Source organism: Anaerococcus sp. AGMB09787 (genome assembly GCF_022808955.1).
Lineage (GTDB): Bacteria > Bacillota > Clostridia > Tissierellales > Peptoniphilaceae > Anaerococcus.
Genome location: NZ_JAKZEY010000034.1, coordinates 1 through 108,798, shown reverse-complemented (window position 1 = coordinate 108,798; position 108,798 = coordinate 1). Strand labels below are relative to the sequence as shown.

The following is a 108,798-nucleotide window of genomic DNA, read 5'->3' as shown; positions in this document are numbered from 1 at the left end:
AGTAGAAAAAATATGCTTACTTAAATCTCTAACTAGGAAGGTTAGGGATTTTTTATATGTTCATGGCTAGTAGATCAATTAAAAAAACTTTATTTTAATTGAAAATTGTTGTATAATAAGATATACAGTATATAACGTTTTCACGAACAAATGGAGGAATATATGAAAAATAAATTTAAAGCCCTTATGGCATTATCATTGGCAGGTCTTCTTGCTTCTTGTGGAGGAAATTCTAATGAAGCTGAAGAAGCTAGTAGTGCTGAACCTAGTGAGGTAGCTGGTACTTTGAGTGTTCAAGTTGAGGAAGATTGGCTTGACCATTATGAAAAAGCTGCAGCAAGGGTTAAGGAAAAGTATCCAGATGCAGAGATCGAATTTAAGACAGTAAGTTCTTTTGACCACCTTGATATTATCGATGCAACTGATGCTGGTAACAAGGATGTAGCAGATCTTTTTGCTATACCTGCTGATAGACTTTATGGTCTAGTAGGAAATGATGTTTTGGGAGCTATTGATTCCAAGAGTCTAGCTGAAGAAATAGGGGGATGGGATGATTTTGATGCTGGTATTGGTGGCAACTTCAATATAGATGGTGAATATTTTGCCTTCCCTTATAATATCGAAACTCTTATTACCTATGTAAATACTGCAAATGCTGAAGCGAATGGGGTTAATAAGGATGAACCTATAGAGATAGCAGGAGAAGGTAATGATGCTGCAACAGTTCTCTTCCCAATTTTTGATGCTTGGTATGGTGTAGCTGCTACCAATTCTTCTGGAGTAGAGCTTCTAGGTATGAAGGAAGATGGCACTTTGTATTCTGACTTTACTAAGGAATGGAGTGAGCTTGAAGATGAGAAGAAGGCTACAGTAAAGGCTATGTATGATTATTGGAAACAACACAACGAGGCTGGTAGCGAATTGTTCGACCCAGATGCTGGTTGGGGCTATATAGACAAGGAATTTACAACAGGCAACAAGGGCGTTGCAAGGCTTGGTGGAGCTTGGGATGCTGCAAGTATTTCTGAGCAAGCAGGAGAAGGCAACCTAGAGATCTTCCCAATCGACCACCTAACTATAGCAGGCAAACCACTTAACCACTGGCAAGGTGGATGGGGACTTGCAATAAATGCTAGGATAGAAGGAGATGCTAACAAGGAAGCCATAGCCAAGGAGATGATTAAAGAAATTGTCAATCCAGAATTTGCCATAGATCTCTATAAGGCAACAGGGAAGGTTTTGGAAAATGTGAAGAATGAAACTTACCAAGAATCAGACCTTCCAGATTCAGACAAGGCTATAATTGATGCTACAATCAAGTCTTATGAAGATGCTCCAGCTAGACCATTATTTAAGGAATGGGGAAGCGTATGGGATACTTATAAGAATGCTATCCTATCATGGAACTCTGTAAAACCTGCTAACGAAGAAGAAGCTTACAAGGAATTGAAGGCATCTTTTGATGCTATGATGGTAAATTTTAATAATTAGAAGAATGAGTGCTGCTTGAGTGGACCTTTGGCAGCACTTTAGAATGTTATGGCTAATAATTACAAAAAAGAAAAAAGAGATAAGTTTATACTTAAGGTTTTGCTAGTATCAGCCCTTTTGATCTTGGTCTATTCTATGGAGGCCTTGATGCTGGCAAAGGATGTGGAAGTTTATAGGGAGATTCATGCTATAAATCAAGGACTTTCCCACAGAGCTTATTTGACTACTGTGATAGGAAGTTTTTTAATTAGGGTAGTTAGTCCTGTCGCTATTTCCCTCTATACATTTTTTATGATTCATAAGACAGGAGTAAATCTAACCTACAAGATATTTTTTGCTGGTATGACCTTAATTGAGCTTGTAAATATATTTTTTCAATTTAGAATTGGCTCGATATTTTATTATATAGAAATTATTCTAAACATTATTTTATTATTCATTATTGGAAGAGAAGAAAGGATGTAGGTATGAAGTATGAAAAATACCTTATAGACGAATTAGGAGAAAAACATCCTAGAAAAAACCAGTATATAATTGACTTGATAAGGGCAGAGGAAGAAGGCAAGGCTAAGGTATCTAGCAAGGACCACCCTTATAATAAGGCAATAGAAAAATATAAGAAAGACAAGAAAGACCTTCTGGCTAAGGCCCAAAAATCCTACAAGGAAAATTCTTCAAAGACAGATGATAGGAAGCTAAAGGACCTCTACAAAAGAAAATTTATGGCAGAGGCTATGATCGCTTTCTATGAGGAAAATAAGGACCTATCCTATGATAGCGAGCTTGACTACAAAAAAGCCCGTCTTGAATTAGAAGAAATCCCTAAGATTATTGATAAAAATACCAGGCTTAAGAGGGCCTATCTAGGGGCAGAGGAGAAGCTAGGGGCCCTTAGCAAGGAAGAAATCGAAGTTTCTAGGAAGCTGATAGATGAGGATAAGAAGATCTTGAAGGAAAAGCACGAGGCCAACCTATCATCTCTAAAAGAGTCTTATAGGAACAAGACCATTTCCAAGAAAGCTTACAAGAGCGAAAAAGAACAGGAAAAGCAAAGGTTCAAGGATCAAAATAAGTCTATCGACTATCAAAATCCAGAAACCTCCCTAAAAGAAGAGCTTGAGTCTATTAAGTACAGGATTGATAAGGATCTGAAGACAGATAAAAAGATCCTAGAGGGGGACTTGGCAGAGCTAAGGCGTAGGACTCCGGTAGAAGTGGCTAAGACATCTGCCTTTAGGTCTATCATATCAGCGCCCATACCAGGCCTTGGACAAATTCTTAATGGTCAGTTAAAGAAGGGAGCCTTGTTCTTATTAGCTTCCCTTTTTATCTACCTAATAGCCATTCCCTATGCCCTAGGCTTTGGTAACTACCAAGGTCAAGGTCTTGCAGGGCTAGTAAGCCTAGCCCAAGGGGGCAAGAGGCTAGATAGGTCAATTCTCTTTATGATAGAGGGAATTTTGGCCCTAGTTTTTGTAGTCCTTGCGGCCTTTATCCTTATAATGTCCTTTAGGGATGTAAGAAAAGTAGAAAAAAGAGAGATGGCAGGTATTAGACCTAATAATTTCTTCGAGACCAAGAAATTCGTAAGTTCTGAGGGCTTCCCTTACCTAATAACAGCTCCTGCTCTTTTGGTAATTATCTTTATAGTTATAGTTCCTATCTTGACAGCGATTTTGATATCCTTTACTAATATGGACCCTCAAAATCAAAACAAGTTTAATTGGATAGGACTTTCTAACTATATAACTATAGCAAGGGGTAAAGGTATAGCAGGTCAGGCCTTCTGGCATATCTTTGGATGGACTATAGTATGGACCCTGGGTGCATCAACCCTCGCTATCCTCCTGGGCTTTGTCTTTGCCCTTATGGTCAACAATGAAAGAGTTAAGGGTAAGAAGTTCTTTAGGACAGTTTATTTATTACCATGGGCGATTCCGGCCTTCATTACCATAATGTTCTTTTCAATCATGACAAGTCGTGGGGGAATAATAACCGAGACGGTAAATTCGCTCTTTGGTGTAGGTCTAGATATTAAGAATAATACTATGCAAACAAGGCTTGCCCTAATACTCCTCCAAGGTTGGCTGGGACATTCCTATATTTTCCTATTGACAACAGGAGTTTTGCAAGCGATACCTAAGGACTTATATGAAGCTGCAAGCATTGATGGAGCTACAGGCATCCAAAGGACCTTCAAGATTACTATTCCTTTGGTTCTATTCCAAATAGCCCCTATGCTTATTAACCAATACACCTTTAACTTCAATAACTTCTCAATAATTTACCTCTACAACCAAGGAGGACCTTTCAATCCTAAAGTTTATGGTAACCTAGCAGGAAGTTCAGATATCTTGATCTCATATATTTACAAGCTAACTATGGAGAATCAGTATCAGGCTATAGGTGCTGCAATTACAGTCTTTATATCCATAATCCTTATTGTGATTTCATATTTTGGATATAAAAACTCTTCAGCCTTTAAGGAGTATTAGTATGTTTAAGAAAAAGAAAAAAGAAAACTTATACCTCTCAGACCTCCAACCCTTGAGTACGGCAGGGAAGTTTGTCTTGGCTATAAGTTACCTTATATTGTTTATTTGGGCAGCGATTATCCTTGTTCCCTTGGTGATAATGGTCATCTCATCCTTTAATGGAAACCAAGGCCAATATATTTCCATGAATGGGACCTTTGTATTTTCCCTAGAGAACTTCACCTACCTTTTTAAGGAAACGGAGTTTTTGAGGTGGGTGTGGAACACGTTAAAGATTGCTACAGCAACCACCCTCCTAACCTTGATCTTTGTATCTTTTACAGGCTATGCCTATTCTAGATTTAGGTTTAGGGGTAAGAAGGCAAGCTTGATTACTATAATGCTAGTGCAAATTATTCCGGCCTTTGCAGGAATTACAGCCTACTACGCTATCCATTCCATAATATCAGGGACCTTGCCTGTATTTTCTAGGTCGGCTATGCTTGTTTTGATCTATTCAGGTGGGTCAATAGCGACTAATACCTTTATCCTTAAGGGGTATTTGGATAGTATTTCCAAGGAGCTAGACGAGGCGGCCAAGATAGATGGGTGTTCCAACCTCCAAGTCTATAGGCTAATTATCATGCCACTGGCAAGGCCTATGCTTGCAATAATAGCCCTCCAATGTTTTATAGGGCCCTTCCTGGACTATATGATGCCAAAAATACTTTTGACAAATCCGGGCGAGTACACTCTTGCGACTGGCTTGTTTACCCTAATAAATGATGTGAGAAATATGAATCAACCAGCCTTTGCTGCTGGAGGATTTTTGTCAGCCATTCCTGTAATGCTTCTTTTCTTGGCCTTACAAGATGAGCTTGTCGGTGGACTTTCTTCAGGTGCAGTTAAGGGATAGGAGTTAAAAATGAGAGTAACATTAGATAATATAGGTAAAAAATATGAGGGGCGTGAGAAATTTACTATAAGACACATTAACCTCGATATAGATGACAATGATTTTTGTGTAATATTGGGTCCTTCTGGTTGTGGTAAGTCAACCTTATTGAGGATGATAGCAGGACTTAACTCAATAACAGAAGGAACCCTTAAATTCAATGATAAGATTATGAACAAGGTTGAGCCAAAGGATAGGGACATAGCCATGGTCTTCCAATCCTATGCCCTCTACCCCCACATGACAGTCTATGACAATATGGCCTTCTCCTTGAATATGAAGAAGGAAAGAAAAGAAGTTATAGATAAGAGGATCCAAGAAGTAGCTAAGATTTTGCAACTAGAAGAATACCTCTATTCAAGACCTTCAGATATATCAGGTGGTCAAAGGCAAAGAGTTGCCTTGGGTAGGGCTATAGCTAGAAATCCTGCAGTCTTCTTGATGGATGAGCCTTTGAGTAACCTTGATGCCAAGCTTCGTGAGCAAATGAGGGTTGAGATAGTAAGGATCCACAACCAACTAGATACGACAAGTATCTATGTAACCCACGATCAGACCGAGGCTATGACTATGGCTACCAAGATAGTCTTATTAGATAAGGGGATTGTCCAACAAGTAGGAGCCCCATCAGAATTTTACCAAAGACCAAATAACCTCTTTGTAGCAGGCTTTATAGGATCTCCTACCATGAACATCATGAAGGGTAAGATTAAAAACGGACTCTTTGTCAATGAATCAGGAGAGGTTAGGGTTAGACCAAGTGAGAAGGACGAGGCTAAGATAAAATCCTACGAGGGTAAGGACATCTACCTGGGCATAAGGTCAGAGAGATTTATATCTGAGAAACGTGATTACAATAGTATAAATGTAACTATTGATGTAATCGAGATGCTGGGTAAGGAGCAACTCTTATACACCAAGCTAAAAGATGGCACCAACCTAACCATAAGTCAGCCTGGCTATATAGACTTTAGTAAGGGCGAAAGCCATGACTTTACCCTAGACCCTGAAGCCCTCCACTTCTTTGATGGAGAAAGCGAAGAGAGAATTAATTAAGAACTTAGAGAGCCTTTGTGAGAGCAGGGGCTCTTTTTTGCTATAAAAGTGTATAATATAAGATAGTTTAGGAGGGCTTATGGCTAAGGTAAAAAAAGTTTATGAATGTGGAGAGTGTGGCCACAGACAGGCAGTATGGGCTGGCCAATGTCCATCTTGCAAGTCTTGGGGGAGCCTACGAGAAGTTACAGTCAAAGAAGATAAGAAGAAAAACCAAGAAATTATTTCGGATAAAAACGCCAAAAAATTGGACGAAATCCTAACGGATAAGTCCCTAAGGATCAAATCATCCTACGAGGAGTTTGATAGGGTTGTAGGTGGAGGACTTGTTAGGGATTCAGTATCAATCCTTACAGCAAGGCCTGGTGCCGGCAAGTCCACCCTCCTCCTCCAATTATCGAAGTCCTATGGAGATTTAGGCTACAAGGTAATCTATATATCTGGAGAAGAAAGTGAGAGCCAGATTAAGTCTAGAGCCGATAGGATTATGGATAACTTATCTGATAATATCTGGATCCTATCGACAAACTCTATGGACCTTGCTATAAAGGAAGCACAGAGAGTCGATGCAGATATAGTGTTCTTGGACTCAATTCAGACCTTTAGCCTCATAGAATTTGACAATAAGGCAGGAAGTCCAACCCAGACCATAGAGGTTGCCAATAAGGCAGTAGAGCTTGCCAAGGATGGCCCAAAGAAAAGGGCCCTTATAATGATAGGCCATATGACCAAGAAGGGGGAGATGGCAGGACTTAGGACATTAGAGCACTTGGTAGATACAGTAATGATCCTAGATGGGCAGAGCGAAGAAGACCTTAGAGTCCTTACTACTAGCAAGAACAGGTTTGGAAGGACTGGCGAGATTGGACTATTTTCCATGAGGGAAGAAGGTCTTGTAGAAATCAAAGACCCTAGCCTTTACTTTATAACAGAAAGGGAAAAGCCAGTAGAAGGATCTGCCATAGCTGTTGTAAAAGAAGGCAGTAGGTTACTTGAAGTAGAAATTGAGTCCCTAGTTTCCAAATCCTTCACACCATATCCTCAAAGAATTGGAGATAGTCTCAGGCGTGATGACCTAAATACATTGATATCAATCCTAGAAGAGAGGGCAGGACTTAACCTCTATGACCTAAATGTAATTATAAAAACAACAGGAGGCCTAAAACTAAGCGAGCCATCAGTCAACCTTGCCATCATGGTATCCATAGCATCATCCATGCTAAAGGTCCCTATTAAAGAAAAAACTGTCTTTATAGCAGAAGTCGGCTTAACTGGTGAGCTAAAAAGAGTTCCATCAATCAGGCAAAGACTAAAAGAAATCGAGAGACTAGGCTACAAGAAAGCCTACGTAGCCAGGGGATCAGCCAAGCAAGAAGACTTTGATAGCCTAGAGCTTGTCCAATTATCATCCATTGGAGATATAATAAGGGATGTATTTAAAGAAAATTACAAAAATTTGTAATATCTACACAAATATGATGTATAATGGTAATTACTAAGGAGATATATTTGAATCTTTAGTAATAACTAGTATAATTAATAATCGTAATCAATAGTTGATGAAAAAGGAGATAATAATGACAAATATTAAAAAATATGCAGCAGTAGCTGCACTAGCACTTGCATTAACAGCATGTGGAAATAAAACTGAAGAGGCTGCACCAGCAGACAACGCAGCATCAACAGAAACAACAACAGAAGCTCCTGTTGAAGAAAATGTATCAACAGAAACAACAACAGACGCAGTATCAACAGATGATGCAGTAAGCACACCATCAACAGATGTAGTATCTGAAGAAGGATCAAACTAGGATTAATATGACAAATATTAAAAAATACGCAGCAGTAGCTGCACTAGCACTTGCATTAACAGCATGTGGAAATAAAACTGAAGAAGCTGCACCAGCAGATAATGCAGCATCAACAGCAACTAGCGGAGAAGTAGTTGGAGAAGCAACAGGTCAAGGTTACGGTGGAGAAATGAAAGTCACAGTAACACTAGACGGCGAAACAATTAAAGACATCCAAGTTGACCATAAAGAAACAGAAGATGTTGGAGGAAAGGCTGTTCCAGAACTAGTTGAAGCAATCAAAGCAGCTAACGGAACAGATGGAGTTGAAAATGTTTCAGGAGCTACAGTAACAAGCGAAGCTCTTAAAGCAGCAGTAGACGAAGCTATAGCTAACGCAAAATAATAAGAGAACTTTAGGCTACCGGGTATATATCTCGGTAGTTTTTTTACGCATATAGAAATTTACTTTTAACAAAGATTATATTAAGATAATAATAAGATGGTTTTTAATAAAGGGGTATGATGAAAGATATTTTATTTTTAGAAGGAAAATTTCAAGAGAAAATATGGGGTGGTAATAAGCTAAAAACTATATATGGTTTTGACATTCCTTCAGAAAAAACAGGGGAATATTGGGCCATATCTGATATGGATGAAATGAGTTCAACTATCTTAAATGGAAGCTATAAAGCTAAGAGCTTACAAGAAGTTTATAGGGATGATAGAGAGCTTTTTGGAAATCCAAAAAGTCAAACTTTCCCACTTTTAGTAAAGATAATCGATGCAAGTGATGATCTTTCTATACAAGTTCATCCAGATGATAAAATGGCAAAAGAACTAGAAGATTCAAGAGGAAAAACGGAGTGTTGGTATATCTTAAATGAAGATGTATCTTCAATAATTTATGGCCTAAAAGTAGATAGCAAACAAGAAGCTATCAAGTTAATAGATCAAAGACGTTGGAAAGACCTGTTAAAAGAAGTTAAGACCCACAAGGGAGACTTTTTCCTTGTAAAAGCTGGTACAGTACATGCTATAAAAAAAGGCTCATTGATTCTTGAGATTCAACAAGCAAGTGATATCACCTATAGGTTATATGATTATGACAGGAAAGATAAATTTGGGAAGCTAAGAGAGCTTCACCTTGAAAAATCTAAGCAAGCTATAAAGATTTTACCTAATAATCAAAATATAGATTTGATAAAAGATGGAAATTTAACTATGAGAATATTAACTGACAATGAGTACTTTAAAGTTATAGAAAAAACTATAAACTCATCTTACGATTTTTCTAAAGAAATTCCTTATAGTTTATTTGCTGTTATAGAAGGCTCTGGAGATATAAGTGTAAATGATAAAGCCTATAAACTTAACAAGGGCGACTTCTTTATTTTAACTACCAAGGTCAATGAATATAAGATAGAAGGGGATCTCACTTTAGTAGAATCAATAGCTAAAGATTAGATAGACGTTTTCAAAAAAATTCATGAAAATATTTTCAAAAAAAGTAGGTGAAATGACGAACTTAAGAAAACACTTTTATTTCAACGTTTTGCTTGCTTTTTTTATAAATTTATTATAGAATGGTTATAGCGAACCAATAGAAATGCGATTAGAAATCCTTTTCAAAAAGGTGTTAGAGGAGACGGTATGGCAAATTTAAAATTAGAACACATTGATAAAATTTATCCTAATGGTGTTCAAGCGGTATTTGACTTTAACTTAGATATTAAGGATAAAGAATTTATAGTATTTGTAGGGCCATCTGGTTGTGGGAAGTCAACAACCTTAAGGATGATAGCAGGACTTGAAGAAATTTCAGATGGCCATTTGTACATCGATGGGAAATTGATGAATGAAGTAAGTCCCAAGGATAGAAACATAGCTATGGTTTTCCAAAACTATGCCCTTTATCCACATATGACAGTTTATGATAATATGGCTTTTGGACTTAAGCTTCAAAAAGTTGACAAAAAAGAAATTGAGAAAAAGGTACATAGGGCAGCTCAAATGCTCCAGCTAGAAGATTATTTAGATAGAAAACCTGCTGCCTTGTCAGGAGGACAAAGGCAAAGAGTTGCTTTAGGAAGAGCTATAGTAAGGGAAGCTGATATCTTCCTAATGGATGAACCTTTAAGTAACCTGGATGCAAAGTTAAGGGTGGCAATGAGAAATGAAATCTCAAAGATTCATGATCAACTGGATACTACAACAATTTATGTAACCCATGACCAAACAGAAGCTATGTCTATGGCATCTAGGATTGTTGTAATGAAAGATGGATATATCCAACAAGTTGGAAGTCCAGAAGAAATTTATGATAGGCCAGTTAATGTATTTGTTGCAAACTTTATAGGTTCACCTCCAATGAACTTCTTTAATGGCAGGGTAGAAAATTCTCATATAATCTTTGGAACAGATGATATTCCAGTTAGGGATGAAGATAAAGATGCTATGAAAGCCTATGAAGGCAAGAAAGTTATTGTTGGCATTAGGCCAGAATCTTTTAGAGTAAACTCAGGAAGGCAACAAGATACTTCTATAACAGCGACTATTGAAAATATCGAGATGCTAGGTGATGAGTCTATTCTTTATGCCACAGCAAAGGATGCTAAAAGCCAAGTGGCTGTTAAAGTTCAAGGTAAACTTAAAGACTTGGCAAAAGGTGATGAAATTTATTTAGATGTTAACCTAGATGAGATACATTTATTTGATATAGAAAGTCAAATGAGAATTGTCTAATGCAAGGATTTTCAAAATCTTTAGCAAAGATTGGGGAAGTGATTTTATTTGTCTTTTTCTCAATCGTTTATACATCTATAATCCTTCTTCCAATAATACTTATAAATCTTTTGTTAAAAGAGCCATTGATAAAATATATACTTCTATTTGTACCACTTATTGGACTTTTAGGTTTTGCTCTTGAGAGAGAATTTATAAGTACAAGAGAAATTTTTGTAAATTATGGACTTTACGCTAAGGGAGACTTTAAGAAAGTCTTTGATAAGGATACTATAAGTAAGTATTTTTCTTATCTTGTAGTTTTTAGTTTATACTTTTACTCATCTGATTCCCTAAGGCTTCTAGAAGGAGAAAACTTACTGATAGGAATATTTAGACTATTCTTATCATTTATCTTAAGAAATATCATATTTTACATGATCTTACAAAACGCTTTTAGAAAGAAGGTAGATTTTATAGTAAATGTTAAAAATTCTACTATCCTTAGTTTTAAAAACCTTATCTATTCAATAATAGTCGGGCTCATTTGGGGCGTTTTTGAAAGACTTATGCTAAATAACATACTTTGGATATATCCTTTTGTAATAGTAATAGCCATAACAGGGGTTATGATCAATGAGTATTCTATAAAGAACTTATAAGGAAGGTTAAAATGGAAATAAAGAAAACAGATTTAAGAAAAAATGGAAAAAAACCCAAAAAGCCATTTAGCCAAAGATTTAAGAAAAACTTGCCTTTGATGTTATTTTGCCTGCCAGGTTTTATTTGGTTTGCAGTAATGAGTTATTTGCCAATGTTTGGTGTAATAATTCCTTTTAAAGATTATAAAGTTTTTTCAAAAAATTTTTTCTACAACCTTTTTCAAAGTGATTGGGTTGGGCTAAAAAACTTTAAGTTTTTCTTCCAAAGTAATGATGCTTGGGTAATTATAAGAAATACTATTTTATATAACGCAACTTTCATAGTAGTAAATATTGTCCTTGCTATGTTTACAGCTATAGCATTACATGAGTTATTAAATAGAAAGGCTGCAAAGTTTTATCAAACATCATTATTTTTACCATACTTTTTATCATGGGTAGTTATATCATATGCTGTATTTGCATTCTTATCACCAGATAAAGGTTTACTAAATGCATTGATAACTAGGTTTGGAGGTCATAGTATAAATTGGTATACTAACAAGTCTTGGTGGCCTATATTTCTTGTTGTTATAAATGCTTGGAAGGGATTAGGATATAATACTGTAGTTTATCTATCGGCCTTGTCAGGAATTGATAAAACTTATTATGAAGCGGCTGTAATGGATGGGGCTAGCAAGTGGGAGCAAATAAAATATATAACAATTCCAATGCTAAGACCGGTAGTAACAGTTTTATTTATAATGAGTCTTGCTAATATCTTTAGGGCAGACTTTGGATTATTCTATCAAGTTCCAAGAGATTCAGGACCATTATATTCAGTAACTAACGTTATAGACACTTATGTATTTAGAGCTTTGATGAAAAATGGAGATATAAGTTTATCTTCTGCAGTTTCTCTCTTACAATCTGCAGTTGGTGCTGTTCTTATAATAGGTGCCAATAAGATTGTTAAAAGGTATGACCCTGAAAGGTCTTTATTCTAGGAGGAAGATATGCAAAAAACAAAAGCTAGAACAAAAGCTAGAAATAAAAAACAATTTGATCCTTTAGCAGTATCAAAACCTGCTAATATTGGATTAAATATATACTTGATATTTTTGACAATATCTGCTATTTTACCTTTCGTATTTGTATTTATAATTTCAATAACAGATGAAAGTTATTTAGCAGTCAATGGATACAGTCTTTTTCCTAAAGAATTGAGTTTGGATGCTTATAAGATGGTATTTTCATCAGGATCATCCATATTAAATGCTTATAAGGTTTCAATATTTATAACAGTAGTAGGTGTAATTCTTGCTTTAATCCTTACAACTTTATATGCCTATGCCTTATCAAGGCAAGACTTTGAGTTTAAAGGATTTTTTACAAAAGTTTCAACCATACCAATGTTATTTTCTGGAGGACTTGTAGCAGGCTATCTGGTAATGACACAGGTTTTGGGACTTAAGGATTCAATTTGGGCTTTGATTTTACCTATGTTGTTAGGAACCTTTAATATAATAATAATGAGAACATTCTTTCAAACAAGTATACCTAAGGCCCTAATAGAGGCTGCAACGATAGATGGGGCTAATGAATTTCAAATATTTTTCAAAATAGTTTTGCCTTTATCCTTGCCGGTACTTGCAACTGTAGGTTTGTTCTTAACTTTGGGATATTGGAACGACTGGTATAACGCCATGTTGTATATAGATGATTTGGATAAAATTCCTGTTCAATATCTTTTGATTAGAATACAAAATTCAACGTCTTTCTTATCATCTAGAGGCGGTCAAATAGGAGGTGTAGCGGCACAAGCAATGAAGACTTTGCCAAAAGAAACTTTGAGAATGGCTATAGTAGTAATAACAACTGCACCAATAGCGATAACTTATCCATTCTTCCAAAGATACTTTATTAGTGGCTTAACTTTAGGGGCAGTAAAAGAATAATTCATTATATATTTGAAGGAGGAAAAAATGGAATTATTAAAGAAAGTAACTTATTCATCAATGGCTATATTATTGGCCTTAGGTCTATCAGCATGTGGTAATAATGAAAATACAGCTGAAGAACCTAGCAACGAAACCGAACAAACTGAACAAGAAACACCAGCAGAAACTGAAGAGACACAAGAAACAGAAACTGAAGAAGAAACAAGCGATAGTGGAGAAGTTGAAACAATTACTTACTTAAACATCGGTACACCTCCAGGAGGTAAAGATGAAGTAGTTGCTGCAATTAATGACTACCTAGATGAACAAGAAGCCGGATATCACTTAGATCTAGTTTTCTATGATTGGGGTGACTATGAACAAAAACTTCAACTTGCTTCATCAACAGGTGAAGACTGGGATATGGCATTTACAGCTAACTGGGCAGGTCCATATAAGACTTTAGTTGATCAAAACGCTCTTATGGACTTAACAGATTTAGTTGAAGGCAAAGAGTTTATGGAAAAAATCAACCCTGATATGATAAAGGGTGTACAAATGAATGGAAAAATCTATGGAATTCCTGCAGCTTATCCAGGAGCAGTTGCAGCTAACCAATTTGTATGGACCAAAAAATTTGTTGACAAATACAACATAGATTATTCAAATGTAAAAACTGTACAAGACCTTGAACCAATCTTAAAACAAGTAAAAGAAGAAGAGGGCATGGAATATCCATTCGGTATAGCTAGAGACTTCTTAGCTGCTTTTGCTGAACCTGTATATATGATAACAGATGGTATAGCTGTTAAAGAAGATGGAGATAAACTTACAGCTTATAATTTCTATGCTGACGATGTATATAAAAATCAAATTATGACTATGAAAAAATACATGGATGAAGGTCTAGTAACTCCTTCAGCTCCACAAACAGAAGCTGGCGGAACATTAGCAGAAGATGAAGTACTAGTTACTGAAGCTGAAGGTGAACCAGGCTCTGAAGCAGTATGGACAACTGAAACACGTGGTGAAGTTGTTTCAAATATAATTGGTGAGAATATAATAATTTCTAATGATAAAGCAACAGGTAAGATGATCTCTCTAAACTCACAAACAGAAAAAGCTGATTATTGTTTAGACTTTATCAATAGAATGTTTACAGATCAAAAACTTCAAGATATGTTATCATATGGTATCGAAGGCAAACACTATGAACTAGTTGATGGAAAGGTTAAAAAGTTCGCTGTAGAAGAAGTTGATGCAGGTAGTGACTATGATGTTCCATCATTTACATTCCTATCAGCATTTAACAGAACTCCATTAGCAGGAGCTCCAGGAATCGGAGATGAAGAATTCGACCAAGAAACTAAAGAATTCGAAGAAAAATTAACAGCTTCTCCAGTATTAGGATTTACTTTAGATAACTCTAGTTTTGAAGCAGAATTAGGAAATGTTCAACAAACTATAGCTGAATATGGCGTTAACCTTAAAACAGGTGCTTTCGATGAAAAGTATTATGAAGAATTCCTAGAAAAATTAAAGACAGCAGGAATCGATAAGATAATCGAAGAAGTTCAAAGCCAATTAGATAATTGGAATCCTGAAGCATAGAAAAATATAAGTAAAAGAAAAATAATACTAATAACTACAAGTCCTGATTCTGATACACCAGAAGCTAAGGAGAGTTTGGAGAAGTTTATAAGCAATATAAAACCTTCACCAATTCTAGGTTTTAACTTTGATAAGAAAAATGTTGAAAGTCAGGTCCAAAATGTAGAGCAAACTATCTTTGAATTTGAGAAGAATTTAAAGACAGGATCTTTTGACCAAGCTTATTATCAAAACTTTATGGAGAAACTCGATACAGCAGGTATCGATGAATTGATAAAAGAAGTTCAAAGCCAATTAGATAATTGGGATGAGAACTGACAATTATAGTTAAAGACTTATGTTGATGCATAAGTCTTTAATTTTGTAAGAAAAAGTGAAAGAAATTTCATTATATATTATTTTTGCAATAATTAAGAAAATATATTCAAATTAAGGAGCTTTTATGGAAAAGATAGGAGTAATAGAAGGGTTTTATGGCATTCCCTATACTTTTGAAGAGAGAAGGTCTATGATAGGGTTTTTATCAGATATTGGTATGAATACCTATGTGTATGCTCCCAAAGATGACCCCTACCACAATATAAAATGGAGAGATCCTTATCCAGAAGATAAGTTAGATCAATTAGAAAAGCTTGCAAAATTTGCCCAAAGCAAGCAAGTAAGATTTATTTGGGCTATACATCCAGGACAGAATTTGATAGATTTTGATAACTACGAAAGTGAAAGAGATAAACTTTTTAAAAAATATGAGAGCTTATATAACAAAGGAATAAGATCTTTTGCCTTGTGCATGGATGATATAGATAGAGATGAAGCTTATGAACAAAGAGATTTCCACCTAAGACTGGTTAGAGATATTTTAGATTTCATAAAAGACTTTGCGTGTGATGACTTACTTTTTGTTCATCCTTGGTACAATGAGGCTTGGATTGATAATAAGGGCAAGGAATATTTCGAAAAATTTAAAGGTCTTGATAGGCTATCTATTATGTGGACAGGATCTGATGTAGTCGTTCCCCTAAGTAAGTCTTCCAATGATAAGTTTATAGAGCTTGCTGGCAAAAGAGCTCATATTTGGTTTAACTGGCCAGTTAATGATTACCTAAGGGATCAGATCTTTATGGAAATTTTTGAGTTTTTTGATTCTAGAGATATAAATTATGATTCGATTTTAATAAATCCTATGAATCAATCGGAATTATCAAAGATTTCTATCTATCAAATAGGAGAATTTATTAAAAACCCGCTATCCTATAATCCTTTGCTTGCTTTTAAGAAGGCACTAGCCTATGTTGATGAAAAAGTAAGTGATGAGCTTCTAACAATATCTGATTCGTTTTTTGGATCGGGGGTTTATGATAGGAGTGAAAATAAGAAGTACCTAGCGGAAGCAAAGATAGCAAAAGCTTACAAGGATAAAGATAAAGATTTAATCCTAGAAGCTATAGATCAAAAACTTTACGCAATAGAGTCTTACTTTAAAAATTATACCAATGAGAAGCTCTTTGAAGAAGTAGAAGCTTTTTTCCTATCGCTTAAATACTTACTTTTAGCTATTAAAAATATCTTAGAAGAAAATAAAGATCTGGCAAGAAGTTTCTATCAAAAAAGTAAAGAACCCAAGGTCAGGGTCTACAAAGAATATTCTAATTTTATTGTAGAAGAAAGAGAAGTAAAGACATCTAAAATCTTAGAAGAAATTTATAGTAACTTAGAGGGAGTAGATTAAATGAAAAAAATCATACATGTAGTTAGCCATACACATTGGGATAGAGAGTGGTATATGCCTCACGAAAAACACAACATGAGACTTGTAGACTTGATTGATGATCTAATAGAGGCATTTAAAGATCCACTTTTTAAATACTACCAATTAGATGGTCACTATTTACCCATAGAAGATTACCTAGAAGTAAAACCAGATAAGAGGGAAGTTTTAACTAAGCTTATAAGGCAGGGGAAGCTTAGGATAGGCCCTTGGTATATTTTACAAGATGCTTTTCTAACAAGTGGAGAGTCAAATATCAAAAACTTACAAGTTGGTATTAAAAAAACTTCGAAGTATGGCAAGTCATCTATGATAGGATATTTTCCAGATACCTTCGGAAATATTGGTCAAGCACCACAAATATTAAAGAAGGCAGGCATAGGAGTTGCTTATTTTGGAAGAGGTGTAAAGGCTACAGGCTTTGATAATCTAGTAGTAGAAGATTATACATCTAAAAACTCCGAGCTAATATGGCAAAGTCCTAATGGAGATACTGTTTTAGGAATATTATTTGCTAATTGGTATTGTAATGGTGTAGATATCCCAGAAGAAGAAGTTGCCTTAAAAAAATACATGGATAAGAAAATAGAAGATATGGAAAAATACGCTTCTACAAGCCATCTTCTTTTGATGAATGGTTGTGATCATTCTCCTGTTCAAAAGAATATAGGCAAGATTATAAAAAAAGCTAATGAAATGTATGATGATTATGAATTTATTCACTCAAACTTAGACTACTATTTTGAATGTGTAAATAATGAAGTAAAAGATCTTGGCCTAGTTAAAGGAGAACTTAGGAGCCAAAACACAGATGGTTGGTGGACTCTCCAATCGACTTCATCTTCTAGGTATTATTTAAAAAAATATAACAAGACCTTAGAAAGAGACCTTGAAGAAATCATTAATCCGCTTTTTACTTTGTTTGTAGATAAAGCTAAGTACCCTTATGAGAAAATAGACTATCTTTATGAAAAGTTGATGCAAAATCATCCCCATGACTCTATTTGTGGATGTTCTGTAGATGAAGTTCATGATAGCAACCTTAGACGTTTTAAGGATGTTAGAGATGGGATAGATTATTTAAAAGATTTGGCAAGGGAAAATATAATAGCTACTACAAGGGCAGAAGATGATGGCGTAAGTCTAGCTATTATAAACACTCTCCCTTATGAAAGAATAAAGGAAGTTGAAATGGTAGTTAAACTTGATAAGACTTATTTCAGGGGAGATTTTGAACAAGTTTATCAAAGACTAAACAAGAAGGTTTATGAGAATTTGAGTCTTTTTGATAAAGATGGCAATGAAATTGCTTGTCAAATGGACTTTATAGGAACAAGATTTTCTTATGACCTACCTAAAAATGCCTTTAGAAAGCCCTATTATGCCAATGAATTTAACCTAAGATTTACCCTAAAACTAGGGGGTTTTGAAAAGAAAATCTTAACTTTAAAAGAAAGCAAGAAAGCTCATAACAAAAAAGCAGGAAGCTTTGATTTTGTAGAAAATAACTTCTATAAGATAGAAATAAATGATAATTCAAGTCTTAATATTTTTGATAAGAGAAATAAAAAGACTTATAAAAATGTCTTGGCAATTGAAGATGGGGCTGATATAGGTAATGAGTATATATATAGAGGAGTAGATGATGAGAAGAGAATATTCTCAGGCAAGCTAATTGATAAGCATATCCAAAGATTAGATGGCCTATATCTTATAAAACTTAAAGAAGAGTTTATCCTCCCTAAACAAGCAGATGAAGACTTAAGAGATGCCCAAATAAGGCTAATAGATATAAGTAGAAGAGTAGCTCATAGAGATGTGAATATAACTACTATGATAATTGAAAAAGAAATAAAGGTATTTGATGATAAGTCTAGTCTAGAGATAAAAATTAACCTTGATAACAAGGCAAAAGATCATAGGATGAGACTTCTCTTTGGCCATGATTTAGATATAGATGATCTATACGCTGAATCAATCTTTGAATGTGTAAAAAGAAGGGCTTATCCTCCTGAGACTTGGCAAAATCCTGACTATTCTCAAAACTTTAATAGGTATGTTCAAGTTAAAGATAAGGATGATAATGGCTTTAGTGTATCTGCAATTGGTCTTGGAGAATATGAAAATATAAAAGATCAAGGTCTTTACCTAACATTGTTTAGGTCAGTAGGAGAATTAGGAGATTGGGGAGACTTTCAAACACCTGATGCTCAACTTGTCAAAGATGAACTTTCACATATGGAATTTGATTTATACTTTGATTCTTTTAGTAAGGACTTCGAAGCTTCTAGAAAAAGAGTTTTACAAGATAGGGTTGACTTTTTCCCAGTACAATTAGAAAAAGGCTACGAAAACACTTATCAGGCAAAAAATTTAGACCTTGACCTAGGAGATAATCAATTCTCTACCCTCTTTAGAAATCAGGAGGGCCAAGCTATACTAAGAGTCTATAATCCATCTGATAAGGACAAGGACTTTAGGCTAGAAGATGGGGTAGATGTTGATATATTAGCAAAAAAAGAAATTGCTCCAGAAGATAAAACTAAGATAAGGGCTTTTGATATTAGAACTTTTAAATTGGAGATATGATGAGAGAAATAGTAGAAGGATTAATAAAAGAAGTAAGGGAAAATAATAGCTTATCTGAAGAGATAAAAAAGATATTTGAAAAAGCGATCAACAATACTTTCACTACAACTATGAGAGAAAGTGATAGGGGAGATGTCTTCGTAATAACTGGAGATATAGAAGCTATGTGGCTTAGAGATTCAGCAGGCCAAATTAGACCCTTGTTTTATATAGATTCAAAACAAGCAGATAAACTTATAAAGAAAGTTTTAGATAGGCAAATTTTCTCTATAGACAAGGATTACTATGCCAATGCCTTTAACGAAAAGGCTAGTGGTAGGGCTTGGAGTAAGGCAGATATAAGTGATTTTGATTCTCCTTGGGTGTGGGAAAGAAAATATGAGCTAGATTCTATTTGCTATGTAATGCAAACAGTCTACCTATATTATGAAAAAACCAAAGATGAGAAATTATTTGACCAAAATTTTCTTAGAGTCTTGGAAAATATGGTAGATATAATTGCCCTTGAACAAAGACATGAAAACTCTTCTTATGAATTTGAAAGAGAAAATCCTTGGGCAGCATCTGATAGCCTAAGAGATAGTAAAAGAGGTACACCAGTAGCTTATACTGGCATGTCTTGGTCAGGCTTTAGACCATCAGATGATTCCTGTCTATACCAATATTTAATTCCATCAAATGCCTTTGCTGTAGTTGTTTTAAGGAAATTATCTGAAAAATTGGAAGCTGTATCCAAAAGATTAGACCTAGCTTCTAAGATGAAAAAATTAGCTAATGAAATTGATGAGGGCATAAGGAAATATGGAATTATAGAAGATAAAGATTTTGGCAAAATTTTTGCCTATGAAACAGATGGTCTAGGAAATTATAATTTGATGGATGATGCTAATGTTCCTTCTCTTATGTCGCTTCCTTATCTAGGATATGTAAGTTCAGAGGATTCTATTTATCAAAATACTAGGGATTTTATCTTATCAGAAAAAAACAAAAATTATTTTGTAGGTAAGTATGCTAAGGGAATTGGAAGTGATCATACTCCTAAAGATTATATTTGGCATTTAGGTTTAGCTATTGAACTTATGACAAGTGATAAAAGAGATGAGCAAGAAGAGATTTTAAAAATATTTGAAAAAACACACGCTAATACTTATCTAACTCACGAAGGATTTAATAAGGATGACCCTAATGAGTATACAAGAGATTGGTTTTCTTGGTCTAACTCGATATTTGTCGAGGCCATCCTTAGATATATTGGCAAGGATATGATAAAGGCTAATTAAGATAGGCTTCACATATCATATCAAGAACTAGGATAACTGGAAAAAGTTTGGATATCTTATAGGAATAAGATGGATAAGAAGGAATAATAATCTTCTTATCAGAAAGTTTAGCTAGGCTAGATCCACTTTCTTTACTTATAGCTAAGATTGTGGCATGCTTTTCTTTGGCGAAATTTACTCCCTCCAAAAGATTAAGATTTTCACCGGTCAAAGATATAGCTATTAATAAGTCGTTTTTTTCTAGACTTTTTGTAAGAAGATTTATACTATAAGGCTCTTTGGCATAGTCTGTATTATGAAGCCCTACTTCTCCAAACTTATAGGTAAATTCATTGGCAGCAAGGCCGCTAGAACCAATACCTATCACAGCGATTTTACCAAAACTTGAAAAGGACTTTATAAAATCTATAAGATCTTTATCGAAAATAAAGATAGAATCTAGAATCTGCTTGTAAATTTCTTGGGTCTTGCTTTGGATTATCCTAGGTCTTTGTAAATATTTATATTTAAATTCTGAAAAGCCATCAAAGCCAAGTTTTTGAGCGAATCTAGTTATAGTTGAATTAGAAACTTCTAGAACTTTTGAAAAATCACCTATATTGTAATTTTCTAGATCTATCTGTGAGTTTTTAAGTGTGTTTAGAATGGTGTTTTCAGATTTTGAAAGGGATAAGTTTTTTGATGAAATTATATCCATTATAAATTCGTAAGTGTTGTTTGTCATATGTTACTCCTTAACAAAATTATAACATAAGGAAGGGATTATGTATTTAGTATTTGACATAGGTGGCTCAGCTATTAAATATGGGCTTATCAAAAATGAAAAAATAGTAAAGAAATCATCTATAAAATCTCCCCCAACCATGGATGAATTTCTAAGAAATATCAAAGATCTAATAGAAAAATTTATAGATCAATTTGAGATAGAAGCTATTGGATTTGCATCTCCTGGTAGTGTTGATACAAGCACTATGCAAGTTACTGGACTTTCTGCCTTGGGATATTTAGGAGAAAAAAATTTTGCAAAAATCATTGCAGATGAATATAAGCTTCCAGTTGCTATAGAAAATGATGCTAATTGTGCAGCCTTAGGAGAAGTTTTTTATAAAGATGTGAAAGAAGATTTGCTAGCTTTTGTTATAGTAGGATCTGGTATAGGTGGAGCTGTTATAAACAAAGGAAAGATCCTTAGAGGGTCAAGCTTTGAATCAGGAGAGTTTGGATATATGCTTTTAAGTGAAAGTGGCAAAAACTTATCTCAACTAGCAACTTTACCTAATGTATCAAGAAAGCTAAAAAAAGACTATGGAATAGATAAGGATACTTATTATATTTTCAAAAAATACTTAGAAAAACAAGAGCCTTTCTATAATGAAGTTGATAAGATGTTTACCTACCTTGGTATGGGAATTTATAATATAGCCTATACTATAAATCCTGATGTGATTTACATAGGGGGAGCTATATCAGAAGATAAAAATTATATAGAGAAATTAAAAGAAAAATTAGGAGATAATAGATTCAAAGGAGCTCATATAAAAATTAAACCAGTATCTTTCTTTAACGATAATAATTTATATGGGGCCTATGCTAATCTAAAAATTAAAATAAATGAAGGAGATAAAGATGATTAAATTTCCACAGGACTTTTTCTTTGGTTCAGCTACATCAGCTACTCAGTCTGAAGGAGCAGGAGATATTTTTGGCAAAAGTCCTAGCATTTGGGACTATTGGTATGAAATAGAGCCTTTTAAATTCCATAACAGGATAGGACCAAAATATACTAGCAATTTTTACTTTGACTTTAAAGAAAATGTAGACCTTATGGAAAAGACAGGCCATAATTCATTTAGGACTTCTATATCTTGGTCAAGACTTATACCTAAAATCGATGGAAGGGTAAATGAAGAAGCTGTCAAATTTTATAAAGACTACTTCAAAGCTATCAAAGATAAGGGAATTACACTTTTTGTAAACTTTTTTCACTTTGATATGCCTATGTACCTTCAAGAAATAGGTGGCTGGGCCAATAGAGAAGTAGTAGATAGATATGTAGATTACTGTCTAAATTGTTTTAAATATTTTGACGAATATATAGACTACTACTTTACTTTCAACGAACCAATAGTTCATGTTGAGTGTGGTTATCTTTCCCAATACCATTATCCGATGGAAGTTGATCCAAAAAAGGCTGTTCAGGTGGCCTTTAATACACAACTTGCATCTTCTCTAGCTATAAAAGCTTTAAAAAAGGCCGGGCTTAAGAAAAAGATAGGTATAATACTAAACTTAACTCCAGCCTACCCTAGGAGTAATAATGAAAATGATATTAGGGCAGCTGAATATGCAAACCTATTTGCTCAAAAATCTTTTTTAGACCCTTCTGTTTTGGGAAGTTATCCTGAAAAACTTGTAGATATTATCAAAAAAGAAAATCTTATGCCAGAATTTAACCAGAAAGACCTCGATGACATAAGAGAAAATACAGTAGATTTTCTAGGAGTAAATTACTACCAACCTCTAAGGGTTAAAGAAAATCCTTACATCTACAAAGACGATGCGATATTTACTCCAAACAAATTTTATCTAAATTATGATATGCCAGGCAAAAAAATAAATCCTTATAGAGGATGGGAGATTTATCCAAAAGCTTTATATGATATTGCTATAAATTTAAGAGATAATTATAACAACATTGAATGGTTAGTTAGTGAAAATGGCATGGGAGTAGAAGCTGAAGATAGGTTTAAAAAAGATGGAAGGATAGAAGATGATTATAGGATAGATTTTATGAAAGAGCACCTATTTTACTTAAATAAGGCTATGAAAGAAGGGGCAAATTGTAAAGGCTATCAAGTATGGACCTTCATAGACAATTGGTCTTGGCTAAATGCTTATAAAAATAGGTATGGTCTAGTTGAATATGATTTAGAAACTGGCAATAGAAAGATTAAAAAATCTGGCTACTGGTTTAAAGAACTTTCAGACAATAAGGGATTTGTAGAATAAAGGAGAAATTATGTACGGATCTGTTGAACTAGGTGGAACAAAGATAAGATGTGCGGTATTTGATGAAGATGGACAAATGCTTGATGAATTGAGGATAGAAACCAAAGATCCTGATTCAAATATAAAAGAGCTTGTAGATTATTTTAAAGACAAGGACATAAAATCTTTAGGCATAGGAGCCTTTGGCCCTATAGATATCGATGTTGACTCACAAACTTATGGTTATGTATTGGAAACTCCAAAAAGGCTCTGGAGAAATTATGACCTTTTGGGAAATATAAGAAAAGAACTTGACCTTCCGATAGGATTTACAACCGATGTAGGAGCAAGTGGGATAGGAGAATATAGATTTGGCGCAGGAAAAGATAAAAAATCTTCTCTTTATTTAACAATAGGTACAGGAATAGGTGGATCTTTTATCCAAGAAGGAAAGCTTCTTGAAGGCTACGCTCATCCAGAAATGGGCCATATAGAAATATCTAGAGAAGCTGGCGATGATGTTAAGTCTTTTTGCGATTACCATGATTCTTGTTTTGAAGGTCTCTGCGCTGGACCTTCTATAAAACTTAGGACAGGAGAAAATGGCCAAGACTTAGACAAAGACCACGAAGTATTTGACCTTCTAGCAAGATATATAGCTAAGGCATTAATGACCTACTCTTTAATCCTAAGACCTCATATAATAATCATAGGTGGCGGAGTAGCTAACAAAGAAGGCATGATAGAAAAAATAAGAAAAGAATTCGATAGGCTAAATACTGGCTATATAGACCTACCAGCAAGCAACGAATATATAGTATTTCCAGAACTTGGAAACGAAGCTGGATTAATAGGAGGCTTTGTTTTAGCAAAGGAAGCTTTAGATAAAAAATAAAGCATCACAAAGTTTAAAAGATGAGGTAAAATCCTTATCTTTTAATCTAATTTATTTATGAATTATCATCAAGTAATTATTACTTAAACTAAACTATAGAAAAATATTTTGAAAACTATGTAGAAAGTGTGAAGAAATTACCTAATGATAAGTGATATATATTTTTCCAAATTGCTCTTACAGCTTATACAGGATACTTAGCCTATATAGGTCTTGTTCCTGTAGGTACGATAGAAGCAACGGGAGCCTTAAATGGTGTGATATTTACAGCTTTAGGAAATTTCACATCTCAAATTTCATCGATTAGTAGCATTAGACCTATTTTTGATAAATACAAAAAATATATACAATTAGATAGTGATATGCGAGAGTTTGATAATCAAAATAATCATGAAGAAATATACCAAATCAAAAATTTGACTTTTTCATATGGAAATAAGAATATATTTGATAATCTAAATTATACATTTTTAAGAAATAAAAAATATTTACTAATAGGTGATAGCGGTAGTGGGAAATCTACTTTGTTAAAGTTAATGTTTGGCTACCTAACTACTTATAAAGGAGATATATATTTTAACAAGGAATTAGTTACTGAAAATAATTATGTTAATATAAGAAACCACGTCTTATATATTAATCAAGAGGCGTATTTATTCAACGATACAATTAGAAATAATATTAACCTAGATGATAATTATGAAGATGAAAAAATATTAGGAGTGTTAAATGAATTAGGCATGCCTTTATCTATAAAAGATTTAGATATGAATGTTGGAGATAGGGGAGCAAATATTTCTGGAGGGCAAAGACAAAGGATAGTTCTTGCAAGAGGATTAATAAGAAATCAAAAAATTATTTTTATTGACGAGGGAACATCAGCTGTTGATAAATTAGCTTCTGTTCAAATTGAAAGGATGTTGTTGCAAAGAAAAGATTTAACACTTATACTAGTGACACATAATGTTCATGAGGAGACAAAAAACTTATTTGATTATACCCTATACTTTCCAGAAAGCTTAAAATAATAGTTTTAATAATGGGGTGTCTAAAATTAATAAACCGTCCAAGTGTTAGATATATTCTAACGCTGGGACGGTTATTTCTTGTAGTTTTGTAACAAGTGTTATTTTCTTTTTGCCTCTAGGATTAAGTTTTGTTTTAGATTCCATAAGTCTTGGGATAGGTCTACGTAGTAGTTGTGAGGTTGGTCAAATCTTTTAACTTCTTCCCATTGGCTCTCGACTTCTTTCTTGCAGTAGTTACGGATCTCTTCTAGGGCTGGTTCGGTGTAAACTAGTTCGCCCTTATCAAAGATTTTAACTTGCATCTGGCGAGCCTTGTAGTTTTCCATCCTCTTCATCTTCCATGTATAGAGTGGGTCAAAAATTACCATGGCCTTGCTATCGTCGACTTCTTCTTCCTTTAGGCTTATATAGTCAGCCTCAGCCTTGCCAGTTTCCTTATCGTAGAGCCTGTATACTTTTTTGAAGCCTGGGGTGGTAATTTTTTCTACATTTTCTGATACTTTAATTTTTGCGATTAGGTCTCCATCGTCACCTTCTATGGCAGCGAGCTTGTAAACTCCACCAAAGACTGGGTCAGACTTGGCAGTTATTAGCCTTTCTCCTATACCGAAGGAGTTAATTTGTGCCCCTTGGGATAGGAGGGATTCGATTTTGAATTCATCTAGGGAATTGCTTGCAACTATTTTTGTATCTGTGAAGCCATTATCATCTAGGATATTCCTGATTTCCTTGGATAGGTAGGCAAGGTCACCTGAGTCTATTCTTACTCCTCCACTAAGTCCCTTTGGTTCGAGTTCTTCCTTGAAGACTCTCATGGCATTAACTATACCTGACCTTAGGGTGTCATAGGTATCTATAAGGAGGGTACAATTTTCTGGGTAAGCTTGAGCATAAGCCTTGAAGGCGTCATATTCTGTTGGGAAGGCCTCCACAAAGGAATGGGCCATAGTTCCACTTGCCCCAAAGCCGTATTTTTGGGAACTGTATGTGTTGGATGTTACAGGGGCTCCTCCTATAAAGGCTGCCCTTGCTCCCTTGACAGAAGCATCAGCTCCTTGGGCACGTCTTGCACCAAATTCCATAACTAGCCTATCGCCTGCACTTTTTACAATCCTGTTGGTCTTGGTTGCAACAAGGGAGTTAAAGTTCATGGATAGGAGCAGATAGGTTTCGATAATTGAAGCTTCGATGATAGGGGCCTTTACTGTAATGATTGGCTCGTTAGGAAACATAACTGATCCTTCAGGGAAGGAGTAAATATCTCCAGTAAACTTAAAGTTTCTCAAATATTCTAGGAAGCCTTCGCTAAAGTTGGTATTTTTCCTAAAGTATTCTATGTCCTCATCGCTAAAGGATAGGTTTTGGATGTATTCTATAATGTCGTTTAGTCCTGCAAAGATAGAATATCCTCCCCCATCAGGGTTTTTTCTGTAGTAGGCATCAAAGACTGCGATCTTATCGCCCATACCTAGGTTAAAGTAGGCATTTGCCATAGTGAATTCATAAAAATCACTAAGCATGGATAAATTTCTATAATTTTTCATAATCTCCTCTCAAAAATTCACGTATTAATCTCTATATACCCTATTTTATCACTTTTTATGAATTTTATAGAATTTATTGGTCAAAGTTAGTATCATTATAGTAAGGAGCTTATATGTATATTTTTGATATAGACGGAACATTGCTATATACTATAGATTCAATTCATTTTCATATGAATAAAACATTAAAGGAATTTGGCTTGGGTCAGGTACCCAAGGATAAGATAAGAGACTTTGTAGGTAACGGCCCAGTCGTCCTTGCTAACAAGTCCCTAGACTATGTAGGGGCAGGGGAAGATGAGGACTTTAGGCAAAAATTTTTGGATGCCTACAACCTGTCCTATGACATGGACCCATCCTACCTAACTAGGCCCTATGATGGTATAAGGGAAAGCCTCGATGCTATAAATCGTAGAGGAGAGGTCATGGTTTGCTTCTCAAACAAACCCCTATCTACTGCAAGGAAGGTCATAAGGGATGTTTTTGGAGATGGTTACTTTGACTATGTACTAGGCTACGACCCATCCTATGAAAGAAAGCCATCACCTGAGGGAATTTATATCTTGCAAGAAAGATTTAAGGCAAGATTATCTGACATAATTTACTTTGGTGATAGTGAAGTTGACATAAGATGTGGCAAGAACGCCGGAGTCTTTACAGTCTCAGTGAGCTGGGGCTTTAGGGATAGGGAGATCTTGGAGAGAGAGAAGCCTGATTTGATAATAGATAGGACTTCGGATATAAAGGATATAAGGAGGGCGTAGATGAGTAAGATAAAACTTGCGAGAATTGACTCTAGATTATCTCATGGGAAGCTTGTAAAGATCTGGTCTAAGGAACTAGGTATAAATACTGTAATTATTGCTAATGATAGCCTCCAAGGAGATGACTTTAGGCAAAAGCTAATGGACCTTACCATCCCTGATAAGGTAGCCTGCTATTATTTGAAGCTATCTGATATAAAGGGATTTTTGGATAGCCACTATGAAGATGTCTTTTTGATAGTAGAAAATGCCAGAGACCTCGAGCAAATAAAGGATGCAGGGGTCATTATCGATGAGATTAATATTGGAATAATCCATATGGCTATAGGCAAGAAGGCCCTCACAGAGGAGGTCGCAGTCGATAAGGAAGACCTTAGGATTTTTAAGGAATTTCTCGATGGTGGATCAGACATCTATGTAAGAAAAAGCCCCTATTCCCAAAGGATGGAGCTTGATTATCTCTTAAATAGTCAAAAATAAAAAGTGGTGCATAGGCATCACTTTAAATTGAACTTTTTTCTCATCCATAATTTTACTATGCCAAATAGCAAGAGAATAAAAAGTAAAACTAATATAGTTATAAGTATGGATAAGTAAGTTCTATTTTCAAAAAAATATAAGAACAAGGGAAAGACTATTCCGAAAAATAATATTCCCAATAATATTGCTATATTACCTGCAAATTTGTTGCCGTATTCCCAAGTCTTTTTTGAATAGCAGACTTCCCAAAGGTGAAAGCCTACTTCCATTTCTGGATAGTCCGAATGGAAAGATCTTAGAAATATGCCTATAAAAATACAAAAAGCCAGTAATGTAACATCGGCTATAATTAAAGGTCCCATATTTCACCTCACTTATGCTTACTATACCACAAAAATGAAAATTATTTAAAAGCGAATTTGCTTTATTATATATGAGGTTATTATGAAAATATTGATAACGAGCGACTTCTACTACCCTGTTGTAAATGGGGTAGTTCGCTCTGTTTTAAATTTAAAAAAATACCTAGAGGGTAAGGGTCATGAAGTAAGGGTCCTAACCCTATCCAACACGTTAAAGTCCTACAAGTCCAAAGGGGTCTACTACATAGGATCTTTGAGTGCGAGGAGGATTTATCCTCAAGCCAGGGTAACTAACATCCTATCAAAGACATATTTTAAAGAAATAGAGAGGTGGAAGCCAGACATAATCCATTCCCAGTGCGAATTCTCGACATTCATTATGGCAAAGATCATTGCCTATGAATTAGAAATTCCTCTAGTCCACACCTATCATACAGTATATGAGGACTACACCCACTACCTCCTTCCTATGAAGACTACTGGCAAAAAGGTGGTGGCCCTCGCATCTAAGAGGTTTGCCAACCTATGTGACAAGATTATAGCGCCAAGTGAAAAGACCTCTGACATCCTAAAAGGATACGGGATTGATCCAAAGAAAATTGTAGTAATACCAACTGGTATTGATATGCCGGAGATCTACAAGCAAGATAGTAGAGATATTCTAGGGATAAACCAAGATCAAAAAGTAATCCTCTACCTAGGTAGGATAGCGGAAGAGAAAAATATCGAAGAGATAATCGATTTCTACCAAAGGATAGCAGACTCTTCTATAAAACTCTACATAGTAGGTGGAGGACCTCATCTAAAAATTTTGCAAGATTATGATAAAAACCATGCCAAAAAACCAAACTTCCTTGGCATGGTAGATCCATCCCTAGTAAACAAATACTACCAGGCGGCGGATGTATTTGTTTCAGCATCAACCTCCGAGACCCAAGGTCTTACCTACTACGAGGCCCTAGCCAATGGCCTTCCAGTCCTATGTAAGAAGGATAAGGCCCTGGATGGGGTGGTATTTGATGGCTATAACGGATTTCAATATGAGGATTATGAGGACTTTGAGAAAAAGCTATTAAAAGTATTAGATAACGATAATTACAGGGATTACCTAAAGAGAAATGCTAGGTCTTATGCCCTTGAAAATTTTTCTATAAAATCTTTTGGAGAAAAATGCGAGAAGCTTTATAGGGAAGCTATAACAGGTTACAATTATGAAAGTTTTGATATATAGCAAGGACTATGATGTAGTCAAAGAAAGTGGGGTCGGTAAGGCCATAGACCACCAAAAGAGAGCCTTAGACAAGGTAGGCTTTGAATACACAACTGACGAAAATGATGACTTTGATCTTGTTCATATAAATACAGTTTTTCCTAGGTCAGTAGCCTTTGCCAAGAAGGCAAAAGATGAGGGCAAAAAAGTCGTTTATCATGCTCATTCCACCATGGAGGACTTCAAGAATTCTTTTATTTTTTCAAATAACTTGGCTCCCCTCTTCAAAAAATGGCTTATCCATTCCTACAAGAAGGGAGACCTAGTCCTTACTCCAAGCGAGTATTCCAAAAATATCTTGGAGACTTATGAGCTAGATAGGCCCATAGAAGTCGTATCCAATGGGATTGACCTAGACTTTTGGAAGAAAGAACCAGGAGATAGGGAGGTCTTTTACGAAAAATATCGACTCGATAAAAATCGTAAATCGATAATTTCTGTCGGCCTTCCTATAAAAAGAAAGGGAATTGATGATTTCCTAGATCTCGCTAAGAGATTGCCCCAATATGACTTCCTTTGGTTTGGTAAGCTTGATAAGAACCTTATGAGTCCAAGTATAGCCAAGGCCATTAAGGAAAAATCTCCTAATGTCTACTTCCCAGGCTATGTTTCATCAGATGAGCTAAGGCTAAGCTATAGTGGGTCAGACCTCTATGTTTTTTTGACCCACGAAGAAACTGAGGGAATAGTCCTCCTTGAAGCCTTAAGTACCAAGGCTGATATCCTAATCCGCGATATAGAGATTTTTGAAAAAGACTATGAGGATGGAGTAAATATCTACAAGGGCCACGACCTAGATAGCTTTGAGGAAAAAATCAAAGGGATTCTTGAGGGGGAGCTCCCAAGCCTTGCAGATTTTGGATACAAGAAGGCAGAAGAGAAGTCAATCGAAAACACAGGAAAGAAATTAGTAGAAATATATAGAAAGGTAGTTAATAATGAGATCGGTAGCTAAATTATTGGGCTTTGTATTTATGGCCCTCGCTATACCTGTTTTGGTAATGAGCCTAGTAGGACTATTTACAAACAATCAGATAGTCTTGATCATGAGTCAATTTGTGATAATGATCCTCATGGTCCTAGCCTTTACCAAGATTTTTGATATAGGTAGGCGTTATGAAAAAAAGACATCAGACTTAATAAAGAAGGCTAAAAATATAGACGAGCTAAAGAAACTTAGAGAAGATAGGGTATCTTATAGGTCCAAAGCGAGCATAACAAGGGAAATCTTGATGACGGAATTCTCAGAAGAAGAAGCTGAAAACCTTAGAAGATATACCAACACAACAGAAGATATGAGGCACTACTACTCAGCCTATATATCTAACTCTAAGGGAGACAAGAGAGAAGCTTACAAAATAAAAAGAGATAACTTTAACAAGAAATACAAAAATAAATTAAGGATTTATCCTGATTTTGAGGAAAACTTAAAGCAAGCCCTAAAGTGGGTGGGGCTATTCTTCCTCCTAGCCTTTATATTTTCCATGGTCAAGACCTACTTTAACCCAGGCATTAACCTTGCCTTCTTGATCTATGTGGTAGGACTAGTAGTCCTCCTATCCTTTATGATAAATGGAATAGTGTGGATAGTGAGGACAGTAAAATCCTATTGGGATAAAAAATTCCTATAAATACGGGGCTGTTGCAAAGCTATGGGATGATTTATTCATTCTGCAACAGCCCCTTTTACATACCTTACAAGATGTTAATATATAAATTAAAATAATTAATAATAGTAAAAATAATATTAAAATAATCAAAAAAGACTTTACAAAAACTAAAGGCGTAGTATAATTTTATCAAAAGGAGGATCTATGATTAACAAATGTCCAAATTGTGGTGGTGAGATGGTGATCACCTCTTATAGATGCAACAACTGCTATACAGAAGTTAGCGGTGAATTCGAAATCGATAAATTTCAAAGACTAGACGAAAAAGACAAAGAATTTATAGAGTTATTTTTACAAAAAAGAGGCTCAATTAAGGATGTTGGTGAAGAGCTAGGTATTTCCTACCCAACAGTTAGAAATAGAATAGATAGGATTGTCAAAAAATTAGGAGGCCAAGTCGACAAGAAGGCTGGCAGAATTGATATCCTAAATATGCTTGACAATGGTGAAATAACTCCTGAAAAGGCTAGATCATTATTGGAGGATTTAAAAGATGAATGAAGAAAAACAATTAATATTACAAATGCTTAAAGAAGGCAAGATAACAGTAGAAGAAGCAAGTGGCTTGCTTGAAGCCATTAGCGATAACAACAAAAACAAGTGGGACAAATTTTCAGATAGACTAACAGTGGCAGTAGATTCTATCATCAAAAAAACTACTGACACCATACAAAACTTCGATATAGACTCTGCAATAGACCTTACAATCCATACAGGAAAAAACGAAGTCAATACCGAAAAAGAATTAAGAATAGACGATGAAATCAACGAAATATCTATAGACATCATAAATGGATCTATCGAAATAGATAGGGCAGATGACTCAGCCATAACCATCAAGGAAGAAATTTACTCAAAGACCAACCTTGGTGAAGACTACTTGGATATAGAAGTTAATGATGATAAGTTAAATATAAGTGTCAAAGAAGAACACAAGGTAAGTGATGTGAGAAGCAACATTAAACTTAGCCTAGGCAAGAACCTTTATGATAGCCTAAGGGTTAATCAAGTAAACGGCAAGACCGAGATAAGCGATGTAGACTTTACAAACCTTGACATAGATACAGTAAATGGCAAGATTGTCCTAATAAATACTGCATCAAATACAAGTATAAAAAACACTAACGGTAAGATTGACCTAAAAAACATAAATGGTGCCTTGAGCATAGAAAATGTCAACGGACCTATCTACCTAACAAATATAGCGGGAGAGCTAGCGGAAGTATCAAACGTCAACGGAAACATTAGGATAGACGGACTAAGTGCCAACAAACTTCAAGCAAGCTCTAATGCTGGTAACATCAGAATCTTCAAAATTAGAAACACCAAGGCAATTGACCTAGAATCAGGCTTTGGAAATATGGTAGTAGATACAACAGACTATCAAGGCGACATAAGAGCTGATATAGAGAGCAAGGCCATAAATGTCACAGAAAAATTCGTAAACAAGATCCAAGATGGTAAGGGCTACGAAATAAGCACAAATACAGAAAAAACCGACCTACAAATCAAAGCAAAATCAGGATTCGGTAAGGTTTCATTGAGATAAGAAAATCAAAGACGGGGCGGGAGCCTCGTTTTTTTATGCCTAAAAGCTCAAGCAATTTTATTATATCTTATTTCGATTTTATAGATGGATATTTAAAATAATTTTCAATACTTCCTAAAAATTGACTAAATCTTGATTAGTATGACTTCTACTATAAGTAGAAAAATAAAGGAGTGATTTGTATGAAGATTTTAGTCATAGAAGATGATCTAAACTTAGTAGCTACTCTCAAAGATGTCCTAGAAAGTAACTGTTACATTTGCGGATGGACTGAAGAGAAGACTCATAATTATAAAGTATAAGAACTAGCATCGGAATTGAAATTTTATTTTCATGATGCTGGATACTTAGATGATGAAGGCAACTACCATATAAAAAACACCTTGCTCTTAGAAGATAAAGCTATCAGTGGTGATGAGAATGCAAGGATCTTGCTTGACCCATATTTTGAAAAAAATAGGAGCCTTAAGGACTTTGCAGTATGCATAGCAAAAGACTACTTTGGAGTTTATATAGATCTACTAAATGGAAATTTATGGGACGCCTTTGTTAGTGAAGTTCAAAGTGAAGCACGGGATGCAGCTGCCAAGATTGTATTAAAAGCTTTGGGGAAATCTATCTCCAAATTAAGCATAATATCTACAGCGGGTGAATTGGATGTGGCTGCGTATAATTGTAGGGGCGAATGGTAGGAAGCATATAAAATATCTATTAAAGTCCTTGTTTGGTTGTAAGTCGGGGTTATTCCTGGCTTATTTTTATAAAATTGTAGGTAAGTTCAGCTTTTTATGCTATAATGACTATATGGGATTTGCTTTATTTACTGGCATAGAGTTGTTGCTTTTTGCTATTAATTCTATGGTGGATTTTAAAAATAAGAAACAATTTAATATAGCCACAGGTCTTATGTTTTTTATCATGTTTGTCTTTGCTGGCCTAAGGGGGAGTGGAGATGCTGATTATTACAATTACCTGTGGTTTGTGAGGGATATTGGAACAGATCTTGGCAAGGTCTTTGATGGGTCCTATCCTGTGGAGTTTGCCTTTAGGATAGCTTCCTTTGTGGTAAATGCCCTAGGCCTATCAAGGCAGTTTGTCATAGTGCTTATGAATTTGGCATCAATTTTGCCGATCGCTTATATTTCTATAAGGGAGAGTTATAATCCGTTTTTGTCAGCGATTGTGTTTTTGCCAATTTTTATCCAATTTGATATGCAAACTTCAAGGACGGCATCAGCCATAGGTCTTTCTTTTATGGCTGCCTATCTTTTTATTAAGGGGAAGAAGTTTGGAGGAGTAGTATTTTTTGTCTTATCCTTCTTCTTTCACAAGTCTGCCCTTATAGTCTTGCCATTTTTGGTCTTGTTAAATTTTAGGATTTCTAATGGCTTTAAGGTCTTTACTAGCATCATTGCCCTTGGCCTTTCACTTTTTTCTATGAGCTTTTTTAGGATTATCCAAAGACTTGTAAGTGCTATGGGGCTTGGTATCATAAGTAGGAAGATAGAAAATTATGTCTTTTCGGGATTTTTTGCACAGCAGATGCATATTTTTGATCCTAGGATTATTTTTATGGCTATGCTCTTTGCTTTCTCTATTATGTATTTTGGCAAGGAGTCCTTTGCTAAGGATTCAATAGAGGAAGTAGCATCCAAGGCTATATGGTATGGCCTAGTAGTATTTTTGGTCTTTAGGGCATCTACGGCAGTTGCCTTTAGGTTTGGGAATTTCTTTACGGTTTATCAGTTGATTTTCCTTCCTGTCCTTATAAGGGAGAGTAGGAGGATAGACAAGTCGGGACTATTTTTTATAATTCTTTCGATTATATTATTTGTAATCCCCTATGCTATATTTCTGATGAACAAGGCCCCAGCCTATGATTTTTTCTTTACTAACCCTAATGCCATCCATTCATTAACAGTATAAAGAGGAATTTATGAGAAAAATTACAAGTGATCAATTATTAAAAACAGCAAAGAAGAACTTGCTTCTGATATTACTTCCAGGGCTTGTGCTTTTTGGGCTAATATTTTATCTAACAGCTGCCAAGGGCTCCAAGTCTTATGAGGCAGAGGCTATGCTTATGGTTAAGGGACTTGATGATGAAGAGGGACTTTCATACAACAATATTCTCCTTAATGAGAAACTTTCTAATATCTACGGGCAATTCCTAGAATCAGCTGATCTCTATGATAAGGTCAGCGATAAGCTAGGAGCTGATTTTGAAGGGGAAAATATTAAAGGAAGACTAGCTTATGAAGTAAATCCGGCTTCAGGACTTATTACCTTTATCTACAAGGATAAGGATGAGGCCAGAGCAGCTGATACCTTAACCCTAATAACCGAGGAGTATAGGTCTGAGATTAAAGATTTTTTGAATATGGATAATATAGACTACCTTCAAAAGGTCAAGGTAAGCGAAAGTTCTAATGTAAAAGGGATTATTTTTTCTGTCCTAGGATTTTTTGTGGGAGCTTTTTTAGGAGTCTTATTAATAATATTAAAGGCTATTTTATCTGATAAGATTGGAGGAGCAGAAGATATTGAGAACCTAGGCATAAGGTGCTTGGCTTCTAGTAAGGATGACCTTCTTAGGATTAAGGTTGCCATAAATAACCTAACCGACAATTCTGTCATAGGGGTAGCTGATCTTGGTAAGGACAAGGAGACCTTTGACTTTACTAGAGGTCTTGCCATGGAAGTAGCTAATTCCTTGGGAGTCTTATTGGTAGATGCCAGGGGCAAAAATTCTGATGTTGATGGCAAGTATTTAAGCACCAAGGAAGAGATTAAGGTCCTAAGAAAGGGGGTCCTTGACCTTATTAAGTTTGATAAGCCAGAGGAAGAAATCTTTGATTCATATCAATTTGAAGATAAGCTAATGGACGTTAAGAATTCTTATAACTATGTTTTAATAGATGAGGGTGGCCTAGATTCTAATATAGCGACTATTGGGCTAAAGTATGAGGATTACAAGATTTTGCTAGTAGATAAGAGGACCAAAAAAGAAGAACTTGTTGGCAAGGTTCATGACATAGAAAGCCTTGGAGTCAAGGTATTAGGGGTGGTCTACTATAAATAAGAAAATTTTGCTTGTGGGTCTACTTCTGACACTCACATCTTGTGGCAAGGAAGTAACTTATCAAAAACAGGATATAGAGATTAGGGAAGGCTCACCAAGCCATGTAAAATCAGACTATGCCATAGGTCTTCCCTATGAGCTTATAGAAGAAAGTGAGCTGTATGAGGATGAAGAAGCTAAGAGGTCTTTCGAAACATTGGACAAGGGGTCTCTTGTCAATATCCTAGGAGAAAGTGAAGAAGACCTTATCTATGTGGACTACCTTGGACTAAGGGGTTATGTTGACAAGACAAAGCTTAAAGAAATTTGATTAGAGTATATAAAAATATATAATATTAACGAACACTAGGGGTGCCTTATGGCTGAGAGAAACCCTTTAACCTGATCCGGGTAATGCCGGCGGAGGTAAGTTGTTATTTGCCTCCTTGGGTTTTGTTCAAAGGAGGATTTTTTATGAAAAAAAGTTGGTCAGTAAAGATGCTAGTCGAAGCAGGCTTGTGCATAGCCCTTTCCTTCGTACTAGGAAATATAAAGATATTTACTATGCCTCAAGGTGGATCTATAACAGCAGGACAAATGATCCCTCTTATAATATTTGCCTTAAGACACGGTTTAGGTAAGGGTATGATAATAGGTGCTGCCTATGGATTCTTGGATATGATTATTGGTGGTTATATAATTCACCCAGCCCAAGCCCTACTTGATTACCCGTTAGCCTTTGGAGCCTTGGGACTTGCAGGAATTTTCTCAGAAGAATTTAAACAAACCAGGTCAATCAAGCCTGTATTTCTAGGAAGTGCCTTGGGAGTAGTAGTTAGATATATCTGCCATGTATTGACAGGAGTTATCTTCTTCTCATCTAGTGCAGGTAGCCAAAATGTGTGGGTCTACTCAATACTCTACAATTCATTCTTGCTAGCAGAATTCTTGATAACAGCCCTAATCATCTACCTACTAAGGGGAATTATAACAAAAGACTTGGTAAATATGTAAGATTAAATAAAAGCCTCGGAGCAAAAACTTCGGGGCTCATTTTTTTATTAAGATCTAATTCTAAAGGTCTTGTGGCCTATCTTGTAGACTAAAAACAAGGTAAGGCCTACAAAGCCTATAGAAAATATGATGACTAGGGCCATAAAGGTATAAAAGCCAACAAAGTCAAATAGCCTAGGGGCTAGGTAGATACATATAAAGTAGAGGGCTATATCTATTAGGGATGATATCTTTCCTACAGGCTTACCCTCTTGGTCAAAGGGTTGGAAGATATAGTATTGCATAAGGGGTAGGCAGGTAAAAAATAATCCCATAAAGACTATAGAGATTACTCCGCCGACCATCTCTCCTATCCTTATTTCTGATACGACAGATGTAACTAGGCTAAAGGAAATTATCAAGGATAGGGTTGGCACTACCATTATCTTAAGGAGGGAGATAAGCCTATGCTTGAACATGGCTAGGAGGTTCTTATTTTCCCTATAAAAACCATAAGGGATAAGACCCTGGTCACAGTTTACATACATGGTCTTTATTATATTATTTTGCTTGCACAAGATATACATAATCATAGGCAAGAAATATACCAAGGAGTCAGAGTCTTCTTGATCTGAAGGCTTGATGAAAAATTTTAAGGCAATGAAGAGGGCTAATCCCAAGGCTAAAACTATGAGGGACCTAATTATAATAGGCTTAGTTATTAACTTCTTGTGCCTTATAAAAAACAAGTTGTTGAGGTAGGCAAAGCCAGTCCCCTTAACTTTTTCGTATCCTATATTCTTATCTTCGATTTTGGTAGTAAGGTCATTAGTGGTATCTAACTTATCAAGGTTAATTTGGTAGTCCCTGTTGGCCTTTTCTAAGACATAGGCATAGGAAGTGAAGTTTTTCATATAGGCTAGTCCTGCTAGTAGGCTTATAAAGCCAAAGGCAAAAGCTACAAGGCTTATGCTAAGAGGAGCTATACCTGTCCACAAAACTCCTAGGGAGACTCCAAAGTTTATTAGGGTCATTAGGGCTAACTGAAAAAATATATTTTGAAAGATGGTTTTTTTATCTTTCATATAAATTCTTAGCCGAAAAATCGAAGCTCCAAGCTCTAGGCAGAAGATGGCAGCTGACATAATGATACTTACATAAATAGGCAGATTTCCAAAGACCTTAAAGTAGACTGCAAAGACCAGGCTTCTCCCTACAAACCTAAAGGCTGGGTCATAGTAGAGGAAGGACTTGAATAAGTCTTTGGGATCCATATGAAAGCTATTATAATAATCATTGATAGAGGCAAAATTATCAGTGATGAAATTTCTAATTAGGGCCAAGGATAGGTAGAAGATAGGGACAATCATTCTTCCTGCCAGATAATTATTTAATTCCATCATAGATCCTGGCTTGTATCCTATAAGGCTCACTATGGGATTTATATTGATTAATACAGAGAATATTATCAAGTCAAAAAACAAGGGAGCCAATAGGGAAAAGGCAGATTTTATTGCCCTGCCTAGGAAGGAAAATATTGGGTAAAGGGCATAGACTACTTCCTTAAATTCAAAAAAGTTATACTTATCCCCTAGCCTTTTTCCGATTATCGGTAGCTTTCTTGTAGTCCAAACTAGGCCATTTATGGTCTTGGCTAGGTTTACTTTTTGGATGATAGAAAAGGCCCTATAGCTCTTGTTCATAGTTAACTTCTTTCTTATTGGATAGCTTCCTTGAGGCTTCCTTAAATTCATCATCTTCCTTATCACGGGTCAATAGGGAGATTACAGTATCTTCAAAGTTAGGATCGTCTTTGATAAGGCCGTCCACAGCTTGGAGATTTTTTTCGTGGAGGAGGCAAATCTTATCGCATATATCCTTGGCAAGGCCCATGATATGGGTTGAAAATATTATAATATGGTCCTTACTGATTTGCCTGATTATATTTTTCATCTGAGCTTGGACTACTACATCTAGACTTGTCAAAGGCTCATCCATGAGGATAACTAGAGGTTTTAAGACCAAGAACATAATCATTTGTAATTTGTTTTTCATACCTGTTGAATAATCTTGGATTAGCCTATCAGCATCATCCAGGTCAAAGTCGACTAGGTCAAAATATTCATTAATATCTACGTTTCCATCGATTTTATCCTTGTTGGCATCGACGAAGAACCTAATAAATTCCCTACCAGTTAAAAACTTAGGAAGCTCAGGTTCACTTACCATAAAGAATATATCCTTAAAATCTAACTTGTGGGTAGATCCTCCATCCTCTAGGTAGACCTCTCCACCATCCTTGTCTATACTTTCATTAATTATCCTAAAGAGGGTAGTTTTTCCTGCTCCATTCCTACCGAGGAGGGCATAGACATAACCCTTGTCAAAACTAAAGCTTGCCTTGTTTAGGACTTCTTTATTTCCAAATGACTTATCAATATCTTTTAAAACTAGTTCCATAATATCCTCTCTATTCTTTTACTATAAAAATAACATAATAACTATAATTTAGTCAAAATAAAAATTATTAATGAATATTTACAAAATATTATGGACTTGACTTGAAATACCTAATAAAATAATAGAATATAAAAATACAAATATATATCTGTCGCCTGTTTTTGGTAATAGTAAATATAAATCAGATGTAGCTTTGGAGAAAAGAGCTAATATGATTATTGAGCTATGGAAGCTTATAGATAAAGAAAGACTCCCTATAAAAAAATCTTTGCCAAAATTTTCTCCATGTACCAAAGATAGCTTATTTGGAAGCTTCTATATAGATTTGTAGTCTAATATATATTCATGTGGAGCTGATTTGGGAAATTCTAAAAGAATTGAAGGGAATCCTGACAAAAGGAATTATATTTTTGAAAAAAGAAAATCGTATTTTCCCGATGCATGTTATACCTGTATGTTTTTTTATAAGTGCATGGGTGGATGTAACTATAAGAAAGAAGCTTGTAATATACATTGTCAATATCAATATCTTAAAAAAACATATGATTATTATTTTGCTCATATTAAAAGAGATAAGGAAGACCTATGAAAAAATATTTAAAAGAAACAAAAACTATACAGTTAGTTATCATACTAACAATGATCCTATCAAGTCTTTTGATGGTTATTAACTCTTACTTCAATACTTGGATGACTAACGCTATTATAGATGGCAATATAAGTAAATTTATAAAACTTGCCATAGGGGTAGTTATCTCTATGAGCCTTGTTCCACTTTTATCTTATATAAATGGAAAATTCATATCAAGATCTGACCAAAGGATAGCAAATAATTTAAGAGAAGATTACATAGACAATTTTATTATGACTTATACTCCAAAGATTGATAGGAAAAAGTTATTAGCAGATGTTATAAGCCAGATGACTATGAATGTAGCCACCAAAAATCAACTTGAGCTAAATCTCCTAGGTGAAAATATCATGCTCGTAATGATATCGCATGTATCTGATGATAATAAAAAACTTTATGATGAAATCATAGAATTAAAGTAGATGTTGATATATATAATAATATATGTTGATATAAATAATTATATAGGAGAAAAAAATGAAAGAAAATGAAAATCTAAAAAATGACATTGATGATTTATGTAATGTAAAAATTGAGGTTGAATGTGAGCCTTATGAAGAAGAAAGAATTGCTCATGATCAAACGTTCTTTACATGTGGATGTTTCGGAGGTAATACAATAACAAAAGATTAAAGTAAGAGTTGATGGCAAAGGGCCGTTGTAAGAGCCCTTTGTACAACTTCATCTAGTATATAATACATTAAAAATGTTCTACTAGATAAATAAAACAATATTATAGATAGGATAATATAGAATAAAGGCAGATAAGTTGTCCTTGCCTTATAGGATTTTTCTAAGTTCAGGGTACTTAATTGACACTTTAGTTAGAAACTATGCTATTTTTTTTGCTATTTCTATGTCATATGATGAATTGATAAGCTTAGTATCATTTGCTACTTCTAGTTTATCTTTTGTTCTTACTTTGTCTTCTATATTCTCATTAAGTGGGTCTAAGAGGTTTGGTGCTTTGCTTCCTAAGTATATGTATGTAAGTGCTTCTTTTAAACCTACTATTCCATCACTTACAAAGTGTAATATACTTTCTAATAGGTCTGCTACTTCTCTTTCTAGCTTCTAGTATATGCTTTTAGTGTCTCTTGCTCAAATTGACCTAATCTATCTCTAGGTATCTGAAGGTCAATGTTTCCGAATTTAGTTTTTAAATTTCTATGATAACACCTATTTCTTAAATTATAAGATCCATAGCCTTTCTACTCCATTTGTCATAATCTAAAAATACTGTTAGTTCTGATTTTAGGAGATATTTATAGCTATTTCAAACTGCCTTCTAAAAAAATCATTAATATCTAATCCTTGGGCTAGTATTTGCATTAATTCTGTGTTAAAATTCTCCATAAGAGAACTCCTTGTTAGTTTATGTTTTTCTTTTGTTTCTTAACAAAACTTTACAAGTTTGAGTTCTCTTTTTCCATTTTACACATAATATTTTATACTATGTAATAATGTAAAGAAAAACAAATTTCATCAATACCAAGTGATATAATCTATAAAAATTTCTAGCATTTTGTATTTAAATTTGCTTAAATGCAAGTAAGATTAAAAATAAGATTATTTTTAGGAGTTTATTATGAAAAATATCTTGTTTATCTACAATCCAAATAGTGGTCAGCAAAAACTTGCTGAGCATTTGCCAGAAATTATAAATTATTTAAGTTCGAAGGGTCTCCTAGCTAGCGTCTATGCTACCCAGGATGTGGGAGATGGAAGGAAAGTAGTACAAAAATATGGCAAGGACTATGAGAAGATAATAGTCTCTGGAGGGGATGGTACCCTAGATGAGATTATATCGGGAGCCTTAAAGTCTGATAGTGATCCTATCTTTGCCTACATACCAACTGGATCTACCAATGACTTTGCAAGTTCTCTAGAGATATCCCTAGATATAGAAGAAGCAACTACAATGGCTGTCGAAGGTCAGGCTGACCCAATTGATGTGGGTAAGATTGACGATAAGTACTTTGTCTATGTGGCAGCCTTTGGTACCATATCAGATGTATCCTTTAATACTGATCAAGGCATCAAGAATGTCTTTGGCAGGAGTGCCTATGTTTTTGAAGGACTAAGAAAGGCCCTTCCTCTCCAAAATATGGATTCCTACCAAACAGAGGTCGAAATTGACGGAGAGCTTATAGAGGGAGACCTAGTTCACTTTATGATCACCAACTCCTATAGTGTGGGTGGCTTCAAAAATCTCATGGGCAATAATGTAGGTCTTAATGATGGAATCTTTGAGCTAACTATGATAAAAAAACCTACCGGTCTTGCCGATATTAATAAAATTGTAGCAGGCCTCACATCCAAAAAAGAAAATGACATGGTTATCTTTAGGCAAGGTAAGTCCTTTAAGATAAAAACTGACAAGCCAGTAGCTTGGGCATTAGATGGAGAATATGGTGGCGAAACTAGTGAGAGCCAGATAGAGATCCTTAAGGAGAGAATTAGGATAATAAATGGCGTCAATCATTGAAATAATTGACCTAGTGTGATATAATTTTATACTTACGTTTACTAAATTTACCGAATAGGTTATAATATAAGTAGGAGCCTAGGAGGTATAAATGTTTAAAATCGGCGATAAAATCGTATACCCTATGCATGGGGCAGGTACCATAGATGCAATCGAAAAGAAAGAATTTTTGGGAGATGAGAAGGAATATTATATCCTAAAAATGCCTATTGGGGATATGGATATATCTATACCTACATCAAAAATCAACGATATGCATATTAGGGAGGTAATTAGTAAGGAAGAAGGCGATAAGGTACTCGCAATCTTGGATGATGAGCCAAGCAAGATGAGTAACAATTGGACCGCAAGATATAGGCAAAATCAAGAAATTTTAAAGCAAGGAGATATTTACGAGATAGCAGAGATGGTAAGAAACCTTGCCCTCCTTGATAAGAAAAAGGGACTTTCCACAACAGAAAAGAAGCTATTAAATAGGGCGAGGAGGATCCTTGCAAGCGAGCTTGTTATGGCAGGCTCTCTCAAGAAAGAAGAAGCAGAAGAGATGATAGATGAGTCTATAGGACTCTAAGGAGTAGTTGATGAAGAGAATAATTCGATTGGTGCTTTTAATAATCGGAGCTGTTCTTGGAATTGTGCTATTTAGATTAATAAATGCCGGATTGGACTTTTTACCGGGATCCGGCATATATTTTATTTTAGCCAATGCAATAGCAGCCGTATTAGGAGCATTACTTTTTTATGTACTAATAGATACTTTTGGCAATAGATTTGCTAAAAGTTTCGTAAATTTTGAAGATAGTTTAAAGAAGATGCCCGCCAAGAATTTAATTGTGGGTATTATAGGAGCTATATTAGGATTTTTGATTGCAGCCTTAGTTTCAAAACCTTTGACCGAATTAAGCCTACCTTATGTAGGAAATTCAATTTTTGTGCTATTATCAATTTTATTATATATAGGTTTGGGTTACTTGGGATGGAGAGTTGCAGGCAATTCTACCGATGATATTGTAAATATTTTCCAAAGAAAAGATAATAAGGATACCAAGGAGACCAAAGATAGCAAGGATACTAGGGAAGCCAAGTCCTACAAGGCTGATAAGAATAAGAACATTGCCACTCCAAAGATATTAGATACTTCAGTTATAATCGATGGGAGAATCCTAGATATAATTGAAACAGGCTTTATAGAAGGCGACCTTGTAGTAAGTGACTTCGTCCTAGAAGAACTCCAACACATCGCCGATAGCCCTGACGACCTTAAGAGAGAAAGGGGCAGGAGGGGTCTTGATATAATCAAAAAGATCCAAGAAAATGACAAGATTAATTTGAAGCTAAGCCACAAGGATTACAAGGATATCAAGGAAGTTGATTCAAAACTTCTAAAACTTGCCATAGACTTTAAGGGTAAGGTCTTTACCAATGACTACAACCTAAACAAGGTGGCAGATGTCCAAGGTATTCCTATCTTGAATATAAATGACCTAGCCAATGCCCTAAAGCCAGTAGTAATTCCTGGAGAGCTAATGAGGATAGAGGTAATCAAGGAAGGTAAGGGCAAGAACCAAGGGGTAGGCTACCTCGAAGATGGAACTATGGTTGTTGTAGAAGATGGGCTTAAGTATTTAGACCAAACTATAGATGCAGTAGTAACTTCAGTCTTGCAAACTAGTGCAGGAAGAATGATATTTGTAAGGTCAAAAAATGATTGATAATAAATTTTTATCCTGCATAGTTATAGCTGCAGGGTCTGGATCTAGGATGGATAGTGAGATCAACAAACCCTATATCGATCTAGGTGGGAGGAAGGTCCTAGAGATTACCCTAGATACAGTATGTAGTATAGAGGAAATTGATGAGCTAATACTCGTTATTAGGAGGGGAGATGAAGATCTCCTAGAGGACTTTTTGCCTAAGTATGACAAGAGGACGAGGGTGATTTATGGCTCTTCTACTAGGGAGCTATCTACTTTTGAGGGACTCAAGGCTCTTGACCCAAGGACCGAGCTTCTTATAACCCACGATGGGGTAAGGCCCTTTGCGACTAGGGAGCTTTTTTATAAGGTCATAGATGGTCTAAGGACCAATAAGGCGGTAGTTAGTGCAGTAAAAACAAAGGATACAGTCAAAATCGTAGATGAAAATATGTACGTAGACTTTACGCCAAATAGGGACTTTGTTTATTCTATCCAAACTCCCCAAGGTTTTGACAAGGACCTCCTTTATTCCATGTATGAAGATTATATAAATAGTGAGTTTAAGGTAACCGATGACTCTGGCCTCTTTGAATTTTATAAGAGAAAAGAAGGGGTCAAGGTCTTAGAGGGTGAGTATTCTAATTTCAAACTCACGACCAAGGAAGATATTATTTTTGCTAGAGCCTATATAGAAGGGAAAGAAAACGTATAATGAGAATTGGAATAGGATACGATGTTCATAAATTAGTTCAAAATAGAGACCTAATCCTAGGTGGAGTAAAGTTTGATTATGAGCTTGGCTTACTTGGCCACAGTGATGCCGATGTTCTAACCCATGCCATAATGGATGCCATCCTTGGAGCCTTGGCCCTACCAGATATTGGAAACTTGTTTCCGGATACAGATCCTTCCTACAAAGATATTTACTCGATTGAGCTTTTGGATAGGGTAATCGACCTGATGGATGAAAAAGGCTATAGGATTTCTAATTTGGACAGTGTAATTATTTGTGAGATGCCCAAGATCTCACCCAAAAGAGAAGAGATAAGAAAGCTTTTAGCAGAGCATCTAAGGACAGATATGGAAAATGTAAGTGTCAAGGCTTCAACCAGTGAAAAACTAGGCTTTACAGGAAGAGCTGAGGGGATTGAGGCCAGGGCAGTTGTTTTATTAGAGGAGAAATAAGTGAAGAGATTAATAACTAGTGAATCAGTTACTGAAGGACATCCTGACAAGGTATGCGATCAAATTTCTGATGCTATCTTGGATGAATGCCTTAAACAAGATGAAAATTCAAGGGTAGCCTGTGAAACTGTAACAACATCAGGTTTGGTTTTAGTTGTAGGAGAGATTACAACCAAGGCCTACGCACCTATAGAAAAAATCGCAAGAGACACAATTAAGGAAATTGGCTACGATGATCCAAAGCTAGGCTTTGATTATTCAAATGTAGCTGTTTTGACCTCCCTTATCGAGCAATCATCAGATATTGCCCAAGGAGTTGATAAGGCCCAAGGTTATGAAGATGGAAAGGAAGACTACGATAAGATCGGGGCAGGGGATCAAGGAATGGTCTTTGGCTATGCTGACAATGAATCAGATAGCTACTTGCCGATATCTGTAGTCTATGTTCAAAGACTAGCTAAGAGGCTAAGCGATGTCAGAAGGGAAGGAATCTTGCCTTACCTAAGACCAGATGGCAAGAGCCAAGTAACAGTAGAATATGATGATGGGAAATTAACAAGGATAGATTCTATAGTAATATCTGCCCAACATAGTGCTGATGTAGAACTCGCTACTATAAGGGAAGACATAATAAGAGAAGTAATAGATGAAGTAATTGATGAGGACCTAATAGATGAAAATACCAAGATTTATGTAAATCCAACAGGTAAATTCGTAATAGGTGGCCCTAAGGGCGATAGTGGACTTACAGGAAGAAAAATCATAGTAGATACCTACGGTGGTTACTCAAAATCTGGTGGTGGAGCCTTCTCTGGAAAAGATCCTACTAAGGTAGATAGGTCAGCCGCCTACATGGCAAGGTATGCAGCAAAGAATATGGTAGCGGCAGGACTTTGCGATAAGCTTGAGATAGGCCTATCTTATGCCATTGGTATAGCAAGACCACTTTCTATATATGTGGATAGCTTTGGTACTGGAAAATATGATGATGAGAAACTCCTAGAAATCGTAGAAGAAAACTTTGATTTTAGACCTAAAGCCATCATTGATAAACTAGACCTCAAAAGACCAATCTATAGAAAGACAGCAGCCTTTGGCCACTTTGGCCGTGATGATGAGGACTTTACCTGGGAAAGACTTGATAAGGTAGAAGAGCTAAAGAAGTATTAGGAGCAAAAATGGCAAGACTAAGAAGAGCTATAGCAATAGATTTAGGAACATCATCAGTTTTAATCTATGTAAACAACAAGGGGATTGTAGTAGAAGAACCGTCAGTTATAGCACTTGACGAGCTTACAGGAGATATTCTTGCAGTAGGTAATGAAGCGAAAAAGATAGTGGGAAGGTCAGCAGGCAATGTTAAAACCGTAATGCCCCTAAAGGATGGAGTCATAGCAGACTTTGAAGCAACAGAGAGGATGCTAAAGTACTTCTTAGAGAAGGCTACAAACAAGAGTCTCCTAAAGCCAGACCTTTTAATCTGCGCCCCTTCAAGATCATCCCAGGTAGAAAAAAGAGCCCTCCTCCAAGCAAGCGATAATGCCGGAGCCCACAGGACTTACCTTATAGAAGAGGGCCTTGCTAGTGCGATAGGAGCTGGAGTAGATATAGCAGATCCCCTAGGAAGTCTAGTAATAGATGTAGGTGGAGGCACCACAGATATAGCAGTCATATCTATGGGACAAATTATAACCAGCTCATCAATTCCTGTAGGGGGACTAATCTTTGATAGAGCCATCAAGGACTTCCTTAGACAAAGATATGGCATCCTTATTGGAGAAATAAAGGCTGAAGATATAAAAATCGCAGCAAGTTCAGGGAGTAGTGAAGGATCAATAGAAGTTACAGGTAGGTCTATAACCAACGGCCTAGCTCAAAAAATCTACCTTCCTATAGGGGAAGTTTTTGAAGCCATAAGGGAAAATATAGACCTCATAATTTCATCTATAGAAGAAGTCATAGAGGTAACCGCACCAGAGCTAGTATCAGATATTTATGAAAGGCCAGCCATTCTAACAGGTGGTGGAGCCCTAACACTGGGACTTGCTAAGAGAATAAAAGAAAAATTAAAAATTGATGTAGAAATCTCTGAAAATCCTTCAGAATGTGTTATAATAGGAACAGCGAAGGCACTAAACTGGATTGATTCGCTAGATGAAGAACGCAATGAAGCTATAAAAGATAAGCAAAAAGAAATGGAAACAAAAGAAAAATTAAGGAGAAGATAGGATGAAAAAACTAGTTCTAGTAAGACATGGACAAAGTGAATGGAACCTTGCCAACAAATTTACAGGTTGGGTAGATGTTGACCTTAGCGAAAAAGGTGAAGAAGAAGCAAAAGAAGCTGGTAGAAAGATCAAGGAAGCAGGCATCAAATTTGACCATGCTCACACATCAATTCTAAAAAGAGCTATCAAAACTTGTAACTATGCCCTAGAATATTCTGACCAAATGTATGTTCCAGTTGAAAAAACTTACAGACTAAATGAAAGACACTACGGGGGCCTTCAAGGACTAAACAAGGCAGAAACAGCAGAAAAATACGGAGATGACCAAGTTCATATCTGGAGAAGATCTTATGATACCCTACCTCCAGAACTAAGCGAAGAAGAAATCAAAGAACAAAGCCAACTAGACATCTACAAGTCACTACCAGTAGATGTAATTCCTAAGGCAGAAAACCTAAAAGTTACCCTAGAGAGAGTATTGCCATACTATTTTGATAGCATTGCTCCAGAACTACTAAGGGGAGAAACAGTCCTAGTAGCAGCTCATGGTAACAGCCTAAGAGCCTTAGCTAAACACCTAGAGAAAATTTCAGATGATGATATCATGGACCTAGAAATTCCAACAGGTCAACCTTTGGTTTATGAACTAGATGATGAACTAAATGTAGTTGAAAAATATTACCTATAAATTTATAGGTAGATAGGGGGCCTAGTAAGGGTCCCCCTTATTTTCAATTTAAAAGACAAGTTATTTTTAGTTTTACTTGCAATAAAAATAAAATTATGTTTTAAAGAGGGTGATTATATTGAGAATAGCATCAGTAGAAAATGAAAATGGAGTATCCTCTCTAATAAACACTCGTTTTGACAAGAAGGAAGTAGTAGTTGATAAGATAGATTCTATAGATGAACTTATATTTTCAGACCTTACCAAGTATGACTTGATCCTTGTGGATATGAGCCACAATATGTGCTTGCAAGTCATACAATTTATCAAACAACAAAGCAAGATTCCAGTAATCTATCTAACCCAAGAATACAAGAAAAACCCCTTCGAGGCTGACATAGATGATGAAGAATTTGTAATCCATTCCTACACCAGAGAGGAGTTTACAAACAAAATCATAAGGAAGGTCAATGAACTAAGGTCTGCCAATATAATAAGCCTAGGCTTTTGTACCTTGGATAAGGATAATGGGGTCTTTAGGATAGGAAATAATATATTGGATCTTACTACAAGTGAAATTGAAGTTTGTGCTATACTAATAGAGCATATGGGAGAAGTCTTATCTAAGGACTATATAGCTAATGAAATGGCTGATAGGGGGATAAAGACTACGGCGAGGTCTGTTAGAGAATATATAAGAAAAATTAGAAATGAATTTAAGAAGGCAGATATTAACCCAATAAGGACTGTAAGTAGACAGGGCTACAAGTGGGTAATAGACAAATGTGAGAACATTCTTTAGAAACTTTGCTTATTTAGAAACTTTGTGGTAATATGTACCTATAAATAAAATAAATTATAATGATCTAAGGATCGTCTTCAGGGTGAGGTGAGATTCCTTGACCGGCGGTAAAGTCCGCGAGTTCTGTGAACTGAATCAGTGAAATTCTGATACCGACAGTATAGTCTGGATGGAAGAAGAAATGAATCTTTTTTGTTGCCCTGAACTAGGGCTTTTTTTTCTTGCCCTAAAAGGAGGAATTGTGAATAAAAATAAAATATTTTCTTTGAACTCTATTGTTAAAATAGGTATCTTGTCAGCCATATCCTATGTGCTTATGTTTATCCAACTACCTATCCCTATAGCACCACCCTTCATGAAGGTAGACCTAGCCGATGTGCCTGCTCTACTTGGTGGCTTTGCAGGAGGTCCTCTTGTGGGGGTCATCGTTCAATTAATTAAGAATGTCCTAAACCTAACCAAGACCACAACAGCAGGAGTTGGGGAGCTATCAAACTTTATAGTAGGTGCTACCTTTGTTTTTGTAGCAGCTAGTGTTTATAGGAAGAGAAGGAATAAGAAAAATGCTATAGTGGCCCTAGTCCTAGGAGTCTTGGCTATGACGGTAATAGCAACCCTATCAAACGCCTTTGTAGTATTTCCAGCCTATGGTAAGGCTATGAAACTTGATATGATGGCCTTTGTAGAGATGACCCAAGGGGGAAATGGCCTTGTAAGCTCATACTTTACCTTGATGCTCCTATCAGTAGCTCCTTTTAATATAATTAAGGGCTCTGTGGCATCTCTCGTAACCTACTTCCTCTACAAGAGGGTATCACCCTTACTTAAAAAATAAGAAACTATAGGTCCTGCCTCATGGTGGGACTTTTTCTATTTATATCCTTTGGAGTATAATAGTATAAGGAGTTATTTATGGAAATTAAGAATTTAGAAGAACTTGAGTCCTTTGCTCATGACTTATCAGCTCTCTTAGTTGAGGGAGATGTTGTTAATTTAATTGGAGAAATGGGAGCAGGCAAGACCACCCTAACTTCTCTTATAGCAAAAGAGCTCGGCATAGATGATTCATCATCACCTACCTTTGCCTTGGTTAATATCTACGAGGGAGATAAGAAGATTTACCACTTAGACCTCTATAGGCTAGATGATCCGGATGATATATTGGATATAGACTTTGAAGAGTATTTTTATCCGACTGATGCCATTAGCTTTATAGAATGGTCTGTAAATGCCAAAGACTACTTGCCAGATGGTATGATTGATATAAATATAGAAAAAATAGACGAAAATACTAGAGAGCTTACAATATCAGATGAGAGCCAACGAGGAAGGGAAATAAATGAACATTTTAGCAATTGATACATCAACTATGATTTCAACTGTAACTATAGCAGATGAAAATGAGATTATAGGAGATTTTAATGTCAACCAACAAAAGACCCATAGCGAGTCTATGGTCCCTATGATCGAGACCTTGTTAGGGCTTTTGGGAATGGAGATAGCTGATATTGATAAATTTGTAATAGCCAAGGGGCCGGGGTCTTTTACAGGACTTAGGATAGGGATGACTATAGCAAAAACCCTTGCCCAAGTTTATAAGAAGGACCTAATCCCTATAAGCACCCTCCTTGCCCTAGCCAACAACAGTTCATCAGATAGGGTCAAGGTCCCTATGATAGATGCCAGGGGCAATAGGGTCTATGGTGCAGCCTATGACAAGGACTTTAATGAGCTAATCAAAGAAGACCTTTATACCATAGATGATTTTTCAAGAAGGGTAAATGAGCTTGGTCGAAGCATTGAGCTTATAGGAACTATGAATGAAAAGTATGAGGATAGGTTCGGTAGAGCCATCTCTCTACCCATAAATTTCAACAATTCTATAGGGAGGTCCTTAATAAAGATTGCCCTAGAAGGTGAGCTAATAGGAGAAGACCTCTATACTATAAAACCAAATTATCTTAGGAAAAGTCAAGCTGAAAGGCAATTAATAGAAAATGATAAGAAAGATGCAAATAAGTGATACCGACAGGGTTTACCAAATCGAAAATGAGTCTTTTTTTGAGCCTTGGAGCAAGAAGCAACTTATAAGGGAGCTTACCCAAAATAGCCTACTAAGCCACTATGTCTACGAGGATAAGGGCGAGATACTGGGCTTTTACATAGCAAGCAAGGTCCTAGATTTGGTAGAGGTCTTTACTATAGCAGTCGATAAAAATTATAGGAAAAGGGGGGTAGGAAGCGAATTATTATCCCACCTAATAGATAAGTCGGTCAAAGAAGGGGCAAGCGAAATATGGCTAGAAGTTTCTACCAAAAATAAAAGAGCCCTTGCCCTATATGAAAAATTCGGTTTTGAAAGAGTAGGCATCAGGAAGAATTACTATCAAAAGTTAGGAGAAGATGCCTACAATATGAAAAGGATACTTAAATGACAGATTTTTATACATTGGGAATAGAGACAAGTTGCGATGATAGCTCTGTTGCTATTCTCAAAAATGATAGAGAAGTTCTCGTAAATTTAATATCATCTCAGATAGATATCCATACCCTCTTTGGTGGAGTGGTACCTGAGATTGCAAGTAGGAAGCACTTGGAGGCTATAAATCCTCTGATAGATAAGGCCCTTAGTGATGCGGGCTTGACCTATGAAGATATAGACCTTATATCAGTAACTAAGGGGCCTGGTCTTATGGGATCACTCTTGGTAGGGATATCAGCCAGTAAGGCCTTATCCCTCGCTCTAAATAAGCCAATGATTGGGGCAAACCATATGCAAGGCCATATTTGTGCTAATTACCTAACCCACAAGGAGTTAGAGCCTCCATTTATATCCTTGGTTGTATCAGGGGGCCACACCTATCTATGTAAGGTAAACTCCTACACAGACTATGAGGTTGTGGGTAGGACTTTGGATGATGCGGTAGGAGAATCCTTTGATAAGGTCGCAAGAAAGATAGGTCTTGGCTATCCAGGTGGACCAAAGATAGATAAGCTATCCAAGGAAGGCAATAAGGAAGCCATAGACTTCCCTAGGGTAATGCTCGAGAAGAATTCCTATGACTTTTCCTTCTCAGGGCTAAAGACAGCGGTTATTAACTACGCCCACACCCAAGAGCAAAAGGGAATAGAGGTAAATAAGGCTGACCTTGCTGCAAGCTTTGAAGAGGCAGTGGTCGATGTTTTGGTAGCCAAGTCTATGAAACTCCTAAGGGAAACAGGCCTTAAGACCCTCGCCGTAAGTGGGGGAGTCGCTGCAAACTCTAGGCTTAGAGAGAGACTTAAAGAAGAGCTTGATAAGGAGGGGATGGAGCTTTATTATCCAGATCTTATCTTGTGTACCGACAATGCAGCTATGGTGGCCATGGCAGGCTATCTAAATTACAAAAATGGTGATACAGACAGCAAATTTATGAAGGTTTACCCAAACTTGGAATTATGATATGGCAAAAAGTGAAAGGTCTAACCCTAGGGTTAGAAATATTATCAAAAAATACAATAAATTAAATAGGATAAGCGCCATAATACGGTTTTTGGCAGGACTTGGTGTGCTGGGCTTTGGCATTTATTTTAGGGAAATTTTTGAAGTGGTATTTGGGGTCTTTGCTATCCTCTATTCCTTCGGAGTATTTAGGGCAAGATCCTATTCCATAGGGGGAATCAGAAAAGCTGAGGTCAAGAAACTTTACTTTATTATGGTCTTTATAGGAATCTATTCTCTAGTAAATCCTATAGGAAACATTGCCCTCTTATTTGACCTCTACAAGAGGGACCTAGTCCTAAATGGAGGCCTCTAATGAAGGCTAAAGCAAAAATTCTTAGTCTTATCTTACTTGTAAGCTTTGTAACAGCCTGCGTACCTAGAAGGTTTGACCAGCTTATGGCAAGGAGAGCTCAGTTTACCTATGAGAGGGAGGGTACAGTTCTAACAGATGGGAAATTTCACCCAGATAAGATTGAAGAATTTAGTGTAGATGAGTATTTAAAATGGTACCAAGGCCTAAAAAGTCCCCTCAAACTTGAACTTCCTGACCCCAAAAAACCTAAAGAGCTAACGAAGGATGAAATGGTAGAAGACTTTGAGGTCCTCTTTAAGGAACTTAAGGAAAACTACCCATTTTTTGAAGTCCTCAAGAGAAGGAACAAAATCGATTTTTTGAAATCTCATGACAAGTATTTAAACATGGTCAAAAAAGCTAAGACCGATGAGGAATTTATCGAGACTTTAAAAATGATTATGGGAGACCTTAAAAGCGACCATGCCAAGATAGCTGATAAGGCCTATGTCAAGGATACCTTAGACTACTTTGCCCAAAATTTCAAGTCCCCATCCATATATTATGAATTTTTAAACCTTAATCGAAGCGTGGTAAGGAATAGGTATGACCTAAAGGGCAAGCAATCTGATGAAGATAACATAGACCTCTATAGGAGAAGGGCTATCTTTGAAACGGCTGATCCTAGTAACCTAAGCTTTGAAGATCTCGGTAAGGGTCTTGGCCTTATTAAAATTAAAGAGATGGCAGGAGTATCTAAGTATAGTGAAGACCTAAAGGTCCTAAAGGACTTTCTAAAAAACAAGCACCTCTATAAGGCCCTTATCATAGATATTAGGGGCAATTCTGGAGGAAACGAGGACTATTGGCAAAACTTCCTCCTACCAAAGCTTTTAACCAGTCCAAAAAAAGTTACAAACAGTCTATTCTTTAAGGACTCTGATAAGGCAAAGCTTATCTTTGCAGATGAGAACTTGAATGCAGAAAGGCTAGAAAATATGGATACCTCTGCCCTAAACATTTTAAATACCAAGGACATAGAAGGATTTGACCTCTATATGAAGGACATAATATCCATTAGCCCTGATAAGTCCGATAGGGACTATGGTTTTGATGGAGAAATATTTATCCTAGTGGATAAGCAAGTATATTCGGCAGCAGAAGGCTTCACCAACTTTATGAAAAATTCCAATGCTGGCATCCTTTTGGGCGAGCAAACCAAGGGTGATGGTATAACACTGGGACTTATTAATTCAGTCTTGCCAAACTCAGGGATAGTCTTTACCTATACCAACACTCTGGGCTTTGATAGTGAGGGCAAGCTCAACGAAGAAAATCCTACCAAACCTGATATAGAAACAAATTCCTATAAGGATAGCATAAGAATAATCCAAGAGATGATAAGATGACCTGATTTATATCGGTTTTTTTCTTTTGATTGAAAACTTAGCGTTTTAAAGTGTCAACTTGATTTCCGTTTATGAAAGTGCTACAATGTTATATATAGGAAAATGTTTGCGATTCCAAGGATTTCCAAGTAATTCAAACATTTCAGAAAAACTATTGGAGGGAATATGAACAAGAAATTTTTATCTTTAGCCTTGTCTACAATGATGCTTCTTACTGCATGTGGTGGGGGAAACTCAAACCAACCTGCAGAAAATGCTAGCACAGACCAAGGCGCAGAAACTGCTACTACAGAAGTAGCTGAGACAAATGAAGGTGCAGATCAAGAAGGTAAATCTCTAAGGATGCTTTTTGATAAACAAGGTGAGGGAACAAACTTCGATACACCTTGGTGGAACAGAGGAGATATCTACAAGGTAATTACTTTTAGATCCCTATTCAAAGCTAATCCAGAATTAACAGAATTTGAACCAGACCTATTAGCTGACTATACTATGGCTGATGATGGAATGTCTTACGAATTCAACTTAAAAGAAGGTGTTAAATGGTCAGACGGAGAAGCTTTAACAGGTGATGATGTTAAATTCTCAATCGAAGGTGCTTTAAAGGGTGCTAAGGTTAACTCTATTTATACAGGTGCTTTCTCATCAATCAAGGGAGCAAGTGCGTATAAAGATGGATCAGCTGAAGAAGTTGAAGGAATCAAGGTAGACGGAAATAAGGTTACCCTAGAGATGGAAAAATCTGTAGGTAATATGATTCCAGTCCTATCACAATTTGCTATTTTACCTCAACATGGCTTTGAAGGTGTTGATATGACAGAATACCACACAGCTGATTTCTGGAAGGCTCCTATAACAAATGGTATGTATAAGGTTAAAGAAGTTGTTACAGACTCTTATATAGCCCTTGAGCCAAATGAAAATTATGAAAACCAAGCTCCAAAGATCCAATCAGTAGTTGTAAATATAGTACCATCTGACGCTAAACTAAACTCAGTATTAGGTGACCAAGCTGACGTATTTAATACCAAGGCTCCAACTGAAGTTACATCTGTTGATAAGAAGGAAAACTGGGAAGGTCAAACTGTAGATACCCTATTCTATTACTACCTAGTATTTAACCAAACAGGTAATGAACAAAGACCTGCTAATAAATGGGTACAAAATCCTAAGTTTAGACAAGCAATTTACTATGCTATAGATAGGGATAACTTAACAGCATCATTATTCCCTGAACTAGCTGAAAAGTCTACCTATGGTGTACCAGAAAAAGACTCAGAAAACAAGAATACAGAACTTGAAAAATTTGATTACAACCCAGAAAAAGCAAAAGAACTATTACAAGAAATAGGCTACACAGATGATCAACCATTAGAATTTAGATACTACATGGCTGACCAAGCTTCAGTAGACCTATATAATTCTATAGCTCAAAACCTACAAGCGGTTGGTATTAGCGTAAACGTTCAAAAATTTGCAGGAGATGCTACTCAAGAGCTAATGGAACTAAGAAACTATGACTTTGCTCTAAAGGGGCTATCAGCATTTGGTTATGAAGAGTGGTATGGAGAATATGTTCCACAAAATAACAACCTTGTTAAAGTATTTGGTGAAGAAGTAGGATCTAAATACGATGCTAAATACCAAGAATTACTACAAGAAACTGACGAAACAAAGAGAGCAGAAATACTAAAAGAACTTCAAAAGATAGAAGCAGAAGACCTATCAAAAGAAGTAATCTTTATGCTAAAGAATGATATCTTTGTTAACACAGACAACGTAGAAACTAACGGTGCAAAATTTACCAACCCATGGTTTGCAGCTGATATAGGATTTGAAAATTGGGAATTAAAATAGCTTAGTTTAGAATTAAGGAGTTGTTTTTAACTTTATGCTAAGACAACTCCTTAAATAATGGAAAGAAGGAAATTATGAACAATAATAATATTTTCAAGTACATATTAAAGAAATTATTACAGATGATCCCTATGCTAGTAATTATTTCTTTCTTGATTTTTGTAGCTTTGAAAGCTATGCCAATAGACCCTATCAACTATTTACTTCCACCAGGAACATCCAGAGATCCTGCCATGATCGAGGCTTTAAGAGATAGGTATGGTCTAAATGACCCTATTTTCGTTCAATATTTTAGATGGATTAGTAATGTTGTTAGGGGAGACTTTGGTTATTCTATAATTAATGGTCAAGCTATTAGTGAAATACTTGCCCAAAAGCTTCCAGCAACTTTGGAATTAGCAGTTGCTTCTTTAGTTATTTCAACATTTTTAGGAATATTTTTAGGTATCCTATCAGCCGTTAACCAAAATGGTCCAATTGACTATATAGCAAGAGTTATTGGAGTTATTGGCCAATCTATACCAGAATTTTTATTTGGAATAGTTTTGATATCAATCTTTGCCCTATCCCTAGGCTGGTTACCAGTAGGAGGTAGGAATATATATGGTATGAGTACTTTTGTAGATAGGATCAAGAACTTAATCCTTCCTGCTGGAGCCTTATCCATAGCCATGATTGCAACAGTTCTAAGGTATACTAGAAACTCAATGCTAGGAGTTATGAATCAAGAGTATATAAAGACTGCAAGGTCTAAGGGTATTAGAGAATCCAAGGTATATTTAATGCACGCCTTTAGAAACTCTATGGGACCTATCCTAGTTACTATAATGCTTAGAATACCTGGACTTGTAGGTGGTTCTGTAGTTATTGAGTCAGTATTTAACTGGCCAGGAATTGGATCTACCCTCATGGGGGCTGTAACTAGTGGTGATTATCCTATCATAATGGTAACAACTCTACTTATTGCTACAGTAATGTTGGCAATATCTTTCTTAGTAGATGTTATATCAGCCTTACTTGATCCAAGGATTAGATTATAGGAGTTTATTATGAGTGAAAATAAAATCAATGTAAAAAGAAAGCCAAAATCATCTCTAGCTAAGAGATCTATTCAAAAGTTTTTTTCTAATAAGCTTGCTATATTAGGTCTAATTATAGTTTTGGCGATGATTATATTATCAGTATTTGCTCCGATTTTTGCAACTTATGATCCAAACCAAATTGATATGGCATCGTTAAACCAAGCACCCAGTGGGATCCATATCTTTGGAACTGATTCTACTGGACGTGATTTATATTCAAGGTTACTATATGGTGGTAGAATTTCTATAATGATAGGAGTTGTATCAGCTATGACAACATCAATTATAGGAACAGTCTTGGGTCTAATAGCTGGATATTTTGGAGGCTTTATTGACTCCATTCTTATAAGAATTTCCGAAATCCTCCAATCCTTCCCTCTAATTATCTTGGTAATGGTCTTGGTTACAATCATAGGACCATCAGTAACCAATATGATTTGGGTATTTACCTTTGTAGGTTGGATGACAGTATTTAGAATTGTAAGAAATGAAGTATTAAGACTTAGAGAAGAAACATATGTTGATGTAAACAGGGCCTTTGGAATATCTGACTTCAAGATAATGTTTAAAGATATCCTACCAAACACTCTAAGTCCTATCATAGTAGCAACTACAATAAACATAGCTTACTTTATCCTCCAAGAGACTGGCCTATCCTTCTTGGGACTAGGTGTACCAACTAACGTTCCTACTTGGGGAACTATAATAAATGCAGCTAAGTCTATTACTGTTATACAAATGTATAAGTGGCAATGGATAATTCCAGGTCTAGTAATATCATTATTTGTAATGAGTATCAACTTCTTAGGTGATGGTCTAAGGGATGCTCTCGACCCTAGAAATTAGGAGATATTATGGAAAATATTATAGAATTAAGAAATTTGTCTACTGAATTCAAGGTAGGTAAAAATATCATAAGAATAGTAAAGAATGTTTCATTAGATGTAAAAAAAGGACAAATCCTATCCATAGTAGGAGAGAGTGGTTCTGGTAAGTCAGTTACAGTAAATTCTATGGTTAATCTCTTGCCTAAGAATGGAAAAATAGCATCAGGAACGTCAATGTTTAAGAGTGAATCTCTAAAGGATATCGACATCCTTGCCCAAAAACCTTATGGCAAGACCATGAGAAAAATTAGGGGAAATGAGATCGGCATGATCTTCCAAGATCCTATGCAATCCCTAAACCCAGTATATACTGTAGGATATCAAATTATGGAAAATATAAGAGAGCATAGGGATATATCAAAAAGTGAAGCTCGTTCTATAGGTATAGAGATGATCAAGAAGCTTGGCATACCTGAAGCTGAGTCAAGGTTTGACAACTACCCTCACCAATTCTCAGGTGGTATGAAGCAAAGGGCAATGATTGCTATTGCCATGGTAAATAACCCTGACCTTCTTATAGCAGATGAGCCAACAACAGCCCTTGACGTAACAATCCAAGCCCAAATTATGGACCTTATGAAGGATATGAGAGATAAGGAAGGTAAGTCAGTTATCCTTATTACCCACAATATGGGACTTGTAGCAGAAGTGGCTGACCAAGTAGCTGTTATGTATATGGGAAGAATTGTAGAATATGGTGAAGTAGCGGATATTTTCACTAACCCATCCCATCCTTATACCAAGGCTCTTCTTAAATCAGTTCCTATTCCAGGAATGGATAAGAATAAAAAACTTGCCACAATACCAGGCGAGACTCCAGACCCTGCTTCTTATGTAAAGGGATGTGAGTTTGCATCAAGATGCCAATATGCAAAAGAAGAATGTAAAAATAGGGATATTCCTTTATATAGGATAGAGGGCAACCATGTAGCAAGGTGTATCTTACATGAAGGTAGCAAGGAGATTGTAGATGAAAACTGATAATACAAATCAAAAAACAATTGATAATTCAAATTCAGATATAAAATCAGCAATTCACACAAATCTTGACAATAAAGATATGAAGTCTAGTAATAATGAATTGGTTTTTGACGTAAGAGGCCTTAAAACATACTTTCCTATCTATGAAGGAACTTTCAAAAAAAAGAAAGTAAATGATGTAAAGGCAGTTGATAATGTGACATTTACAGTAAAAAGAGGGGAAACCATTGGTGTTGTAGGAGAATCTGGATGTGGCAAGACAACCCTAGGAAGGTCTATTATGAGGCTAGAAGAACCTACTGGTGGAGAAGTTTTGTATAACCTCCATGGAACTATGACTGATATAACTAAGTTTAACAAGGATCAATTATTTGACTTTAGAAAAGAAGTGCAAATGGTCTTCCAAGACCCATACTCTGCTCTAAACCCAATGAGAAAAATTTATGATTCCTTTGCAGAACCCCTCAAAGCCCATGGTGTAAATAGCAAAGAAGACCTTGAGATGATAATGGAAGATAGGCTAAGAAGAGTTAACCTAAGACCAGAGTTTATTTATAGGTATCCACACGAATTTTCCGGTGGTCAAAGGCAAAGACTTTGTATAGCCAGAGCCCTATCAGTATCACCTGAAGTAGTTATACTTGATGAGCCGGTATCAGCCCTAGACGTATCTATCCAAGCTCAAGTTATTAACCTCCTCCAAGATATCCAAAAAGAATTGGACCTAACCTATGTATTCATTGCCCATGACTTATCAGTTGTAGAATATATCTCTGATAGGATAATAGTAATGTACCTAGGTCATATATTAGAATACGCTGACAGTGTTGAATTAAATAGAAAGCCTGCCCACCCTTATACAGAGGCTCTTCTATCTGCTGTGCCAATTCCTGAAGTTGGAAGAGAGTCAAAGAGAATAGTCCTAGAAGGGGATGTACCAAGTCCAATCCACAAACCTTCTGGCTGTCCTTTCCATAATAGGTGTCCAAAATATATAGGAGAAATTTGCGAGCAAAAAGTTCCAGAATTTAAGGACTTAGGAAATGGTCATTTTGTAGCTTGTCACCTATACCAAGGGAAGTAGAATGATCAAAAAACATTTTAATAATGTAGATGAAATGTCCTATACAAAGCTTGAAAACCTAAAGCCAGTAGACTTTGAAGATTTTTGGACTGGTCAAATCAAAGATATCCAAGGTCTAACTCCATCCTATAAGATTGAGAAGGCCTTTGAAGATGACTTTGAGAGAGGTGAGTTTTACCACCTATACTTTGAAAGCTTTGATCAAAGTAGGATCCACTGCAAGTACCTAAGACCAAAAACAGAAGAAAAAATCCCCCTAGTTGTAATCTTCCATGGTTACCCTGGGGCTACACGTTCATATTTTGAATACTCCTCCTTCCTTGACCAAGGGATTGGAGTCCTAGCTATGGATTGTAGGGGCCAAGGGGATCTAAGCTTTGAAATGGAGAAGGCGAGACTTAACAAGGGGCCTACGGTATCTGGTCATATCATAGATGGGATAAATGGCGACAAAGAAGACTTATTTTATATAAATATCTTCAAGGATGCTTACTTGACTGTAAATCTTGCCAAGAGCTTAGAGGGAGTAGATGTAGATAAAATTTACCTGGCTGGCTCTTCCCAAGGTGGAGGGATTACCATCGTTACAGGAGCTTTGCAAAGAGAAGTAGTAAAAAAGGCCTATATTCTATATCCCTTCCTTACAGACTATAGGAAGGTCTTTGAACTCGACTATGACGAATCAGCCTATGAAGGGTTAAGGTACTATTCAAGGTGGTTTGATCCCCAAGGCAAAAAGTTAGATGAATTTTTTGATAAGCTGGCCTATATAGATGCGGCAAACTTTGTAAATTATATCAAAGCGGATATAATTTATGGTATAAGTCTAGCAGATGAAGTCATACCTCCGGAAGTTCAATATGCAGTCTATAATGAAATTAAGGCTCCTAAGAAACTCTTCCAGTTTAAGGGATTTGGTCATGAGAAAATTTGTCCTATGGAAGATGAAGTCCTCCCATTTTTTAAAGATGATCCAGATTTAAATGAAGGTATAGCCAAGGATGATAATTCATTTTCCTATAAGTACATAAATGAAGGAAATGATAGCTTGCTTTTCTACCTCAACCCTACTATAAATATGGGTTGCCATTATTTAAGGAGGTTCTCTGAGCTTAATATGGATAGCTTATCTTATGACTTCACTAATAGCGAAGAGGATTTTAATAATGTAAAGGCTCTTTGGAATAAATATAAGGATAAGTATGAGAATATTTATATAATAGGACAAAGGGAAGCTACAGGTATCGCTCTAGATCTAGGAAACGATAAGAAGCTAAGGGGCCTTATATTACAAGGAATGCTCTTTGATGAGAAGTCTGTAGACAAGGCAAGAAAGATTGCGGCTCCTGTCCTTATGGCATCTGCAGGACTTGATGAGTTGGAAAATAAGGATTTAACTAAGAAAGTGGCCGAGTCTTTTGATAAGGCTAGAATCCTATATTATCCAAAGTATGAATATGAAAGAATTAACGATTTTGAAGATGAAAAGATGGTATTTTTAAATAAAATAAAAAAAGAGGATAGCAATGAGTAAATTTACTATAAAAGATTTTAAGGGTGTAATACCTGCAGCGATATCAGTATTTGATATCAACGAAGAATTAGATTTAGATGCAACTAAGGAATTTATTGACTTCCTACTAAGTTTTGATATCAATGGACTCTACCTAACTGGTTCAACTGGTGAGGGATTCTTGATGAAATCAGAAGAGAGAATAGCAGAAGTAGAAGCTGTAATGGAAGTAGCTGGAGATAAGGTGCCTGTAGTAGTTCACGTAGGAAACATCGGAACAAAGAGGACAATCGAGCTTGCAAAATGTGCCAAAGATGCTGGTGCTACTGCAATCTCATCTGTACCTCCATTTTATTGGGCCTTCAATAGCAAGCAAATCTTTAACTACTACAAGGACATAGCAGAGGCAGTAGATATTCCTATGATAATCTATAATGTTCCCCTAGCAGGTCTTATGAGTGAAGAGATGATAGTGGAATTATCAAAGATCGACAATATCCAAGGGGTCAAATATACAAGCACTGATATCTTCGAAATTCCAGTTATAAGAGATGATATCGACAAAGATTTTATGATTTATGGTGGAGCAGATGAGCTAGCAAGTTCCAATGTCTTGCTCGGAGTTGATGGAATAGTAGGATCATTCTACAACCTCTTTCCTGACTTATTCATTCAAATTTACAAAAATGTAAAAGAAGGAAATGTAGAAAAAGCTTACAAGCTACAAAGAAGTGCCGTTGTACTTATAACCCACATAGTTAGAACAGGTAATATGGTAGCTGGTATCAAGGCCCTACTTAGAGAAGCAGGAGTTAATGCAGGCTATGCTAGAAGACCATTTATAAACTTCTATGGAGAAGATCAAAAGATACTTGCAAAAGAAGTTGTAGAACTTGCTGATAAATACGAATTGGAAGATATAAAAGTAATTGATATACTAAGGAAGAAATTCGGTAAATAGATAATGAATGTACTTTGTTTTGATATAGGTGGTACGGAAATAAAATCAATGCTCAAGACTTCTGATAAGGCTATATTTTTTGAAAATTTTGAATCCAAGGCAAGTGAAGATGCAAGACTCATAGTGGATGATTTATTTGCTAGGATAAGAGAGGTTAAGGCTCGCTATGACCTTGATGGTATAGCAATATCTACAGCAGGGATGGTTGATAGTAAGACAGGAATAATAGCTTACACCAACGAAAATTTTAAAAATTATATGGGCCTTGATTGGAAAAAAGAAATATATGAAGAATTTTCCCTCCCCACCCTAGTAGAAAATGATGTAAAGGCTGCAGCCATGGGAGAATTCCACCAAGGAGCAGGCAAGGACTTTGTTTCAACCTTTACCCTAACAGTAGGAACTGGTATAGGTGGGGCCTTGATATTAGATGGCAAGATAAATAGGGGAGCCTCAGGTCAGGCTGGAGAGATTGGTTATATGGATTTTTTTGGAAAAAGCTTCGAAAGCCTAGCTTCAACCTCTGCCCTCCTAAGAAGGGCCAAGGAAGACTACCCAGCCAAGGCCTATGCCAATGGCAAGGAAATCTTTGAAGCCATAGACAAAGGCGATGAAGATGCCAAGGCCCTTGTTGGGACTATGACAGATATAATAGCCATGGGCATCTCCCACATCATGCTAATAGTTAATCCCGAAGCCATAATAATTGGTGGGGGCATTAGCCAACAAGAAGAATTATTTATAGACCCTATAAGGGAGAAGATAAAAGGACTTCTTCCTCAAAATATATATGAATCTACAACTATAACAAGCACAAAACTTGGCAACAAGTCTGGCATGTATGGGGCCTATCATTTATTTTTAGAAAAATATAAAGACAATTAAGAAAAAAAGGTAAGATGGTAGTGAGGACCATATTTGCAATAAGGAATTAGTTTTCTAAGGAATACAAGGAGGATTAATGAGTATAGAAGATGTAAAGGGAGGCTTGATAGTATCATGTCAAGCCCTAGCAGATGAACCACTCCACTCATCATTTATAATGGGAAGAATGGCACTAGCTGCAAAAATGGCAGGAGCGGTAGGTATTCGTGCCAACACAGTTGAAGATATAGAAGAGATCAAAAAAAATGTAGACCTCCCAATAATTGGCATAATTAAACAAGAATATGAAGATTCAAATGTCTATATATCACCAACTATGGATGAAATAGACAAACTTGTAGAAACAAATGTAGAAATTATAGCAACTGATGCGACAGATAGACCTAGACCAAATGGAGAGAGTTTAGACGAATTTTATAAAAAAATCAGAGAAAAATATCCTGATATAGTCTTAATGGCAGATTGTTCCACAGTTGAAGAAGCCCTCCATGCTGACAAGCTAGGCTTTGATTTCATAGGAACAACTATGGTTGGATACACTGAAGAATCCAAGGGCTTAAAGATTGACGAAGATGACTTCAAGATCTTAAGGGAAATAGTAGAAAAAGCAGACCACCCAGTAATTGCTGAGGGAAATATAGATGTTCCTGAAAAGGCAAGAAGGGTATTAGAGCTTGGTGCCTACACAGTAGTAGTTGGTGGAGCTATAACAAGACCTCAAAACATAGCCAAAAAATTTGTAGACGAAATAAATAGGGACAAGTAGGATAAAGTATTAAAATTAGCTACTTTATACTTCTTCGAATAAGTTCATTAAGCTAAAAGCTGGCCGGTGGTCGGCTTTTTTATTTGAAATGATGATTTTAAAAGACAAAAACATATAATATAATATTAAATAAGGAGTATATATGGGAGAAAATTTAGAAATATTACAAAGTGTACAAAGTCAATACAAGGAGGCGGCTAGTGATTTAGGTCTAGATCCAGCCGTATATGAAATATTAAAAGATGTTGAAAGACTTATAGAAGTAAGCCTACCAATAAAGATGGATGATGGCTCAACCAAGGTCTTTAAGGCCTATAGATCAGCCCACTCATCAATCCTTGGCCCTTCTAAGGGAGGAGTTAGGTTTAATGAAAATGTAAATGCTAACGAAGTCAAAGCCCTATCAATGATGATGACCATCAAGTCTGCCCTTTTATCCTTGCCCCTAGGTGGAGGCAAGGGAGGTCTCAAGGTTGACCCTGAATCACTAAGTGATAGGGAACTTGAGAGCCTTGCCAGGGCCTATGTCAGGGCTATAAATAATTACCTGGGATCTGATATAGATGTACCAGCCCCAGATGTAAATACCAACCCTAAGATTATGGGCTATTTTATAGATGAGTACATAGCCCTAAATGGGGGAAAGGTCGACTTTGGGACCTTTACTGGTAAGCCTATAAGCCTTGGTGGGTCCTTGGGAAGGAGTGCTGCTACAGGCTATGGTCTTGCCCTAAGTGTAAAATATGCCTACGAACAAAGAGGAGAGAGCCTAGAAGCTAAGACCTTTGCCCTCCAAGGTTTTGGTAATGTGGGATACTTTGCAGCAAAATACCTCTGCGAATTTGGAGCTATACTAGTAGGTCTTAATGCCCGTGATAAGGAAGCGCCTTCTGGATCATCTGCGATATATTCTACCAAGGGATTAGATGTAGAAGAACTTCAAGCTATAAGGGAGAATGAAGGCTCAGCCCTCAATTATGCCAAGGCAGAGAAAATCACCAATGAAGAATTCTTTGCCTTAGATGTAGACATCCTCCTTCCATGTGCCCTAGAAAATGCCATAGATGAAAAGATTGCCCCAAGTATTAAGGCCAGGGTAATAGGAGAGGGGGCAAATGGCCCTACAACTGATAAGGCAGCAGAGCTTTTGGAAGATAAGGGAGTCTTGATTATTCCTGATATCTTGGCCAATTCTGGTGGAGTATTAGTCAGCTACTATGAATGGGTTCAAAATCGTACAGGATCTTACTTGACATTAGAAGAAGTTCAAGAGAAGCAAAGGGATCAAATGACTAGGGTTTTTGAAGAAGTCTTTGCTATAGCCCGTGATAAAAATGTAAACTTGAGGAGGGCATCCTTTATGAAGGCCCTAGAAAGACTTTCAGATGGTCTAAAATATAGAGGAAGATTTTAAAAATTAGCATATAATACTAATATAAGTTAATTAAGGAAAATATATGAAATTTAAAAGATTTTTAGTAGCCTTCTTAGTTGCGGCTATAACATTTTTTGGGTCGAATTTTGCCCTCAACAAACTTCAAGCAAGCGAGAAAAAGAAGATTTATGGAGAAAATTCATCCTTTGATGACGATGCAGTAAATACAAATAAAAATGAACACCTAATCCTAGTAGTAGGAGTTGACAAGAATGGCGAGGATGATAACCAGGACTTCACGAGGACGGATACCATTATGCTAGTCAAAACCAATACACAAACTGGCAAGGTCGATATTTTGTCAGTCCCAAGGGATAGCAGGGTTAAGATAAGAGAAGAATTTGACAAGGTAAACCACGCCCACGCCTATGGGGGCATCGAGCTAACTGTCCAAACCCTAAGAAACTTCTTGGGTCTCGATATCGACTACTATGTAGAGGTCAACTATGATGCCATAGAAGAGCTAGTTGAAGACATGGGTGGAGTCGACTTTGTAGTGCCAAAGGGAGTATCCATAGATAAGGGATCTGTTAAAATTAGAGAGGGTCTCAACCACTTTGATAAGAAAGATGTTATTTGGTACCTAAGAACAAGAAATATTTATGAAAATGGAGATATAGGTAGGGTAAATGCCCAACAAGGCTTCTTGAAGGCCATGGTAGACCAGGTTGTTGAAAAGAGCGACCAATTGGATTTAATTTCCCTCGCTAGCAATTTCATGAGAAATGTTAAGACCAATGTCCCACTTTCTTTAATGATAAACCATGTCAAAAATATCAAAAACTTCTCATCAGATAAGGTAGATACCTATACAATCCCAGGCTATGAGCAAGGAATTGATGGGATATCCTATTATGTGGTAGATTTCGAAAAGGCCTATGACCTTGTAGATAAGCATTTTTCTGGCTTCAAACTCAAAAATTGGACAAAGGAAAAGGCTGGCCTTGATGAAGATAATCAAATAATAGAAGAATACAATGAGGCCCTACCAGCACCAGTAAATTCATATCAGCAACCAGATCCTTCACAAGCTGGATCAACTTACAATGATGACCAATACTATGATCAAAACTATGAAGAAGATGTAGAATACGAATATTACTATATCGAAGTACCAGTTAATGAAAGTGAAGAAGAATCCAGCGAAGAGGTAATAGAGGAAGTACCACAAGAAGAAGTCGAGGAAGTTCCAGAAGAGCAAACTTCAGTAGAAGAAAGTGTAGAAGAAACAGAGTAGACCTTATGACGGATAAAAGACGCGAAAGAAAAGATGAACATATAGAAAATTACCTAAAATCTAAGGGAAATACAGATAACTTGTTTGGGGATGTCTATATAGAACACCAAGCCCTATCCAATATAAAATTTGATGATATAGACACATCCATAGAATTTATGGGTAGGAGGATATCCATGCCTATCATGGTAAATGCCATGACAGGAGGTGGAGAAATAGCTTGGGATATCAATGAAAACCTATCATCTTTATGCCAAAAATTTAATATACCCATGGCAGTAGGTTCTGAAGCTATAGCCATAGATGATGAAGAAACAAGGGAATCATTTATCCTACTAAAAGAAAAGGACATAGTTAGAATTGGTAACCTTGGAAGTGAGAGGAGCCTTGAGGACTTTAACTTTGCCAAGGATTTAATAAAGGCGAATGCTATGCAAATCCACCTAAATATAGCCCAAGAGCTAGCTATGGAAGAAGGGGATAGGGATTTTACTAACAGTGAGCCATGTATCAAGGAATTGGTAGAAAAGCTTGATGTACCTCTTATAGTAAAGGAAACAGGCTTTGGCATATCACAAAAAGTAGCTCAACACCTAATAAGGCTAGGAGTAAAATATATAGACGTATCTGGCAAGGGTGGAACAAACTTTTTGGAAATAGAAGACCTTAGAAATGTAGATTCGGATTTCTCAGACCTATACGACTGGGGAATTCCTACAGCAAAATCCATAATCGATGTGAGAAGGGTATCTGATGATATCTTCATCATAGCAAGCGGTGGGATAAATAATGGACTAGATATTGTAAAATCAATAGTCTTAGGAGCAGATATGGCAGCTATGTCAGGAGAAGTCCTCAAATACTTGCTCCTTGGTGGCTATGATGCCCTAGAAAACTTCCTAGATGATCTAAGATATAAATTAAAAATGATAATGTGCCTCCTAGGAGTTAAAAATATAGAAGAATTAAAGAAAGTTGACTACAAACTTACAGGAAAATTAAAAGATCTAGTGGACTAGTACAAGTCAAATATCAGGGCCTAGAGGTATCTCTTAGGCTCTTTTTTTGTATTAAAATAAAATCAATTATATAAAATTCTTTATACTTTGGACATAAAATGATATATTATATATAATATAGGCAAGAATAACGTTTCTAAAGCCTGCCTACACGAAAAAAGAGGTGTTGGTATATGATACTTAGACAAAAACAAATTTTAAAAAATATTATAAATAAGGACTATTCTTTGGAAGAACTTGCATCTACTTATCATGTTTCACCTAGAACAATAAGGTCTGATATTAAGGTTATTAACCAAGAGATAGGAGATTTGGAACTAAAGATAGTAAAGAAGAATATGGGCAACTACTATTTGGACTATAATAACGAATCAAGCATTGAAAAATTAAAGTCCTCTGATATTTTTAAAAACATACTCGATAATACAGAACCAGAAATAAGAGTTATACACCTAGCCCTAATCTACCTACTTTCACCTTCATATATAAAAATCGAAGAATTGGAAGATGAACTATACCTATCTAGGGCCACCATTCAAAATGACCTAAAGGAAGTCAAAAAAATTTTTGCTGACTATGAAATAGAACTAGTGGCTAAACCTAACTATGGTCAAATAATTAAGGGCAAGGAGGATAAGATTAGAAAATTAATAACCTCCCTAATTTACAAACTAAATGATAAGTACCTCAATAACCTAGAAAGCGGAAATCTATTTTTGCTAGATAGGGATAAATTCAACGATGTATATGAAATTATAATTAGAAATATTTTTAAATATAAGGTGAAAATTTCAGATATCGCCTTAAATAACCTAGCTATCCACATCCTTGTTGCCATAAAGAGGATTGAATTAGGTCAATATGTCAACAAAAATATAGATAACGAAATAAAAACTACCAACCAATACTTAGTTGCTCTAAATATAGTAAGAGACCTTAATCAAAATATGAATATAGAATTTCCCAATGATGAAGTCTATTATATAGCTATGCACCTTATGGGAACCAATTTATTGAGCGAAGAGGAGTCGGTCAATGAAGAATATAGCCTCCTAGAAAAGGTCTATCAAAAGATTGTAAAGGAAATAATGGATGTTTTAGGGATAGACCTAAGCTCTGACAAGGAGCTAAAGACAGCCATTCTTCTCCATCTAAAGCCTGCTGTATTTAGATTTGAGAACAACCTAACTTTGAGAAATCCCCTTCTTGAATCAATAAAAGTAAATTATCCTTTGGCCTATGAAACAGCTGTTATAGGATCCAAGATTATAAAAAAAGAACTTTGCATAACTTTTAATGAAGATGAGCTGGGTTTTATTGCTATGCATCTGGGAGCTGCCATTGAGAGAATAAGGTCTAACAATGACCCTATAAGGACAATACTAGTATGCACGACAGGATTAGGTAGCTCAAAGCTAATAGAATACAAGCTAAAAAATAAGTTTCCTAACGAAATAAAGATAGTTGCTACAAGTGAACTTTATAACTTAGATAAGCACTCGGAAGCTACCTATGACCTAATAATATCAACAGTGCCTATAAGTAGCCCAACAAATAAAAAAGTCATTTTTATCAGGGATATCTTTGGAGATAAGAGTTTTGATTCAATTAAGGACTATATAGAAGAATATAAATTAAGAAAAATAAAATATCTAGACCTCAACGACATATATCTAAACCTTGACTATGATAACAAGGAAGACCTTCTTCACTTTATGACAGATGACCTATACAAGAGGGGCAAGGCTCCTAAGGGTCTATATGAATCTATAATGGAAAGGGAAAATGTTGCAAGTACAAGCTTTGGTAACTATGTTGCAATACCCCATTCCATAAAACTTATGACAGATGAAACCTTTATGAGTATCTCTACATTAAAAAAAGAAATAATACGGGATGGAAAACCAGTTAGGTTAGTTATAATGCTAAACATATCCAAAAATGCAGGAGAGCTTATAGAAGGCATCTACAAATTCATTATTGACATAGTAGACGATATAGATAAAGTCAAGGACATCCTGAGTTCAAAAAGCAAAATAGAACTTTACAAAAAATTCCAAAGTGGTCAAAACAATTAGGGTAAAATTTTCTGCCAAAGAAATGGAAAAACAATCTATTCAAATGAAAACGTAATCTATATATACTAATAATAGAGGTAAAAAGAATATTATATGAAAAAAGCGCTAATAATATGTTCTGCTGGTATAACTAGTATGATTATATCAAAAAGAATAAACAAAACATATAAAAATAAAGATATCGATATCACAATTCTGTTTGCCCTAGGAGAAGTATTTCTCAAAAAAGCTAGCGATGACTATGACTTATATATCTTAAGTCCACAGGTAAAACATCTTTGGAATGATATAGAAAAGAAAATACCTAAAAAGGACATTTTATATCTAGAAAGTGGAGAATATTCCATAGATGAAGATAAGCTAAAGAAGCTAGCAGAGAAAATACAAGAAAGAATTGGAGGAAGATAGTTATGGAAAAGAAAGACCTTGCCATGATAGGTTTTGAAATGGTGGCTTATAGTGGAGAAGCCAGATCATTTTATATAGAAGCCCTAAGAGAAGCCAAAAAAGGTAATTGGAATAAAACAGAAGAGCTAATGGATAAGGCAAAAAATAGCCTACTAAAGGCCCACGACATACAAACCCAATTACTAGCAAGAGAAGCAGACGATGAGAACTTGGACTTGGGCTATATCCTAGTCCACGGTCAAGACCACTTGATGTCAAGTATGCTTTTGAAAGATATGATGGAATTTCTTATTGATATATACAAGGATAGAGAGTAGTTGTGTAGACTTACTTATAATTCATAAAAATTAGATTTAGGAGTGTAATATATGAATAGTTTGGTTAGACAAATTGAAAAGCTAAGACCTATGTTTGAAAAGCTTTCTAGGAATATTTATTTAAGAGCGATTAGAGATGGTTTTATAGCAGGTATGCCTGTTGTACTTTTTTCTAGTATTTTTATACTTATAGCCTATGTTCCAAATGCCTTTGGATTTACATGGAGCAAGGAAATAGAAGGATTATTGATGAAGCCATACAATTATTCTATGGGAATATTAGGATTTTTTGTAGCTGGAACTACTGCAAAGTCCCTTACTGATTCTTTGAATAGAGATTTACCTGTTGATAGGCAAATGAACTTTATGTCAACAATGTTAGCTTCTATGGTTAGCTTTCTTTTATTAGCAGCTGATCCAGCAGCAGATGGTGGATTTTTAAGTTCTTTTATGGGAACTAAAGGTTTAATATCAGCCTTTATATCAGCTTTTATAACTGTAAATATATATAAAGTTTGCTTTAAAAATAATGTAACAATAAAATTACCTGAAGAAGTTCCTCCAAATATATCTAAGGTATTTAAAGATTTGATTCCTTTTTCAATATCAGTAGTGTTATTGTATATGTTTGATATACTTGCACATAATTTATTAGGACATACACTAGCTGAATCCATAAGTGTAATGCTAGCACCATTGTTCCAAGCAGCAGATGGTTATATAGGTCTTACATTGATATTTGGAGCCTATGCCTTCTTCTGGTTTGTAGGTATCCATGGCCCTTCAATTGTTGAGCCTGCCATAGCAGCTGTATTATATTCTAATGCGGAATTAAACTTAGGACTAGTACAAGCCAGTCAACACGCTGATAAGGTTATAACAGCAGGAACTCAAATGTTTATAGTAACTATGGGTGGTACAGGAGCAACTTTAATAGTTCCATTTATGTTTATGTGGCTAGCTAAATCAAAAAGAAATAAGGCGGTAGGAAAAGCATCTGTAATACCTACATTCTTTGGTGTAAATGAGCCTATTCTTTTCGGCGGTCCTTTAGTACTAAATCCTACATTTTTTGTACCTTTCATATTAGCACCTATTGTAAATGTATGGATTTTCAAATTCTTTGTAGACGTGCTAAAAATGAACAGCTTTACAGCTAACTTGCCTTGGACAACTCCAGCCCCACTTGGAATGCTTTTGGGTCTTAATTTCCAAGCACTTGCCTTTATACTAATAATTGTTCTTATAGTTGTAGACTTTATAATCTATTATCCTTTCTTTAGAGTTTATGATAAACAAATCTTAGAAGAGGAGAATAAAGGAAATACAAAAAATAGTGACGAACTTAGTGAAAAAGTAAAAAGGAATTTTGATACAAAGAAAGCGGATAAAGCTATAGAAGAAAAAAATAAAGCCATAGCAAATGATATAGGAATAACAGAACCTGTGAATGTCTTAGTTTTGTGTGCTGGTGGTGGTACTAGCGGTCTCTTAGCTAACAGACTTAATAAGGCTGCTAAAGAATATGGTGTTCCTGTTACAGCTGCAGCCGATAGCTATGGAGCTCATCATGATATTTTAAAAGACTTTCAATTAGTTATCATGGCTCCTCAAGTAGCATCAAGTTTTGAAGATATGAAGAAAGAAGCAGAAGCTAAAGGAGTGAAGGCTGTCAAAACAGAAGGCGAACAATATATTAATTTGAGTAGAGACGGATTGGCTTCACTTAAATTTGTAAAAGAAAGTATAGAATAATGAAAAAATTACCAAAAGACTTTATATTTGGAGCTGCTACTGCTGCCTACCAAGCAGAAGGAAGCACCAATAAAGATGGCAAGGGAAGAGTAGCTTGGGATACATTTCTCGAAGAGAACTACTGGTATACAGCAGATCCAGCAAGTGATTTCTATAATAGATATCCAGAGGACTTAGAATTGTGTGAGAAATTCTCTATAAATGGTATAAGAATTTCCATTGCTTGGTCAAGAATATTTCCTAAGGGTTTTGGACAAGTAAATAAAAAGGGAGTGGAATTTTATCACTCCCTTTTCAAGGAATGTGAGAAAAGAAATGTTAAAGCCTTTGTTACACTTCATCACTTTGATACACCTGAAGCCTTACACTCTAATGGAGACTTCTTAAATCGAGAAAACATAGAACATTTCGTTAACTATGCAAAATTTTGTTTTGAAGAATTTAAGGAAGTAAAATATTGGACAACCTTTAACGAGATCGGACCAATTGGGGAAGGTCAGTATCTGTTAGGTAAATTTCCTCCAGGAATAAAGTATGACTTGGAGAAAGTTTTTCAATCACACCACAATATGATGCTAGCCCATGCAAAAGCAATCATCGCCTATAAGAAAGGAGGATATGGTGGAGAAATAGGTATAGTCCATGCCCTCCCTACTAAATATCCTTATGACCCAGCTAATCCAAAAGATGTAGAAGCAGCTAAGTTAGAAGATATAATCCACAACAAATTTATTTTGGATGCGACATATCTTGGCAAATACTCCAAAGAAACTATGGATGGGGTAAACCATATCTTAGAAGTAAATGGAGGCAGCTTAGATATTAGGGATGAAGATTTAGCTATCCTGTCTAAGGCAAAAGACCTAAATGATTTCCTTGGTATAAACTATTACATGAGTGATTGGATGAGAGACTTCCATGGTGAAACAGAAATCACCCACAATTCTAAGGGAAATAAGGGCGGATCTAAATACCAAATAAAGGGAGTAGGACAAAGAGAATATAATGTAGATATACCTAGAACTGATTGGGATTGGATGATATATCCAAGGGGACTTTATGATCAAATAATGAGAGTAAAAAGGGATTACCCTAATTACAAAAAGATATATATAACAGAAAATGGTCTAGGTAACAAGGACAAGTTTGAAGATAATACAGTATACGATTATGAGAGAATAGACTATGTGAAAAAACATCTGGAAGCTATATCTGATGCTATAAAGGATGGAGCAGTGGTCAAGGGATATTTTATATGGTCACTAATGGACGTTTTCTCATGGTCAAATGGCTATGAAAAAAGATATGGTTTATTCTATGTGGATTTTGAAAATCAAAAAAGATATCCAAAACAAAGTGCTTATTGGTACAAGAAGCTTGCTGAAAGTAGGGAGATAGAATGAAAAATAAAAAGATAAATAAAATTTATTTATTTGTTACGTTTGTATTTTTATTGTTTATTCCTAATATTGTGTATGGTCAAGAAATACAAATACCTCAAGCTGTTTTAAATGCGAACTATGAGTATCAGGAGATAGATGGATTTGGGGTGTCACAATCAGCCGATATTTATTCTGATCAATTATATAATCATAATAAAAGAGAAGAAATAATGGACTTATTATTTTCGAAGGATGATGGTATAGGGCTAAGTATATTAAGGAGCGAAGTTGGAAGCGGGTTAAATATGCCGACGATTCACCCTGATAAAGACACATGGGATTATACTCCTTATATTCCAGAACAATGGGTATTAAATGGAGCTAAAAATAGAGGCGTTGAAACTTTTATGAGTACAGTTTGGTCACCACCTGCTTGGATGAAAACGAATAATCGCATAGTAAGAGGAGGTAGCCTTAAAAAAGAATACTATCAAGAGTACGCTGATTATCTGGCAAATTATATAAAAGGTTATCGTGATAATCATAATATAGAAATCAATGCAATATCTATAGCTAATGAGCCTGAATATAGTGCGCCATGGCAATCGTGTTTGTGGAGTGGAGAAGAATTTAAAATTTTTGTTAGAGATTATTTAAAACCAACTTTTTTGAAAGAAAATCTTGATACCAAGATAATTGTTGGAGAAGAAGGAAGTTTTACAGATAAAAGGCTCTACCAGATATATGAAGATGAAAAATCTTTAGACTCAGTAGACATAGTAGCTTCTCATTATTATAGAGGAAATCCACATGTATTCGAAAATGCTCAGAATGCAAATAAAAAAATATGGGTTACAGAAACTTCTGAAACTGTATTATCTAAAACCGATTTTAAAGATGGTGTAAAATGGTCGAGATATATACACGACTTTTTGACTAAAGCAGATGTTAACGCCTTTATATATTGGCTAGGTGCAGCATATAAAGATAATAATGAAAGTCTTATACGATTAATAGATCAAGACACTTATATCGATGCAAAAAGACTATATTCTATGGGAAATTTTAGTAAATATATAAGACCTGGATTTAAAAGGATAGAAGTTACAGAAAATCCTACAGGAAATCTTCATATGTCAGCTTATAAAGACGATAAAAGTGGAGAATTTGTTATAGTTTGTGTAAATGACGGCCAAAATAATGAAACCTTTGATTTAGAATTTGAAGGAATTAGGATTAATTCATTGAATCCTCATATCACTAACGACAAGTATAATCTAGAAGACTTTGAGAAAGTAGCCGTTAATGATAATAAAATAAGACTATCAGTGAGTGGATATACAACAATAACTTATACAGGTAATATAAATGATGAATTAATAGATAATGATGAAAGCTATAGATTAATTGATGATTTAGATAATTGGGATATAATTTATTCACGATCAGATAATTGGCTGTTAGATTCTAATAACCCCTACAACGCATTTGATCATGATTACTCAAGAGCAATTAGGTCTAAAAATTCAAAAGAAGAGATTGTATATAAGTTAGATGCAATTAGAGATTTTGAAGCAAAAATATACTATTTTAAAAACTTGGAAGGTCTTGAATTTCAAGTATCAATTGATGGAGAAAATTGGCAAAATATAGAATATGACTATAATTTGCCTAGACTTACGGGAGGCTATTGGGAAAGCATAGATGTGTATCCAACAAGCATGCCTGATGACATTAACTATTTAAAAATAATATTTGAAGGAGGAGATACAGACTGGGATAAGAATCTTTCATCTATAAAAATTTATTAATATCCTGTATAAAAATTCGTAGGAGTTTATAATCGGATAGCGGCTATTTTAGCTGGTTATCCGATTTTTTTGCTTAAATCCTTCTATATAGGTAAAATAGATGCTGGCAATGTAGGCTCATGTCCTAACTGAAGTCTGGACAATGTATTTCTCTTATTAAGGATAAAAGCTTAACTTGAAGATACTTTATGAATATATTACTATAAACTTGAGGAAGGATTATGATTGAAACAAGGTATAAGAAGATTTTCGATATCTTAACTAAGGATTATGATTTTCATACGGCAAGTGAGATTGCAGGAATAATTTCAGTCAGCGAAAAGACTGTGCAAAATGATATCTCTGAGCTAAACCCCCTTCTTAAAGGAGCAAAAATTGAATCAAAAAGGGGGAGAGGTTATATATTTAAGATAAGCGATAAGGATGATTTTAGCTATTTCTTAAAAAATAATTGGATAAATTATTCTTTTGAAGAGCAGGATTTTAATAATCAAGCTTATAGGATAGAATATATTTTGATGACCTTATTATTTAATAAGGACTATATAAAGATAGAGGACATGGCTGAGAAGCTCATGATAAGTAGGAGTCAATTAAAACTTGATTTGAATAGGGTTAGGGAGATACTAAAGGACTACAAGCTTGGTCTAGATGCTAAGCCCTACTATGGCTTAAAACTTACAGGTGATGAATTTGACAAGAGGATGTGTATCAAGAAGGAAATAATCCAAGTCAATCCTGACTTGATACCTAATCTTGATGATTATTATCAAGAAATCCAAACTATAAAAAAGATAGTTGTTAGTATCTTTGATAAGTATGACTTTAATATTATTGATATAGCCTTTGAAAACCTTATCTACCACCTTTATGTAACCTGCAAGAGAACCAGGCAAAAGGAATTTGTTCTTATTGGTGTTAGAGATATTCTAAACTTAAGGGAAAATAGGGAATATGATATAGCAGATGAAATTCTAAAAAGGATTGGAGAAGAGTTTTCTCTTAGCTTTAGTGAAGATGAGAAGGCCTACATTGCTATGCACCTTATAAGCAAGAGAAACCTAGATGATGACAATAAAAATGAAATAAGTAAGGGTGTCGATGAAATTGTAGTAAAGATGCTAGATAAGGTAAAGGATACCCTCCACATCGATCTAACCCATGACTTGGATCTTAGAGTTAATCTAGGACTCCACCTCATTCCCTTGATTAAGAGGATTAATTATCATTTAACCTTAAAAAATCCAATTCTTGATGATATAAAAAATGACTTCATCTCTTATGAGGCAGCCACAGTAGCCTCTAGTGTGGTTAATGAAAAGTATAAGATTAATCTTTCAGAAGATGAGATTGGCTATATTTCGCTTTATTTTACTATTGCATTAAGGAATAATGAACGAGATAGGAAGACTAAGAATATACTTATAGTTTGCAATACTGGTAAGGCCACAGCCCAGATTCTAAAGGCGCAGTTCTTAAAGGAATTCAAGGATTATGTCAAAAGTGTCAAGACCTGTGATTCAAATAAGATAAACAAAGAAAACCTTGATGGCTATGACCTCATAATAACATCTATTCCGATAGTAATTAATACTGATACCCCAATTATAGAGATAGGTGGCTTTATTAATAATAGGGATGTTAAAAATATAAAGAATTTTTTTAATGGCTATGATGTAAGTAAATTTTTCCCCAAGGACTTGTTTTTGACAGACCTAGATCCTGCTAACAAGGGTGACCTTTTGAAATACCTTACTGATGAAATCAATAGCAAAAAGAAGCTAGGAGATAATTTGTTGGAAGAGATAAATAAAAGAGAAAAATTAGCACCGACAGAATTTGATAATCTGATTGCCCTTCCTCATCCTTTGAATGCCCTAGCTGATGATACATTCATAACCGTAGGAATATTAAAAGAACCAATCATCTGGTATAGGAGAAAAGTTCAGCTGATTTTCTTGATGAATATCGCAAGGGATAATAAGGAAGATTTGAAATACTTATATCAAAGAATAGGAGATTTTCTTACCGACAAGGAAAAAATATTGAAGCTTATAAATAATCCTGACTACACATATTTTATAAAGCTTTTCGGTTTGGATAATAACTAAAAAGGAGGATATATGAGTGAAGTTAATGAAAAAGACTATGAGTTGGCCTTTCAAATAATAACCTATGCAGGAGATGCTCAAAGTAGTGCTATTGAAGCTATCGCTGCATGTGAAAAGTATGATTTTGACAAGGCAGAAGAACTTATTGATGCAGCAAATAAATCCTACATAAAATGCCATGAGATTCAAACAAGTATGTTTGCCAATGAAGCTAATGGGTTAAAGACCGATGTAAATATAATACTAGTCCATGCCCAAGACCATTTAACTATGGCAAATTTGAGGATAGGCGAAGCAAAAAATATTATGAATTTGTATAAAAAGATCCAACAATTAGAAAACAAGGAGAAAGATATATGAACAACAAAGCTAATATAATAGAAGAAAAATTAATGCCGATAGCTACAAAGTTAAGTACTATAAAGGGCTTAATAGCTATAAGAGATGGTATAACTCTCGCTATGCCACTACTTATAATAGGATCCTTATTTATGATTATCGCAAGTCTACCTATTCCTGGTTGGGAGGCTTGGCTTGGAGAAATTGGTGTTTCTGTCTACCTTTGGAAGGGAGTAAATGGTAGTTTTGGTCTAGTTGGTCTTATAGCAAGCTTTGGTATCACCTATAACTTTGTTAAACAATACAAGGTTAATGCAATTCCTGGAGGGATTATTTCCCTATCAGCCTTTATAATAGTAACTCCATTCTTGAAAGATGCTAACAATGCCGAAGGAATCACACTAAGCTTTATGGGAGCTAGTGGTATCTTCGTAGCAATAGTCCTAGGTCTTATTAATGGATATATTTATCAGTTATTTATAAATAAAAATATAAGGATCAAGTTACCAGATGCTGTGCCACCTGCAGTATCAGAAAGTTTTAGTGCCATCATACCAGGTGCAGTTATAATAAGTTTTTGGCTACTAGTAGCTTCACTCCTAGATGTCTTTGGCTTGCCAAACATCCATCAACTAGTAACAACAATCTTAGGTAAACCTATGGGACTCTTGGGCTCAACCCTACCTGGAACAATCCTAGTTGCATTTTTCAATTCTTTGTTCTGGTTTTTGGGTATCCATGGTGGAAATACAGTAAATCAAATCATAAGCCCAGTTTGGCTAGCCAACTTAGATGAGAATGTAGCAGCCCACCAAGCAGGAGAGGCCCTACCTCATATTATAAATTCGCCATTTATGGATAACTTTGTCTTTATCGGTGGAGGTGGTGCAACCATAGGTCTTGTAATAGCCATAGCTCTATTAGCTAAAAACCATAAGTCAAGTAAACTATCAAAGGCCCTATTACCTATTACCCTTGTGCCAGGTTTCTTCAATATAAATGAGCCTACCATGTTTGGTCTACCAGTAGTATTAAACTTCTCATTATTGATACCATTTGTCTTGGCACCAGTATTAAATGTAATAATAACCTATTGCGCAATGTACTTTGGACTAGTACCTATCGCTTATGCAGCAGCTTCATGGACCATGCCACCTATCATATCAGGCTTACTTGTAACAGGTAGTATAGCAGGGTCTATCTTGCAGGTTGTCTTAATCATAGTAGATATAGTTATTTACTATCCATTCTATAGGATACTAGAGAAGAAACAAAGAGAATTGGAAGCAAAAGATATAAAGGAGGACTAAATTGAAAAGATTTATATCAGCCAATGCATCAGAAATATTAGCCATGGATGCAAAAGAGCTAAAGGAGTCTATCAAGGCTAGTGAAGGAAGGGTCATCCTTTCTGAAAATGTAGCCGTTAGGGATAGTTTTGTTGGGGATATTACAAATGCAGAAATAGCTAGGGCCTTTGGGGCAGATTTAATTCTACTAAATGCTGTAGATGTACTAGAACCAAAATTATTTGCCATCAAAGACCAAAAGGACTTTATAAATGAACTAAAGACCCTTGTCAAAAGACCAATTGGGGTCAACCTCGAGCCAGTAGCTGACTCAACTTCAATGATGGAAGAAAAAATTGATATATCAGAAGGAAGGAAGGCAAGTGAAACAACCCTAAGGGAACTTGAAAGGTTAGGAGCAGATTTTGTTTGTCTCACAGGAAATCCAGGAACAGGCGTTACCAATGAGCAAATAGAAAAGGTGATTAAAAACACCAAAAAACACTTCTCAGGCCTAATAATAGCTGGCAAAATGCACTCATCAGGAGTTGATGAGCCAATCATAACAAAAGAAGTTGTTAAAAAATTCCTTGATGCAGGTAGCGACATAATCCTAGTTCCTGCAGTAGGTACAGTACCAGGTTTTAATAGCCAAAATCTAACAGAAATAGTCCAATACACCCATTCCCATGGTGGACTTGTTATGAGCAGCATCGGAACAAGCCAAGAAAGTTCAGGCGTAGAAACAATAAGAAGGATTGCCATAGATAATAAAATATGTGGAGTTGATATCCAACACATAGGAGATTCTGGTTACGGTGGAGTCGCAAACTATGAAAATATCTTTGAATTAAGCAAGGCAATCAGAGGAGTAAGACATACAGTATCAATGGTTGCAAGATCAATAAATAGATAGGAGATTTTATGAAAAAAATATTACTCGCTTGTTCAGCTGGAATGAGTACAAGTATGCTAGTAAGCAAAATGAAAAAATCAGCAGAAGAGAAAAATATAGAAGTAGACATCGAAGCTATCCCGGTAGCTGAAGTAGAAGATAAAATAAATGCAGAAAATATTGATATCCTCTTACTAGGACCTCAAGTAAGGTATATGGACAAAAAAATGGCAGACCTACTTGATCCAAAAAACATTCCCCACTCTATAGTATCCATGCAAGACTACGGAATGATGAATGGAGAAAAAGTCCTAGAAGAAGCCTTAAAAATAATGAAATAGGCCTATGTTTTTCATAAATTAATCATATATTAATGGAGTTTATTGTCAGAAATACTAATTCTGATTATAAACTCCATTTTACTTTAAAATTTACAGGAAGCTGTTTACTAATTTTGTAGGAAAGTATAATAATTACTACAAATATAAAGTTTGATATGATTCACAAATACTTTGATGAAATTATAAAAATAAGTATGAGCTGACTAAATAAGTTGAATCATCTGTAAAAAATGTAATAAAATTAATGGATATAACAGATGATATTTAGCGTGATGAGTAGGGATTAAGTAATATGTAACTGGTTTATTAAAAGAATAGTGGTCTAATAAATGGAGTTTGAAAAGTTGAAATAAGGAATTAGTATACGGATTTTTTGTTGAAACATTTTAAATAATCTATACTTAGGTTGTTATCTCTTATAAGTATATATAATTCGAAAATATTTTAATTTGATAGATCGCACATTTAGATAGTCATTTAATAGTTACTAGAATAAAATTATAATAAAAAAGAAAAGAAAACTATTAAAAAGTATTTGAAACAAAAAGAAAAATAATATATAATAAAATCAAGGAGAAGAAAATGTTTGCTATTGAAAGACAAGAAAAGATATTGAGGATAGTTAAGAAGAAAAAAAGCATTTCAGTAGATGAGCTTTCTGATATATTTAAAGTATCAAATGTAACTATAAGAAAAGATTTGAAAGAATTAGAAGATAAGGGTTTTATTTTAAGAACATTTGGTGGTGCTGTAATTAAAGAAGTTATAACATCTGAGATTCCTTACAATAATAGGAAAACAGATTATATAGAAATCAAAAAAGAACTTGCATCCACGGTATGCAAATATATAACAGACAATATTTCTATATATCTCGATGCAGGCACTACTACTTTCCAAGTTTGCGAATATCTTTTGGGTTTTCATGGCTTAGTTATAATAACAAATGATATTTTGATAGCATCTTATCTTTTTAATAATGACTTAGAAAAAAATAATAATCAATTAATAATGTTGGGAGGTGGAGTTAGTAACAAATCTGGGTCTTGTTGTGACTCAGTAACATTAAGTACAATTGATAAATTTAGGACAAATATATCAATAGTTGGATGTGATGCTATTGATATAAAAACTTTAGATATATTTACTTCTTCTGCTGATAAGGCAACATTAAAAAGTAAAGCTGCAAAAATAGGGAATAAATCTATTTTACTTACAGGAAGTGATAAGTGTGAGAAATTAGGATTATATAAGTTTGGAAATTGTGATGATTTTGACTTTGTTATAACTGATAATAACAACAACAATTTTATTAAAAAATTAAAAGAAAAAGAAGTAGAGGTAAAAATAAATAATTTATGAAAGAAAATATAGATAGAGAATATGTTCTTGTTCCAATAGGAGATCCTGCAGGAATAGGGCCAGAAATAAGCGTAAAAGCTTTAAAATACGATGAGGTAAATGATAAGGCAAAGGTTATTCTAATAGGAGATAAAAAAGTTATAGATAGAACTTTAGAAATTACTAAAACAAATCAAACTATAAATATTATAGATAAATTTGAAGATGGTATTTATGATAAGAATACAATAAATTTAATTGACTTAGATAACATGCCTGCAAACTATAAATATGGAGAGGTAAACGCTGATTGTGCCAGGGCTTCTTATGACTATATAGAAAAAGCTTATCAATTATGCGATCAAAATTATTCTAAAGTAATGGCTACTACGCCTATAAATAAAGAAAGTTTTAAGGCAGCTAAAATTCCATTTATAGGTCATACTGGAATATTGGAACATTTGAGTGAAAAAAAAGATCTGCTTACTATGTTTGAAGTAAGAAATTTAAGAGTTTTCTTTTATTCTAAACATATATCATTGAGAGAAGCTTGTGATCTTATAAGTAAAGAAGGAATAAAAGATTATGTATATAAATCTATAGATGCATTAAAAAGAATAGGAATAAAAGAACCTAACTTTGCAGTAGCAGGACTCAATCCACATTCAGGTGAACATGGACTATTTGGAAATGAAGAAGTTGATTTTATAATGCCAGCCGTTGAAGAGCTTAGAAATGAAGGTGTAGATGTAGAGGGGCCAATAGGTGCAGATTCTGTTTTTTATCAAGCTCTTTGTGGTAAATATGATGGAGTTTTGAGCTTATACCATGATCAAGGACATATAGCTACAAAAATGGTTGATTTCAATAGAACAATATCTATTACTCACAATCTTCCTTTTTTAAGAACATCAGTAGATCATGGAACCGCATTTGACATAGCTGGTAAAAATATAGCTGACGAAACTTCTATGGTTGAAGCGATAAAACTTGCTGGAAAATATGCACACTATTTTAAATCAGATATATGAATTAAAAGGAGATAATTTATGGAATTAGTATCTAGTCCACAAAGACTAATATTAGCCCTAGTTATAGGTATGTGTATTTTAGTATACATGGTGTTAAAGACTAAAATACACACATTCATAGCTATGATATTGACCTGTATAATCATTGGAGTTATAGGAGCAATACCATTTTCTAATATGACCGATAGTATTGCTAAAGGATTTGGTAATACTTTAGGTAATATTGGTATAATAATCGGCTTAGGGGTTATGATGGGAGCAGTATTTGAGGCTAGTGGTGCTGCAAAAACAATGGCGGGAACTTTTTTAAAGATATTTGGAAAAGGAAAAGAAGATATCTCTATGCTCCTCACAGGATTTTTAGTCTCTATACCTATATTTTGTGATGCAGGATTTGTAATACTTGCACCATTAGCAAAATCGTTATCAAAAGCAACCAAAAAATCAATTATTTTAATATCAGGTGCCTTAGCAGGAGGATTAGTTATAACTCATACCCTAGTTCCTCCAACACCAGGACCTGTCGGAGTAGCTGGTATATTTGGAATTAATTTAGGATCTTTTATACTATGGGGAATCGTTGTCTCAATACCTATGGCTATAGCTATGCTAATTTACTTTAGAAAAATTCAATATAAATTATACCAGCTCCCAGCAGATGAGGATTCAGAAGAGCAATGGGTAAGACCAAATGAAATCATAAAAACAGTAGAAGAAATAAGTGCCTACAATGACGAGAATTTACCTGGAGTTGTAATGTCTTTTGCACCAATAGTTATACCTATTATTTTAATATTATTAAATAATGTTTCGAATGTTATATTAAAAGATAACAATAGCCGTTTAATAGAGGTTATTAATTTTTTAGGAACACCAGTAATAGCTGTTCTAATAGGTACTTTAGTTGCTATATTTGGCTTAACTAAAAATATGGATAAGAACCAAACTCTTAATTTTATGGAAGAAGGAATAAAAGATGTAGGAACAATTCTTTTAGTTACAGGAGCAGGGGGCGCTTTAGGAGCTGTTATGAGTGACTCAGGCTTAGGAAATTATATAGCAAATATATTAGCTAATTTTAATATACCTCCAGTTATTCTTCCTATAATAATATCAACAATGATGAGATTTATACAAGGAAGTGGAACGGTTTCTATGATAACAGCTGCATCTATTACAGCACCGGTTCTTTCAGGTCTTGATGTAAATATGATTGCAGCAGCACTAGGATGTTGTGTAGGAGGAATATTCTTCGGATTCTATAATGATAGTTTCTTTAATGTGGTAACTAGAACTATAGGAATAAAAGAAGCTAAAGAGCAAATAAAAGTATGGTCAATACCTACAACTATAGCATGGGCTGTAGGAGTAGTTATGGTAATATTGATAGATTTATTTATTTAAAAGGAGGAAAAAATGAAAGTTGGAGTTATAGGATTAGGTATAATGGGAAAACCCATAGCTAGAAATTTATTAAAGGCAAATTGTAAAATTTATGTTAATGATATAAAAGAAGATGTATTAAAAGAATTAGAAAAAGAAGGGGCAGTAATATCTGATTATAAAACTATTGGTGAGAATTGTGAGCTTGTATTACTATCTTTGCCAAATGGAGATATAGTAAAAAGTACTGTTTTAGGAGAAAATGGGCTTATAAATTTCCTTAAAGAAAAAAGTGTTGTATGTGATACAAGTTCAATTACACCAATACAATCAAAAGAAATATATAAAAAACTTAAAGAAAAAAATATAGGATTCCTTGATGCACCAGTAAGTGGAGGAGAAGAAGGTGCTATAGCTGGAAGTTTAGCCATAATGGTAGGAGGAGATAAATCGGATTTTGATAAAGTAGCACCTGTATTCGATATAATAGGAAACTCTAAAATACTCGTTGGTGATTCAGGAAGTGGTTCAGCTACAAAGCTAATAAATCAAATAATAGTAAATCTTAATATAGCAACTATTTCAGAAGCATATATGCTTGGAGAAAAGTTAGGGGTTAACTTAGAAAAAGTTTATGAAGCAATAAAGGGCGGACTTGCAGGAAGTGCTGTTTTAGATCAAAAAACTCACAGAATATTAGAAAAGGATTTTGAACCAGGTGGAAAAATATCTATAAACTATAAGGATATAAATAATGTAATGTCAACAGCCCATGAAATTAATTGTCCTCTATTTCTAACAGCCAATCTTCAACAAATAATGGCATACCTAGTACAATCTGGAAATGAAAATTTAGATCATGCTGGAATTTATAAATATTTTGAAAACTTAACAGGAAGAGAGGAATAAAATGATAAAAAAAGAAGAAATTTTTAACAATTTACCAAATTTTAATTTTGATAAAGAAAAACTTCAAGAAGAACTTGATATAGAGATCAAAAAGAATAATAAAAAAATAATAGTATTAGATGATGATCCCACAGGAACTCAAACAACTCATGATTTAAAAATTTACACAAATCTAAGTCAAGAAAGCTTGGAAAATGGATTTGATGATGAAAATAATTGCTTCTTTATACTCACCAATTCAAGGTCGTTTACTAAAGAAAAAACTAAAGACTACCATCAAAAAATAGCAAAAAATATAGCTAAAGTTTCTAAAGAAAAAGATAAAGATTTTATATTAATTAGTAGATCTGATTCAACACTAAGAGGGCATTATCCAATAGAAACCAAAGTTTTAAAAGAAACTATAGAAAAAGAATCGGGAGAATCTTTTGATGGAGAAATTCTAATACCATTTTTCAAAGAAGGGAAAAGATATACTATAGATGATGAACATTATGTAGAAGAAGCTGGTTTTCTTAAAAAAGCACAAGATACAGAATTTGCTAAGGATAGGACCTTCTCATATAAGTCTAGTAATCTATATGAATATATAGAAGAAAAGACAGAAGGGGAATATAAAAAAGAAAATATAGTATCTATAAGTCTTGAAGAATTAAGAAATGCTGATTTAGAAAGCATAGAAAATAAATTACTAAAAGTTGAAAACTTCAACAAAGTATTTGTAAATGCTGAAGATTATTGGGATATAAAGGTATTTGTTCTAGCTTTATATAGAGTTCTAGATAGAAAAAGATTTATATTTAGGACAGCAGCAAGCTTTGTTAGAGAAGTTGCTGGAGTAAAGGAAAGAGGACTATTGACTCATGATGAGTTAATAGAAAACAATCAATACGGGGGAATTATTGCTATAGGTTCCCATACAGAGAAAACCACCAAACAACTTGAAAATATAAAAGAATTTAAAGATATCGAATTTATAGAATTTAATTCAGATCTTGCTGATAATGTAGAAAAATTTAATGAAGAAATAAATAATATAATAAAAAAAGAAAATGAACTTATAAAATCTGGAAAAAGTGTTGCTATTTATACAAAGAGAAAATATTTTAGTAAATACAATGATACAAGAGAAGATGAACTTATTAGATCTGTAAGAATATCAAAAGGCCTTGCTAAAATAGTAGGATCATTAGAAATAAATCCAAGTTTTGTAGTAGCTAAAGGAGGAATTACATCAAGTGATGTTGCAACAGATTCTTTAAATCTTAAATTTGCAAATGTAATTGGTCAAATACATCCAGGGGTACCTGTTTGGAGATCCCCAAAAGATTCAAAATATCCAAATATACCACTTGTGATTTTCCCTGGAAATGTTGGAGATGAGAACTCTCTAAAAGAATCTATTGAAAAATTAATGTAATAGACTTAATATTTTATTAATTTACTTATTATATTTTCTCTCTTTACAAATTTTTCAGTAGAGAGGGAGGAATAATTAGGAATACGATGTTTATAATAAGCATAGGTATTATAAAAAATAGGCATTTAAAATATAATAAAAATTAAATAGTGAGGTTCATTATGGAAGAAAGAAAAAAATATACTAAGTTTTTGCTAGTTTCTTTGATTATATGTGCCATATCAATTTTGGGAGCATATTTTATAAGAACTAATGGTAAGAGTATAGATGTTAAAGATTTTAGTATAATTGATGGAAATGGACACAAAATAGCTGCAACAATGTATAAACCCAAAACAGCTACTAAAGACTCACCAGCTCCAACAGTTGCAACACTTCATGGAAGCTTTAATGCAAGAGAATCAGAATCTTTTATGTGCCTAGAACTTGCTAAAAGGGGCTTTGTAGCGGTAACTGTAGATTGTGATGGGCATGGAGATTCAGACAATTATAAAGAAAATCCTATGGATGCTTTCTTTTTAGTAACAGCAGAGCCAGGAGAAAAATTTGAAGACATAACAACAGCTCCTACATCTGGAATGGCACCAGTTATTGATTATTTATATAATTTAGATTTTGTAAGAAAGGATCAAATTGGGGTTACTGGGCATTCATTAGGTGGTAAAACAGCGAATTCAGTTTATGCTTATTATAAAATTCAAGAGTTTATGGGAAATCCTCAAAAAATATCTGCTGTATTTTTAGTAGGGAACCAACAATTAAACATAGATGGTAAATGGCAAGAAAACTTATTATATTATTCAAGTGTAAATAAAGAACCTATAAAAATTCCATATAACGTACATTATGGTGTTAGTGCAGGTCAATATGATGAAAACAATTATACAACTGAAGCTGGAGGACCTTGGAATTTTTATAAATCTGATAATGCAAGAACCTTTATAAATGAGTTAGATGAATACAATTTGAGCAATGAACAAAATGTTGAAATTGGTAAATTCTATAAGGGGCATGTTAATGGTTCTCAAGAAGAATTCTTGAGGGTTATTTATCAACCTAAAGAAATACATATGTTAAATCCATATTCTTTATCATCAAATAGAAATGTTGTTGATTTCTTTCAAACAGCATTTGATGCTCCAAATTTTATTCCAGCTCAATCACAAACTATATTGTATGAGCAAATATTCAATGCAGTAGGAATAGTCGGATTTTTCCTTGCTATATACGCATTTTGTAGAATACTTTTAACAAGTAAGTATTTTAATGTACTATCAGTTCAATCTATATCTGAAGTTTATAGACCTACAAAACCTAATAGAACTTCTGGGAAGATTTATTACTGGAGTTTTATGGTAATAGGATCGGTAATTCCAATATTATGGATGATTCCGCTAGCTATGTGGATAGGTAGCCATGCAGGAGAGGGATTTGAGACTAGATCATTATTTGGTACTATAATTTGGCCACAAGGAAATCAGCTAGAACAATCATTTTGGGTTGCTACAGCAGGAATATGGACCTTCTTATTATTTGCTTTAAGATTTAATTTGTCAATAAAGCAACAAGGAGTAAAATTTTCTGACTATAAACAAAATATAGGTATTAAGAAATTAGGAAAGACTTTACTTTTAGCTATATTATCTGTAGGATTCGGATATTTTATAGTTTTCCTTGGATCATTTTTCTTTAAAGGATATTTTGGTCTTTTAAATTGGGTAATAAGATTTCCGAATAAAAACACACTTTTAGTAGCTATAAGATATATACCTATATTTATATTCTTTTATATTGCTAATGCTTTTACACAAAATATTGGTCGTATGTATAAAGAAAGAGCAGAATGGAAAAATATGTTGTTGATGTGCTTTATAAATATCTTGGGACTATTGCTACTTTGGATTTATCAATATTTTACATTCTCAATAAGAGGAAAAGTTCCTTTAAATAGTGCAAGGGTTATGCAAACATGGAGTTTCTTTATAGTACAAAGTATATGCACTATATTTGCTAGGAAGTTGTACCTAAAGACAGGAAAAATCTATCTTGGATCATTTATCAATGCGATAGTATTTACAATGATATCATGTTGTCATACAATGACCTTGAATGTTAATACATGGTGGTTTTAAAATATTATAATATCGTCTAACTCTTATGAGTTACTAAAAATAAAAGCAAGCGAAATTCAGCTTGCTTTTAAAATTTATCTAAATATTAATTTTTAAAAATCTTCTAGCTTATTAGTATGATTTGATATATTTTATCATCATTTAAAAGCTAGATACGGGCTATTTTATAAATAAAACAATACTTAGGTATTAAATTATGTATTGATTTAAAATCTATATTGTAGTTTTATTTACACTTCAAAGTCCTTGTATTCTCCAGTATCGACGAACAAGTCCTTGTTTTCCCTCACAATAAAACATAGACAATGATATTTGACCATAAGAAATCAGTGATATTCAATATATTATCAAGTAAAAACATCGATTCTCCTTTCGTTTTGTTTTATCCTTGCTGTATTTTTTACAACAACAATATTTTACCATGAGGTTTAAGTTAATAAAAAAATATTAAAATAATTGCAAATTTTATAGGAAATAATTTTGTAAATAGCGTTTTTTTACAAAATCTCGCAAGTTCAAAACCCCTAATTAAGTCTACTATCTTAGATATAGCCCCCAGGTTAAGGCATAGCTAATAATTTAATTTTTTAATTAGACTAGAAGACTTGTAGTGAAATTCTCTTGTAGATGATTTTAAAATTATTATCTTAGTTTTTTATTATATTTTTTATTGGCTGGGTATTAGTCGATAAGGTCGACTTTTTGCATAGGTAGTGGTCTATTAGGAGGATATTTTTATTGATGCTTTTGCGAGGGAATGTGTTATAAAATTCTTATAAGAATACAAAAATGTAGTGATTTAACGTATATAAGTAATTCTCCATGTAAATTTTATATTAAGAACTTGCAAATGGTTTTTATATAGTATATAATATACCTAATTAGGAGGTTAAAAATACATGAAAATCAATAATTATAAGATACTGTCGGCTTTATTAGCTATCTCTATGCTTGCAACTCCAACAGCTAGTGCATTTGCGAGCACTAAAGACGATAATAATCCGAAAAGTACTGCTGATTCAGACAGCTTAAACATCTCTAAAAAAATAGATTTAGATGAGCTTGCTGAAACCAATAAAAACGAAAAGATAAGAGTAGTAGTAGAAGTTAAAGATGAATCAATTCTAGAGCAAGTCCAAAAAGAGGGCAAAAATGTAAAAGACCTAAGTGCAAGTGACTTAGAAAGTCGTAAGAAAGATCTAGAAGTAAAGCAAAATGAAGTTAAAGATGAAATCGATAAAAAAAATATTGAGATGACAGACTCCAAAGAAGGTAGTGAGGATGCAGGAGAGTCTTTTACAACTGTATTAAACGGTTTCTCTACATATATAAAGGCCAAGGACCTAGAGAAGGTAAAGAAAATCAAAAATGTAAAAGAAGTTTATCCAGTAAACGAATTTAATGCACCTCCTAGTGTACCAATGATGACTTCATCAAATGATATGATCGGCTCACCAACAGCTTGGGAAGTTGGATATAAGGGTGAAGGTATGGTTGTAGCTGTAATTGATTCTGGTTATGATGTAAATCATAAGGATTTCAAAATTACAGACCCATCAAAGGCAAAACTAAATGAAGAAAAGGTTGATGCAATTATAAGAGAACACAATCTTCCTGGAAGATATTATAATGAAAAATTCCCTTATGCTTACAACTATTATGATAGAACACATAATATAAAATCATCTGTATCAAACCACGGTCAACACGTTGCTGGAACCATAGCAGCTAACGGTGATCCAGAAAATGGAGGAATAAGGGGAGTTGCTCCTGAAGCCCAAATATTGGGTATGAAGGTATTCTCTGATGACCCTTTATATGCCACAACTTTTTCTGATATCTATGCCAAGGCGATAGATGATGCTATATCACTTGGAGCTGATGCAATAAATATGTCCCTAGGAGCTCCAGCAGGATCCTATGTTTATGGTGGCGTAGAAGAAGTGGCAATCAAAAAAGCTCAAGATGCTGGTATACTAGTTTCTATTGCTGCTGGTAATGAGCATAATACAATGACAGGTGCTGCAAACTTTGCAAATTATTTGGCTCACTCATATGCTCTTCCGCTTGAGAGTACAAAGGATACAGGAGTTTTAGGCTCTCCTTCACTTTATGATGACACTTTGTCAGTAGCATCTGCAAATAATACTAATGTTCATTATTATGCCCTCAAATACACTTTAAATGGTGAAGATAAGCAAAGCTCTTTAAACTACGCTGATGGATCACCTAAACCATGGGAGCAAGGTCTAAGTACTGTCAGTGGGGCAGATATAGCATATATAGATTCAAATAATAAGGGTGAAGGATCAAGTGCACCTGGAGATAAGGCTTCATTTGATAATCATCCAGAAGTAGCTGGAAAAGTTGTATTTGTAGAAAGAGGAAATACTTTTGCAGACACTATAGTAAATGCACAAAATGCTGGTGCGAAAGCCGTAGTAATATATAATAACGAAAGAGCAGACTCAGAAGTTCTAATCAATATGGCTGGTGGAGAATTAGCTAAAATTCCATTTGCTATAGTTGGTAGAAACGCTGGTCTAGAAGTTGTAAATAATTTGGATAAGGTGAGTATATCTTTCCCTGAGGAAATGTTAGAGTTTGAAGATGCTACAGGTGGACAAATTTCATCATTCTCATCTTGGGGTACAACGCCAAACTTACAAATAAAACCTGAGATAACTGCTCCAGGTGGAAATATCTATTCGACTGACAATGATGACGGATATGTAAATATGTCTGGTACATCAATGGCTACACCACATATGGCAGGTGCAACAGCCCTTGTATATCAAAGAATTCGAAACGATAAAAATGTATTTGGTGATGTAAAAGGAGCAGATATATCAAATCTAGCAAAAGCTTTGATGATGAATACTGCAAAACCTATGATAAATCCTAATGGTAACCTATATCTTGTTAGACAACAAGGTAGTGGAATGATGAACCTTGAGGATGCCCTAAAGACTGAAGTATATATCTTAAATAAGAAAGATAATACTCCAAAAGTAGAACTAGGTTCTTTCACTGATGATGAAGTTACTATGGAATTTACTATCCATAATAAGTCAACCAAGGCTAAATCTTACTCTATAAGTGGAGATGCACTAACAGATGCAGTAGCAAGTGATGAAGAAGGAAATAGCTATCTAATCGAAGAATCATTGCCACTTGAAGAAGCCAAATTCGATAGTCCTAGGAGAGTAGTAGTTCCTGCTAATTCAAGTAAGACTGTAAAAGTTACACTGGATATATCAAAATCTATAAAACTGGAAGACCTTAAAGAAGAATCATTTGTAGAGGGATTTGTAAACTTCAAATCACTAGATGGTGATAGTGACCTATCATTGCCATTCTTAGGCTATTATGGTGATTTTGAAGCTGGTCATGTTCTAGATGAGCCTGCTACAAATTTATTAGATGATGATAAGACAAATGATCCTATATTCACACAAACAGGATTAGTTACTTTTGACTTCCTTGGTAACACATACGATCCATTAACATATAATCCAGTATATATTAACTCTAATAACTTAGGTATGTATGAAAACTTCGTATTTAGAACAAGTGTCTTGAGGAACTATGACCATATAGACTTTACTATAGAAGATAAAAATGGAAATGTACTTAGAAATCTAGGTAGAAGTGAAGATGGTAGAAAAATTAATAGAATGGATCAAGGTGCATCACCTATTACCATGTTTGATGAAAGTATCTGGGATGGAAAAGTTGATGGCAAACCTATAGAAAATGGAAAGAGTGTATACTATACAGTTAAGGCTTACTTTAAGAAAAATTCCGATCCTCAAGTAATACGTTTTGAAGTGAAATCTGATACTAAAGAAGCTGAAATAGTTGAAGAAGCAACTTACAATCCAGAAAATAATACTGTAAGATTTAGAGCAAAAGATGACTTGAGTGGTATCTATGAAATCTTTATATCTTCTGCAGATAAATATGATGAAATATTGGCTGGTAATTTTTCTATTCCTTATATAGATATATATGGCGAAGATCAATTATCAAAAGTAAGGGTAGATGGAGATAGGTTTGATGGAGTATACGAGATCAATTTAGGCGAGAAATTCAAATATGATAGCAAATTAAAGATTGGCGTATATGATAAAGCTATAAATGTAAAACAAATTGAAGTAGAAAAACAAGCCTTGGAAAAAATCCTTGCACCTACAGTAGATGGTGGAAAAATCTTAAAAGATACAAATATAACAGGAAATGCTAATAGAGCAGATGCAGATGTTGTGCTAGAAAAAGAAGTAGATGGAAAGAGAGAAGAAATAGCTAGAGTAAAATCTAATGCTGATGGTAATTTCACATTTGAAATAAAAGACTTAACCTTAGCAGATGGAGATATCCTCTACCTCTACACTATAAAAGACGAAGTTAAATCATCAGAATCTAAATTTGTAGTAGGAGAAGCTCAACCAGCTCCAGAAGAACCTGCTAAAGAAGAAATTGTTGAACCTTCAGTGGATGGTGGTTATATCTTTAAAGATACAGACATAACAGGAGATGCATATAGAAAAGCTGCAGATGTTGTATTAGAAAAAGAAGTAGATGGCAATAGAGAAGAACTTGCTAGAGTAAAATCTAATGATAATGGAAAGTTCACCTTTGCAATAAAAGACCTAACCTTAGAAGATGGCGATATCCTATACCTATACTCTATAAAAGATGGTGTCAAATCACCAGAATCTAAATTTGAAGTAGGTAATGACCCTAATATAATGGGCTTTGGAGATCTTCAAATTGTTCTACAAAAACCTGACTTATTAGTTGGATATTCAACCAATAAGATAGAATTCAAAGGTACAGTTTATGGTTGGGATAATATTGATGAAATAAAATATGGTAATACAAACATCGACTTTGAAGTGAAAGAACATGAGCATGTTATCAATCCTCTAAAGGGCGAAGAAATGTACTATGGTAAAGTATATACTTTCGACCAAATTATAAATCTAGAAGATGGTTTCTATGATACACCTATAATGGTAATAGATAAGAAAAATGATAGGGAAAAAGGAATTTCAAGAAGGTTCTGGGTAGATGCCACAGCACCAGAGTTTTCAATTAATACCCCTGATAATATGGCTACAATTAGGAATGACTATGGTAGAGATATTACAGTCATAACTCCTGGGGATACTGTAAAGCTTGAATTAAACTTTAGCGATAATAATCCTATCGTTGACATAACAAAAGATGGATATAAGTTACAGTCATATGACATATCATCCTATACTGGTTATGACGAGAAAGGTACTCAAGGATCTATAAATGATATAATTACTCTATCCGAAGGTTCAAAAGAAATTACTAAAACATATACTGTAACAGATTTAGCTGGAAATAAATCAAGTATAAAGGTTAAAGTTGTAAGAGGAGACCTTCCTCTAGGCGGAAATGAAGAAGCTGAAGTAAGTGAAGCTCCAAGAATCATTGCCTATGATAAGTATGTCTTCGTAAATGAAAAAGTAGACTTACTAGATGGAGTAAAAGCATACACCAAGGATAATAAAGAAATTTCCGATAGAGTAAAAGCTGATCCAGAAAGCATAGACACATCTAGGCCAGGAACTCATACAATTAAATATTCAGTAATAGATGACGAAAATAAATCTGCCAAAAAAGAAGTTAAGGTATTTGTTGTTGATAGAGAGAATAATACGTTAAACTTTACAGAGCTAAACGAGAACCTTAATAAAGCACAAGAAGACGAATATAGCGAAGAAAATTTAACTACAAAATCCTATAAGAATCTAAAGAAGGCTATAGAAGCTGCTAAATATCTTTTGAAAATGGATTCTAAGGGCTTAAGCCAAGGTGATATAGACGATGTTAATGAAGAACTAGAAAAAGCCATAGAGAATGCAGTAAGTGTTGAAAAATTAAAAGATGATCTAGCTTTTGCTAAAGATATAATAGAATACAATTCTGATGGCTACAAGAAAGAGAGCATAGATAAACTAAAAGAAGCTATATCTAAGGCAGAAAAACTTCTTGAAGAAGGTGATGCTACTCAAGATATGATAGATCAAGCTGATGATGCTTTGAATAAGGCTATTGATACACTTGAACAATTTGATAAGGAAAGTCACGAGAAACTAGCAGATAAGCAAGAGCTTGAGAAAATAATAGCTGACTATGAAGAAAAACTAGCTAATGGTTATTTTGATGGCTACACTGACGAATCTGTTGAAAACTTGAAAGATAAGATTAACAAGGCAAAAGAAGCTTTGAACAATCCTAATCTAAGTCAAAAAGAAAGTCAAGATCTAATCCAAGAATTATTTGAAGCTTTTGTAGACCTAGAAAAAGCTAAAGAAGAAGTTGAAGTTATAGTTGATAAAACTAAACTAGAAGAACTTTACAAGCAACTAAGTACTCTAGACCTAGAAGGATATAGTGAGGATAGTGCTAATAAGCTTAAAGAAAAACTTGAAGCAGCAAAAGCTATTCTTGAAAACGAGGATGCAAGCCAAGAAGATGTAGACAAAGCATTTGAAGAACTAAGAGAAGCTTACTATACACTTGAAAAAGTGGAAGAAAAAGTAGATAATACAAACCTATTAAACGTATATAATAATATAGTTGAGGATATCAATTCAGGTAAGTTAAACTTAGATGACTATACAGAAGAGAGCGTAGAAGAATTTAACAAGGCATTAGAAGAAGCTGACAAAGCTTTAGATAGTGAAGATATAAGCCAAGAAGAAATAGATCAAATATTATCTAAGCTAATTGAAGCTAAGACTAACCTAGAAGAAAAAGAAGTTATTGTAGTTGATAAGACTATCTTGGAAGAAGTATATGGACAACTAATAAATAAGGATCTTGAAGGTTACTCTGAAGAGCTTGTAAATGAATTTAAGAATGCCCTAGCTAAGGCTAAGGAAGTCATAGATAATAATGAAGTAAGCCAAGAAGAAGTAGATGAGGCTGTTGAGGCATTACTTGTAGCAAATGATAAGGTAAATGCAGCAGAAAGAAAAGAAAATACAATAACTGTAAATAAACAAACCTTAAAAATAGCAATTGATTTTGCAAGTAAATTCTTGGAAGATGATTCATACACTGAAGAATCTTTAGAAGCACTAAAAGCAAGTATATCTGAGGGTAAAGCACTTTTGGAAAAAGAAGATGCAAGCCAAGAAGAAGTAGACAAAGTAGTTGATAAAATAAGAGCTAGCGTTGATAATTTAGTGAAAAAACCTGTTTTAGACAAGACTCTTCTTCAAGATATACTAAAAAAAGCTAAAGAGGAACTAAAGAATCTAGACGATACTCAAAAAGAAGCTTTAGAAAAACTTATCAAAGAAGCTGAAGATTTACTTGCTAATGAAAAAACAAGTCAAGACCAAATAAATAAAAGCTTTGAAAATATCCGTAATGCCTTAGATAAAAATGAAAAAGAGAAAGCTATAACAAAATTAAAAGATTTAATAAATGAAGCTAATAAAACTATAGCTGAAAATCAAGAATCTCAAGAGGATATAGAAAATCTAGAAGCTAAAATTAAAAAAGCTGTTGATATCTTAACAAATAATGATGCTAATCTTGATCAAATTAGTAAGGCTAGTGAAGATTTAGAAGAAGCCTTAGAAGACTTTGTAAGCAAATTAAAGGATAGTAAAAAAGATCCATCAGAAGTAAAACCAGAGCAACCATCAGACTCTGATAAGGAAGAACCTAAACCAGTGGACCAACAAAAACCTGGCAAAGATGATGAAGATTCTAAACAATTAAATGAAAAATTAGAAGAGCTTAAAAAGTCTATTTATGAAAATAAGGTTGCTGCAGCTGCAGCTAGATATCTACTTGAAAATACACCTCAAACAGTTGAATCAATCAAAGGAGATTTAGAAAAACTATTAAAAGAATCTGAAGAGCTAATAGAAAAAGCTGAAAAAATTCTAAAAGCCTACGGCATTAGTTCAGATAATTAAATCTTCTAAGATAAGTAGAAATTGCAAAATAGTGGCAATAATAAATAAAACTATTAATAATGGATAATAAAAGATAAAAATTATTGATAGATTAAATTCCCATCCTATAATCATATATAAGTGTATAATTAATCATTAAACACTATAAACTTATATAGCCACTAATTTTCAGACAAAAATTGACCGTCCCTAGTTAAAGGGGCGGTTTTTTGTAGAAAAAAGCTAGCTTATAAGAAAGTTAAACCCAGCTCTCGCCGGGCTTGTTTTTCTTAGCCTTGGAGGCCGTCTGCTTGTCTTTGCATATTTTCTATTACTACATCGTGGATATCGCCTAGGCTTGCTGCGTATTCTAAGACTTCCCATGGTTTGTTTGAGTGGAAGTGGATCTTGATTAGTTCCTCATCTCCTACAGCAAGGAGGCTATCTCCTTCTAGGTTTTCTGTAATGTAGTCGAAGATTTCGTCTTCGTCTAGATCTTCACCTGCTATTAGCATTTGGCAGTCGAATTTGAATTCTATTGTTTCACTCATATCTATCTCCTTAGTTTTTTAACTTAGTTTTTAATTCATTTTCCAAAGATTGGATTTCGGCTTGGGCCAAGTCTCTCTTGTTCTTACCTTCGATTTGGATATTCCTAACCTCTTCGATTGTTTCGATTAGAGCCTGGTTGGTATGCCTTATCGTATCTAGGTCTATAATACCCCTCTCGGTAGCTTTTGCAGTTTCTACAGTGTTTTGCCTTAGGGTATCTGCGTTTTTCCTTAGGAGGTCATTGGTAAGGTCTGTTACTCTTTTTTGGGTTTCTAGTGCTTTGTTGGTATGGTTCATACCTAGGGCTAGTACCATTTGGTTTTTCCATAGGGGGATGGTGTTTACTAGGGTTGTTTGAATTTTCTCAGCCATAATTGAGTTTGAAGATTGGACCATCCTAATTTGTGGGGCCATTTGGATGGATACCATCCTAGTTAGGTCTAGGTCGTGGAGCTTCTTTTCAAAGCGATTGGCTTGGTTTTTAAGGTCATTTATTTTTTGAGCATCCAGAGGAAGATTTGATTCCATTGCCTTTTTTTCAAGTGCTGGTAGGTCTTCTTGGTAAGTACGCTTTAGCTTCCTATTGCCTGCCTCTATATACATAGAGATTTCTTTGTAGTATTCTTCATTTAGGTCATACATTTGATCAAGCATAGAAATGTCTTTCATTAGGGTTATTTGGTGGCCTTCTAGGATTTTTGTAATTTCATCTATGTTTTTCTCAGCACTTTGGTACTTATTCTTTATGGAGTCAAGTTTATTGGTAGTTTTCTTAAAGAAGCCAAAGGGACCTGATGACTCTTCTTCGTCCATATACTTAATTGATCCTATCAATTGGTCAAGGAGCCCGCCTATTTCACCAAGGTCCTTATTTCTTACAGAATCTAGGGTTTTTTCTGAGAATTTTGAGATTTTCTTTTGGGCACCTGATCCATATTGGAGAATAATATTGGTATCTTCTATGTCAATTTTTTGAGAAAATTCATCTATCATTTTCTCTTCGTCTTCTGAAAATTTAACATTATTCTCTATTAGTTCTATCGACTTTTCTTCTCCAATCTTATCTAGGTTTTTATCGTCTTGGTTTGATCCATCTAGGGTTAATTTGATATCACTCATCTGTGTTCCTCCAATCATCTCCTAAGTAGCCTTCTTGGTTTAAAAGAAGACTTATTGTATCAATTTCTGTCTTAACATCCATGGTCCTATCCTCCAAAAGATCGCTCTTTATGTTGGAGAAGGCTTCGCCTATATCTTTGATTGACTTATTAATATCTTCCTTGGACTTAGAAAAGGCATCATCATCAAGACTAAGCATCTCAAAATCCTTGTAGGAATCGACAAGCTTGATAGATGTTGGAAGATAGTAGGTAGAAAATTTGCCAAGCCCATAGGCCTTGTCCGGATACTTATCAATAATCTTCAAAATATCTGAAGCATTGTCCACAAGCTTTGCAATATTTTCCTTAAATTCTGCATTTTTTATATCTTTTTTTAGTGAAGCTAACTTGTCCAGACTACTTAGAGATTCTTCAATAATTTCCATGGCCCTTTGGGCATTTATATCCTCTGCTGTAAGCTCAACTTCTTCCTCTTCGTGATTAGCTAGGGTCTTCTTTTGGTAGGATGGAAGCTCACTTAGCTTTTGCTTATAGATCTTAAAAGTTGGTATGTCTAGGATAAAAAACTTGCCATCCTCTACTATCCTAGCTTGTTTAAAGTAGCCATTTTTCATCATATGGACTAGGTCGCTTATAGTTTCCTTTTCGCTTTGGTTGACTCCACTAGCGAGGTCCCTAATTGGAATCATTGTATTTGTCCCTAGCTCCCTCAAAAATCTAACATAGTTATTAGAAAGCTTCTTTAGGTAGGCTCCCCTCTTCCAAAGAATAGTAGGGACTATAAGGGTTCCTAGTATAGACAATACAAAAAATAATATATAAACTAGGTTCCAATAATCAAAGAATTCAAAAAAGAAGATAAAAGACAGGCTTCCTCCTATGATGTAACCAAAGATGGCAAATACTGTATAGAGTATGCCCTTTTCCTTCTCGGGTGGCTTTTGGGCGCAGACCTTGGGATTGCGGGTTTGGGGGAGGTCCTTGAACTTAAGCGACTCATCAATCTTACTTATTGTACTATTGACTGAAGATTTGATTTTATCTCCAATTTTGTCAAAGGGAATGGATTTAGCTTTTGTATTCAATTCTTGGTAAAGGTCTCTAAGGGACCTAGTTAATTTATCTTTATCTGACATAATTTCTTCCTTTTCTTAATTATATCATACCCGACTTAAAATATGTTAATTATTTATATCAATAATTTTATCAAACTTATCTTTTTTCTTAAGGATTTGTTCCCTATTACCAAAGATTGTATAGTTTTCTGCTTCCAAGGCCTTCCTGAAGTATGGAGCTAAGGCTCTGATATCCTTAAGGCTTGTAGCCTTAACTTCTCCTAGGATTTCTGTTGTGCCCTTATAGGACTTATCCTTGTAGGCTATGAAGTCCACTTCGCCCTTTTGCTTAGGGGAGATAGGTCTTAGGAAGCTTCCCATGGTTGAGATTTGTTGGTTTTCAAAATCCCTTTGGTCGATTTCAAGCTCTTCTGTTATATTTGCTATTTTCTTGAAGTTCTCGAGGGTTAGGTCAATATTAGGGTCCCTATAAGAATAGGCTTGGAGGATGAGGGTCCTAGTTATTGACATGCCAGCTCCGTAGGCGCCACCCTTTGCTCTTATTAGCTCATAGAGGTAAGGGTTGGATACTATAGATGATGCGATGGCAAGGCTACCTGTAAATTCTCTGAGGTCATCTCTAAGGAGGGTAGTTTGTGAGCAGTAATTTACAGGGGCATCTGTCAAGACTGCTTCCTTGATAGCCCTTGGTTCATAGGCTATTTCTACCTTAGACCTTATATCTCCTAGCTTATCTAGGTTTTCGCTTAGCTTATCTTTGGCAAAGTCTAGGTCATCTCCACTAGCTGTGATATTTATACTTACCTTCTTGGTAAAGATATTAGCATAGACTTCTTCTAACCTTGACCTAAAGCCTTCGAAGTCAGCCTCTATATCCTTTAGGACCTTCTTTACAAAGAGGTAGTAGGAGATACCAGATACTTCTTCCTTGATATAGTTTAGCCTATCTATGTGGGACTTGGCCCTATTTATGGCAAGGACATGGCCTTGGTCATACATACCTGATTCAAAGATAGACTTAGCCATCCTGAGTAATTCTGCTATTCTTTCCTTGTTGGTAAAGATAGAGTTGGCTGCAAAGTCCTTCACAAGTCCCATAGCCTTATCAAAATCTTCCCTGCTTGTAGTAAAGGATACCTTGAAGTCCCTCTCAAACTTATCTTTATCAAGCTTCAAAATATTTATATTAAAGTTTAGGGAGGCAAGGTATTGCCAGAGGATATCGTCTATATCCTTGTAGGAAATATTTTCTGTATCTATAGCTCCAAGAAGCTCACTTAGGATAGCCAGATATCTCAAATCGTCTAGGTCGAGGTGGTCTACATTAAAGTAGGCACTCACATAGATAAGACCAGAAGTAGGGAGGTTATGGAGGACGAATTCGAAGTCATCTCCTATAACCTTTCTTGGTATAGGGGTAGTTGTAGTAGGGACATCCTTGATATCAAGTCTTGGAATGGTCGCCTTTTCTTCTTCTGTATTGACCCTATTTTGGTAAGCATCTAGCTTATCGAGGTCACTCTTTATAGTTTCAAGGTCTTCTTGGCTCATATTTTCATTGGCAAGCTCTAGCCTCTCATTAAAAGCAGCCACTTCCCTTGGTAGGATCTCTTCACTAGGCCTAGCTACATGGACAAGCTTGGTCTTATTGTCTAGGAAGTGTTCTTTGACAAAGTCCTCGTAATAGCTTGTTCCTATCAAGCCCCTCAACTCATCTAGGACATCCACTATCCTAAAGACATCGAGGAGGTCGCCATCAAAGTTCATCATAAAGAAGTAATTTAGTCCCCTAGATGTAGAATTGAGGCTCTCCCTTTGAGAAAAATCAAAGGTCTTGAAGGCTGACTTGAGGCTTTGCTCAGAGATCTTCTCGCTGGCATCCCTTAGGCCATCTTCTATAATATTTACAAAGTCATCTACCTTGCTAGCAGAAGTCCTTTGGGCTTGGATAATTATGGAAGATCTTACTCCATAGCCTACCCTACCATAGAAATACTCAGGATTTAACTTCTCAACAACCTCTCCTCTAATCTTAGAAGAATCCATATTAAAGAGGGTATTAGTCAGGATATTGAGGGTTAGATAATCCTTGATATCTAGGGCGCTAGTAGCTAGGAAGGCATAGGTCAAATAATCACTATCTTCTTGGACTTTAGATACTGGATAGGCTCCCTCAACTACATCCTCATAATAATTTTCTTTAACATCAATAGAAAAATCTAAGTCCTTGTAGTCATACTTGCTCAAATATTCCTCATCAATAAAGTCTAGGAAATAATCAATATCCAAATTACCATACAAATATATTACGGCGTTGGATGGGTGGTAGTGGTTCTTATAAAAATCTATAAACTCTTCATAAGTTAGATCTGGTATATCCTTAGGATCTCCACCTGATATATACTCATAAGGACTATCCTTAAACAAAAGAGCATTAATATCGTTGGCAATCTTACTTTCACTATTAGTGAGGGCTCCTTGCATCTCATTGTAGACAACCCCACTTATGCCAGAAATCTTATCCCCCTCGAGATTGTAGTGCCATCCCTCTTGGTCCAAGATTTCCTTCTTTTCAACTACACAAGGATTAAAAACTGCATCTAAATAAACATCGACTAGGTTTCTAAAATCCTTATCATTCTCACTAGATACAGGGAAAACTGTCTTGTCAGGATAGGTCATGGCATTGAGGAAGGTCTGTAGGGAAGAAGAAGCCATATCCATAAAGGGATCCTTGGTCCTAAACTTCTTAGATCCATTGAGGACACTATGTTCCATAATGTGGGCCTTGCCCTTAGAATCATTAGGTGGTGTCCTAAAACCTATACCAAAAGTCTTATTATCATCATCTGCCTTTACATAAACAAGCTTAGCCTTAGTCTTCTCATGCTCATACAAATAAGCTTCAAGGCTCAATTTATCAAAATTTTCTTTATTAAGTAATTTATAAGTCATAATTCCTCCGTGTTTCTACTACTATACTACTAAAATACAAAGCTAATAGCTAATAAAAATACACACAATAGGTGGAGAAGGGTAGTTAATATTTCTCATGCACCTAGGACTTGTAGGGTTCTATGTCTTCTTTCATAATGGTAGATATCTTCCCCCTTACATATTTCTTGGCCTTGAGGGGGTTCAAGTCTTGCTCTTTTTTGACCTGGTCTATATCGGCATACTCTAGGAGGTAGTTGCCATTATCATTTTCCCTCTTATAAATCTTGGCATAGTAGTCTGCCTTATCGTAGGGGACCTTAGTTTCCGTGGCAAGCTTAGTAATTCCTTGTTCGTACATACCATAAACTATATTATCCATATATCGACCCATATCGACATCCTTATACTTACTAGGATCAGCCAAGATCTCATTTGTAACTTGCCTGTAAAGGTCGATTTTCTTTGGGTTGGACTTGCTCGCCTTCTCCAAACTCTCCCTCAGCTCGATAAATTCCTTGGACTTCTCCCTTTCATCCCTCGGTAGGTCTAGGCCCTTTTTGCTAGCTATATTCATAAGCCTATTGAGGTAGGAGGAGTCAATCTCATCTACCCCTACTGTAAGGGTTTCATAGCCTATATCAAGGAGCTTATCATCTTCAACTTCCTTATCGCCCAACTCTTCTCTAATCTCCTCGATAATATTGACATACTTGCCATTGTATTCTTCTAGGGCCTTGTAGGAGAGGTCATATTTCTTAAAAAATTCTTCTTCATCATACTCCCCATAGACCCTGATATTGGCGAGGGCCTTATCTAGTCCCTGAAAGGCCTTGGCGAAGGCCATTTTTTCATCTAGGGTCTTTAGCTTATCCACATCAGAAGGGCTTCCTACACATTCATTAAAGCTTGCGAGGGCATTTTCAAAGATGGCTAGGCTCTCATCAAAGCTAGGCGCCTTGATGTAGTCCTCTCCACCGTTAGAGTAGAGGGAGAAGGCCTCTTCAACCCTTTGCTCATAGATTTCTGGAGTTTGGAAGGTTACGATTTGCCCGTAGGTCTTGTAGGAATTATAGATTCTATTAGTCCTAGAGAAGGCTTGGATTAGGTTTTGAGGGGTCATTGGGGCCCTATCTATAAACAAGAGGGCAGTAGTAGGGGAGTCAAAGCCCGTAAGGAGCCTATCGACTACTATAACTAGGTCAACTTGCTCAGACCTTGTTCCATAGAGGGACTTCTTCCTAGCAAGCCTCTCATTGAGGTTAGAATTGTAGGCCTTGACCTCATCAAGACTAAAGTTTGTTCCAAAACTTTCATTATAATCTGCCAGAGCCTTCTTCATTTTTTCCTTGTTAAGGCCAGTTTCTTCCTGGTTTTGGGCTATGGAATAGGTAATAGCGACCTTAGGGAAATCTGGCATAAGCTTTCTGACCTTATCGGATATCTTTATATCAAGCCTACCTTCCTTCAAGTCACAAAATAGCTCATAATACCTCTGAGCCTTTTCTATAGATGATGTAGTGAGGATAGCAGAGAAGGTCTTGCCTGGACCCCTATCAAGGCCAAACTTTAGCCTAGACTTGTTGACTATAGTGTCAATCACCTCTACCATATGGGCATCCTTCTCATAATACTTCCTATCGATAAGACTCTCCAAATAAGCCCTGTCAGAATTATTAAAGTCTATATCAGGATCCTTAGTCTTTATAATATCGTAGAAATCATCCTCGCTAATAGTAGACTTATACTCAAGTTGAAAACCAAGGACTGCCTTATCTTCGATGGCGTGCCTTACAGTATACTGGTGGAGGCAGTCGCCATACTGCTCCTTTGTGGTACGGGCGAGATTACCGTAAGCCTTCTTTTGATTTTCTGCAAAAATTGGTGTCCCAGTAAAACCAAACCATCGTGGCCTATTAAAAAACCTATTTATCTCAAGCTGCTTCTCGCTAGATACTGCCCTGTGGCACTCATCAACTACAAAAACCAAAGAAAGCTCCCTTAGCTTCCTACAAGTCTTGCTATCCTTCTTTCCCTCATACCTCTTGATAAGGTAATTTAACTTTTGAATAGTAGTAACAATTACAGACTTCCTATCATCAATCAGCCTACTAACAAGCCCCCTCACATTGTCCGTTTCATCTATATCTACAAAATCTCCCTTGGCATAGGAAGTAAAGGCTCCACTTGTTTGATTGTCAAGGTCGACCCTGTCCACTATAAAAACAGACTTGTCCACCATAGGGACTTCGAGGAGATTATTGGCAACCTTGTAGGAAGTGAGGGTCTTGCCAGAACCAGTAGTATGCCATACATAGCCACCAGAGCCAGCCTTGAAGGCATCCATCACAGCTCGGATAGCGTGGATTTGGTAGGGCCTTAGGATAATCAAAGACTCATTATCATAGTCCAAAACCGTATACTTAGACACTAACCTGTGGGCAGCAGGGATAGTAAGTACAGACCTCGCAAAGGACGAGAGGTCTTCGATAGGATTATTCTCCTCATCAACCCAACGGGATAAGAACTTGGCATTGAGCCTATCATGGCTTGCTGGGGCGATATACCTGGTATTGGCACCATTAGATACCACAAACATCTGACAGGCAGAATAAATCCCCCTAAACTTACCCTCCCTAACATATTCCCTAATCTGATTAAAGGACTCCATATAGCCCACAGCCCTTGACTTTAACTCGATATGGATTAGGGGCAGACCATTAATAAGGAGGCTTACATCAAACCTAGAATCACTATCCATGGGCCTAATCCTTGGAGCCTGATACTGGTTAATAATCTGATACACAGACGTACCTCCTGCTATATCCCTATTATCTAGGATTAGGAGCATGACCCTTCCCAAGGACTGATCTTCCCTTTGGACGCTGACCTTAACCTTGCCATTTTCCCCACGGAGGGCCTTGGCAGCCTCAAAAAAGGACGGAAAGCTTAGTTGGTTTTTGACCTGGGCAAACTCCTTGTCCGTTAGCCTATTCTCCTTGAGGATAGCCTTGTTATTCTTCTCGATAATATCCCTCAGATTATCCCAAAGCTTCTCCTCGGTATTTAGCTCTGGGTGGTAGGTCCAATGGCCAGATTGGACAAGGAAATCTATCAAATTTTCCTCTAAAAATCTCTCCTGACTTATATCTACAATAGCCATACAAACTCCTTAAACAAACATCTTCTGTAAGAGGGCCTTCTTCATGCCCTTTAAGTCCTCCAAATACTTCTCCTCGCCCTCGATTAACCCATCAAGCTTCTTGAAAAAATCCCCGATCTTTTTTTGCTCTGGGAGGGAGGGGAGGGAGACTGTAATTTCAAGTAATTTTTTCCTAGATATGTTATACCTAGATATTCCTTGTGCTAATACTTTTATCTGTTTTCTAGTTGCATCACTTCTTAACTCATAAGCGATAAAGTGATTGTCTAATTCTCTATTCGGTCTTAATCCAAAACAGAAACTATTTAAGTAAATATTATCAATATTGAAATTCCGTACCGAAGACATACCTACCTCTTCGGGAGTTTCTGAAGATGAGTTGAAAAGAATGTCTCCGTTTTTCACAGTATTTTGATTCTTATCAATTTTTACTTGTCCTAATTTATTTTTATCTGAAATGGGATTATATAAGACATTAGAAAATTCTATAAATTTTCCATCTCCTACACCAAAATCGTCTTTATTTTTACCAGATAATCCACTATATGTTTCTCCAATTTGTCCTAATTTAATTTTTTCCCACTCCCCATCAAAACCAGGGAATCTTATTTGGGGGATTTTTTCTCCCTCCCTAGGGAAGATTTTTTGGAGGAGGGACTTCTTTAAATTTTTATAAGAGTCGACAAGCTCTGCCTGCTCCTCAATCAAAGCATCCACCTTCTCAAACAAAGCCCCAATCTTTTCTTGCTCGGTTAGAGTAGGGTAAATTATCTTGGAATTTTTAATATCATTATTTTTAAGGTGTGATATTGTAGCACCTTCAGCTTTGGATGATAATTCTTTTTTATTTGAACCGTTTGACAAGCTAATTGCTAAAAATAATGAATCTAATCCATTAGGTTTTATTATATTTAAATCACCGCCAATTATAACACCAGCATTTTTTATTGTAGAGGCTATTGATATATCTTCTGGAGTTTCCCCAGAGGAGGGGATTATTACTTCTCCACCATTACTTATAACTGAATTATTTTGTAAATTCGCATATGTTTTTACATCATCTATTAAATATTTGTGATCGGTATACATACTCCCGTATAAAATTATAGGATTTCCTTCTTCTATAAGATCTGATTTAGTATATCCTCTACCTTTGGAGAATGATGCTAAGTTTTCTAGTTTCTTCTCTTCCCACTCCCCATCAAAGCCCTTAAATCTGATTTCAGGTATTTTCTTAGTCATTGCTAGCTCCCAATAATTTTAGGAAGGCTGCTAGGTCTTTTTGGCTTTCATCATTTGTTCCTACTAGGTTTTGTAGGTCTTCTATGATATCAGCCCTGGTCATCGCTAACTTCTTTTTGCTATCGGCAAGGTCTTTGCCTATTTCATCAAGGGGGATGGCTTCTTCTTCCTCGAAGGTATCCACATAGCGGGGGATGTTGAGGTTGAAGTCATTTTCTTCTATCTCTTCGAAGCTTGCCAGGTGGGCGAACTTGTCCACATCCTTTCTTTCTATATAGGTCTTGTAGATCTTGTCTATATTTTCTTCTGTTAGGATATTTCTAGTACCAGACTTCTCGTATTGGTCCTTGGCATCTACAAAGAAGACTGATCTATCCTCTTTGTTTTTCTTTAGGATCATTAGGATGGTAGGGATAGATGTGTTGTAGAAGACGTTTTGTGGGAGACCTATGACCCCATCTATGGATCCATTTTCTAGGAGTTTTTGTCTGATTTTTCCTTCGGATGCCCCTCTAAAGAGTGGCCCATGGGGGAGGACTATGACCATGACTCCATCGTGTTTTAGGTGGTAATAGCCATGGAGGAGGAAGGCCATATCGGCCTTGGACTTTGGAGGGAGGATGCCGTAGGAGGCAAACCTAGGATCATCGAGGAAGCCCTTGTTGGCAGAGTACTTGGCTGAGTAGGGTGGGTTCATAAGGACTGCATCGAAGGCAGTTGGTTCATCTACCGGCCAGTCTTCAGCCAGGCTATCTCCATAGGATAGGCTTTGGGATGCCATAGGGATGGAGTGGAGGATCATGTTCATCCTAGCGAGGTTGTAGGTTGAGTTATTTTTTTCTTGACCGTAGTAGTGGATGGAGTCTCTCTCATTGGAGTATTTTCTAGGGTTAAGGAGGAGAGACCCTGATCCCATGGTTGGGTCAAAGACTGTAAAGCCTTTGAGGTCTTCCTTGCCTTCCATGGCGATTCTTGCCATAAGGGATGATACTTCTTGAGGGGTGTAGAATTCTCCAGCCTTCTTGCCAGATTCTGTAGCAAATTCTCCTATCATATATTCGTAGACATCGCCAAGGACATCCCCTGTGTATTTGGATAGGTCGAGGCCTGATAGCTCCTTCATTACCCTTGATATAGTTTCGTTTTGCTTTTGGAGGGATGAGCCTAGGCGTTTGGAGTAAAGGTCTACATCTTCAAAGAGGTTCTGGAAGGCTGGGGAGGCTTGTTCTATTTCGCTAAAGCCTTGGGCCAGGTGGTCTAGTTCAAATTCCTTGGAGTCGATTTCCTTTAGGAAGTGGGTATAGGTTAGCTGAGGTTTTATTACATAGGAGAATTTGTAGGTCAATTCTTCGATTAGGTCTTCCCCATCTTCGCTATAGTAGTATTTTCTATATTCATCGTCTATTTGATCGAGGGTCGTATCCTTATCAAGTTCTAAGAGTTCTGCCACTTCTTCCAATTGGATATCTGATAGGTACTTGTAGAAAATAAGCCCTAGGAGATAGGATTTATATTCGGAAGCATCCATATTGGAACGCAAGATATCAGCAGAGTTCCATAGTCTTTGAAATAATTCATTAGCAAGCGTCATATCTGCTCCTTTTTCTTTGGTATATATTATAATTTTAACATTTAGTGGGATTAAAAGCCAGAAAAAAGGGACTGACCCTATAAGGACCAGCCCAAAATCCGGAATATTGATGGAGGGGTTTAGTACCATAAATAGTGTAAGAAAGAAAGTAATTTCTATCTTGCACTATTTTTTGTATAATGAAGACGTAGTATGACGAGGGGGTTTAGGGTTAAAATATCCGTCATAAAAACTGTCAACTACCTCTTCATA

General features: G+C 35.3%; 94 protein-coding genes and 2 riboswitches. Of the genes, 82 read left to right on the top strand and 12 right to left on the bottom strand.

Going from position 1 to position 108,798, the window contains the following annotated elements:
* Positions 1-162 precede the first annotated feature (162 nt).
* The 18 genes from MUN42_RS07485 to MUN42_RS07400 all read left to right on the top strand — a co-directional run bounded on the left by MUN42_RS07485 (position 163) and on the right by MUN42_RS07400 (position 20,319).
* Complete coding sequence (locus tag MUN42_RS07485) at positions 163-1,491, top strand: sugar ABC transporter substrate-binding protein (protein WP_243344050.1); 1,329 nt, start codon at positions 163-165, stop codon at positions 1,489-1,491.
* 48 nt (positions 1,492-1,539) lie between these two features.
* Positions 1,540-1,956, top strand: coding sequence for a hypothetical protein (locus tag MUN42_RS07480; RefSeq protein ID WP_243344049.1), 417 nt, complete (start codon positions 1,540-1,542; stop codon positions 1,954-1,956).
* 2 nt (positions 1,957-1,958) lie between these two features.
* Entirely contained in the window at positions 1,959-3,986 is a 2,028-nt protein-coding gene (locus MUN42_RS07475; RefSeq protein WP_243344047.1) for a sugar ABC transporter permease, read from the top strand.
* A gap of 1 nt (position 3,987) precedes the next feature.
* Positions 3,988-4,881, top strand: coding sequence for a sugar ABC transporter permease (locus MUN42_RS07470; protein WP_243344046.1), 894 nt, complete (start codon positions 3,988-3,990; stop codon positions 4,879-4,881).
* A gap of 9 nt (positions 4,882-4,890) precedes the next feature.
* On the top strand, positions 4,891-5,976 hold the full coding sequence (gene ugpC, locus MUN42_RS07465) for a sn-glycerol-3-phosphate ABC transporter ATP-binding protein UgpC (RefSeq protein WP_243344043.1): 1,086 nt from the start codon (positions 4,891-4,893) through the stop codon (positions 5,974-5,976).
* Positions 5,977-6,055: 79 nt separating this feature from the next.
* Complete coding sequence (radA, locus tag MUN42_RS07460) at positions 6,056-7,438, top strand: DNA repair protein RadA (protein ID WP_243344040.1); 1,383 nt, start codon at positions 6,056-6,058, stop codon at positions 7,436-7,438.
* A 115-nt stretch (positions 7,439-7,553) separates the two neighbouring features.
* On the top strand, positions 7,554-7,787 hold the full coding sequence (locus tag MUN42_RS07455; protein WP_243344039.1) for a hypothetical protein: 234 nt from the start codon (positions 7,554-7,556) through the stop codon (positions 7,785-7,787).
* 7 nt (positions 7,788-7,794) lie between these two features.
* Positions 7,795-8,172: an FMN-binding protein gene (locus tag MUN42_RS07450; protein WP_243344037.1), complete on the top strand. Its 378-nt coding sequence runs from the start codon at positions 7,795-7,797 to the stop codon at positions 8,170-8,172.
* 119 nt (positions 8,173-8,291) lie between these two features.
* On the top strand, positions 8,292-9,233 hold the full coding sequence (gene manA, locus MUN42_RS07445) for a mannose-6-phosphate isomerase, class I (RefSeq protein ID WP_243344035.1): 942 nt from the start codon (positions 8,292-8,294) through the stop codon (positions 9,231-9,233).
* 186 nt (positions 9,234-9,419) lie between these two features.
* On the top strand, positions 9,420-10,511 hold the full coding sequence (gene ugpC, locus MUN42_RS07440) for a sn-glycerol-3-phosphate ABC transporter ATP-binding protein UgpC (RefSeq protein WP_243344033.1): 1,092 nt from the start codon (positions 9,420-9,422) through the stop codon (positions 10,509-10,511).
* 125 nt (positions 10,512-10,636) lie between these two features.
* Entirely contained in the window at positions 10,637-11,152 is a 516-nt protein-coding gene (locus MUN42_RS07435; protein WP_243344032.1) for a hypothetical protein, read from the top strand.
* 11 nt (positions 11,153-11,163) lie between these two features.
* The gene (locus MUN42_RS07430) at positions 11,164-12,138 is read left to right on the top strand and encodes an ABC transporter permease subunit (protein WP_243344031.1); all 975 of its coding nucleotides are present in this window, start codon (positions 11,164-11,166) and stop codon (positions 12,136-12,138) included.
* A gap of 9 nt (positions 12,139-12,147) precedes the next feature.
* Positions 12,148-13,089: a carbohydrate ABC transporter permease gene (locus tag MUN42_RS07425; protein WP_243344030.1), complete on the top strand. Its 942-nt coding sequence runs from the start codon at positions 12,148-12,150 to the stop codon at positions 13,087-13,089.
* 27 nt (positions 13,090-13,116) lie between these two features.
* Positions 13,117-14,682, top strand: a complete 1,566-nt coding sequence (locus MUN42_RS07420; RefSeq protein WP_243344029.1) for an ABC transporter substrate-binding protein — start codon at positions 13,117-13,119, stop codon at positions 14,680-14,682.
* Positions 14,683-14,757: 75 nt separating this feature from the next.
* Positions 14,758-15,000 (top strand): DUF3502 domain-containing protein, encoded by a 243-nt coding sequence (locus MUN42_RS07415; RefSeq protein WP_243344028.1) that lies wholly within the window; start codon positions 14,758-14,760, stop codon positions 14,998-15,000.
* A gap of 124 nt (positions 15,001-15,124) precedes the next feature.
* On the top strand, positions 15,125-16,411 hold the full coding sequence (locus tag MUN42_RS07410; protein WP_243344027.1) for a beta-N-acetylglucosaminidase domain-containing protein: 1,287 nt from the start codon (positions 15,125-15,127) through the stop codon (positions 16,409-16,411).
* Complete coding sequence (locus MUN42_RS07405; protein ID WP_243344026.1) at positions 16,412-19,039, top strand: glycoside hydrolase family 38 C-terminal domain-containing protein; 2,628 nt, start codon at positions 16,412-16,414, stop codon at positions 19,037-19,039.
* A complete protein-coding gene (locus tag MUN42_RS07400) occupies positions 19,039-20,319 on the top strand; it encodes a glycoside hydrolase family 125 protein (protein WP_243344024.1) in 1,281 nt (426 codons plus the stop codon). Before MUN42_RS07405 ends, MUN42_RS07400 begins: the two co-directional genes overlap by 1 nt.
* Here the strand turns inward: MUN42_RS07400 and MUN42_RS07395 are convergent.
* A complete protein-coding gene (locus MUN42_RS07395; protein WP_243344022.1) occupies positions 20,312-21,043 on the bottom strand; it encodes a MurR/RpiR family transcriptional regulator in 732 nt (243 codons plus the stop codon). The two genes, MUN42_RS07400 and MUN42_RS07395, sit on opposite strands and share 8 nt — an antisense overlap.
* 40 nt (positions 21,044-21,083) lie before the next feature.
* Here MUN42_RS07395 and MUN42_RS07390 point away from each other — a divergent pair, with 40 nt between their 5' ends.
* The 4 genes from MUN42_RS07390 (at position 21,084) to MUN42_RS07375 (ending at position 25,230) form a co-directional block, all read left to right on the top strand.
* Entirely contained in the window at positions 21,084-21,953 is an 870-nt protein-coding gene (locus MUN42_RS07390) for an ROK family protein (protein ID WP_243344020.1), read from the top strand.
* Entirely contained in the window at positions 21,946-23,328 is a 1,383-nt protein-coding gene (locus MUN42_RS07385; protein ID WP_243344019.1) for a glycoside hydrolase family 1 protein, read from the top strand. Before MUN42_RS07390 ends, MUN42_RS07385 begins: the two co-directional genes overlap by 8 nt.
* Before the next feature lie 10 nt (positions 23,329-23,338).
* Entirely contained in the window at positions 23,339-24,202 is an 864-nt protein-coding gene (locus MUN42_RS07380) for an ROK family protein (protein WP_243344017.1), read from the top strand.
* A 257-nt stretch (positions 24,203-24,459) separates the two neighbouring features.
* Entirely contained in the window at positions 24,460-25,230 is a 771-nt protein-coding gene (locus MUN42_RS07375; protein WP_243344015.1) for an ABC transporter ATP-binding protein, read from the top strand.
* A 98-nt stretch (positions 25,231-25,328) separates the two neighbouring features.
* Here the strand turns inward: MUN42_RS07375 and MUN42_RS07370 are convergent, their stop codons facing one another.
* Complete coding sequence (locus MUN42_RS07370; protein WP_243344013.1) at positions 25,329-26,774, bottom strand: nicotinate phosphoribosyltransferase; 1,446 nt, start codon at positions 26,772-26,774, stop codon at positions 25,329-25,331.
* 113 nt (positions 26,775-26,887) lie between these two features.
* Between MUN42_RS07370 and MUN42_RS07365 the strand changes: the two genes are divergently transcribed.
* Together MUN42_RS07365 and MUN42_RS07360 are read left to right on the top strand one after the other, a co-directional pair.
* Positions 26,888-27,538 carry an HAD family hydrolase gene (locus MUN42_RS07365; RefSeq protein WP_243344011.1) on the top strand — a complete coding sequence of 217 codons (651 nt, stop codon included), beginning with the start codon at positions 26,888-26,890 and terminating at the stop codon, positions 27,536-27,538.
* On the top strand, positions 27,539-28,018 hold the full coding sequence (locus tag MUN42_RS07360) for a PTS sugar transporter subunit IIB (protein WP_243344009.1): 480 nt from the start codon (positions 27,539-27,541) through the stop codon (positions 28,016-28,018). It begins immediately after the preceding gene.
* A gap of 17 nt (positions 28,019-28,035) precedes the next feature.
* Here the strand turns inward: MUN42_RS07360 and MUN42_RS07355 are convergent, their stop codons facing one another.
* A complete protein-coding gene (locus MUN42_RS07355) occupies positions 28,036-28,287 on the bottom strand; it encodes an SdpI family protein (protein ID WP_347708768.1) in 252 nt (83 codons plus the stop codon).
* A gap of 175 nt (positions 28,288-28,462) precedes the next feature.
* On the opposite strand from MUN42_RS07355, the gene MUN42_RS07350 reads away from it, so the two are divergent.
* The 10 genes from MUN42_RS07350 to thiT all read left to right on the top strand — a co-directional run bounded on the left by MUN42_RS07350 (position 28,463) and on the right by thiT (position 36,944).
* Positions 28,463-29,611, top strand: a complete 1,149-nt coding sequence (locus tag MUN42_RS07350) for a glycosyltransferase (protein ID WP_243344003.1) — start codon at positions 28,463-28,465, stop codon at positions 29,609-29,611.
* On the top strand, positions 29,592-30,605 hold the full coding sequence (locus MUN42_RS07345) for a glycosyltransferase family 4 protein (RefSeq protein ID WP_243344001.1): 1,014 nt from the start codon (positions 29,592-29,594) through the stop codon (positions 30,603-30,605). Before MUN42_RS07350 ends, MUN42_RS07345 begins: the two co-directional genes overlap by 20 nt.
* The gene (locus tag MUN42_RS07340) at positions 30,589-31,281 is read left to right on the top strand and encodes a hypothetical protein (RefSeq protein WP_243343999.1); all 693 of its coding nucleotides are present in this window, start codon (positions 30,589-30,591) and stop codon (positions 31,279-31,281) included. Before MUN42_RS07345 ends, MUN42_RS07340 begins: the two co-directional genes overlap by 17 nt.
* A gap of 183 nt (positions 31,282-31,464) precedes the next feature.
* Positions 31,465-31,821, top strand: a complete 357-nt coding sequence (locus MUN42_RS07335) for a DUF2089 domain-containing protein (RefSeq protein ID WP_243343998.1) — start codon at positions 31,465-31,467, stop codon at positions 31,819-31,821.
* Positions 31,814-32,869 (top strand): hypothetical protein, encoded by a 1,056-nt coding sequence (locus MUN42_RS07330; RefSeq protein WP_243343997.1) that lies wholly within the window; start codon positions 31,814-31,816, stop codon positions 32,867-32,869. The genes MUN42_RS07335 and MUN42_RS07330 overlap by 8 nt, the downstream gene beginning before the upstream one ends.
* 317 nt (positions 32,870-33,186) lie before the next feature.
* Positions 33,187-33,561, top strand: coding sequence for a hypothetical protein (locus tag MUN42_RS07325; protein WP_243343996.1), 375 nt, complete (start codon positions 33,187-33,189; stop codon positions 33,559-33,561).
* 112 nt (positions 33,562-33,673) lie between these two features.
* Positions 33,674-34,795 (top strand): EpsG family protein, encoded by a 1,122-nt coding sequence (locus MUN42_RS07320; protein WP_243343995.1) that lies wholly within the window; start codon positions 33,674-33,676, stop codon positions 34,793-34,795.
* Between the two features lie 10 nt (positions 34,796-34,805).
* A complete protein-coding gene (locus MUN42_RS07315) occupies positions 34,806-35,951 on the top strand; it encodes a lipopolysaccharide biosynthesis protein (protein ID WP_243343994.1) in 1,146 nt (381 codons plus the stop codon).
* A 13-nt stretch (positions 35,952-35,964) separates the two neighbouring features.
* Positions 35,965-36,261: a hypothetical protein gene (locus MUN42_RS07310; protein WP_243343993.1), complete on the top strand. Its 297-nt coding sequence runs from the start codon at positions 35,965-35,967 to the stop codon at positions 36,259-36,261.
* Positions 36,262-36,288: 27 nt separating this feature from the next.
* A riboswitch (TPP riboswitch) is annotated at positions 36,289-36,376 on the top strand.
* Between the two features lie 28 nt (positions 36,377-36,404).
* Entirely contained in the window at positions 36,405-36,944 is a 540-nt protein-coding gene (gene thiT / locus MUN42_RS07305) for an energy-coupled thiamine transporter ThiT (protein WP_243343991.1), read from the top strand.
* Positions 36,945-36,991: 47 nt separating this feature from the next.
* On the opposite strand, the gene MUN42_RS07300 is transcribed toward thiT, so the two are convergent.
* On the bottom strand, positions 36,992-38,626 hold the full coding sequence (locus MUN42_RS07300) for a hypothetical protein (RefSeq protein WP_243343990.1): 1,635 nt from the start codon (positions 38,624-38,626) through the stop codon (positions 36,992-36,994).
* Positions 38,610-39,383 carry an ABC transporter ATP-binding protein gene (locus tag MUN42_RS07295; RefSeq protein WP_243343989.1) on the bottom strand — a complete coding sequence of 258 codons (774 nt, stop codon included), beginning with the start codon at positions 39,381-39,383 and terminating at the stop codon, positions 38,610-38,612. The genes MUN42_RS07300 and MUN42_RS07295 overlap by 17 nt, the downstream gene beginning before the upstream one ends.
* 585 nt (positions 39,384-39,968) lie before the next feature.
* Here MUN42_RS07295 and MUN42_RS07290 point away from each other — a divergent pair.
* The 48 genes from MUN42_RS07290 to MUN42_RS07055 all read left to right on the top strand — a co-directional run bounded on the left by MUN42_RS07290 (position 39,969) and on the right by MUN42_RS07055 (position 96,888).
* Positions 39,969-40,436 carry a hypothetical protein gene (locus MUN42_RS07290; protein WP_243343988.1) on the top strand — a complete coding sequence of 156 codons (468 nt, stop codon included), beginning with the start codon at positions 39,969-39,971 and terminating at the stop codon, positions 40,434-40,436.
* A gap of 55 nt (positions 40,437-40,491) precedes the next feature.
* Entirely contained in the window at positions 40,492-40,647 is a 156-nt protein-coding gene (locus tag MUN42_RS07285; RefSeq protein WP_243343987.1) for a hypothetical protein, read from the top strand.
* Between the two features lie 955 nt (positions 40,648-41,602).
* A complete protein-coding gene (locus MUN42_RS07280) occupies positions 41,603-42,502 on the top strand; it encodes a YegS/Rv2252/BmrU family lipid kinase (RefSeq protein WP_243343986.1) in 900 nt (299 codons plus the stop codon).
* 91 nt (positions 42,503-42,593) lie between these two features.
* Positions 42,594-43,073: a CarD family transcriptional regulator gene (locus tag MUN42_RS07275; protein ID WP_243343985.1), complete on the top strand. Its 480-nt coding sequence runs from the start codon at positions 42,594-42,596 to the stop codon at positions 43,071-43,073.
* A 10-nt stretch (positions 43,074-43,083) separates the two neighbouring features.
* Positions 43,084-44,214 carry a PIN domain-containing protein gene (locus MUN42_RS07270; protein ID WP_243343984.1) on the top strand — a complete coding sequence of 377 codons (1,131 nt, stop codon included), beginning with the start codon at positions 43,084-43,086 and terminating at the stop codon, positions 44,212-44,214.
* Positions 44,207-44,911 carry an IspD/TarI family cytidylyltransferase gene (locus MUN42_RS07265; protein ID WP_243343983.1) on the top strand — a complete coding sequence of 235 codons (705 nt, stop codon included), beginning with the start codon at positions 44,207-44,209 and terminating at the stop codon, positions 44,909-44,911. Before MUN42_RS07270 ends, MUN42_RS07265 begins: the two co-directional genes overlap by 8 nt.
* Complete coding sequence (gene ispF, locus MUN42_RS07260; RefSeq protein WP_243343982.1) at positions 44,911-45,384, top strand: 2-C-methyl-D-erythritol 2,4-cyclodiphosphate synthase; 474 nt, start codon at positions 44,911-44,913, stop codon at positions 45,382-45,384. The genes MUN42_RS07265 and ispF overlap by 1 nt, the downstream gene beginning before the upstream one ends.
* Positions 45,385-46,554 (top strand): methionine adenosyltransferase, encoded by a 1,170-nt coding sequence (gene metK, locus MUN42_RS07255; RefSeq protein WP_243343981.1) that lies wholly within the window; start codon positions 45,385-45,387, stop codon positions 46,552-46,554. It abuts the gene before it with no gap.
* 8 nt (positions 46,555-46,562) lie between these two features.
* Positions 46,563-47,612, top strand: coding sequence for a rod shape-determining protein (locus MUN42_RS07250; protein WP_243343980.1), 1,050 nt, complete (start codon positions 46,563-46,565; stop codon positions 47,610-47,612).
* Position 47,613: 1 nt separating this feature from the next.
* Entirely contained in the window at positions 47,614-48,300 is a 687-nt protein-coding gene (gene gpmA, locus MUN42_RS07245) for a 2,3-diphosphoglycerate-dependent phosphoglycerate mutase (RefSeq protein WP_243343979.1), read from the top strand.
* Between the two features lie 118 nt (positions 48,301-48,418).
* Complete coding sequence (locus tag MUN42_RS07240; RefSeq protein WP_243343978.1) at positions 48,419-49,081, top strand: winged helix-turn-helix domain-containing protein; 663 nt, start codon at positions 48,419-48,421, stop codon at positions 49,079-49,081.
* Between the two features lie 69 nt (positions 49,082-49,150).
* A riboswitch (FMN riboswitch) is annotated at positions 49,151-49,266 on the top strand.
* Between the two features lie 56 nt (positions 49,267-49,322).
* Entirely contained in the window at positions 49,323-49,916 is a 594-nt protein-coding gene (locus MUN42_RS07235) for an ECF transporter S component (protein WP_243343977.1), read from the top strand.
* Positions 49,917-49,993: 77 nt separating this feature from the next.
* On the top strand, positions 49,994-50,440 hold the full coding sequence (gene tsaE / locus MUN42_RS07230; protein ID WP_243343976.1) for a tRNA (adenosine(37)-N6)-threonylcarbamoyltransferase complex ATPase subunit type 1 TsaE: 447 nt from the start codon (positions 49,994-49,996) through the stop codon (positions 50,438-50,440).
* On the top strand, positions 50,421-51,104 hold the full coding sequence (tsaB, locus tag MUN42_RS07225; protein ID WP_243343974.1) for a tRNA (adenosine(37)-N6)-threonylcarbamoyltransferase complex dimerization subunit type 1 TsaB: 684 nt from the start codon (positions 50,421-50,423) through the stop codon (positions 51,102-51,104). Before tsaE ends, tsaB begins: the two co-directional genes overlap by 20 nt.
* Positions 51,079-51,516, top strand: a complete 438-nt coding sequence (rimI, locus tag MUN42_RS07220; protein WP_243343973.1) for a ribosomal protein S18-alanine N-acetyltransferase — start codon at positions 51,079-51,081, stop codon at positions 51,514-51,516. The genes tsaB and rimI overlap by 26 nt, the downstream gene beginning before the upstream one ends.
* On the top strand, positions 51,513-52,523 hold the full coding sequence (gene tsaD / locus MUN42_RS07215; protein WP_243343972.1) for a tRNA (adenosine(37)-N6)-threonylcarbamoyltransferase complex transferase subunit TsaD: 1,011 nt from the start codon (positions 51,513-51,515) through the stop codon (positions 52,521-52,523). The genes rimI and tsaD overlap by 4 nt, the downstream gene beginning before the upstream one ends.
* A 1-nt stretch (position 52,524) precedes the next feature.
* Positions 52,525-52,878, top strand: coding sequence for a hypothetical protein (locus MUN42_RS07210; RefSeq protein ID WP_243343971.1), 354 nt, complete (start codon positions 52,525-52,527; stop codon positions 52,876-52,878).
* The gene (locus MUN42_RS07205; RefSeq protein ID WP_243343970.1) at positions 52,878-54,266 is read left to right on the top strand and encodes a S41 family peptidase; all 1,389 of its coding nucleotides are present in this window, start codon (positions 52,878-52,880) and stop codon (positions 54,264-54,266) included. Before MUN42_RS07210 ends, MUN42_RS07205 begins: the two co-directional genes overlap by 1 nt.
* A 165-nt stretch (positions 54,267-54,431) precedes the next feature.
* Complete coding sequence (locus MUN42_RS07200; RefSeq protein WP_243343969.1) at positions 54,432-56,123, top strand: ABC transporter substrate-binding protein; 1,692 nt, start codon at positions 54,432-54,434, stop codon at positions 56,121-56,123.
* A 74-nt stretch (positions 56,124-56,197) separates the two neighbouring features.
* On the top strand, positions 56,198-57,163 hold the full coding sequence (locus tag MUN42_RS07195) for an ABC transporter permease (protein WP_243343968.1): 966 nt from the start codon (positions 56,198-56,200) through the stop codon (positions 57,161-57,163).
* 9 nt (positions 57,164-57,172) lie between these two features.
* On the top strand, positions 57,173-58,051 hold the full coding sequence (locus tag MUN42_RS07190) for an ABC transporter permease (RefSeq protein WP_243343966.1): 879 nt from the start codon (positions 57,173-57,175) through the stop codon (positions 58,049-58,051).
* An 8-nt stretch (positions 58,052-58,059) separates the two neighbouring features.
* The gene (locus tag MUN42_RS07185; RefSeq protein WP_243343964.1) at positions 58,060-59,073 is read left to right on the top strand and encodes an ABC transporter ATP-binding protein; all 1,014 of its coding nucleotides are present in this window, start codon (positions 58,060-58,062) and stop codon (positions 59,071-59,073) included.
* A 79-nt stretch (positions 59,074-59,152) separates the two neighbouring features.
* Complete coding sequence (locus MUN42_RS07180) at positions 59,153-60,157, top strand: oligopeptide/dipeptide ABC transporter ATP-binding protein (RefSeq protein ID WP_243344052.1); 1,005 nt, start codon at positions 59,153-59,155, stop codon at positions 60,155-60,157.
* Position 60,158: 1 nt separating this feature from the next.
* The gene (locus tag MUN42_RS07175; protein ID WP_243343962.1) at positions 60,159-61,691 is read left to right on the top strand and encodes an alpha/beta fold hydrolase; all 1,533 of its coding nucleotides are present in this window, start codon (positions 60,159-60,161) and stop codon (positions 61,689-61,691) included.
* Positions 61,684-62,631 (top strand): dihydrodipicolinate synthase family protein, encoded by a 948-nt coding sequence (locus tag MUN42_RS07170; protein ID WP_243343960.1) that lies wholly within the window; start codon positions 61,684-61,686, stop codon positions 62,629-62,631. Before MUN42_RS07175 ends, MUN42_RS07170 begins: the two co-directional genes overlap by 8 nt.
* A gap of 3 nt (positions 62,632-62,634) precedes the next feature.
* On the top strand, positions 62,635-63,516 hold the full coding sequence (locus MUN42_RS07165) for an ROK family protein (RefSeq protein ID WP_243343958.1): 882 nt from the start codon (positions 62,635-62,637) through the stop codon (positions 63,514-63,516).
* A 76-nt stretch (positions 63,517-63,592) separates the two neighbouring features.
* A complete protein-coding gene (locus tag MUN42_RS07160; RefSeq protein WP_243343957.1) occupies positions 63,593-64,282 on the top strand; it encodes an N-acetylmannosamine-6-phosphate 2-epimerase in 690 nt (229 codons plus the stop codon).
* Between the two features lie 142 nt (positions 64,283-64,424).
* On the top strand, positions 64,425-65,696 hold the full coding sequence (locus tag MUN42_RS07155; RefSeq protein ID WP_243343956.1) for a Glu/Leu/Phe/Val dehydrogenase: 1,272 nt from the start codon (positions 64,425-64,427) through the stop codon (positions 65,694-65,696).
* A 43-nt stretch (positions 65,697-65,739) separates the two neighbouring features.
* Positions 65,740-66,954, top strand: a complete 1,215-nt coding sequence (locus tag MUN42_RS07150) for an LCP family protein (RefSeq protein ID WP_243343955.1) — start codon at positions 65,740-65,742, stop codon at positions 66,952-66,954.
* Between the two features lie 5 nt (positions 66,955-66,959).
* Positions 66,960-67,973 carry a type 2 isopentenyl-diphosphate Delta-isomerase gene (gene fni / locus MUN42_RS07145; RefSeq protein WP_243343954.1) on the top strand — a complete coding sequence of 338 codons (1,014 nt, stop codon included), beginning with the start codon at positions 66,960-66,962 and terminating at the stop codon, positions 67,971-67,973.
* 173 nt (positions 67,974-68,146) lie between these two features.
* Positions 68,147-70,051: a PRD domain-containing protein gene (locus tag MUN42_RS07140; RefSeq protein ID WP_243343953.1), complete on the top strand. Its 1,905-nt coding sequence runs from the start codon at positions 68,147-68,149 to the stop codon at positions 70,049-70,051.
* A gap of 93 nt (positions 70,052-70,144) precedes the next feature.
* Positions 70,145-70,459 carry a hypothetical protein gene (locus MUN42_RS07135; protein ID WP_279323817.1) on the top strand — a complete coding sequence of 105 codons (315 nt, stop codon included), beginning with the start codon at positions 70,145-70,147 and terminating at the stop codon, positions 70,457-70,459.
* 2 nt (positions 70,460-70,461) lie between these two features.
* Positions 70,462-70,776 carry a PTS lactose/cellobiose transporter subunit IIA gene (locus tag MUN42_RS07130; RefSeq protein ID WP_243343951.1) on the top strand — a complete coding sequence of 105 codons (315 nt, stop codon included), beginning with the start codon at positions 70,462-70,464 and terminating at the stop codon, positions 70,774-70,776.
* Between the two features lie 51 nt (positions 70,777-70,827).
* Entirely contained in the window at positions 70,828-72,531 is a 1,704-nt protein-coding gene (locus MUN42_RS07125; RefSeq protein WP_243343950.1) for a lactose-specific PTS transporter subunit EIIC, read from the top strand.
* A complete protein-coding gene (gene lacG / locus MUN42_RS07120; RefSeq protein WP_243343949.1) occupies positions 72,531-73,934 on the top strand; it encodes a 6-phospho-beta-galactosidase in 1,404 nt (467 codons plus the stop codon). Before MUN42_RS07125 ends, lacG begins: the two co-directional genes overlap by 1 nt.
* The gene (locus MUN42_RS07115; protein ID WP_243343948.1) at positions 73,931-75,724 is read left to right on the top strand and encodes a glycoside hydrolase; all 1,794 of its coding nucleotides are present in this window, start codon (positions 73,931-73,933) and stop codon (positions 75,722-75,724) included. Before lacG ends, MUN42_RS07115 begins: the two co-directional genes overlap by 4 nt.
* 221 nt (positions 75,725-75,945) lie before the next feature.
* On the top strand, positions 75,946-77,835 hold the full coding sequence (locus MUN42_RS07110) for a BglG family transcription antiterminator (protein ID WP_243343947.1): 1,890 nt from the start codon (positions 75,946-75,948) through the stop codon (positions 77,833-77,835).
* A 12-nt stretch (positions 77,836-77,847) separates the two neighbouring features.
* Complete coding sequence (locus MUN42_RS07105; protein WP_243343946.1) at positions 77,848-78,195, top strand: PTS lactose/cellobiose transporter subunit IIA; 348 nt, start codon at positions 77,848-77,850, stop codon at positions 78,193-78,195.
* Positions 78,192-79,484 carry a PTS sugar transporter subunit IIC gene (locus tag MUN42_RS07100; RefSeq protein ID WP_243343945.1) on the top strand — a complete coding sequence of 431 codons (1,293 nt, stop codon included), beginning with the start codon at positions 78,192-78,194 and terminating at the stop codon, positions 79,482-79,484. Before MUN42_RS07105 ends, MUN42_RS07100 begins: the two co-directional genes overlap by 4 nt.
* A gap of 1 nt (position 79,485) precedes the next feature.
* On the top strand, positions 79,486-80,379 hold the full coding sequence (locus MUN42_RS07095; protein ID WP_243343944.1) for a haloacid dehalogenase-like hydrolase: 894 nt from the start codon (positions 79,486-79,488) through the stop codon (positions 80,377-80,379).
* An 8-nt stretch (positions 80,380-80,387) separates the two neighbouring features.
* Entirely contained in the window at positions 80,388-80,699 is a 312-nt protein-coding gene (locus MUN42_RS07090; protein WP_243343943.1) for a PTS sugar transporter subunit IIB, read from the top strand.
* Positions 80,700-81,281: 582 nt separating this feature from the next.
* Positions 81,282-82,061, top strand: a complete 780-nt coding sequence (locus MUN42_RS07085) for a DeoR/GlpR family DNA-binding transcription regulator (protein ID WP_243343942.1) — start codon at positions 81,282-81,284, stop codon at positions 82,059-82,061.
* Positions 82,058-83,071: a 4-hydroxythreonine-4-phosphate dehydrogenase PdxA gene (gene pdxA, locus MUN42_RS07080; protein ID WP_243343941.1), complete on the top strand. Its 1,014-nt coding sequence runs from the start codon at positions 82,058-82,060 to the stop codon at positions 83,069-83,071. Before MUN42_RS07085 ends, pdxA begins: the two co-directional genes overlap by 4 nt.
* 18 nt (positions 83,072-83,089) lie before the next feature.
* Positions 83,090-84,475, top strand: coding sequence for a gluconate:H+ symporter (locus MUN42_RS07075; protein ID WP_279323816.1), 1,386 nt, complete (start codon positions 83,090-83,092; stop codon positions 84,473-84,475).
* 12 nt (positions 84,476-84,487) lie between these two features.
* Entirely contained in the window at positions 84,488-85,363 is an 876-nt protein-coding gene (locus tag MUN42_RS07070; protein WP_243343940.1) for an NAD(P)-binding domain-containing protein, read from the top strand.
* A 1-nt stretch (position 85,364) separates the two neighbouring features.
* On the top strand, positions 85,365-86,783 hold the full coding sequence (locus MUN42_RS07065; RefSeq protein WP_243343938.1) for a four-carbon acid sugar kinase family protein: 1,419 nt from the start codon (positions 85,365-85,367) through the stop codon (positions 86,781-86,783).
* A 161-nt stretch (positions 86,784-86,944) separates the two neighbouring features.
* A complete protein-coding gene (locus MUN42_RS07060; protein ID WP_243343936.1) occupies positions 86,945-88,915 on the top strand; it encodes an alpha/beta fold hydrolase in 1,971 nt (656 codons plus the stop codon).
* A gap of 899 nt (positions 88,916-89,814) precedes the next feature.
* Positions 89,815-96,888: a S8 family serine peptidase gene (locus MUN42_RS07055; protein ID WP_243343934.1), complete on the top strand. Its 7,074-nt coding sequence runs from the start codon at positions 89,815-89,817 to the stop codon at positions 96,886-96,888.
* 269 nt (positions 96,889-97,157) lie between these two features.
* Here the strand turns inward: MUN42_RS07055 and MUN42_RS07050 are convergent, their stop codons facing one another.
* From MUN42_RS07050 to MUN42_RS07020, 7 genes are all read right to left on the bottom strand, one after another.
* The gene (locus tag MUN42_RS07050; RefSeq protein WP_243343932.1) at positions 97,158-97,418 is read right to left on the bottom strand and encodes a kinase to dihydroxyacetone kinase; all 261 of its coding nucleotides are present in this window, start codon (positions 97,416-97,418) and stop codon (positions 97,158-97,160) included.
* A 10-nt stretch (positions 97,419-97,428) separates the two neighbouring features.
* On the bottom strand, positions 97,429-98,538 hold the full coding sequence (locus MUN42_RS07045) for a toxic anion resistance protein (protein ID WP_243343931.1): 1,110 nt from the start codon (positions 98,536-98,538) through the stop codon (positions 97,429-97,431).
* Positions 98,531-99,676: a 5-bromo-4-chloroindolyl phosphate hydrolysis family protein gene (locus MUN42_RS07040; RefSeq protein WP_243343930.1), complete on the bottom strand. Its 1,146-nt coding sequence runs from the start codon at positions 99,674-99,676 to the stop codon at positions 98,531-98,533. Before MUN42_RS07040 ends, MUN42_RS07045 begins: the two co-directional genes overlap by 8 nt.
* 45 nt (positions 99,677-99,721) lie before the next feature.
* Positions 99,722-102,571, bottom strand: a complete 2,850-nt coding sequence (locus MUN42_RS07035) for an insulinase family protein (protein ID WP_243343929.1) — start codon at positions 102,569-102,571, stop codon at positions 99,722-99,724.
* Between the two features lie 103 nt (positions 102,572-102,674).
* A complete protein-coding gene (locus MUN42_RS07030; RefSeq protein WP_243343928.1) occupies positions 102,675-105,713 on the bottom strand; it encodes a type I restriction endonuclease subunit R in 3,039 nt (1,012 codons plus the stop codon).
* 9 nt (positions 105,714-105,722) lie between these two features.
* Positions 105,723-106,955, bottom strand: coding sequence for a restriction endonuclease subunit S (locus MUN42_RS07025; protein WP_243343927.1), 1,233 nt, complete (start codon positions 106,953-106,955; stop codon positions 105,723-105,725).
* A complete protein-coding gene (locus MUN42_RS07020) occupies positions 106,948-108,546 on the bottom strand; it encodes a type I restriction-modification system subunit M (RefSeq protein WP_243343926.1) in 1,599 nt (532 codons plus the stop codon). Before MUN42_RS07020 ends, MUN42_RS07025 begins: the two co-directional genes overlap by 8 nt.
* Positions 108,547-108,798: the final 252 nt, after the last annotated feature.

Coding starts and splice junctions, on each gene's coding strand:
- rimI (WP_243343973.1), top strand. CDS start 51,079: ATGATAAGAAAGATGCAAATAAGTGATACCGACAGGGTTTACCAAATC.
- MUN42_RS07300 (WP_243343990.1), bottom strand. CDS start 38,626: ATGAACAAGAGCTATAGGGCCTTTTCTATCATCCAAAAAGTAAACCTA.
- MUN42_RS07140 (WP_243343953.1), top strand. CDS start 68,147: ATGATACTTAGACAAAAACAAATTTTAAAAAATATTATAAATAAGGAC.
- MUN42_RS07195 (WP_243343968.1), top strand. CDS start 56,198: ATGAACAATAATAATATTTTCAAGTACATATTAAAGAAATTATTACAG.
- MUN42_RS07175 (WP_243343962.1), top strand. CDS start 60,159: ATGATCAAAAAACATTTTAATAATGTAGATGAAATGTCCTATACAAAG.
- MUN42_RS07360 (WP_243344009.1), top strand. CDS start 27,539: ATGAGTAAGATAAAACTTGCGAGAATTGACTCTAGATTATCTCATGGG.
- MUN42_RS07335 (WP_243343998.1), top strand. CDS start 31,465: ATGATTAACAAATGTCCAAATTGTGGTGGTGAGATGGTGATCACCTCT.
- MUN42_RS07290 (WP_243343988.1), top strand. CDS start 39,969: ATGAAAAAATATTTAAAAGAAACAAAAACTATACAGTTAGTTATCATA.
- MUN42_RS07345 (WP_243344001.1), top strand. CDS start 29,592: ATGAAAGTTTTGATATATAGCAAGGACTATGATGTAGTCAAAGAAAGT.
- MUN42_RS07160 (WP_243343957.1), top strand. CDS start 63,593: ATGAGTATAGAAGATGTAAAGGGAGGCTTGATAGTATCATGTCAAGCC.
- MUN42_RS07040 (WP_243343930.1), bottom strand. CDS start 99,676: ATGTCAGATAAAGATAAATTAACTAGGTCCCTTAGAGACCTTTACCAA.
- MUN42_RS07370 (WP_243344013.1), bottom strand. CDS start 26,774: ATGAAAAATTATAGAAATTTATCCATGCTTAGTGATTTTTATGAATTC.
- MUN42_RS07420 (WP_243344029.1), top strand. CDS start 13,117: ATGGAATTATTAAAGAAAGTAACTTATTCATCAATGGCTATATTATTG.
- MUN42_RS07190 (WP_243343966.1), top strand. CDS start 57,173: ATGAGTGAAAATAAAATCAATGTAAAAAGAAAGCCAAAATCATCTCTA.
- MUN42_RS07315 (WP_243343994.1), top strand. CDS start 34,806: ATGAGAAAAATTACAAGTGATCAATTATTAAAAACAGCAAAGAAGAAC.
- tsaD (WP_243343972.1), top strand. CDS start 51,513: ATGACAGATTTTTATACATTGGGAATAGAGACAAGTTGCGATGATAGC.
- MUN42_RS07035 (WP_243343929.1), bottom strand. CDS start 102,571: ATGACTTATAAATTACTTAATAAAGAAAATTTTGATAAATTGAGCCTT.
- tsaE (WP_243343976.1), top strand. CDS start 49,994: ATGGAAATTAAGAATTTAGAAGAACTTGAGTCCTTTGCTCATGACTTA.
- fni (WP_243343954.1), top strand. CDS start 66,960: ATGACGGATAAAAGACGCGAAAGAAAAGATGAACATATAGAAAATTAC.
- MUN42_RS07130 (WP_243343951.1), top strand. CDS start 70,462: ATGGAAAAGAAAGACCTTGCCATGATAGGTTTTGAAATGGTGGCTTAT.
- MUN42_RS07385 (WP_243344019.1), top strand. CDS start 21,946: ATGATTAAATTTCCACAGGACTTTTTCTTTGGTTCAGCTACATCAGCT.
- MUN42_RS07200 (WP_243343969.1), top strand. CDS start 54,432: ATGAACAAGAAATTTTTATCTTTAGCCTTGTCTACAATGATGCTTCTT.
- MUN42_RS07105 (WP_243343946.1), top strand. CDS start 77,848: ATGAGTGAAGTTAATGAAAAAGACTATGAGTTGGCCTTTCAAATAATA.
- MUN42_RS07180 (WP_243344052.1), top strand. CDS start 59,153: ATGAAGTCTAGTAATAATGAATTGGTTTTTGACGTAAGAGGCCTTAAA.
- MUN42_RS07165 (WP_243343958.1), top strand. CDS start 62,635: ATGAATGTACTTTGTTTTGATATAGGTGGTACGGAAATAAAATCAATG.
- MUN42_RS07285 (WP_243343987.1), top strand. CDS start 40,492: ATGAAAGAAAATGAAAATCTAAAAAATGACATTGATGATTTATGTAAT.
- radA (WP_243344040.1), top strand. CDS start 6,056: ATGGCTAAGGTAAAAAAAGTTTATGAATGTGGAGAGTGTGGCCACAGA.
- ugpC (WP_243344033.1), top strand. CDS start 9,420: ATGGCAAATTTAAAATTAGAACACATTGATAAAATTTATCCTAATGGT.
- tsaB (WP_243343974.1), top strand. CDS start 50,421: ATGAACATTTTAGCAATTGATACATCAACTATGATTTCAACTGTAACT.
- MUN42_RS07485 (WP_243344050.1), top strand. CDS start 163: ATGAAAAATAAATTTAAAGCCCTTATGGCATTATCATTGGCAGGTCTT.
- MUN42_RS07060 (WP_243343936.1), top strand. CDS start 86,945: ATGGAAGAAAGAAAAAAATATACTAAGTTTTTGCTAGTTTCTTTGATT.
- MUN42_RS07125 (WP_243343950.1), top strand. CDS start 70,828: ATGAATAGTTTGGTTAGACAAATTGAAAAGCTAAGACCTATGTTTGAA.
- MUN42_RS07155 (WP_243343956.1), top strand. CDS start 64,425: ATGGGAGAAAATTTAGAAATATTACAAAGTGTACAAAGTCAATACAAG.
- MUN42_RS07480 (WP_243344049.1), top strand. CDS start 1,540: ATGGCTAATAATTACAAAAAAGAAAAAAGAGATAAGTTTATACTTAAG.
- MUN42_RS07275 (WP_243343985.1), top strand. CDS start 42,594: ATGTTTAAAATCGGCGATAAAATCGTATACCCTATGCATGGGGCAGGT.
- ugpC (WP_243344043.1), top strand. CDS start 4,891: ATGAGAGTAACATTAGATAATATAGGTAAAAAATATGAGGGGCGTGAG.
- MUN42_RS07410 (WP_243344027.1), top strand. CDS start 15,125: ATGGAAAAGATAGGAGTAATAGAAGGGTTTTATGGCATTCCCTATACT.
- MUN42_RS07110 (WP_243343947.1), top strand. CDS start 75,946: ATGATTGAAACAAGGTATAAGAAGATTTTCGATATCTTAACTAAGGAT.
- MUN42_RS07450 (WP_243344037.1), top strand. CDS start 7,795: ATGACAAATATTAAAAAATACGCAGCAGTAGCTGCACTAGCACTTGCA.
- MUN42_RS07210 (WP_243343971.1), top strand. CDS start 52,525: ATGGCAAAAAGTGAAAGGTCTAACCCTAGGGTTAGAAATATTATCAAA.
- MUN42_RS07070 (WP_243343940.1), top strand. CDS start 84,488: ATGAAAGTTGGAGTTATAGGATTAGGTATAATGGGAAAACCCATAGCT.
- MUN42_RS07295 (WP_243343989.1), bottom strand. CDS start 39,383: ATGGAACTAGTTTTAAAAGATATTGATAAGTCATTTGGAAATAAAGAA.
- MUN42_RS07045 (WP_243343931.1), bottom strand. CDS start 98,538: ATGAGTGATATCAAATTAACCCTAGATGGATCAAACCAAGACGATAAA.
- MUN42_RS07280 (WP_243343986.1), top strand. CDS start 41,603: ATGAAAAATATCTTGTTTATCTACAATCCAAATAGTGGTCAGCAAAAA.
- ispF (WP_243343982.1), top strand. CDS start 44,911: ATGAGAATTGGAATAGGATACGATGTTCATAAATTAGTTCAAAATAGA.
- MUN42_RS07020 (WP_243343926.1), bottom strand. CDS start 108,546: ATGACGCTTGCTAATGAATTATTTCAAAGACTATGGAACTCTGCTGAT.
- MUN42_RS07475 (WP_243344047.1), top strand. CDS start 1,959: ATGAAGTATGAAAAATACCTTATAGACGAATTAGGAGAAAAACATCCT.
- MUN42_RS07355 (WP_347708768.1), bottom strand. CDS start 28,287: ATGGAAGTAGGCTTTCACCTTTGGGAAGTCTGCTATTCAAAAAAGACT.
- MUN42_RS07395 (WP_243344022.1), bottom strand. CDS start 21,043: ATGACAAACAACACTTACGAATTTATAATGGATATAATTTCATCAAAA.
- MUN42_RS07330 (WP_243343997.1), top strand. CDS start 31,814: ATGAATGAAGAAAAACAATTAATATTACAAATGCTTAAAGAAGGCAAG.
- MUN42_RS07350 (WP_243344003.1), top strand. CDS start 28,463: ATGAAAATATTGATAACGAGCGACTTCTACTACCCTGTTGTAAATGGG.
- MUN42_RS07170 (WP_243343960.1), top strand. CDS start 61,684: ATGAGTAAATTTACTATAAAAGATTTTAAGGGTGTAATACCTGCAGCG.
- MUN42_RS07025 (WP_243343927.1), bottom strand. CDS start 106,955: ATGACTAAGAAAATACCTGAAATCAGATTTAAGGGCTTTGATGGGGAG.
- gpmA (WP_243343979.1), top strand. CDS start 47,614: ATGAAAAAACTAGTTCTAGTAAGACATGGACAAAGTGAATGGAACCTT.
- MUN42_RS07030 (WP_243343928.1), bottom strand. CDS start 105,713: ATGGCTATTGTAGATATAAGTCAGGAGAGATTTTTAGAGGAAAATTTG.
- MUN42_RS07430 (WP_243344031.1), top strand. CDS start 11,164: ATGGAAATAAAGAAAACAGATTTAAGAAAAAATGGAAAAAAACCCAAA.
- MUN42_RS07425 (WP_243344030.1), top strand. CDS start 12,148: ATGCAAAAAACAAAAGCTAGAACAAAAGCTAGAAATAAAAAACAATTT.
- pdxA (WP_243343941.1), top strand. CDS start 82,058: ATGAAAGAAAATATAGATAGAGAATATGTTCTTGTTCCAATAGGAGAT.
- MUN42_RS07270 (WP_243343984.1), top strand. CDS start 43,084: ATGAAGAGAATAATTCGATTGGTGCTTTTAATAATCGGAGCTGTTCTT.
- MUN42_RS07085 (WP_243343942.1), top strand. CDS start 81,282: ATGTTTGCTATTGAAAGACAAGAAAAGATATTGAGGATAGTTAAGAAG.
- MUN42_RS07470 (WP_243344046.1), top strand. CDS start 3,988: ATGTTTAAGAAAAAGAAAAAAGAAAACTTATACCTCTCAGACCTCCAA.
- MUN42_RS07265 (WP_243343983.1), top strand. CDS start 44,207: ATGATTGATAATAAATTTTTATCCTGCATAGTTATAGCTGCAGGGTCT.
- MUN42_RS07115 (WP_243343948.1), top strand. CDS start 73,931: ATGAAAAATAAAAAGATAAATAAAATTTATTTATTTGTTACGTTTGTA.
- MUN42_RS07365 (WP_243344011.1), top strand. CDS start 26,888: ATGTATATTTTTGATATAGACGGAACATTGCTATATACTATAGATTCA.
- MUN42_RS07100 (WP_243343945.1), top strand. CDS start 78,192: ATGAACAACAAAGCTAATATAATAGAAGAAAAATTAATGCCGATAGCT.
- MUN42_RS07135 (WP_279323817.1), top strand. CDS start 70,145: ATGAAAAAAGCGCTAATAATATGTTCTGCTGGTATAACTAGTATGATT.
- MUN42_RS07075 (WP_279323816.1), top strand. CDS start 83,090: ATGGAATTAGTATCTAGTCCACAAAGACTAATATTAGCCCTAGTTATA.
- MUN42_RS07065 (WP_243343938.1), top strand. CDS start 85,365: ATGATAAAAAAAGAAGAAATTTTTAACAATTTACCAAATTTTAATTTT.
- MUN42_RS07400 (WP_243344024.1), top strand. CDS start 19,039: ATGAGAGAAATAGTAGAAGGATTAATAAAAGAAGTAAGGGAAAATAAT.
- MUN42_RS07320 (WP_243343995.1), top strand. CDS start 33,674: ATGGGATTTGCTTTATTTACTGGCATAGAGTTGTTGCTTTTTGCTATT.
- MUN42_RS07055 (WP_243343934.1), top strand. CDS start 89,815: ATGAAAATCAATAATTATAAGATACTGTCGGCTTTATTAGCTATCTCT.
- MUN42_RS07185 (WP_243343964.1), top strand. CDS start 58,060: ATGGAAAATATTATAGAATTAAGAAATTTGTCTACTGAATTCAAGGTA.
- lacG (WP_243343949.1), top strand. CDS start 72,531: ATGAAAAAATTACCAAAAGACTTTATATTTGGAGCTGCTACTGCTGCC.
- MUN42_RS07150 (WP_243343955.1), top strand. CDS start 65,740: ATGAAATTTAAAAGATTTTTAGTAGCCTTCTTAGTTGCGGCTATAACA.
- MUN42_RS07205 (WP_243343970.1), top strand. CDS start 52,878: ATGAAGGCTAAAGCAAAAATTCTTAGTCTTATCTTACTTGTAAGCTTT.
- MUN42_RS07405 (WP_243344026.1), top strand. CDS start 16,412: ATGAAAAAAATCATACATGTAGTTAGCCATACACATTGGGATAGAGAG.
- MUN42_RS07050 (WP_243343932.1), bottom strand. CDS start 97,418: ATGAGTGAAACAATAGAATTCAAATTCGACTGCCAAATGCTAATAGCA.
- MUN42_RS07340 (WP_243343999.1), top strand. CDS start 30,589: ATGAGATCGGTAGCTAAATTATTGGGCTTTGTATTTATGGCCCTCGCT.
- MUN42_RS07090 (WP_243343943.1), top strand. CDS start 80,388: ATGAAAAAAATATTACTCGCTTGTTCAGCTGGAATGAGTACAAGTATG.
- MUN42_RS07390 (WP_243344020.1), top strand. CDS start 21,084: ATGTATTTAGTATTTGACATAGGTGGCTCAGCTATTAAATATGGGCTT.
- manA (WP_243344035.1), top strand. CDS start 8,292: ATGAAAGATATTTTATTTTTAGAAGGAAAATTTCAAGAGAAAATATGG.
- MUN42_RS07250 (WP_243343980.1), top strand. CDS start 46,563: ATGGCAAGACTAAGAAGAGCTATAGCAATAGATTTAGGAACATCATCA.
- thiT (WP_243343991.1), top strand. CDS start 36,405: ATGAAAAAAAGTTGGTCAGTAAAGATGCTAGTCGAAGCAGGCTTGTGC.
- MUN42_RS07455 (WP_243344039.1), top strand. CDS start 7,554: ATGACAAATATTAAAAAATATGCAGCAGTAGCTGCACTAGCACTTGCA.
- MUN42_RS07380 (WP_243344017.1), top strand. CDS start 23,339: ATGTACGGATCTGTTGAACTAGGTGGAACAAAGATAAGATGTGCGGTA.